At 64.1% G+C, this 113,335-nt stretch carries 96 protein-coding genes, 1 tRNA gene and 1 pseudogene (1 of these 98 cut by a window edge); 63 read left to right on the top strand and 35 right to left on the bottom strand.

Annotated features, from left to right (window positions below; genetic code table 11):
• A protein-coding gene (locus H145_RS20825; RefSeq protein ID WP_019948029.1) for a nuclear transport factor 2 family protein crosses the window boundary here: on the bottom strand, positions 1-346 show its 5' portion. 191 nt of this gene lie to the left of the window's left edge; the window shows 346 of its 537 coding nt (coding positions 1-346); it begins with the start codon at positions 344-346; its stop codon lies off the left edge, out of view.
• A 96-nt stretch (positions 347-442) separates the two neighbouring features.
• Here H145_RS20825 and H145_RS0110095 point away from each other — a divergent pair, with 96 nt between their 5' ends.
• The gene (locus H145_RS0110095) at positions 443-3,874 is read left to right on the top strand and encodes an AAA family ATPase (protein ID WP_019948028.1); all 3,432 of its coding nucleotides are present in this window, start codon (positions 443-445) and stop codon (positions 3,872-3,874) included.
• 158 nt (positions 3,875-4,032) lie between these two features.
• On the opposite strand, the gene H145_RS0110090 is transcribed toward H145_RS0110095, so the two are convergent.
• Together H145_RS0110090 and H145_RS0110085 are read right to left on the bottom strand one after the other, a co-directional pair.
• Positions 4,033-5,094, bottom strand: a complete 1,062-nt coding sequence (locus H145_RS0110090; RefSeq protein ID WP_019948027.1) for a DUF6687 family protein — start codon at positions 5,092-5,094, stop codon at positions 4,033-4,035.
• A gap of 174 nt (positions 5,095-5,268) precedes the next feature.
• Positions 5,269-5,577 carry a sulfotransferase family protein gene (locus H145_RS0110085; RefSeq protein WP_019948026.1) on the bottom strand — a complete coding sequence of 103 codons (309 nt, stop codon included), beginning with the start codon at positions 5,575-5,577 and terminating at the stop codon, positions 5,269-5,271.
• A gap of 372 nt (positions 5,578-5,949) precedes the next feature.
• Here H145_RS0110085 and H145_RS0110080 point away from each other — a divergent pair, with 372 nt between their 5' ends.
• From H145_RS0110080 to H145_RS0110060, 5 genes are all read left to right on the top strand, one after another.
• The gene (locus tag H145_RS0110080; protein WP_157541433.1) at positions 5,950-6,390 is read left to right on the top strand and encodes a hypothetical protein; all 441 of its coding nucleotides are present in this window, start codon (positions 5,950-5,952) and stop codon (positions 6,388-6,390) included.
• A 105-nt stretch (positions 6,391-6,495) separates the two neighbouring features.
• A complete protein-coding gene (gene trxA / locus H145_RS0110075) occupies positions 6,496-6,867 on the top strand; it encodes a thioredoxin (RefSeq protein WP_083937754.1) in 372 nt (123 codons plus the stop codon).
• 122 nt (positions 6,868-6,989) lie between these two features.
• Positions 6,990-9,332: a TonB-dependent receptor gene (locus tag H145_RS0110070; protein ID WP_019948023.1), complete on the top strand. Its 2,343-nt coding sequence runs from the start codon at positions 6,990-6,992 to the stop codon at positions 9,330-9,332.
• A gap of 6 nt (positions 9,333-9,338) precedes the next feature.
• A complete protein-coding gene (locus H145_RS0110065; RefSeq protein WP_019948022.1) occupies positions 9,339-10,211 on the top strand; it encodes a DUF4249 domain-containing protein in 873 nt (290 codons plus the stop codon).
• Positions 10,212-10,283: 72 nt separating this feature from the next.
• On the top strand, positions 10,284-10,715 hold the full coding sequence (locus tag H145_RS0110060; protein ID WP_157541431.1) for a hypothetical protein: 432 nt from the start codon (positions 10,284-10,286) through the stop codon (positions 10,713-10,715).
• A 175-nt stretch (positions 10,716-10,890) separates the two neighbouring features.
• Here the strand turns inward: H145_RS0110060 and H145_RS0110055 are convergent, their stop codons facing one another.
• From H145_RS0110055 to H145_RS0110045, 3 genes are all read right to left on the bottom strand, one after another.
• Positions 10,891-11,709, bottom strand: coding sequence for a purine-nucleoside phosphorylase (locus H145_RS0110055; RefSeq protein WP_019948020.1), 819 nt, complete (start codon positions 11,707-11,709; stop codon positions 10,891-10,893).
• A gap of 171 nt (positions 11,710-11,880) precedes the next feature.
• A complete protein-coding gene (gene sppA / locus H145_RS0110050) occupies positions 11,881-13,638 on the bottom strand; it encodes a signal peptide peptidase SppA (RefSeq protein ID WP_019948019.1) in 1,758 nt (585 codons plus the stop codon).
• A gap of 450 nt (positions 13,639-14,088) precedes the next feature.
• On the bottom strand, positions 14,089-15,336 hold the full coding sequence (locus H145_RS0110045) for a replication-associated recombination protein A (protein WP_033426117.1): 1,248 nt from the start codon (positions 15,334-15,336) through the stop codon (positions 14,089-14,091).
• Between the two features lie 325 nt (positions 15,337-15,661).
• On the opposite strand from H145_RS0110045, the gene H145_RS0110040 reads away from it, so the two are divergent.
• Positions 15,662-16,597: a DMT family transporter gene (locus H145_RS0110040; protein WP_019948017.1), complete on the top strand. Its 936-nt coding sequence runs from the start codon at positions 15,662-15,664 to the stop codon at positions 16,595-16,597.
• A 153-nt stretch (positions 16,598-16,750) separates the two neighbouring features.
• Positions 16,751-17,833, top strand: a complete 1,083-nt coding sequence (dinB, locus tag H145_RS0110035; RefSeq protein ID WP_019948016.1) for a DNA polymerase IV — start codon at positions 16,751-16,753, stop codon at positions 17,831-17,833.
• Between the two features lie 100 nt (positions 17,834-17,933).
• Here the strand turns inward: dinB and H145_RS0110030 are convergent, their stop codons facing one another.
• Complete coding sequence (locus tag H145_RS0110030; protein WP_019948015.1) at positions 17,934-18,173, bottom strand: hypothetical protein; 240 nt, start codon at positions 18,171-18,173, stop codon at positions 17,934-17,936.
• A gap of 46 nt (positions 18,174-18,219) precedes the next feature.
• Complete coding sequence (locus tag H145_RS0110025; RefSeq protein ID WP_019948014.1) at positions 18,220-18,630, bottom strand: hypothetical protein; 411 nt, start codon at positions 18,628-18,630, stop codon at positions 18,220-18,222.
• 178 nt (positions 18,631-18,808) lie between these two features.
• Here H145_RS0110025 and H145_RS0110020 point away from each other — a divergent pair, with 178 nt between their 5' ends.
• The 7 genes from H145_RS0110020 (at position 18,809) to H145_RS0109990 (ending at position 26,638) form a co-directional block, all read left to right on the top strand.
• Positions 18,809-19,684 (top strand): hypothetical protein, encoded by an 876-nt coding sequence (locus tag H145_RS0110020; RefSeq protein ID WP_019948013.1) that lies wholly within the window; start codon positions 18,809-18,811, stop codon positions 19,682-19,684.
• 116 nt (positions 19,685-19,800) lie between these two features.
• A complete protein-coding gene (locus H145_RS20820; protein WP_019948012.1) occupies positions 19,801-20,667 on the top strand; it encodes a rhomboid family intramembrane serine protease in 867 nt (288 codons plus the stop codon).
• Between the two features lie 160 nt (positions 20,668-20,827).
• On the top strand, positions 20,828-22,057 hold the full coding sequence (locus tag H145_RS22760) for an esterase/lipase family protein (protein WP_019948011.1): 1,230 nt from the start codon (positions 20,828-20,830) through the stop codon (positions 22,055-22,057).
• Positions 22,058-22,324: 267 nt separating this feature from the next.
• Positions 22,325-23,020: a hypothetical protein gene (locus tag H145_RS24710; protein WP_026351407.1), complete on the top strand. Its 696-nt coding sequence runs from the start codon at positions 22,325-22,327 to the stop codon at positions 23,018-23,020.
• 5 nt (positions 23,021-23,025) lie between these two features.
• Positions 23,026-24,861 carry a reprolysin-like metallopeptidase gene (locus tag H145_RS22250; RefSeq protein WP_240471687.1) on the top strand — a complete coding sequence of 612 codons (1,836 nt, stop codon included), beginning with the start codon at positions 23,026-23,028 and terminating at the stop codon, positions 24,859-24,861.
• A 119-nt stretch (positions 24,862-24,980) separates the two neighbouring features.
• Positions 24,981-26,147: a glycosyltransferase gene (locus H145_RS0109995; RefSeq protein ID WP_083937752.1), complete on the top strand. Its 1,167-nt coding sequence runs from the start codon at positions 24,981-24,983 to the stop codon at positions 26,145-26,147.
• On the top strand, positions 26,144-26,638 hold the full coding sequence (locus H145_RS0109990) for a YdeI/OmpD-associated family protein (protein WP_019948010.1): 495 nt from the start codon (positions 26,144-26,146) through the stop codon (positions 26,636-26,638). The genes H145_RS0109995 and H145_RS0109990 overlap by 4 nt, the downstream gene beginning before the upstream one ends.
• Positions 26,639-26,751: 113 nt before the next feature.
• On the opposite strand, the gene H145_RS0109985 is transcribed toward H145_RS0109990, so the two are convergent.
• Positions 26,752-28,803, bottom strand: coding sequence for an alpha amylase C-terminal domain-containing protein (locus tag H145_RS0109985; protein WP_019948009.1), 2,052 nt, complete (start codon positions 28,801-28,803; stop codon positions 26,752-26,754).
• A gap of 239 nt (positions 28,804-29,042) precedes the next feature.
• On the opposite strand from H145_RS0109985, the gene ggt reads away from it, so the two are divergent.
• Positions 29,043-30,794: a gamma-glutamyltransferase gene (ggt, locus tag H145_RS0109980; protein WP_019948008.1), complete on the top strand. Its 1,752-nt coding sequence runs from the start codon at positions 29,043-29,045 to the stop codon at positions 30,792-30,794.
• Between the two features lie 223 nt (positions 30,795-31,017).
• On the opposite strand, the gene H145_RS22755 is transcribed toward ggt, so the two are convergent.
• Positions 31,018-31,368 carry a hypothetical protein gene (locus tag H145_RS22755; RefSeq protein ID WP_019948007.1) on the bottom strand — a complete coding sequence of 117 codons (351 nt, stop codon included), beginning with the start codon at positions 31,366-31,368 and terminating at the stop codon, positions 31,018-31,020.
• A gap of 163 nt (positions 31,369-31,531) precedes the next feature.
• Between H145_RS22755 and H145_RS20805 the strand changes: the two genes are divergently transcribed.
• Together H145_RS20805 and H145_RS0109960 are read left to right on the top strand one after the other, a co-directional pair.
• Positions 31,532-32,884: an alpha-amylase family glycosyl hydrolase gene (locus tag H145_RS20805; protein ID WP_169513180.1), complete on the top strand. Its 1,353-nt coding sequence runs from the start codon at positions 31,532-31,534 to the stop codon at positions 32,882-32,884.
• Between the two features lie 59 nt (positions 32,885-32,943).
• Entirely contained in the window at positions 32,944-33,897 is a 954-nt protein-coding gene (locus tag H145_RS0109960) for an aldo/keto reductase (RefSeq protein ID WP_019948005.1), read from the top strand.
• Between the two features lie 124 nt (positions 33,898-34,021).
• On the opposite strand, the gene H145_RS0109955 is transcribed toward H145_RS0109960, so the two are convergent.
• From H145_RS0109955 to H145_RS0109945, 3 genes are all read right to left on the bottom strand, one after another.
• Complete coding sequence (locus H145_RS0109955; RefSeq protein ID WP_157541429.1) at positions 34,022-37,015, bottom strand: DUF6493 family protein; 2,994 nt, start codon at positions 37,013-37,015, stop codon at positions 34,022-34,024.
• A gap of 164 nt (positions 37,016-37,179) precedes the next feature.
• Positions 37,180-40,212, bottom strand: a complete 3,033-nt coding sequence (locus H145_RS0109950; RefSeq protein WP_240471685.1) for a DUF6493 family protein — start codon at positions 40,210-40,212, stop codon at positions 37,180-37,182.
• Positions 40,213-40,354: 142 nt separating this feature from the next.
• On the bottom strand, positions 40,355-41,701 hold the full coding sequence (locus H145_RS0109945) for an SWIM zinc finger family protein (protein ID WP_019948002.1): 1,347 nt from the start codon (positions 41,699-41,701) through the stop codon (positions 40,355-40,357).
• A gap of 239 nt (positions 41,702-41,940) precedes the next feature.
• Here H145_RS0109945 and H145_RS0109940 point away from each other — a divergent pair, with 239 nt between their 5' ends.
• Positions 41,941-42,651, top strand: a complete 711-nt coding sequence (locus H145_RS0109940; RefSeq protein ID WP_019948001.1) for a DUF421 domain-containing protein — start codon at positions 41,941-41,943, stop codon at positions 42,649-42,651.
• Between the two features lie 59 nt (positions 42,652-42,710).
• On the opposite strand, the gene H145_RS0109935 is transcribed toward H145_RS0109940, so the two are convergent.
• Positions 42,711-43,421, bottom strand: coding sequence for a hypothetical protein (locus tag H145_RS0109935; RefSeq protein ID WP_019948000.1), 711 nt, complete (start codon positions 43,419-43,421; stop codon positions 42,711-42,713).
• A gap of 187 nt (positions 43,422-43,608) precedes the next feature.
• Between H145_RS0109935 and serA the strand changes: the two genes are divergently transcribed.
• Both serA and H145_RS0109925 read left to right on the top strand, forming a co-directional pair.
• Positions 43,609-45,510, top strand: a complete 1,902-nt coding sequence (serA, locus tag H145_RS0109930; RefSeq protein WP_019947999.1) for a phosphoglycerate dehydrogenase — start codon at positions 43,609-43,611, stop codon at positions 45,508-45,510.
• A 106-nt stretch (positions 45,511-45,616) separates the two neighbouring features.
• Entirely contained in the window at positions 45,617-46,741 is a 1,125-nt protein-coding gene (locus H145_RS0109925; protein WP_019947998.1) for a TlpA disulfide reductase family protein, read from the top strand.
• Between the two features lie 96 nt (positions 46,742-46,837).
• Here H145_RS0109925 and H145_RS0109920 read toward each other — a convergent pair whose 3' ends face one another.
• The 3 genes from H145_RS0109920 to H145_RS20800 all read right to left on the bottom strand — a co-directional run bounded on the left by H145_RS0109920 (position 46,838) and on the right by H145_RS20800 (position 49,548).
• Positions 46,838-47,257: a hypothetical protein gene (locus H145_RS0109920; protein ID WP_019947997.1), complete on the bottom strand. Its 420-nt coding sequence runs from the start codon at positions 47,255-47,257 to the stop codon at positions 46,838-46,840.
• A gap of 119 nt (positions 47,258-47,376) precedes the next feature.
• Positions 47,377-47,982 carry a hypothetical protein gene (locus H145_RS0109915; protein WP_019947996.1) on the bottom strand — a complete coding sequence of 202 codons (606 nt, stop codon included), beginning with the start codon at positions 47,980-47,982 and terminating at the stop codon, positions 47,377-47,379.
• Between the two features lie 171 nt (positions 47,983-48,153).
• Positions 48,154-49,548: a D-alanyl-D-alanine carboxypeptidase/D-alanyl-D-alanine-endopeptidase gene (locus H145_RS20800; RefSeq protein ID WP_019947995.1), complete on the bottom strand. Its 1,395-nt coding sequence runs from the start codon at positions 49,546-49,548 to the stop codon at positions 48,154-48,156.
• Between the two features lie 201 nt (positions 49,549-49,749).
• Between H145_RS20800 and H145_RS0109905 the strand changes: the two genes are divergently transcribed.
• The 3 genes from H145_RS0109905 to H145_RS20795 all read left to right on the top strand — a co-directional run bounded on the left by H145_RS0109905 (position 49,750) and on the right by H145_RS20795 (position 53,959).
• Positions 49,750-50,844: a DUF5700 domain-containing putative Zn-dependent protease gene (locus tag H145_RS0109905; protein WP_157541427.1), complete on the top strand. Its 1,095-nt coding sequence runs from the start codon at positions 49,750-49,752 to the stop codon at positions 50,842-50,844.
• Between the two features lie 53 nt (positions 50,845-50,897).
• Positions 50,898-51,458 carry a hypothetical protein gene (locus tag H145_RS0109900; protein WP_019947993.1) on the top strand — a complete coding sequence of 187 codons (561 nt, stop codon included), beginning with the start codon at positions 50,898-50,900 and terminating at the stop codon, positions 51,456-51,458.
• 113 nt (positions 51,459-51,571) lie between these two features.
• On the top strand, positions 51,572-53,959 hold the full coding sequence (locus H145_RS20795; protein ID WP_157541425.1) for a GAF domain-containing protein: 2,388 nt from the start codon (positions 51,572-51,574) through the stop codon (positions 53,957-53,959).
• A 166-nt stretch (positions 53,960-54,125) separates the two neighbouring features.
• Here the strand turns inward: H145_RS20795 and H145_RS20790 are convergent, their stop codons facing one another.
• From H145_RS20790 to H145_RS20785, 3 genes are all read right to left on the bottom strand, one after another.
• Positions 54,126-54,782, bottom strand: coding sequence for a phosphatase PAP2 family protein (locus H145_RS20790; protein ID WP_051102996.1), 657 nt, complete (start codon positions 54,780-54,782; stop codon positions 54,126-54,128).
• A gap of 75 nt (positions 54,783-54,857) precedes the next feature.
• Positions 54,858-54,939 (bottom strand) — tRNA-Leu (locus H145_RS0109885).
• Positions 54,940-55,066: 127 nt separating this feature from the next.
• The gene (locus H145_RS20785; RefSeq protein ID WP_019947990.1) at positions 55,067-55,786 is read right to left on the bottom strand and encodes a phosphatase PAP2 family protein; all 720 of its coding nucleotides are present in this window, start codon (positions 55,784-55,786) and stop codon (positions 55,067-55,069) included.
• 90 nt (positions 55,787-55,876) lie between these two features.
• On the opposite strand from H145_RS20785, the gene H145_RS0109875 reads away from it, so the two are divergent.
• Positions 55,877-56,554 carry a class I SAM-dependent methyltransferase gene (locus tag H145_RS0109875; protein WP_019947989.1) on the top strand — a complete coding sequence of 226 codons (678 nt, stop codon included), beginning with the start codon at positions 55,877-55,879 and terminating at the stop codon, positions 56,552-56,554.
• A gap of 109 nt (positions 56,555-56,663) precedes the next feature.
• A complete protein-coding gene (locus H145_RS0109870; protein ID WP_026351403.1) occupies positions 56,664-58,511 on the top strand; it encodes a M61 family metallopeptidase in 1,848 nt (615 codons plus the stop codon).
• 100 nt (positions 58,512-58,611) lie between these two features.
• Here the strand turns inward: H145_RS0109870 and H145_RS0109865 are convergent, their stop codons facing one another.
• Complete coding sequence (locus H145_RS0109865) at positions 58,612-59,274, bottom strand: hypothetical protein (RefSeq protein ID WP_019947987.1); 663 nt, start codon at positions 59,272-59,274, stop codon at positions 58,612-58,614.
• Positions 59,275-59,427: 153 nt separating this feature from the next.
• Here H145_RS0109865 and H145_RS20780 point away from each other — a divergent pair, with 153 nt between their 5' ends.
• From H145_RS20780 to H145_RS0109825, 8 genes are all read left to right on the top strand, one after another.
• Positions 59,428-59,997: a hypothetical protein gene (locus H145_RS20780; protein ID WP_019947986.1), complete on the top strand. Its 570-nt coding sequence runs from the start codon at positions 59,428-59,430 to the stop codon at positions 59,995-59,997.
• Positions 59,998-60,118: 121 nt separating this feature from the next.
• A complete protein-coding gene (locus H145_RS0109855) occupies positions 60,119-61,141 on the top strand; it encodes an MBL fold metallo-hydrolase (protein WP_019947985.1) in 1,023 nt (340 codons plus the stop codon).
• Between the two features lie 180 nt (positions 61,142-61,321).
• Positions 61,322-62,803 carry a sodium:solute symporter gene (locus H145_RS0109850; RefSeq protein WP_026351402.1) on the top strand — a complete coding sequence of 494 codons (1,482 nt, stop codon included), beginning with the start codon at positions 61,322-61,324 and terminating at the stop codon, positions 62,801-62,803.
• A gap of 125 nt (positions 62,804-62,928) precedes the next feature.
• Positions 62,929-63,408 (top strand): energy transducer TonB, encoded by a 480-nt coding sequence (locus tag H145_RS22750; RefSeq protein ID WP_083937749.1) that lies wholly within the window; start codon positions 62,929-62,931, stop codon positions 63,406-63,408.
• A 104-nt stretch (positions 63,409-63,512) separates the two neighbouring features.
• Positions 63,513-65,348, top strand: a complete 1,836-nt coding sequence (locus H145_RS0109840; protein ID WP_026351401.1) for an ABC transporter ATP-binding protein — start codon at positions 63,513-63,515, stop codon at positions 65,346-65,348.
• A gap of 309 nt (positions 65,349-65,657) precedes the next feature.
• Entirely contained in the window at positions 65,658-65,981 is a 324-nt protein-coding gene (locus H145_RS20770; RefSeq protein WP_157541423.1) for a hypothetical protein, read from the top strand.
• A gap of 54 nt (positions 65,982-66,035) precedes the next feature.
• Entirely contained in the window at positions 66,036-66,569 is a 534-nt protein-coding gene (locus tag H145_RS0109830; RefSeq protein ID WP_157541421.1) for a hypothetical protein, read from the top strand.
• Positions 66,570-66,731: 162 nt separating this feature from the next.
• On the top strand, positions 66,732-67,640 hold the full coding sequence (locus H145_RS0109825) for a DUF2911 domain-containing protein (RefSeq protein WP_019947979.1): 909 nt from the start codon (positions 66,732-66,734) through the stop codon (positions 67,638-67,640).
• Between the two features lie 293 nt (positions 67,641-67,933).
• Here H145_RS0109825 and H145_RS0109820 read toward each other — a convergent pair whose 3' ends face one another.
• The 5 genes from H145_RS0109820 to H145_RS0109805 all read right to left on the bottom strand — a co-directional run bounded on the left by H145_RS0109820 (position 67,934) and on the right by H145_RS0109805 (position 74,003).
• Complete coding sequence (locus H145_RS0109820; protein ID WP_019947978.1) at positions 67,934-69,634, bottom strand: sodium:solute symporter; 1,701 nt, start codon at positions 69,632-69,634, stop codon at positions 67,934-67,936.
• Positions 69,631-69,765, bottom strand: coding sequence for a hypothetical protein (locus H145_RS24875; protein ID WP_262489228.1), 135 nt, complete (start codon positions 69,763-69,765; stop codon positions 69,631-69,633). Before H145_RS24875 ends, H145_RS0109820 begins: the two co-directional genes overlap by 4 nt.
• Before the next feature lie 38 nt (positions 69,766-69,803).
• Positions 69,804-70,451: a phosphatase PAP2 family protein gene (locus H145_RS0109815; protein ID WP_019947977.1), complete on the bottom strand. Its 648-nt coding sequence runs from the start codon at positions 70,449-70,451 to the stop codon at positions 69,804-69,806.
• 98 nt (positions 70,452-70,549) lie between these two features.
• Positions 70,550-73,225 (bottom strand): PIG-L family deacetylase, encoded by a 2,676-nt coding sequence (locus tag H145_RS0109810; RefSeq protein ID WP_019947976.1) that lies wholly within the window; start codon positions 73,223-73,225, stop codon positions 70,550-70,552.
• A 100-nt stretch (positions 73,226-73,325) separates the two neighbouring features.
• Positions 73,326-74,003 carry a carbonic anhydrase gene (locus tag H145_RS0109805; protein WP_019947975.1) on the bottom strand — a complete coding sequence of 226 codons (678 nt, stop codon included), beginning with the start codon at positions 74,001-74,003 and terminating at the stop codon, positions 73,326-73,328.
• 267 nt (positions 74,004-74,270) lie between these two features.
• Between H145_RS0109805 and H145_RS0109800 the strand changes: the two genes are divergently transcribed.
• The 5 genes from H145_RS0109800 to H145_RS0109780 all read left to right on the top strand — a co-directional run bounded on the left by H145_RS0109800 (position 74,271) and on the right by H145_RS0109780 (position 79,885).
• On the top strand, positions 74,271-75,929 hold the full coding sequence (locus H145_RS0109800; RefSeq protein WP_083937748.1) for a S8 family serine peptidase: 1,659 nt from the start codon (positions 74,271-74,273) through the stop codon (positions 75,927-75,929).
• A gap of 162 nt (positions 75,930-76,091) precedes the next feature.
• Positions 76,092-77,060, top strand: a complete 969-nt coding sequence (locus H145_RS0109795) for a YitT family protein (RefSeq protein WP_019947973.1) — start codon at positions 76,092-76,094, stop codon at positions 77,058-77,060.
• Positions 77,061-77,220: 160 nt separating this feature from the next.
• The gene (locus tag H145_RS0109790) at positions 77,221-78,048 is read left to right on the top strand and encodes an MOSC domain-containing protein (protein ID WP_019947972.1); all 828 of its coding nucleotides are present in this window, start codon (positions 77,221-77,223) and stop codon (positions 78,046-78,048) included.
• 239 nt (positions 78,049-78,287) lie between these two features.
• A complete protein-coding gene (locus tag H145_RS20765; protein WP_019947971.1) occupies positions 78,288-79,106 on the top strand; it encodes a DUF547 domain-containing protein in 819 nt (272 codons plus the stop codon).
• 101 nt (positions 79,107-79,207) lie between these two features.
• Positions 79,208-79,885, top strand: a complete 678-nt coding sequence (locus tag H145_RS0109780) for a DUF2461 domain-containing protein (RefSeq protein ID WP_019947970.1) — start codon at positions 79,208-79,210, stop codon at positions 79,883-79,885.
• 149 nt (positions 79,886-80,034) lie between these two features.
• Here H145_RS0109780 and H145_RS0109775 read toward each other — a convergent pair whose 3' ends face one another.
• Positions 80,035-80,658, bottom strand: a complete 624-nt coding sequence (locus H145_RS0109775; RefSeq protein WP_019947969.1) for a deoxynucleoside kinase — start codon at positions 80,656-80,658, stop codon at positions 80,035-80,037.
• 128 nt (positions 80,659-80,786) lie between these two features.
• Between H145_RS0109775 and H145_RS22745 the strand changes: the two genes are divergently transcribed.
• Positions 80,787-81,233 (top strand): hypothetical protein, encoded by a 447-nt coding sequence (locus H145_RS22745; RefSeq protein WP_019947968.1) that lies wholly within the window; start codon positions 80,787-80,789, stop codon positions 81,231-81,233.
• Here H145_RS22745 and H145_RS0109765 read toward each other — a convergent pair.
• A complete protein-coding gene (locus H145_RS0109765; RefSeq protein ID WP_019947967.1) occupies positions 81,230-81,877 on the bottom strand; it encodes a DUF6565 domain-containing protein in 648 nt (215 codons plus the stop codon). The genes H145_RS22745 and H145_RS0109765 overlap by 4 nt on opposite strands.
• 141 nt (positions 81,878-82,018) lie before the next feature.
• Here H145_RS0109765 and H145_RS0109760 point away from each other — a divergent pair, with 141 nt between their 5' ends.
• Positions 82,019-82,534, top strand: a complete 516-nt coding sequence (locus H145_RS0109760; RefSeq protein ID WP_019947966.1) for a GNAT family N-acetyltransferase — start codon at positions 82,019-82,021, stop codon at positions 82,532-82,534.
• Positions 82,535-82,718: 184 nt separating this feature from the next.
• Positions 82,719-82,946, top strand: a complete 228-nt coding sequence (locus tag H145_RS0109755) for a CDGSH iron-sulfur domain-containing protein (RefSeq protein WP_019947965.1) — start codon at positions 82,719-82,721, stop codon at positions 82,944-82,946.
• A gap of 178 nt (positions 82,947-83,124) precedes the next feature.
• Here the strand turns inward: H145_RS0109755 and H145_RS0109750 are convergent, their stop codons facing one another.
• Positions 83,125-83,376 carry an acyl-CoA-binding protein gene (locus H145_RS0109750; protein WP_019947964.1) on the bottom strand — a complete coding sequence of 84 codons (252 nt, stop codon included), beginning with the start codon at positions 83,374-83,376 and terminating at the stop codon, positions 83,125-83,127.
• A 212-nt stretch (positions 83,377-83,588) separates the two neighbouring features.
• Here H145_RS0109750 and H145_RS0109745 point away from each other — a divergent pair, with 212 nt between their 5' ends.
• The 3 genes from H145_RS0109745 to H145_RS0109735 all read left to right on the top strand — a co-directional run bounded on the left by H145_RS0109745 (position 83,589) and on the right by H145_RS0109735 (position 86,404).
• Positions 83,589-84,884: an amidohydrolase family protein gene (locus H145_RS0109745; RefSeq protein WP_019947963.1), complete on the top strand. Its 1,296-nt coding sequence runs from the start codon at positions 83,589-83,591 to the stop codon at positions 84,882-84,884.
• Between the two features lie 215 nt (positions 84,885-85,099).
• The gene (locus H145_RS0109740; RefSeq protein ID WP_019947962.1) at positions 85,100-85,750 is read left to right on the top strand and encodes a hypothetical protein; all 651 of its coding nucleotides are present in this window, start codon (positions 85,100-85,102) and stop codon (positions 85,748-85,750) included.
• 147 nt (positions 85,751-85,897) lie between these two features.
• Positions 85,898-86,404 carry a CinA family protein gene (locus H145_RS0109735; protein ID WP_019947961.1) on the top strand — a complete coding sequence of 169 codons (507 nt, stop codon included), beginning with the start codon at positions 85,898-85,900 and terminating at the stop codon, positions 86,402-86,404.
• A gap of 205 nt (positions 86,405-86,609) precedes the next feature.
• Here H145_RS0109735 and H145_RS0109730 read toward each other — a convergent pair whose 3' ends face one another.
• The gene (locus H145_RS0109730) at positions 86,610-87,644 is read right to left on the bottom strand and encodes a hypothetical protein (RefSeq protein WP_019947960.1); all 1,035 of its coding nucleotides are present in this window, start codon (positions 87,642-87,644) and stop codon (positions 86,610-86,612) included.
• Positions 87,645-87,822: 178 nt separating this feature from the next.
• On the opposite strand from H145_RS0109730, the gene H145_RS0109725 reads away from it, so the two are divergent.
• The gene (locus tag H145_RS0109725; protein ID WP_019947959.1) at positions 87,823-89,088 is read left to right on the top strand and encodes a phospholipase C/P1 nuclease family protein; all 1,266 of its coding nucleotides are present in this window, start codon (positions 87,823-87,825) and stop codon (positions 89,086-89,088) included.
• Positions 89,089-89,198: 110 nt separating this feature from the next.
• A complete protein-coding gene (locus H145_RS0109720; RefSeq protein ID WP_019947958.1) occupies positions 89,199-89,954 on the top strand; it encodes a peptidylprolyl isomerase in 756 nt (251 codons plus the stop codon).
• A gap of 207 nt (positions 89,955-90,161) precedes the next feature.
• On the opposite strand, the gene H145_RS0109715 is transcribed toward H145_RS0109720, so the two are convergent.
• Together H145_RS0109715 and H145_RS0109710 are read right to left on the bottom strand one after the other, a co-directional pair.
• Positions 90,162-90,641 carry a hypothetical protein gene (locus H145_RS0109715; RefSeq protein ID WP_157541419.1) on the bottom strand — a complete coding sequence of 160 codons (480 nt, stop codon included), beginning with the start codon at positions 90,639-90,641 and terminating at the stop codon, positions 90,162-90,164.
• A 215-nt stretch (positions 90,642-90,856) separates the two neighbouring features.
• The gene (locus tag H145_RS0109710; RefSeq protein ID WP_033426091.1) at positions 90,857-92,953 is read right to left on the bottom strand and encodes a M13 family metallopeptidase; all 2,097 of its coding nucleotides are present in this window, start codon (positions 92,951-92,953) and stop codon (positions 90,857-90,859) included.
• Between the two features lie 357 nt (positions 92,954-93,310).
• Between H145_RS0109710 and xseA the strand changes: the two genes are divergently transcribed.
• The 8 genes from xseA (at position 93,311) to H145_RS20735 (ending at position 98,826) form a co-directional block, all read left to right on the top strand.
• Positions 93,311-94,831 carry an exodeoxyribonuclease VII large subunit gene (xseA, locus tag H145_RS20755; protein WP_019947955.1) on the top strand — a complete coding sequence of 507 codons (1,521 nt, stop codon included), beginning with the start codon at positions 93,311-93,313 and terminating at the stop codon, positions 94,829-94,831.
• A gap of 89 nt (positions 94,832-94,920) precedes the next feature.
• Positions 94,921-95,151: an exodeoxyribonuclease VII small subunit gene (gene xseB, locus H145_RS0109700; protein ID WP_019947954.1), complete on the top strand. Its 231-nt coding sequence runs from the start codon at positions 94,921-94,923 to the stop codon at positions 95,149-95,151.
• Between the two features lie 96 nt (positions 95,152-95,247).
• Positions 95,248-95,598, top strand: coding sequence for a hypothetical protein (locus H145_RS22740; RefSeq protein WP_019947953.1), 351 nt, complete (start codon positions 95,248-95,250; stop codon positions 95,596-95,598).
• 17 nt (positions 95,599-95,615) lie between these two features.
• Complete coding sequence (locus tag H145_RS0109690; protein WP_019947952.1) at positions 95,616-96,293, top strand: hypothetical protein; 678 nt, start codon at positions 95,616-95,618, stop codon at positions 96,291-96,293.
• A gap of 40 nt (positions 96,294-96,333) precedes the next feature.
• Positions 96,334-96,744 (top strand): hypothetical protein, encoded by a 411-nt coding sequence (locus H145_RS0109685; protein ID WP_019947951.1) that lies wholly within the window; start codon positions 96,334-96,336, stop codon positions 96,742-96,744.
• A gap of 9 nt (positions 96,745-96,753) precedes the next feature.
• Entirely contained in the window at positions 96,754-97,539 is a 786-nt protein-coding gene (locus tag H145_RS24125) for a hypothetical protein (protein ID WP_157541417.1), read from the top strand.
• Positions 97,540-97,594: 55 nt separating this feature from the next.
• A complete protein-coding gene (locus H145_RS20740) occupies positions 97,595-98,407 on the top strand; it encodes a sensor histidine kinase (protein WP_019947949.1) in 813 nt (270 codons plus the stop codon).
• Positions 98,404-98,826, top strand: coding sequence for a response regulator (locus H145_RS20735; protein ID WP_019947948.1), 423 nt, complete (start codon positions 98,404-98,406; stop codon positions 98,824-98,826). Before H145_RS20740 ends, H145_RS20735 begins: the two co-directional genes overlap by 4 nt.
• Before the next feature lie 128 nt (positions 98,827-98,954).
• Here the strand turns inward: H145_RS20735 and H145_RS0109665 are convergent, their stop codons facing one another.
• Entirely contained in the window at positions 98,955-99,308 is a 354-nt protein-coding gene (locus H145_RS0109665) for an MGMT family protein (protein WP_019947947.1), read from the bottom strand.
• A gap of 265 nt (positions 99,309-99,573) precedes the next feature.
• On the opposite strand from H145_RS0109665, the gene H145_RS0109660 reads away from it, so the two are divergent.
• The 5 genes from H145_RS0109660 to H145_RS0109640 all read left to right on the top strand — a co-directional run bounded on the left by H145_RS0109660 (position 99,574) and on the right by H145_RS0109640 (position 106,363).
• Positions 99,574-100,725 (top strand): efflux RND transporter periplasmic adaptor subunit, encoded by a 1,152-nt coding sequence (locus H145_RS0109660; protein ID WP_019947946.1) that lies wholly within the window; start codon positions 99,574-99,576, stop codon positions 100,723-100,725.
• A 48-nt stretch (positions 100,726-100,773) separates the two neighbouring features.
• Positions 100,774-101,136: a four helix bundle protein gene (locus H145_RS0109655; RefSeq protein ID WP_019947945.1), complete on the top strand. Its 363-nt coding sequence runs from the start codon at positions 100,774-100,776 to the stop codon at positions 101,134-101,136.
• A 55-nt stretch (positions 101,137-101,191) separates the two neighbouring features.
• Positions 101,192-104,275, top strand: a complete 3,084-nt coding sequence (locus H145_RS0109650) for an efflux RND transporter permease subunit (protein WP_033426090.1) — start codon at positions 101,192-101,194, stop codon at positions 104,273-104,275.
• A 196-nt stretch (positions 104,276-104,471) separates the two neighbouring features.
• Positions 104,472-105,908: a TolC family protein gene (locus H145_RS20730; protein WP_019947943.1), complete on the top strand. Its 1,437-nt coding sequence runs from the start codon at positions 104,472-104,474 to the stop codon at positions 105,906-105,908.
• Positions 105,909-105,940: 32 nt separating this feature from the next.
• The gene (locus H145_RS0109640; protein ID WP_019947942.1) at positions 105,941-106,363 is read left to right on the top strand and encodes a hypothetical protein; all 423 of its coding nucleotides are present in this window, start codon (positions 105,941-105,943) and stop codon (positions 106,361-106,363) included.
• 13 nt (positions 106,364-106,376) lie between these two features.
• Here H145_RS0109640 and H145_RS0109635 read toward each other — a convergent pair whose 3' ends face one another.
• Positions 106,377-107,693 carry a zinc dependent phospholipase C family protein gene (locus H145_RS0109635; RefSeq protein WP_019947941.1) on the bottom strand — a complete coding sequence of 439 codons (1,317 nt, stop codon included), beginning with the start codon at positions 107,691-107,693 and terminating at the stop codon, positions 106,377-106,379.
• A gap of 182 nt (positions 107,694-107,875) precedes the next feature.
• Between H145_RS0109635 and H145_RS0109630 the strand changes: the two genes are divergently transcribed.
• From H145_RS0109630 to H145_RS20720, 3 genes are all read left to right on the top strand, one after another.
• The gene (locus H145_RS0109630) at positions 107,876-108,295 is read left to right on the top strand and encodes a hypothetical protein (RefSeq protein WP_019947940.1); all 420 of its coding nucleotides are present in this window, start codon (positions 107,876-107,878) and stop codon (positions 108,293-108,295) included.
• 170 nt (positions 108,296-108,465) lie between these two features.
• A complete protein-coding gene (locus H145_RS20725; protein ID WP_019947939.1) occupies positions 108,466-111,630 on the top strand; it encodes an efflux RND transporter permease subunit in 3,165 nt (1,054 codons plus the stop codon).
• 147 nt (positions 111,631-111,777) lie between these two features.
• Positions 111,778-113,019, top strand: a complete 1,242-nt coding sequence (locus H145_RS20720; RefSeq protein WP_019947938.1) for a TolC family protein — start codon at positions 111,778-111,780, stop codon at positions 113,017-113,019.
• A 65-nt stretch (positions 113,020-113,084) separates the two neighbouring features.
• On the opposite strand, the pseudogene H145_RS24480 reads toward H145_RS20720, so the two are convergent.
• Positions 113,085-113,335, bottom strand: a pseudogene (locus tag H145_RS24480) (IS982 family transposase); the annotation flags it as partial.

Genomic DNA, 113,335 nt, shown 5'->3' with positions numbered 1-113,335 from the left:
TGAGGCCGGTGGTTTTGTTCTGCTCGAACAGATTCCGAAAGCCCTGCATCGTCTGCCGGAAATCGGACAGGCCGCCTTTGTCGTGGTAGAACTCCAGGTCGTCGGCGAAGAAGGTTTGCAGCTTGTCGGCGTCGTGCTGGTTGAAGGCCACGAAGAGGGCGCTGTCGAGCCGGGCAATGGTGCGGTAGAGTTTCGGCGAAACGGGCGGCTTCGGGGCTGTGGCAGCCGGCGCGGGCGGCCTGGCCGTGGTGCAGGCGCCGCCCCAGGCCAGGGCCGCTGCTGCCAGCCATCCGCCCAGCCGATTGGTGAGGTGACGACGGGCGGCGCGGGGTGCGGGGATTTGCATGACTAAAGAAAGGAATTTAGGGGCATTTGGCGGTCCGCCGGTGCCGGCCGAACGCCTTATCTTTGTACGCCTCCCTCCTGCCCCACCCGCTTCCGCATGAAAATTCTCCGCGTCCGCTTCCTCAACCTCAACTCTTTGCGCGGCGAGCATTTGGTGGATTTCAGCCGGGCTCCGCTGGCCGATGCTGGTTTGTTTGCCATTACCGGGGCCACCGGGGCGGGCAAAACCACCATCCTCGACGCCATCACGCTGGCCCTCTACGGGCAGGTACCCCGCCACGAAACCACCGGCCCCGAGCACGCCATGAGCCACGGCACGGGCGAGAGCTGGGCCGAGGTGGAGTTTGAGGTGAACGGCCGGCAGTACCGCAGCAAGTGGGGCCAGTACCGCGCCCGCAAGCGTGCCGGGGCCAACCTCCAGGACCCCAAAATGGAGCTCAGCGAGCAGAAAGAGGCCACCGACGGCGCAGAGACTTGGGAGTTTCTGGAAACCTATAAATCGAAGGTACCGCTGCGGGTGGCCGAGCTGAGCGGCCTCGAATACAAGCAGTTTCTGCGCTCGGTGCTGCTGGCCCAGGGCGACTTCACGCGGTTTCTGAAGGCGCCGGCCGGCGAGCGGGCCCAGCTGCTGGAGAAAATCACCGACACCAAAAAGTATTCCGACATCTCGCGGGCGGCCTTCGAGCGGGCCAAGCACGAAACCCAGCAGGTAGAGCAGCTGCGCCAGGGCCTGAGCGGCGTGGCGTTGCTCTCGCCCGAAGAAGTGGCTTTTCTGGAAGAGGAAGCCGCCGACCTGACCCGCCAGCTAACCGAAGCCGGCGCCCGCCAGGAGCAGCTGCGCGACATGCAGCGCTGGCACCAGCTCCTGCACGATTTGCAGCAAAAGCTACTCGGCGCCGAGTTGCGCCAACGGCAGCTTGCCGCTCAGGCCGGGACGCTGGCCCCGCTGCGCCAGCGGCTGGCGGCTCATCAGCGGGCCCAACCCTTCGCCCCCGATCTGGCCCTGCTGCGGCAGGCCGCCGGGCAGCTGGCGAGCCTGCAGGCCGAAGCCGAACACCTGCGCCGCCAGCTGCCCCAGTTGCAGGAGCGCCGCGCCACCGCCGAAACGGCCCACCGCGCCGCCCGCCAGCGCCACGATGCTGCCGCCCAGGCCCGCGAAACGCAGGAACCCCAACTGCGGGCCGCCGAACAGCTCGACCAGGCTATTGCCCAGCAAACCCGGGAGCTGGATGGCCGCCGCCGGGAGTACGACCAGCGCAACGAGGCGTGTAAGCGCCTGAGCGCCGAGCTAGCCGCCACCACCGCCCGCACCGCGCAGGCCCGCGAGCAGCTGGCCAGCGCCGCCGACTGGCTGCGGCAGCACGGCCGCCGCGCCGAGATGGTGGAGGTGTTTGCCGCTTTCACGGGGCTGGTGCAGGACTGGGACCGGCTGCGCGAACAGCTCGGCCAGGCCGGAAAGCGGCAGCAGGTGCTCACCCAACGGCTCCAGACGCTGGCCGCCGCCGAGCAAACCGCCGCCGACACCGCCCGCCAGGCCCGCCGGCAGCTCGATGCCAACGAGCAGCAAACCCGCCTGGCCGCCGCCACCCGCGACGAGCTGCTGCGCCTGCTGCACCACCATGTGCAGACCTTGCGCCACGAGCTGGCCGCCACCGAAACCCACCGCGAAACCCACCGCCAGCTGGTGCAGGCCCGGCAGCTGATTCTGAGCCACGAGGAAGCCCGCCAGCAGCTGCAGCCCCACCAGCCCTGCCCGCTGTGCGGCGCCCTGGAGCACCCCTACGCGGCCGGCATACTCGGCCTGACTGATGCAGCGCTGGCCCAGGATCAGGCGCAGGCCGAAAGCCTCACCCAGCAGGCCCACGCCCTCAACGCCCGCGTCAACCGCCTCAGCACCTTCCTGAGCGTGCTCGAAAACGCCGGCGGCGACGCCGGGCGGGTAGCGGCTGATGCGCCGCTGCACCTCGTAACGCCCACTCGCGAAGAAGCGCTGCCCGCCGAAAGCCGGGCGCTGGCGCAGCAGCTCCGCGAACTGGGCGAGCAGCGCGCGGCCACCGAAAAGCAGCTGGCGCAGGCGCTGTCGGAGCAGCAGGCAGCCCACGCCGCCCAGGCTGATGTGCGCCTCGACGCCCAGGCCACGCAACAGGAGCTGGCCGACCTTGGCGAGCAGCTCCCGACGGTGCGCCAGCAGCTGGAAAGCCTGCTGCAGAACTTCGGGCTGGCCTTTACCGGCGAAAACGGGGCGGCGCTGCAAGCCCGGCTGCGGACGCTCGAAGCCGAGTTCCAGGCCCGGCAAGCCGAGTTCAATAAGGCGAATAAGGACGCGGAAATAGGTCAGGCGCTGATAGAAAAGTTCAGCCGCGACGAGCAGCAAATCAGGGGCTGGCTCCGGGAAAACAAGCAGGGCCTCATCGACCAGAACGCGGCCATCGAGCAGCAGAAAGCCGAGCGCCAGGCCCTGTTGCCCCAGCCCGATGTTGCCGCCGTACGCCGCGCGCTGGAACAGGCGCTGCAGGAAGCTACCCGGCACCGCGAGCAGGCCGACGAGCAGTTCCGCCAGCACGATACGGCCCTGACGGTGGCTGCCGACCAGCTACGCCAGCGCGAGCAGGACGCCGCCGCTCAGCAGCTGGCCCACGACCAGCGCCACGCGGCCCTCACCGCGGCCCTCGAAGCCGCCGGCCTCGCCCCCGACCCGGCCGCGCTGCCCCCCCTGCTGCTGCCCGAATCCGAAGCCGCTGCCCTCCAAACCCAGCTACGCCGCCACGAGGACGATACGGCCCTGGTGGCGTTGCTGCTGACCGACACCAGCGCCGAACTGGAGCAGCAGGCCGCCCGCGCCCTCACCACCGATGCGCCCGAGCACACAACCCAGCAATTAACCACCGTTACCGGGCAGTTGGCCACGCTCAACCAACAGCTGGGCCAGCGCCAGGAGCGGCTGGGTGCCCACCGCACGGGTCAGCAGCGCCACGCCGAGCTGGCCGAAGCCCTCGAAAAGCAGCAGCAGCAGGCCCGCCGCTGGCGCCACCTCGCCGAGCTCATCGGCTCGGCCGACGGCAAGAAATTCAGCGAGTTTGCCCAGGGCCTCACGCTGGCTCGCCTCGTGGATTTAGCCAACCGCCACCTGCACCGCTTCACCGACCGTTACCGCATCCTGCGCCACGCCGAGCAGCACCTCGACCTGCTCATCCAGGACGACTACCAGGCCGGGGCCATCCGGCCGATGAACTCGCTGTCGGGCGGCGAAAGTTTTCTGGTGAGCCTGGCGCTGGCGCTGGGCCTCTCGGAGCTGGCCGGCCGCCGCACCCAAATCGACACGCTTTTCATCGACGAAGGTTTCGGTACGCTCGACCCCGACACGCTCGACGTAGCCCTTTCGGCCCTCGAAATGCTGCAGGGCACCGGCAAAACCATCGGCATCATCTCCCACGTCGAAGCCCTCAAAGAGCGTGTGAGCACCCAAATCAACGTCCGCAAAGGCACCGGCGGCGTTAGCTCCCTGCAGGTGCTGGGGTTTGGGGAGTGAGGGGGTTAGAGGTTAGAGGTTAGAGGTTAGAAAATGAACGTCATTCTGAGCGAAGCGAAGAATCTCGCGTGCCACAGTAGCTCCTGACAGCAGGATTACTACTGCACGCGAGATTCTTCGCTTCGCTCAGAATGACAGTGTGTTTCCAACCTACCAACTCACTCCTTCCCTGCCGCCTTCACTTCCGGCCAGCTCCAGTAGCACTTTGGCTCAATGCCCGCATACCCGGCCGCGAAAAATGCCACCACCTCCCGCTCCAGCACATCAGGCGCGATGGAGGAGGTGTAAATCGGCCGCTGATCGGGGTCGGCGTAGCGCTGGGGCTTGCTGAGGGTGCGGCCGCTGAGGCGCAGCAGCGGGCCGGTGTCGGTGATGCCTTCGTGGGTCCAGCGGCGCGGGGTGGTTTCGAGGGCGTTGAGGCGGTCGGCTAAGGGCGCGAGGGGCAGCCGGGGCAGCGTGGGGCGACTTTCCAGGTCAATCCAGGTGGTGTACTTGTACTCGAATTCGTAGCGCCGGCCGTCGTAAAGGCTCAGCACCATATCGGTGCCGAGGCTGGGGGCGAACAGGGCGTAATACGGCAGCGGCTCGGGCGTCTGCACCACCGTCAGCCCGATGGCGGGGTAGCGGCGCACGGTGGTGGCAGGGCTCTGCACCACGGCCACGGCCGCTTTCACGCGCGCAAACTCGGCCTCCCAGGCGGCGCGGCCAGCCGCCGGGTTTTTCAGCAGCTCCGCGAACCGGGGCAGAAACCAGGCGAACTTCTCGGCCGACGCCTCATCCTCGCGCCGGCGCCGGGCCGGGGCCCCGAACGGTTCGTAGAAACGAGCCTTTTCCTCGGCATTCAGCCAGCACACCAGCTGCAGGGCGTGGTCGGCGAGCGGGTGCTGCCAGTCGATTTCGCGAAAGTCGCCGAGCGTGGCTACAAGCCGCAGCAGCGTTTCGTGGCGCAACGCCAGCTCGGGGTTCAGCAGCGCCCACACGCCCACAAACCCGTCGATATCGAAGTGGTTGGCCGTAACGGCGCGGGCCTCCAAGCCGGGCGTGGCGGGCAAGTGCAGAGCGCGCAGGGCCGAGCCGGCGCTGGTATCGTCGCGCAGCGCCTCGGGCGTAGCCGCCCCGCGCCAGTGCGCCAGCGTGAGCACCGCGCCCAGCCCCGTGCTGTCCACCACAATAGTCGGCTGCCGGCGCAGCTGCTGAAACGGAACAAAGTATCGCGACATGTTGAGTGAGGAGGTTATAGAGTCTAGAGGTGAGAAGTTAGAAGTGAGAAAAGAACGTCATTCAGAGCGCAGCGAAGAATCTCGCTTACTGATATTGTGGCAAAGGTTCAACGATTCATGCGAGATTCCTCGCTGCGCTCTGAATGACGTTCTTCTCTTACTTCTCTCACTCTATTACCGCCGGCCCCGGCGGTTGCTGATGCGCTCCACCCGGCTGCGGCGAATCCAGTGCAGGTATTTCTGCAGCTCCTCGGCGGTGCGCAGCTGCTCGATGCTGGCGTAGCGGCGGGCCAGGGTTTTGTTGTCGAGCAGCAGATGAATGGTGCTGTGGCAGGGCTGGCACAGGTCGGCGACGGGGCCGTGGCGGCCGCCTTCCTCGCGCGGCACCAGGTGGTGGCGCGAGGTGCGCTGCACTTCCCGCTCGCACAGCGCGCACTGGGTGCCACCGGGCGCTTGGTCTGCCGAATCGGGAACTGTAGCCATAATAATAGAACGAGTAGTCAGGATTCTTTCACTTCAGAACCGGGCCGCCCCGGTACCGGTTCCGGCGGCGCTGTTGGTACCGCTAGCGTCCTGCCCGACTTGGGGTGAACGGGCACCTTCACTATTCGGAATCAACCACCAAGCCCGGCCGCCCGGACACGTTTTCGACACCTTAACTTTTACTGTCCATTTTTTCGAATTTTAATACCATCAGAATAAAATAAATGCTAAAAGCTTGTAGAAGTCTTCCGAATATGATTTATATTTGATTACGCCTAGTCTATATACCCGGAGATTATCCGGGGGTTTCACTTGAACTGAAACGCTCGGCGCGCCTTCTCACTGACACATTTCATTTTTTAACCGCGTTCTATGCGTCTTTCTACTTTTGATTTTGCGTTGCGCCGGCTGTTGCCGGCTACTGCCCTGCTGCTGATGCTGGGCTTGTTCTCGCCCTCGCAGGCCAAGGCCCAGACCTGGCTGGTATCTACCGAAGCCTTTGTTAAGCTGGGCGTAGTGGATAAATTCGGCCAGTTGGGCGCTTATTCGGCCAAGTTTATCGTCGTAAACCAGCGCAACGGCAAAACCTACTCGCTGGTGAAGGAGATTGAGAAGGGCCAGAACGGCATCGACGTGGTGTATCCTTCGTTGGCCACCGAGGCCGACTACTTCAAGGCGTCTTCCGGCGAGGCCGGCACGGCGGCTCCCGGCACCTACACCTGGGAGTGCCAGGTGAACGGCAAAAAAGTGGTGGGCGGCAGCTTCAGCTTCGCCGAAGTAGCCAACGATGTCAATCTGATAACCAAGCAGTAACCCGCCGGCAGATTCGTCCGTCTGCCTTCTCAGCCCCTTGAAGCCCGGTGTTGCCACACCGGGCTTTTTGCGTGCGGCCCGCCTGGGGGCGCCACTTTTTGCTGTATGGCTCCGTACAGACAGGAGCCGTCCGGTATCGGGCGGGCTCCATCCTTTACCGCTTTTGCAATGCCTAAGAAGTCGTTTTCCGAGCTTATTAACAGCCCCGGTATGCCGGTTCTGGTTGATTTCTACGCCGACTGGTGCGGGCCCTGCAAGAGCATGGCGCCCATCCTGGAGCAGGTGGCCAGCCAGCACCAGGGAAAATTGAAAGTTATCAAGATTGACGTCGACAAAAACCAGGCGGCGGCCCAGCAGTTTCGGGTGCAGAGCATTCCGACCCTGATTCTGTTTCATCAGGGCCAGCCGGTGTGGCGGCAGGCCGGCGTGGTGCCCGCCGCCCAAATCAGCCAGGCCGTGCAGGGCGTGCTGAAGTAGCCGGGCCGGTGGCCGGCCGCAGCCATAACAGGCAGCCGTAACCGGCGGGGGCAACAATAGGCCAGCGGGCGGGTTTGCCCCTCGTGGGCGTACCTTTGCGCGCTCCTGCACGGCTGATTTAAATGAATTTACGGTTCGCCTTCGGGCTCTTTTTTGTGGCCTCGCTACTGCTGCCCGCGGCGGCGCAGGCGCAGGTTCGGTACGCGCTTAGTGGACTGGTGAAGGCGGCCGGGACCGGCGAAACGCTGCCCGGCGCCACCGTGGCCGTGCCCGCGCTGGGCCTGGGCGCCACCGCCGACGCCACCGGGGCTTACCGGCTGGAGCTGCCCGCCGGCCGCTACCAGGTAGTCGTGTCGTTTATCGGTTTCCAAAGCCTGAGCCGCGACCTGAACCTGACCCGCGACCAGCGCCAGAACTTCCAGCTGGCCGAGGCCGGCAACGAGCTGGGCGAGGTGCTGGTGCAGGGCAGCGGCACGCTGGAGCAAAAGCTGCAAACCACCCAGATGAGCGTGGAGCGCCTCACGGCCAAGGAAGCCAGGCTGCTGCCCGCCCTGTTCGGCGAAGTCGATATTCTGAAAACCCTGCAGCTCAAGCCCGGCGTGCAGAACGGCGGCGAGGGCACCAGCGGCCTGTTCGTGCGCGGCGGCTCGGCCGACCAGAACCTGGTGCTGCTCGACGATGCGCTGGTGTACAACCCCAGCCACCTGTTCGGGCTGTTTTCGGTGTTCAACCCCGATGCCGTGCAGTCGGTGGACCTGTACAAGGGCGGGTTTCCGGCGCAGTACGGCGGGCGGCTTTCGTCGGTGGTCGATGTGAAGCTGCGGCCCGGCAACCCCGACAAAATCGGGGTTAGTGGCGGGCTGGGGCTGATTTCGTCGCGCCTGACGATGGAGGGACCGATCAAGAAAGGCAAGGGTGCGTTTCTGGTGGCCGGCCGCCGCACCTACTTCGACGTGTTCACGCGCCAGATCAACAACCTTAATAAGAGCGACCCCGACTTCAACCCGATTCCGGATTACTACTTCTACGATTTCAACGCCAAGGCCAATTACAAGCTGGGCGACCGGGACGAGCTGTTTCTGAGCGGCTATTTCGGCAACGACGTGTTCAGCTTCGGCTCGGGCCAGGGCTTCAACTTCGATTTCAGCTGGGGCAACCGGGTGGCGGCGCTGCGCTGGAGTCACGTGTTCAGCCCGCGGCTGTTTCTGAACACCACCGCCTCCTATACCGGCTACAAGTACGACATCAGCAACAAGCTCGACCAGTTTTCCTTCAACCTGGCCTCCGATATCCAGGACCTGAACCTGCGCTCCGACCTCGATTACCGGCCCAACGAGCAACACACGCTGCGGGCGGGCCTCACGGCCACGGCCCACCGCTTCGGAACCGGCCGGCTGCGGGCAGGCTCCGGCGACGGCCGCCTGAATCTGGGCTCCGACATTACCTATTTCGGGCAGGAAGCGGCCGCGTACTTGTCGGATGTGTACAAGCCGAGCGAGAAGTGGCAGTTTGAGGCCGGTTTGCGGGCCTCGGGGTTCCAGTCGGGCGGCCGGCAGCACGGCGGGCTGGAGCCGCGGGCGGCGGTGCGCTATGCGGTGTCGCCCACCGTGTCGGTGAAGGGCAGCTACGCGCTCATGTACCAGTACGTGCATCTGGTAACCAATTCGGGCGCCTCGCTGCCCACTGATATCTGGTACCCCTCGCGCGAGTCGGTGCGGCCCCAGCGCAGCCAGCAGGTGGCCGGCGGTGTGAGCTGGCTGCTCGGCGACGGGCGCTACCTCATCACCAACGAGCTGTACTACAAGTGGGCCCAGCGCCAGATTGACTTCAAGGACGGCGCCCAGCTGTTCGTCAATCCCGACCTCGACTCGGACTTTCTGTTCGGCAAGGGCTGGGCGTATGGCAACGAAATCTACCTGGAGAAAAAGCAGGGCCGCACCACCGGCTGGCTGGGCTACACGCTGGCCTGGACCAAGCGGCGCTTCCCGCCCCAGCGCGGCACCTCGGGCATCAACAACGGCGACACCTTCTACCCCAACTACGACCGGCGCCACAACCTGACGGCCGTGGTTATTCATAGCCTGTCGGAGCGGGTGAAGCTCTCGGGCTCGTTCGTGTACAGCTCGGGCCAGGCCACCACGCTGCCGCTGGGCCGCTTCGGCTTTCAGGATGTGTACGGCGCCGAAACCTCGGCCGTGCCCATCTACCCGCAGCGCAACACCTACCGGCTGGCCCCCTACAACCGCCTCGACCTGGGCCTGGTGTGGCAAATGAAGCCCACGCGCTGGTTCACGGAGTCAGATTTGACCTTCAGCGTTTATAACGCCTACAACCGCCGCAACCCCTACTTCGTGTATTTCGACCAGGTGAAGGACGAGCAGACCGAGCAGGTGGTGCGCTACCGGGCCCGGCAGGTGTCGTTGTTTCCGGTGATTCCGTCGGTGACCTACAACTTTAAATTTTAAGCGCGAATGGTACGCATTGGGTTGATTTCGCGGATTTCGGCCGCCAGCCGGCGCACGGTGCAGGCCGCGGGCCTGGCGGCCGGGCTGCTGGGCGGCGCGGGGCTGGCGGGCTGCGGGCTGCAGAAGGAAATTGACGTGGAGCTGCCCGCCTACCCGGCCCAGCTGGTGGTGGAAGCCTACCTCGAAAACGGCCGGGTGCCGCGCCTCACCGTCACCGAATCGGTAGACTACCTGGCCGCGCCCACGCCCGCAGTGCCCACCGACGTTACGGCCACGCTCACGCTGCCCGATGGCCGGCGCGAGGTGCTTAAGTTTGCGCCCGCCTTCGATGAGCGCACCGGCAAAGCCTACACCCACGTGGGGCTGCGCCCGCTGGTGGCCCAGCCCGGCCAGACATTTGACCTGGAGCTTACCGACACCAAGGGCCGCCGCGTAACCGGCACGGCCACGGTGCCCGTGCTGGTGCCCATCGACACCGTGGAATGGGTGTTCAACGACAAACCCGAGGCCGAGCGCAAGGCCTACGTGCTCGTGCGCTTCCAGGACCCGCAAACGCCCGCCGATTTCTACCGGATGCAGATTCATCGGCGCCGCGTGAACAAGGAGCCGGAAGTGGACTACGTGATTGAGGACCGCCTCAACAACGGCATCGAGTACACGCTGGGCACGGGCTACGATTTCCGGCCCAACGATACGCTCGTCGTTAGCCTCTACCACCTCAACCGGCCGTACTACGATTTCCTGCAGTCGGTGCAGAACGCACGCAGCGCCAACGGCAACCCCTTCGGCCAGCCCTCGGCCATCAAGAGCACCGTCGAGGGCGGGCTGGGCGTGTTCACCGTGCTCAGCTACCAGCGCCGCCAGCTAATTGTGAAGTGAAGTAGCGCACCGCTGCAACCTTTGCCTGGCCAGCCGCACTCCTGGAGGCAGTTTTCACTCCACTAATTTTCTATGAAACGCTTTCTATTCCCAGCCCTGGCGGCGCTGACCCTCACGCTGGGCAGCTGCGACGAGAAAGTTGACTGCTGTGTTCAGCCACCCCGTGAGCCAGTAACGGCTACAACTCTCACTAGAGCCAGCACTTGGTACTTGAGCGAGTATGTTGCTGCCGGCCAGATTACCAGGGCCGACGCCATCAAAGACCGGTTTGCGTTGCGCTTTGTCGCCGACGGCAGCTACCGCCGCATCCTGCTCAGCGACGACTCGGAAACGGCCGGCACCTGGAAACTCGCCGGTTCCGATAACCGCCAGCTTAACCTCATCGACCACAAAGGCGACCTGCAGAACTACACCGTGGAGAGTGTCAGCCAGGAGTCGCTTTTCCTCATCCGCCCCGATAAAACCGGGCAGACTGAGACGTACTTTTTCAAAACGGTGCGGTGAGGCTTTTAGGGACTGAGGGACTGAGCTGGCCGCCTGTCATCCTGAGCTTGCGAAGGACTTATACAGAGGCTATTGTTTGATGTTACCCTCTGGATAGGTCCTTTATAGGTCCTTCGCTGCGCTCAGGATGATAACCCGTTAACCCAACCCCTCAGTCCCCAAGTCCCTAAAGTCCTTACAGCTTCGCCAGCAGCGCCTTAATAAGGGCCGTGAGGCGGGGTTCAGCTACGGCGGCGGTGGCCAGAATGTCGGCGATGTTGACTTTTTTGAGCTTGCCGGGGGCGCACAGGTCGGTGATGACCGACACGGCCAGTACGGGCAGACCCATGTGCACGGCGGCAATTACCTCGGGCACCGTGCTCATGCCCACGGCATCGGCGCCGATGGTGCGCAGGTAGCGGTACTCGGCGGGCGTTTCGAGCATGGGGCCGGGCAGGCTGGCGTACACGCCGCGGCGCAGGTACTGGGTCAGGCCGAGGTCGAGGGCGGCTTCTTCGGCCAGGGCCAGCAGGCGCAGGTCGTAGGGCTCCAGCATGTCGGGGAAGCGCGGGCCCAGCTCGTCGTGGTTTTTGCCCACGAGCGGGTTGGTGGGCTGCAGGTTGATATGGTCTTCGAGCAGCATCAGGTCGGCGTAGTCGTACTCGGGGTTGAGGCCACCGGCGGCGTTGCTCACCACCAGGTTGCGGATGCCCAGCAGCTTCATTACGCGCACCGGGAACACCACCTGCTCCATGCTGTAGCCCTCGTAGAAGTGAAACCGGCCACGCATCACGAGCACCTTTTTGCCCGCCAGCGTGCCGGCCAGCAGCTCGCCGGCGTGGCTCTCGACGGTCGAAACCGGGAAGTGCGGAATATCGGCGTAACTGAAGCGGTGCTGCACCTCGATTTCATCGGCCAGCGCCCCCAGGCCGGTGCCCAGAATGATGCCCGCCTCGGGGCGGAAGTCTTGTAAGGTATTCTGAAGGTAAGCAGTGGCTTCGCGAAGGTCTTGCATGCTGGTTTTTGGTTGTTGGGTTTTCGTTGTTCGTATCCGGGAGCAAGTTCCGGCAAAAAAGCTGTCATCCTGAGCGCAGCGAAGGACCTATACGGAAGCTAATGTTTGACGTTGGCTTCTGTATAGGTCCTTCGCTGCGCTCAGGATGACAGCTTTAATCAACGGCTCGCCTTACCGCACGTTCAACTCGAAGGGCAGGCGGGCCTGGGCGCCGCGCATTTCCGAGAGCTGCTTGTACTGCACGTACATGGGGTAGAACGGGCCCATCTCCTCCTTCACGGCCCGCAGGCGGGCTTCTTCGCCGAAGGAGCTGAAGATTTCCTCGGCAAACGTTTTCTGGCGGGGCAGCTGCTGGATGCGGTAGTCGCCCTCTTTCAGCTTGGCGCGGCGGGCGGCAATGGCCAGCGCGTCGTCCATCGAGCCCAGCACGTCGACGAGGCCGCGGGCCTTGGCATCGGTGCCCGACCAAACGCGGCCCGAGGCAAACCGGCGCAGGCGCTCGACGGGCATGTTGCGGCCGGCGGCGGCTTTGGTAGTGAAGTCGGCGTAGATGCGGTTGATTTCCGCCTGGAACTGCTGGGTTTCGTAGGGCGTGAGGGCGCGCGTTACGGTCGGGAAGTCGGAGAAGTGGCCGGTGGTTACGCGGTCGGTGGTGATGCCGATTTTGTCGCTCAGAAACGGCCCCAGGTTGGGTAGCACCCCGAACACGCCAATCGAGCCGGTAATGGTGGTGGGGTGGGCCACGATGGTGTCGCAACCCATGGCGATGAAGTAGCCGCCCGAGGCCGCCACGTCCGACATGCTGGCAATGACAGGCTTCACTTTCTTGGTCAGCATTACCTCGCGGTAAATGATGTCGGAAGCCAGCGACGAGCCGCCGGGCGAGTTGATGCGCAGCACCACGGCCTTCACGTTCTTGTCGAGGCGCGCCTTGCGGATGGCCTCGGCGAAGCGGGTGCTGCCGATGCTGGAGTTGCCGCCCTTGCCGGTCACAATATCGCCCTCAGCGTACACCACGGCAATTTTATCGGAGCCGGAGCCCAGCTCCTTGTCGTTGTTTTTGGCATAGTCGCCCAGGTCGAGCAGGCTGAGCTTGGCGTCTTTTTTCAGGCCCAGCTTGCCCTTCATGTAGTCGGTGGCCTGGTCGTAGTAGCCTAGGTCGGTGACCAGTTGCAGGCGCTTGGCGTCGTCGGCGTTGTGCACCAGCATCGAGTCGGAAATGACTTTGAGGCGGGCCGGGGCGATGTTGCGGCTGGCGGCCACGTCGGCCAGCATGGCGTTGTTGAGCGAGTTGAGGAAGGTCGAGGTCTGCAGCCGGGCCGAGTCCGACATGCTGGTGCGGAAGTAGGGCTCCACGGCGCTCTTGTAGGTGCCCACCCGGAAAATCTGCACCTGCACGCCCAGCTTGTCGAACAGGTTTTTGAAGTAAGTCGGCTCCGAGCTCAGGCCGTTGAATTCGAGCGTGCCCTGGGGGTTGAGGTAGAGCTTATCGGCCACCGAGGCCAGGTAGTAGCTCTTTTCCGACTGCGCATCGGCGTAGCTGACGATGAACTTGCCGCTCTTTTTAAACGCCAGCAGCTCGTGGCGGATTTCCTCCAGCGAGGCCATACCGCCCTGCACCAGCTCCAGGTTCAGGAAGATACCCTTGATATCATCGTCTTTGGTGGCGCGGCGCAGGGCCGTTTTCAGCTCGTGCAACCCCAACGTGCTGGCCTGCCCGCCCGTGAAGCCGGCCAGCGGGTTCTCGAAGCCCCGCTCACCAATCGGCGCATTGAGCTTGAGCTCCAGCACCGAGTTTTTGGCCACCGTCACGGTTTTGTCCGACGAGGCCAGCCCGGCAATCAGCACCAGCAGCAGCAGCGTGCTGACGATGCTCAGGATGATAACGCCGACGATGGTCGCCAGCACGTATTTAAAGAACTGTCGCATGAAAGTAATTGAAGCAGGTTAGGTCTGCTAACAAATGTAAGTGGATATCAGCCGCGCCGCCGGCTATTCAACCAACGGCCCGTTTGGCAGCCGCAACAGCGCAGAAGTAAGCATTGCACCTCCATTGCACACGGAGTGTTTTGCTTCACCCAGGAGGTATTTTGCTTCTGTTGGAAGGTGTTTCGCTTCTGAGAGGAAGTGTTTTCGATTAGTTGGGAGGTGTTTTCCTGCCGACCGAAGGTGTTTTGCTTCTGGTGGAGGGTGTTTCCGGTTGGTCAGGGGGTGTTTTCGATTAATCGGAAGGTGTTTTGCCTGTGATGGAAGGTGTTTTGGCTTTGTAGAAAGCAGTGTCGCGGCAGCTTTGGAAGCCACGGGTGTGCCCGGCCCGCTCATCGGTGAGCGAAACCGCTATAACGCGGCCGTTCAACGATGAGACGCAAATAGGCGTCTCTACATGCCGTACTTCTCGCCCCACAGCGCCCGTAGCCGCTCGCGGGCCTTGGTTTCGGCGGGGTTGTCGGCGGGCTGGTAGAAGGTGGTGCCGCTGAGGGCGTCGGGCAGGAACTCCTGGTAGGCGAAGTGGCCGGGGAAATCGTGCGAGTACTGGTACTGGCTACCGTAATCCAGCTCCTTCATGAGCTTGGTAGGGGCGTTGCGCAGGGCCAGCGGCACGGGCTGCACGCCCTGCTGGCGCACGAGGGCCCGCGCCGCCCGGATGGCCTTGTAGCTGGCGTTGCTCTTGGGCGAAGTAGCCAGGTACACCACCGTCTGGCCCAGAATGATATCCGACTCGGGCATCCCAATCACCGTGACGGCCTGGAAGCAGCTCTGGGCCAGTATCAGGGCGTTGGGGTTGGCCAGGCCCACGTCTTCGGAGGCCAGGATGAGCAGGCGGCGGGCAATGAACTTGACGTCCTCACCGCCTTCGAGCATCACGGCCAGGTAGTAGAGCGCGGCGTTGGGGTCGGAGCCGCGGATGCTCTTGATGAAGGCCGAAATGACGTCGTAGTGCATCTCGCCGCCCTTGTCGTAGCGGGCCAGGTGCTGCTGGGCCAGCTGCTGCACACCCGCGTCCGTCAGCACAATTTCGCCGGTTTTGGGGTCGGGCCGGGTGGCTTCCACCACGATGTCGAGCAGGTTGAGCAGCTTGCGCGCGTCGCCGCCCGAGATGGTGAGCAGGGCGTTGTAGTCCTGCACGCGCACGTTTTTCTGCCGGAGCACTTCGTCTTCGGCCAGGGCTTTATCCACGAGGCCCGTGAGCACGTCCTTGCCCAGCGGCTCCAGCACGTACACCTGCGAGCGGCTCAGCACGGCCGGAATCACCTCAAACGACGGGTTTTCGGTGGTGGCCCCGATGAGCGTGACTACGCCCTGCTCTACGGCCCCGAGCAGCGCATCCTGCTGGCTTTTGCTGAAGCGGTGGATTTCATCAATAAACAAAATGGTGCCCGGCTGCTTCTTGGCCCGCTCGATTACCTCGCGCACGTCCTTCACACCGGCATTCACGGCGCTCAGCGACGCGAAGGGCTTGCCCAACTCGGCGGCCAGCAGGTTGGCCAGCGTGGTTTTGCCCACGCCCGGCGGCCCCCATAAAATCAGCGAGGGCAGCCGCCCGGCGCTCAAATAGCGCCGCAACACGCCCTCGGGCCCGATAAGGTGCTGCTGGCCCGCGTAGTCTTCGAGCGTGCGGGGCCGCATCCGCTCGGCCAGCGGGGCATTGGCGGGTGGCGGGGCGGGTTGGCGGGCCTTTGGGGAGGGGTCGGAATCGAACAGGGAACCAGTCATTTCTTTAAGCTACAAGCTTCAGGCTGCAAGCTACAAGCTTTGGGCGGGAGGATGCCCGGGTGTAGAGACGCAACCCATTGCGTCTCGGCGTTGAACGGCCGGCGCCCGAATAGCCACGAATAACAACGTCAGCAACGCCGAGACGCAATGGGTTGCGTCTCTACATCCGGCTGGCGTCCTCGACGCAACCGTTTGCCGGGCTTGCAGCTTGTAGCTTGCGGCTTGAAGCTAAAAAGAAATGAAAACTTCCGTTAAGGTCCACGCGGCCCTGTTTGTGGTGGCCCTGATTTACGCGGCCAACTACAGTATCTCTAAAGACGTGATGCCGCGCTACATGGGCCCGTTCGGGCTGGTGCTGATGCGGATTGTGGGCGCCACGCTGTTCTTCGCGGTGGCCCACCGCCTGGCCGCCCCCCACGACCGCATAACGGGCCGCGCCGACAACCTGCGATCGGTGCTGAGTGGCATAATGGGCATCGGCCTGAACCAGCTGCTGTTCTTCTCGGGCCTCAACCTGACCTCGCCCATCAACGCCTCGCTTATCCAGACCATTGCGCCGGTCGTGACGGTGCTGGCTTCGGCGTGGCTGCTGAGCGAGAAGCTGACGCTGCGCCGGGTGCTGGGCGTGGCCGTGGCCGGCCTGGGCGCGGCCAGCATCATCCTGAGCCGCGGCCCGGTGGCGGCGGGCGCCCCCAGCGAGCTGCTGGGCGACATCTACATCCTGCTCAACGCCACCTCGTTTGGCATTTACCTGGTGATTGTGATGCCGCTGATGCGCAAATACCACCCGTTTACGGTGCTCAAGCGCATCTTTCTGGTGGGGGCGGTGCTGGCGGTGCCCGCCGGCTGGCAGCAGGCCACCACGGCCGATTACGCCAGCTTTCCGCCCGGCATCTGGCTGGCCGTGGCCTACATGGTGGTGTGCGTCACGATTATGGCCTACCTGCTCAACAACTGGGCCCTCAAATACGCCTCGCCCGCCCTGCTGGGGGCCTACATCTACCTGCAGCCGGCGCTGGCCGTGCTTATTGCCGTAAGCCTGGGCAAGGACCACCTCACCTGGGACCGCGCCGGCCAGGGCCTGCTGATTTTCCTGGGCGTTTTCCTGGTGAGCCGCAAGCCCAAGCCGGCCCCGGCCGCCGCCCTGCCCCCGCTGGAGCCGGTGCAGGATTGAGGGCGTAGGCGTGCCGGGTCCCAGGGTTGAAACCCTGGGCTATTGAGGGCATATCTGCGTGTGTCAGGCGCGTTACTCCAACGGCTGACTAGCCCAGGGCTTCAGCCCTGGGAATAGTGGGGAGGCGTCGCGCGGCTGGTTATCTTTGCCCCAGTGGAGCCCGCCGCCGAAAACCGCAAGATTATTCACCTCGACATGGATGCGTTTTACGCCTCCGTGGAGCAGCGCGACCAGCCCGAGCTGCGGGGGCGGCCGGTGGCGGTGGGCGGCTCGCGCGAGCGGGGCGTGGTGGCGGCGGCCTCCTACGAGGCCCGGCAGTTTGGGGTGCGCTCGGCCATGTCGTCGGCGCTGGCGCGGCGGCGCTGCCCCGAGCTGGTGTTCGTGAAGCCGCGCTTCGAGGTGTACAAGGAAGTGTCGCGGCAGATTCGGGCCATTTTCGCCGAGTACACGCCGCTGATTGAGCCGCTTTCGCTGGATGAGGCCTACCTCGATGTGACCGAGAACCTGAAGGGCGTGGCGCTGGCCAGCCAGGTGGCGCGCGAAATCCGGGCCGAAATCCTGCTAAAAACCAACCTCACGGCCTCGGCGGGCATCAGCTACAATAAGTTTCTGGCCAAGCTGGCCTCCGATTACCGCAAGCCCAACGGCCAGTTTGTCATCCGGCCCGAGCAGGGGCTGGCGTTTGTGGAACAGCTGCGGGTGGGCGAGTTTCACGGCATCGGGCCGGCCACAGCGGCGCGGCTCAACCAGCTCGGCATCTTCTCGGGCCTCGATTTGCGGCAGCAGTCGGAGGCCTTTCTGCGCCAGCATTTCGGCAAGGCCGGCGGGCACTACTACCTCATTGCCCGGGCCCAGGACCCGCGACCCGTGCGGCCCGACCGGGTGCGCAAATCCATCGGCAACGAAACCACCTTCGAGCACGACCTGACCAGCTACGACGACCTGTGGGCCCGCCTCGTGCCCTGCCTGGCCACCACCTGGGGCCACGCCGAGCGGCTGGGCGTGCGCGGCCGCACGCTCACGCTCAAAGTCAAGTATGCCGATTTCCAGCAGATAACCCGCAGCCGCACGCTGTTTGCGCCCCTGCAGCACCGCGAGCAGGCCGAGCGCCTGGCCCACGAACTGCTACTGGCGCTGCTGCCCGTGCCGCTGGGCGTGCGGCTGCTGGGCATCACCCTCTCCACCCTCGAAAGCCAGGAAGACCAGGTAGGCCAGCAGCTGGGGCTGGCACTGTGAAAAAGCGGCGGGCTTAGTAGACATAAAAACGAGTACCCCGAAGCCAGGCCCCGGGGTACTCGTTGTTGTTGTGCCATTGGCTTGCGGAGTGCGTAGCCGGCTATTTGGCCTCCGGGGTTCCGGCGTTGCCTTCCAGGCCGTTGGTTTGGTCGCTGTTGCCGTAGCCGCCGCGGATGCCCGCGCCGTCGCCCATGTTTTCCTGGGTGCTTTCGGGAATGGCGGCTTCGGGGTTGGCATCGGCCGTGGCCTGCGAATCGGTTTGCTGGGCGGCCGAGCCGGCGCCGTCCGCTACCATATCGGCGGCGTTGCCGGGCTGGTCTTTCTTAGCGGAGTCTTTCATTAGATTGAAAAATTAAGTGCTATCAGAATTGTGATGCCGGCCCGGTTTAGGCCGGGTTGTCGGCGTCGCCCATTTTGCCGCCGTCGTTGGCCGAGCTGGGGGCCGAGCGGGCGTTGGAGTACTCGGCGTTGTAGGCGGTGGTGTTTTTGGTCTGGTCGGCGTTTTCGTTGTCCGAGCCGCCGCCGTCGTTTTTCTGGTCGGTGCCGGGCTGGCCGCCGCGGTTGCTGCTGCCCTGGGCGCTTTGGGCGCCGCCATCGTGGCTGCCGCCGCGGTTGCCGCCGTGGGTGCCTTCCGAGTCGGGCGAGGAAGTAAGCGACTTGCCGCCCTGCTGCTGCACGCTGGTGCCGCCCACGTTTTCGGGGCGCGGGGCGTTGTTGCCGGTGTTGGCCACCTGCTGCTGGGTGCGGTTGTGCTCGTTTTGGAGGTCTTCGTTGGAATTGTTCTGGTCGGTTGCCATTGGATACAGGATAAAATGAGGGAATGAGAATAAGCGCGCCAACAACCGACCGGGACCCGGCCAACCAGCTGGCGCCTGAAGGCTATACGGGCCCTGCGGCGGCGGCGTTGGCGGCGGCCGCTTGAAAAATCCGGGCTTTTTCTCAACTTGACGGCCATTTCCAGCCCCGCTATCCTGTATGTCCGGCCCTTCTACCGCCCCCGATTCGTTTCAGCAGAAAACCACCGCCGAGCTGCAGTACCTCATCGAAAACCCCGGTTTCTACGATGCGGGCGTGGTGGCCCGCGCCCGGCAGGAGCTGCGGCAGCACGGGGCACTGGTGCCCGCCCCCCCTTCGTTCCCCGAAATTACCGCCCTCGTGCCGCCAATTGAACGCGATGCTGCTGAACATGATGCCGCGGCGCCCACTGAATACGACGATGAAGCGCCCGCCGGCCACGGACCCAAGTGGCTGCTGGGGGGGCTGATGCTGGCCGTGGTGCTGGCGCTGGGCTGGTGGGCCCTGCGCCCCCGGCCGGCCCCGCCGGTGGCCGCGGCGCCCGCGCCCATCGTGCTCGAAGCCACCGTTGCCCAGCCGCTGCCTTCGTTTGAGGCCGAAGCCGCCGGCCAGGTAGCCACCACCCGCCGCCTGCTGCCCGCCGCCGACCGCGCCGACACCACCGCCGCCGGCCGCTACGCCCGCATGGCCCGCCGCTACTGGCTGGCCGAAAACACGGCCGCCCACCTCACGGCCCAGGCCCTGGCCGACTCGGTAACCGACGTTTTTCCGGGCCAGGTAACCATCGCGCAGCAGCGCATCGACTGGTTTATGGGCGCCATGGCCTACAACCAGAGCCTGACGCCGGAAATGGAAGGCCGCCTGGCCCTTATGCAGCGGGGCCTGGGCCTGCGCCGCACCTCACTTGCCGCCCTCAAAGCCCACGCCGAAGCCGACATGCCTCTGCTCGATGCCGATGTGAAGCGCGACCAGCAGGAGGCGGCCAGCATCAGCCAGGAGGTGTTGGGCCAGTATCGCAAGGCCGCGCCCATTCGCGGCCGGCTCGACGCGCTGTAAGGCCGGCCGCGGCGGGCAAAACCGCAACTCTGGCAGGCGGTAGGGGCTGGCAGGGTTTGTGAAGCCGCCCGGGGCATTGCGCCCGTTAGCGGCGCGCCGCTTCTTCCGTGCCGCTCATGCCCCATTCCGCCTCCCCTACCCCCGGCCTGCCGCCGCCCGACCCCGCCGCCGACCCGCTGGCTGGCTACACCGAGGCCGAGCTGCTGTACCTGGCCCGCCACGCCGCCCACTACCCACCGGCCGTGGGCGAGGCGGCCGGCCGCGAGCTGCAGCGGCGCGGCCTCATGCCCGATTTGGTTGCAGATCCGCCCCAGCTGCCGCCCGCATTCGAGCCGGCCGCACAGGGTGGGCTGGCGGCCACGCTGCGGGGCATTTTGGGGTTCCGGCCGGGCTACCGCACCACGCCCGCGCTGCTCTGGCTGAACCTGGGGGCCTATCTGCTGCTGGGGCTGGCCGGCACCAACCTCGTGCAGCCCGCCGGCGCCGACCTCATCCGCTGGGGCTCCAACTACTCGGCCCTCACGCTGCCCGACCAGCCCTGGCGGCTGCTGACGAGCGTGTTTCTGCACGGCGGCATCGGGCACCTGCTGCTCAATATGCTCACGCTCGTGTTTCTGGGGCTGCTGGCCGAGCGGCTGGTGGGCAGTTGGCGCATGGCAGGCGTGTACCTGCTGAGCGGGGTGGCGGGCAGCCTGGCCAGCTTGTGGTGGCACAGCCAGGGCGTGAATTCGGTGGGGGCTTCAGGGGCTATTTTCGGGCTCTACGGGCTGCTGCTGGCAACGCTGGCGCGGCGGCCGGCGGCTTTTTCGCGCCAGCAGCGCTACACGGTGGGCCTGTTCGTGCTTTATTTTATGGTGAGCAGCCTCGTGGGCGGCCTCGAAGCCCACACCACCGACAACGCCGCCCACGTGGGCGGGCTGCTGGCCGGCGCCACGCTGGGCGCGCTGCTGCCGGCACGGACTGGCAGCGCAAACAAGCTGTAAACCTGGCGCGTTGTAGCTGCAAGCCAGTGCTTCTTCGGTTTAGCAGCTACCTTGTAATCGTCATGCGCCACGTTTTTCCTGGCTGATGACTGGCCGCCGATGGGTGAGCCGAAGCGCAACCATCCATATCCGGCAGCTAATGGCTGACCACTGATTTTCTATGAGCGAGGCCTCCGAACCCACTCCTGCATCCGACGACGAGCCTCTGCGTTCCGAAGACGCTACCCCTTCGCCCCAACGCCCGCGCTGGCGGCGGGTGGCGGCCGCCGTGGGCCGGGCCGCCCGCGCCCCTTTTGATGGGGCCGGCGCCCTCTACCGCATCGGCCAGGACAACCTGCACTTCACGCTGCCCGTGCTCAACGGGGCTTTCGGCGACCAGCTCGCGGCCCGCCACGACCGGCGCGCCATCTGCTTCAGCTTCCGCCGCTACGGGGCCGATGTGGCCGTGGCCGACCTCGACCTGCGCCCCACGGCCAGCGGCCGGCCGCGCACCACGGCGGTTTTCCTGCACGGGCTGATGGGCGACGAAGTTATCTGGCAGACCGGCCACGGCCCCGACGACCTGCGCTTCGGCCCGCGCCTGCAGCAGGATTTGCCCGACCTGTGCTGCCTGTATCTGCGCTACAATTCGGGCCTGCACATCTCCGAAAACGGCCGCCGCCTCCACGAGCTGCTCACGGAGCTGGTGGCCACCTACCCCGAGGCCGTGGGCGAGCTGGTGCTGGTGGGCCACAGCATGGGCGGGCTGCTCATTCGCTCGGCGGGCTATTATGCCGGAATTAAAAATGAAGAATTAAAAATTAAAAATGATGGGGTGGCGGCCGAAGCAAACAACCCGAATTCTTCCAAAAATCAGCCAAAAACCAATCACCAAAAACCAACAACCGAAAACCAACCCTGGCTGGGACGGCTGCGCGACGTGTTTCTGCTGGGTGTGCCCAACGACGGCTCGTTTCTGGAGCAGAACAGCCACCTGACCAGCCTCGTGCTGCGCAAAATCAACCTCTGGCCCACCCGCGCCATCAGCGGCCTGCTCGACCAGCGCAGCAACGGCATCAAGGATCTGCGCCACGCCTTGCTCGTGGATGAGGACTGGCAGAGCCCCCACGCCGACGACCTGTTTCCGCCTCGCACGGTGGTGCCGCTGCTGCCGGGCGTGCGCTACCACGTGCTGGTTGGTTCGCTGCTGAAATCGGCCGGCTCGGCCCTGCACGACTATTTTGGCGACGGGCTGGTGGGCGCCGGCAGTGCCGCCGGCCGCATTTTCCAGGACCCCGCCGCGCCCCCCGGCCGCCTCATCAGCACGCGTGTGTATCCGCAGCTGCACCACGGCACGCTGCTCAGCAACCCCGAGGTGTACCAGTACCTGCGCGAGCGAATCGGGCAGTAAGCAGAAGGTGAGCCTGTGCGTTGGCAACTGATAATCAGGGCCGGCGAATGCCCGAATTTTGTATTGAACTCCGCGGGCATTCAGTAGCAAGCTGGCAAGAACTTAGGCGCCGTTTTTCACAATTCCGATACGCGTTTACACCCAGCCGCGGGAGCCGGCCAAAGGGCAGCAACAGGCAGGCATTATTCCAGGCAATCAGGCGTTTGAGCGCCACGACCTGATTCGACGGCACACTTCAAGCGGTGCCGTTCTGCCTCTGCCTACCTTATGCAACCAACCCTTTCTTCGCTTCGGCCGCTGTTTGGCGGCCTGCTGCTGGCCTTTTTGGCCGCCGGCCCGGACCCCGCAACGGCCCAATCCACCCTTCCGGCCCCACCCCCAGCGGCGGCTCCGGCCACCACGCTCTGGGAGCCGGCTGCCGCGCCGGTGGCGGCGCGCGGCCCGGTAGCGGGCCCGCCCGCCCGCTGGTTCCGGCTCGATACCACCCAGCTGGCCGCCCGGCTGGCAACAGCCCCGCCCGAAACCCGGCCCGAAGCCGCCATAACGCTCGACCTGCCCCACCCCGATGGCACGCTGCACCGCTACGCCCTCACGCGGGTGCCCGTGCTGGCCCCGGCGCTGGCCGCCCGCTACCCGCGCCTGCGCACCTTTGCCGGCCGCGCCCTCGACGAGCCCGCCGCCACTGTGCGCCTGGAATACACGCCCACCGGCCTGCACGCCGAGCTGCGCGGGGCCGATGGCAGCGTCAGCACCATTACAGGTATTGAGTCCGAGCCGGCCACCCCACCCACCCTGTACCAGAGCCGCGCCCAGGCCCCGGTTGCATTCGATTGCCAGGCGCTGCTGCCGCCCGATGCGCCCCGCAGCAGCGGCCCGGCGATACACCCCCGGCCCCGCCCGCGCCCTACGGCGGGCAGCTGCGCACGCTGCGGCTGGCCCTGGCCACCACCAACGAGTTCGTAAATAAGTTGGGCGGTGGCACGGTAGCCGGCACCATGAGTGCGCTGGTGAAGCTGGTGAACTCGCTCAACGGCGTGTACGAGCGGGAACTGGCCCTGCGCCTGCAGCTGGTGGCCGACAACGACAAGCTCATCTTTGCCCCCGGCGTCACCGACCCGTTCGGCACCGGCACCTCGGCTTCGGCCCTGCTGAGCGCCAGCGCCGGCATCCTCAATGCGCGCATCGGCCCGGCTAATTACGACCTGGGCCATGTGCTGGGCTACACCGGCAACGGCTACTCGGGCGTGGCCTACGTGGGCGTGGTGTGCTCCGGCTACGCGGGGGCCTCGGGCAAGGGCGGCGGTGCCTCCACGGCCAGCAGCACCGGCTACCTGGCCGAAGTAACGCTGCACGAAATCGGCCACCAGCTGGGCTCCAACCACACTTTCAACGGCGACGAGGGTAACTGCAGCGGCGGCAACCGCAGCGCCAACTTAGCCTACGAGCCGGGCGCGGGCAACACCATCATGTCGTACGACTCGCGCTGCGCCCCCGACAACGTGGGGCCGGGCATCGACTACTTTCACGCCGCCAGCCTGAGCGCCATCGTGCCCAACCTCACCTGCGGAACCACCACCGGCAACAACGGCAACCGCCCGCCCGCCGCGCAGGTGCCGGCCGGCACTTTCGTCATCCCGAAAGGCACGCCCTTCGCCCTCACCGGCACGGGCTCCGACCCCGATAACGACCAGCTCACCTACAGCTGGGAAGAGCTGGATTTGGGCAACGCCAGCGGCCTGGCCGGCGCGGCCACCGACGCCAGCGCGCCACCGCTGTTCCGCAGTTTTGCGCCCGTAGGCAGCCCTACACGTACTTTTCCGCAGCTGAGCGCCGTGCTGGCGAATGCCACCACCTCGGAAGGCGAATTCCTGCCGCTGGTAGCCCGGCCGCTCAACTTTCGCCTCACGGTGCGCGACAACCGCGGCGGCGTGGCAGGCGCCAACCTGGCCCTGCAGGTGGCCGAGGCCGGTCCGTTCCGGGTAACGGCCCCGGCCGCGGCCTTTACGGCCGCCCCCGGCAGCAGCTACACCGTTACCTGGGATGTGCTCGGCACCGACCAGGCTCCCGTTAGCTGCGCCAGCGTGCGGATTCTGTTTTCCAGCGACGGGGGCCAGACCTTCCCGACAGTGCTGGCGGCCGCCGTGCCCAACAACGGCCGGGCCGCGGTGCGGCTGCCCGGCCAGCCCACCAGCCAGGGGCGGCTCAGGGTAGAAGCGGTGGGCAACGTGTTTTTTGCCCTGAGCCCGGCCACCATCACGCTCAGCGGCCCGCCCGTTACGCTGCCCGTTACGCTGGTCAGCTTTACGGCCGAAGCGGGCAGCGCCGGCGCCCGGCTGCGCTGGCGCACGGCTACCGAGCTCAACAATGCCGGCTTCGCTCTCGAAGTATCAACCGATGGCGCGGCGTTCCGGCGCCGGGCCTGGATGCCCGCCCGCGGCTCTGCTTCGGCCTACGAATTCAACGATGAGCAGCTGCCCACCTACGGCTCGAAGCTGGTGTACTACCGGCTCCGCCAGTTTGATTTCGACAGCACCGCCAGCCTATCGGAAGTGCGGGCCCTGACCGTACCGGCCGGCGGTGCCAGCTGGCAGCTGTGGCCCAACCCCAGCCGCGAGGGCCGTATTACGGTGGCCGGCCTGCCGCCCGGCCAGCCTGTGCAGCTACTCGACCTGACGGGCCGCGTGCTGCTGACGGCCACCATGCCGCCCGCCGGGCCGCTGCTGCTGGAGCTGCCCGCCCCCCGGCGCCCCGGCGTGTACCTGGTGCGCAGCGGAAGCCAGAGCCGGCGGCTGATGGTAGAATGATAAAGTAACCTAATGAGGGCCGGCAGGCGGGTAAAATGAGGTGAGTGACTCCGGGCCGCATTGCCTTTTTTTCTACCTTGCCGTACTGTCTGGTATAAACCTCGACAGTTAGCTGCCCTATGTCCACTGCTTCTTCCCGCGTATTGCTGCTTGGCTGGAACGAAGCGCTTCAGCCCCCCGAAGCGCCCGCGCCGCTGCTCCGGGCCCTGGTGCAGCGGCTGGCCCCGCTCACGAAGCTGGCCGTGCTGCTGCCCCACGAGCCCCGGCCCGCGTTTGCCGCGCCCGCCACCGACGCCGTGCGCATCACGGGACTGGCCGAGCTGGAACTGGCCGCAATTCTGACGGCTGCCATTCCCAGCCCCAGTCCGGCGGCCTGGCAGGCCCCGGCCGCGCCCTACGTGGGCAGCAGCCCGGCTGCGGTACCCGGCTGGCAGGCGCCCGCCGCGCCCTACCAGGGCGCTACGCCCTTGGCCACGCCGAATGGGTCATCTGCTTCCCCAACTGATTCGGCCGGGCCTTTATCGGAGCCAACCCAACCGCTACCGGCAGCGGCCGAACCGCCGCGGGCCAAAACGCCGGATGAGGGCGACTTTCCGCCCGTGGGTCGGGACTCCGGTCGGGCCAGTCTGGCCGGGCCGGCCGCGCCGCCCGCTGCTTTCCCGACCCTTGCCCCGACCACCGGGCAGCCGGAAAACCCGCGGGCCTCGTTGCCAGAGCCCGTTGCCGATACGCTTTCTACTGCCAAGGCAACCGCTGCCGAGCCCGCCATCGGGCCGGCTGCCGGGCCGCCGCTTTCGCTTGTGCATGCCACACTGGCGCAGGAGCTGGCGGCGCTGGGCCGCAATCCGCCCGAAGCCTCGGCCGCCGACCTCAACTTTCAGGTAATTCAGTACGCCCGTTTTGCCAGCAGCTGGGCCTGCGGAAAGAAATTTGCCGTGATTTACGCCGTGGACTGGCCCACCTGGCTGGCGGCCATGGAAATCCGGCAGCTGACGGGCTGGCCCCTGGTGCTGCACGTGCACAACCTGGCCCAGGAGCGCGCCGCCCCCACCGAAACCGGCTGGGCCGTAGCGCTGGAGCGCCTGGCCCTGCGCCGCGCCGACCTCGTGCTGGCCGATTCGACCGAGGTGGCCGCGTTGCTGACCGAGCGCTACCAGCTGCCACCCGAGCGCCTGCGCACGGTTTCCTCCACCAACTCGGCAGCCATCAACGAGCTGCTACTTCATATTGAACACCACCGGCCGGGCCGCCCGGCCGTGGCCCCCATCACTCCACCTTCCTCATGAGCTCCTCAACCCCCGATACGCCCCGCCGCCACGAATTTGATGCCCCCCTGGAAATGGACGGGGCCGACAACGGCGTATTTGTAGCGGTGCCCTTCGATGTGGCGGCCGAATACGGCGTAAAAGGCCCGCTGCCCGTGCAGGGCACCATCGACGGCTTCCCCATTCGCCTGAACCTGACGCCGCTGGGCGGCGACCAGCACGGGTTCAGCGTGCGCAAGGAAGTGCGCAACGCCATCGGTAAAACCTGGGCCGACCTGGTGCACGTGGTGCTCTGGCACGACACCGACCCCAGCGGCCTGGAGCTGCCCACCGAGCTGACCCAGGCTCTGGAACGCACCGGCCTGCAGGCCAGGTTCGACGCCCTGCCCTTCACCCAGCGCAAGCAACTGGCCCAGCACATCAGCCGCGCCAAAAAGCCCGACGCCCGCGACCAGCGCATCGCCGAAGCCCTGGACCAGGCCGAATCGGGCCGGAGAACGAAGAACACCTGATTTTGAGCTGTTCGCTGAAAAACGAAAAGGGTGCTGCACTCAGGTGAGGGCAGCACCCTTTTGTATGCGGCATAACTGCCTTCCCTGAACGGAAACTGTCAGCTGACAGCTCACTACACAAGCTCCAGCACCAGGGCCGTGCGGCTGGTGAGGTAGAGACTGAGTTGATGACTGCCTTCTTCCTCCAGCGTTTCGTAGCGATAGGCGTCGTCGATGCGGGCGAAACCACCGAACTCGGGCGCGTCGGAATCGAGCACGATGCGGTAGCGGCCGGCGGCGGGCACGGCAAAGCGGTAGTCGGGGATGCTGCGGTTTACGTGCAGGTTGAAGGCCAGCAGCAGCGGCCCGCGCTGGAAGATGAGCACCTGGTTTTCGGCGTCGAGGTGGAGCTGGTGGGCCGGGCCGGCGGCCAGCAGGTGGCTGCGCCGGGCCAGCTCAATCATGGCCCGGTCGAAGTTGAGCAGGAACTGAAACTTGAGGTCGGGGTTGTCAGCCAGGCTCCACTGGCGGCGTGCAAACTGGTGGCTCCAGTTGTTGCCCTCGCGCGGAAAATCGACCCACTCGGGGTGGCCGAACTCGTTGCCGATGAAGTTGAGGTAAGCCTCGCCGCCCAGGCTGATGGTGAGCAGGCGGATGAGCTTGTGCAGGGCCACGCCCCGGGCCGCAACCGGGCTGGTGTCGTGGCGGCCCATGTGCTCGTAAATGGCATCATCAAGCAGCCAGTGGGCCAGCGTTTTGTCGCCTACCAGGGCCTGGTCGTGGCTTTCGGCGTAGGCCACGGTTTTCTCGCCGTCGCGGCGGTTATTGAGCACGTACCACAGGTCGTAGATGTTCCAGTCCTCGTCGCGGGTGTGCTTGAGCAGCTTGATCCAGTAGTCGGGAATGCCCATGCCCAGCCGGTAGTCGAACCCGATGCCGCCCTCGGCAATAGGCCGGCACAGGCCCGGCAGCCCGCTCATATCCTCGGCAATCAGCAGGGCGCTGCGCTTGATTTCGCGCACCAGCGTGGTGGCCAGCTGCAGGTAGAGCACCGCATCCTCATCCACCTCGGGCCCGAAATACGACTCGTAGCCGCCGAAGCTGACGCCCTCGCCGTGGTGATGATACAGCATGCTGGTGATGCCATCGAAGCGGAAGCCGTCGATATGGAACTCCTCAAGCCAGTAGCGCAGGTTGCTGAGCAGAAACTGCTGCACCTCGGGCTTGCCGTAGTCGAAGAGGCGCGAATCCCAGCCCGGATGCTCGCCCCGGGCGCCGGCGTGGAAATACTGGTGGCCCGAGCCATCGAAGTAGGCCAGGCCCTCGGCCTCGTTTTTCACGGCGTGCGAGTGCACGATGTCGAGCAGCACGGCCAGGCCGCGGCGGTGGGCCTCGTTGATAAGGTACTTGAGCTCCTCGGGCGTGCCGAAGCGCGACGATACGGCAAAGAAATTGGCCACGTGGTAGCCGAACGAGCCGTAGTACGGGTGCTCCATGATGGCCATCAGCTGCACACAGTTGTAGCCGCCGGCCGCAATGCGCGGCAGCACCTGGTCGGCAAACTCCACGTAGGAGCCCACCCGGTTTTCTTCCAGGGCCATGCCCACGTGGGCCTCATAAATCAGCGGCTCGCGCACGGCGTTGGCTACCCGAAACTTCTGGTCGGTCCAGGCAAACGGGGTTTCGGGGCGCCAGATCTGGCCGGCGAAATCGTGGGTTTCGGCGTCCTGCACGGCCCGGCGCAGGGTGGCCGGCAGGCGGTCCTGGGCCCCGCGGGCACTCACTACGTGCACTTTATAGCGCGAGTGGTGCGTGAGGCGGTCCTTGTAATCCTTATCGGGCAGAAACGTTTCCCACACGCCGCCTTCGCCCTTGGTGAGCGGGTTGGCTTGCCGGTTCCAGTCGTTGAAGTCGCCAATCAGGCTGAGGCCTTGGGCGGCGGGGGCCCACTCGCGAAACCAATGGCCGCGGCGGCGGGCGTCGTAGTGCAGGCCCAGGCGCTGGTGGGCAGTGGCAAACTTGCTCAAGGAACCATACTGCTGCCCGATTTCGGCCAGCCGCGCCTGCAGCCGCTGCTGGCGGCGGCGCAGCACCGGTTCGTAGGGCGCCAGCCAAGGGTCGTGCTGCACGAGGGGCAGCGCGGAGGCGGGAGTGGCAGATTCGAGCGAGGTGGCAGGCGTGGTCATGGCGGAAGGGCAATAGTGCGGGGTTGCGCTCAAAACTACGTGGAATCAGGCAAGAGGGGCTAACTCAACGGCAAGTTGGCGCGACGGCCCGCCCCCGTCCGCCCGCCGAAAACCGCGTTCCGGACCCATTGGGGCAGCCCACCCGGGCCGTTGCCAGAGCGGCGTGGCGCTGGCCGGCAGGGCTGTTGGGGGCGCCGGGCCCGTCGCTTTTTCAGGCGAAATCAGCTTACCTTCCCCGCATGAAGCACTTTTCGTACCTGCTGCTGGCGGCCGGGCTGGCGGCCTGCACCACGGCCCCGCCCGCTGGCTCCCCGGCTGTTTCTGCTACCGCTACCGCGCCGGCATCCCCTTCGCTGGCCGCGCCGGTGCCGGCTGCTACGCCCGTTGTTACCCAAAAGGCCATGGTGGTATCGGCCCACCCTGAGGCCACGCGCATTGGCGTGGAGGTGCTGCAGCGCGGTGGCAACGCCTACGACGCGGCCGTGGCTGTGCAGTTTGCGCTGGCCGTGGCCCTGCCGGTGGCCGGCAACATCGGCGGGGGCGGCTTTGCCCTTTACCGCGGCGCCGACGGCCAGACCGGCGCGCTCGACTTTCGCGAAACGGCCCCCGCCGCCGCCACCCGCGACATGTACCTGGATGCGGCCGGCAACGTGGTGCCCAACCTGAGCACCCGCGGCCACCGGGCCGCCGGCGTGCCGGGCACCGTGGCCGGCATGTGGGCGCTGCACCGCAGGTTGGGTAAGCTGCCCTGGAAGGAAGTGGTGGAGCCGGCCGTGCAGCTGGCGGCCCGGGGCCTGGCGCTGACGGCCAAGGAAGCCGCCGGCCTCAACGGCCAGCAAAAGGATTTCGCGCAGTTCAACCCCACCAGTGCCTATCTCAGGAATACGCCCTGGCAGGCCGGCGAAACCATTAAATACCCCGAGCTGGCCCGCACGCTGGGCCGCATCCGCGACCAGGGCGCGGCCGGTTTCTACGCGGGCGAAACGGCCGATTTGCTGGTGGCCGAAATGAAGCGCGGCGGCGGCATCATCACCAAAGCCGACCTGGCCGCCTACCAGCCCAGGTGGCGCACGCCGCTGCAGGGCCGCTACCGGGGCTACGCGGTGCTCACGTTTCCGCCGCCCAGCTCGGGCGGGGTGGCTCTGCTGCAACTACTGCAAATGCTGGAGCCCTATAACCTGCGGCCGGCCGGCTGGCACGCACCCCAGGCCGTGCACTGGCTGACCGAGGCCGAACGCCGCGTGTACGCCGACCGCGCGACCTACCTCGGCGACCCCGATTTCGGCCGTGTGCCGGTGGCTCAGCTGCTCGATACGGCCTACAACCGCCGCCGCATGACCACCCTGCAGCCGCGCCGGGCCACGCCCAGCGCCCAGGTAGCGGCCGGCACGGGCCTGCCCGGCTACGAATCGGATCAGACGACGCACTACAACATTGTGGATGCCCAAGGCAACGCAGTGAGCTGCACCACCACGCTCAACGGGGCCTACGGCAGCAAAGTGGTGGTGGCCGGGGCGGGCTTTTTGCTCAACAATGAGATGGACGATTTCAGCAGCAAGGCCGGCACGCCCAACCTCTACGGGCTGGTGGGCGGCGCGGCCAACGCCATTGCGCCCGGCAAGCGCATGCTTTCCTCCATGACGCCGGCCATCCTGACCAAAAACAATAAGCTGGCCCTGGTGATTGGCACGCCCGGCGGCAGCACCATCATTACCAGCGTGCTGCAGGGCATTATCAATGTGGTTGATTACGGCCAGAACGCCCAGCAGGCCGTAGCCGCGCCGCGCCTGCACCACCAGTGGCTGCCCGACCAGCTCGACGTGGAAGCCGGTGCCCTGCTGCCCGCCGCCCAGGACACGCTACGCGCCCGCGGCTACCAGTTGAACGCCCGCAGCCCCTGGGGCCGCCTGGAAATCATCCGGGTGCTGCCCGACGGCCTCCTCGAAGGCGGCGCCGACCCGCGGGGCGACGACAACGCGGCGGGTTACTAGCGGTGGTTTGGTGGTTTGGTGGTTTGGTGAGTTGATGTTCTGGGGCCTGCTGGTGCGGCGGCGCGGCGGGGTTTCAAACCAATAGTTCTCCCGCCAAAACCTGCCGGGCCGTTGCGTGCTGACGGGGCCGGACCAATAAAAAACCGGGTTCCGGCAGCCGCCGACGCGACTACCAGAACCCGGAAACAGCTAACAGCTAACAGCTAACAGCTAACAGCTAAGTCTACGACATTTTGAGGTTGCCGGCAGCAATTACCAGCGTCTGGCCCAGGTGGCGCAGCTGGTCGCCGGTATTGTCGGTGAGGCTGTGCATGTCGAGGGCAATGCGCGAGGTTTCGGTGCCCAGCTTCTGGAGGGTGGCGGCAATAGCGGTTCGGTCGTCGCGCTCCACGAAGCCGCGCAGGTTGCGCAGCTCCGCCTGCAGGCCGTTCAGGGCCGAGCCGCCCAGGCCGTCGAGGGCGTCAATCCAGCCGTCGATGTAGCCCAGACCGGCTTCAACGGGGTTGGTGCTTGGGTTATCGAAAGTGTCGTAAATGGCTCGGACGGTCTGGTCGATGCGGCTGGCGTGGTTCATGTGCAAAGAAATTTGGGAAAACGGATTACGTAGCGTGTACGCCGGCCGGCGGGGCGGTGTTACCCGGCCGGGCGGCCAGTGGGCCGGGCTGCGGGCCTTTTTCGGAGCCCAACCCGACCAAAACTACCACAAATTTCGTACGCTGGCTTTAGCATTTTTCCTCATGCCCGACCTTACCGCCGTTTCTCACCCTGATGCGCACCTGTTTGAGGTGCGGCATCCTGAGTGGGCCGCCAACGCCACCATCTACGAAGTCAACATCCGTCAGTACACGCCCGAGGGCACGTTTCGGGCCTTTATGGCCCACCTGCCCCGGCTGGCGGCCATGGGCATCAGCATTATCTGGCTGATGCCCGTACATCCCATTGGCGAGCAGGGCCGCAAGGGTACGCTGGGCAGCCAGTACGCCGTGCGCGACTACTTGGGCGTGAATCCGGAATTTGGCACGCTCGATGATTTGCGGGCTCTGGTGGCCGAGGCGCACCGCCTGGGGTTGCGCGTGCTGCTCGACTGGGTGGCCAACCACACCAGCTGGGACAACCCGTTGGTGCTTGCGCATCCCGAGTGGTACCAGCACGACGCCCAGGGCCGCCTGGTGCCGCCCGTGGCCGACTGGCACGACGTGGTGGCCCTCGATTACGGCCAGCCCGGCCTGCGCCGCTACATGATGGACGCGCTGTGCTACTGGGTTCGCGAAGCCGGCATCGACGGCTACCGCTGCGACGTGGCCGCGCTGGTACCCACCGATTTCTGGGACGAGGCTCGCCCGGCGCTGGAAGCCATCAAACCGGTGTTTATGCTGGCCGAGTGGGACGAGCTGTACCCCTCGGGCGGGCTGAGCTGGGACGAGTTCAACCCCGACACGCACCTGCTGGAGCGCGCCTTCGACATGACGTTCGGCCTGCGCCTGCACTACCTGTTCGACAGCATTGCGGCGGGTAAGGCCGATTTGGTGGCCATTGATGAGTACCGCGCCGCCGAGCGGGCCAAGTACCCGCCGCGGGTGTACCTGATGAATTTCACCAGCAACCACGACGTAAACAGCTGGGACGGCACCGAATACGAGCGGCTGGGCCCGCTGGCCCTACCCTTCGCCGTGCTCACGGGGCTGCTGCCGGGCATGCCGCTGGTGTATTCGGGCCAGGAGGCGGGGCTCAACAGGCGGCTGGCCTTTTTCGACAAAGACCCCATCGACTGGCAGGATTTCCCGCTGGAGGACTTCTACACGCGCCTGCTGCAACTCAAGCGCCGCCACCCGGCCCTGCTGAACGGCGACCCAACCAGCAGCTTCGAGCGCCTATCCGGCCCGGCCGGCCTCTACGGCTTCGTGCGCGAAAAGCAGGGCGCCGCCGTGCTGTGCGTCATCAACGCCGGCCCCGAACCGGCCGCTCTGCCCCTGCCCGAAGCCGCTGCCGGTACCTGGCGCGACGTATTTAGCGAAAAGCAACTGATGTTTCGGGCCGATGATGAGCTGCCCGTGCCCGGCCACGGCTGGCGGGTGCTGGAGAAAGTTTAGCTGTTCTCCGGCAATGCCGACTGCTTTTATCAACTTGCCTACTTCACTACACCTACACCATGCAACAACGCGAACTGGGCCGCTCGGGCCTGCGCACCGCGCCCCTCGTGCTGGGCGGCAACGTATTTGGCTGGACCACCGACGAGGCCACTTCCTTTAAAGTACTCGATGCCTTCGTGGCCGGCGGCGGTAATGCCATCGATACGGCCAACGTGTACTCGGCCTGGGGCGAGGGCCATCAGGGTGGCGAATCGGAAGCGGTTATCGGCAAGTGGCTGCAACGCCGGGGCCGCCGCGACGACGTGCTCATCTTCTCGAAAGTGGGCATGAAGATGGGCGACGGCCGCCAGGGCCTGGGCAAGGCCTACATCAAAACGGCCGTGGAAGAGTCGCTCAGCCGGCTCAAAACCGATTACCTCGACCTCTACCAGTCGCACCAGGATGATGAGGAACGCACCGTAACCGAGCCGCTGGAGGCGTACGCCGAGCTTATCCAGGAGGGCAAGGTGCGCGCTATTGGGGCCAGCAACTTCTCGGCCGGGCGGCTGCGGGCGGCGCTGGCAGCCAGCGAAACTCAGGGGCTGCCGCGCTACGAAACTTTCCAGCCCGAGTACAACCTCTACCGCCGGGCGGGCCTGGAGCACGAGTTGCTGCCGCTTTGCCAGGAGTACGGCTTGGGCATTATCCCCTACTTCGGGCTGGCCTCGGGTTTCCTGACGGGCAAATACCGCTCGGAGAAAGACCTGGCCAAAAGCATCCGCGGCAGCACCGTGGGCCAGAAATACCTCAACGAGCGGGGCTACCAAATTCTGGCGGCCCTTGATGCCGTGGTGGCCCGCCACGCCGGCACTTCGCCCGCTCAGGTGGCCCTGGCCTGGATTATGGCCCGCCCCGGCCTCACCGCCCCCATTGCCTCGGCTACCAGCGTTCCGCAGGTCGAGGAACTGCTGAAAGCCATGCAACTGGAGCTGACCGAAGCCGACATGCACCAGTTGAACGAAGCCAGCGAATAGCGGCTGTTAGGCTGGATGGTTGTAGAGACGCGACCCATCGCGTTTCAGCGTTGAACGGTTATTGGGCAACGAGAAGACGCGATGAGCCGCATCTTTACAACCGCAAGTCTACTAAAGACTTACGCTAGATATCCAGCAAGACCGTAGCTGCTTTTTTGAGGCTACCCACGGCCTGCCACTCTTGCAGCCGTTCCTGCACCGCAGCCGGCAACGGCAGGCCGGCACCGGCCCGCAGGTCGGTATAGGCAGCCAGCAGCTTGGCGGTGTTGCGTAGTGGCGCGGCGGGCAGCTCGGGCAATAGGGCCTCCAGTAGTTGGCGCAAGGCGTCGTCGGTGGCGAGCGAGATGCCACGGGCCGCAGGCAGCGCTTCGGCCAGGCGCAGTACCGGGGCGTAGCTGCCGGCCAGCAGCCGGCCCAGGGCATTGCCCAGCGCTACGGGCACCAGCCGCCCGGTACCTACGGCGGCCAAGAGCACTTCCCAGGCCAGGGCCCGTACGGTTGACTTGCCGTATAGCAGGCCCACCGCCAGCAGAACCGTGGCCGGCTCCTCGTAGGCCGGGCCATCGTTCAGCAAGGCGTGCAGCTGCTTGCTGAGCCCGGACTGCTCCTCACTATACCCCTCACTGGTAGTGAAGGCCGAGCGGAGCAGGTGCCATTGCAACGAGGCCGGATTGTTGGGCAGCAGCGAATGCAGAAAGCTCAGGTCCTCAAACAACGACCAGATGTACGTGTGCTTCTTCTGGGGAAGCTGAGCGTGCAGCGAGTACAGTAGCAGCGGCGAGGGCGGCGCGGCCGCTTCAGCAGTGGGCACTACGAGTTCGTGCGTCTGGTACACATACTCGGGTTCCGCCTTGTTGTAGGACTGCTTAACGGTATGGGTTTCGGTGTTGATGCGCCAACTAGGCTGCCAGGGCTCGGCTAAGCCGGGGTAGTTGGCCAGCGCCGTTAGCTCGGGCAAGGCCGCCTGCGGGTAGCGGGTGCGCGCCGCCACGGCCCACAGCCAGGGCACGACTTCAGCCAGCGTGGGGGCAACCGGATGCTCGCCCGACACCCACTGACCAAACCGGCTCGCCGCCTTCTCAAACAACGACTTATCGCCAGGCCTAAGTACTGGTAGTGCCGGGGTTTCTTCGGCAGGAGCCAGGAGCCAGCTCAGGAGTTGGCGCAGGTCAGCATTTGCCAGTCCGGCCAACCGTTGCCGGGCGGTGGCCGCATCGGCCGGGGCGTTCCAGGCCAGCCGACTCAGGGCCAGTACGGAGTCGGTGGCATCTGGCTCCTGGCCGGCGGCTTCGTAGGCCAGCAGCTTATCCAGCAGTGCCATGGGCGCCACCCAAAAGGGCTGGTGCGTGGGCGTGCTGAGCAGCGGTAGTGGCACTGCGCCGGGAGCCAGCCGGGCTTCGGTGGCCACCAGCCGTTGCCGGGCCAGGCTCAGCAGCGGGTCGGGGTAGAGCTGGTAGTGGGCAGCTAGGCTCGTCCGCGCTACTTGCGGTTGGGCAAAGCCACCATACCAGCCAGCCAGCAAAGCCCGCAGAAAATCTCTCTGCCCCGCCCGACCGTAGTCCATTTTCCGCAGAATATCGGTGGTTTCGGCTTCGGTTTTGTCCCGCAAATACCCGGAAAACACTTGCAGTAAGTAAGGCCGCAACTGCGCAGCATAGTCGGTGGGGTACTGAGCGCGCAACCGCAACAGGCCATCAAGCCAGCGCTCCTGCTCGGCAGGCTGATCGGGTTGTAAGGCCTGGCCGGTCAGAAACAGCAGCTCGTGCCAGTCGGCCACTGGGGCAATGGCCGTGGCGGCCGAAATATCGGGCACGTAGCCAGTGTGCGGCCTGTAGGCTTCTAAGGGCACAAGTGCGGCTGGTGCGGCGACCAGCCAGGGTGCCAGCAACGTGCGGGCCGGGGTGCTCAGCAGCTCACTTAGTCCCTGCACGTCAGCTATAGTGTTGGCCAGCGCCTCCTCGTCAAGCAACGGCTTTTTGGCCCCCAGCAAGCCGGCCAGACTCTTAGCGGCCCGCTCCTGCACGCCGGCATCGGGGTGGGCCAGGGCGGTGGCGAGGCGCGGGGTCAGGGCCGGAGCCAGCGCGGGGCGGGCTTTCAGCAGCTTGTCGAAGCCGCTGAATAGGGTTTTTAGGCCGGTTTTCAGGTTGGACCGAGTAAGCAACTCGTCGGCGTAGGGCAGCAGTGCGTCTACATCAAAACCAGGTTCTCCCCAGATGAGCTTGAGTTGGTCGAGGGCGAAGTTCACCACCTGCGTCAGCGGCTGGGCCAGCAGTTCGCGTAGCTCGGCCTGCCGGGCTAAGCGCTCATCGGGCGTAGGCTCCAGGGCTAGAAACAGGTCTTTGAACCACGATAATAGCGGGCGACGGAAGTCGCGGCGCAGCGCCAGCAGACTACTGGTGAGCAGTGTAGCCCGGTCGAGGTGGCCGCTTTCGGTTAGCGCGGGCAACAGCGTAAGCCAACTGACAGATTTCAGCTTAGCGCCCAGGTAAGCCGATGCCGAGTCGACATTCGTGTCGTAGTCGAACAGCAGGGGTAAGTCGCGCGCCAGCAGCGTGGTATCGGCTTGCAGTTGGGCCAGCATAAAGGTGGCCAGGCCCTGGCCCCGCTCCTTGTTGGTGCGGCTGTAGTAGCTGGGGCGCTGGGCCAGGCTTTGGGCAAACAGCCAGGGGTCGTGGCCAAGCAGCCCGGCCGTTTCCATCTCGCGCAACTGGCTGTAGGGCAGAATGTAACCAAATTCAGCTCGCGCCTGACGCACCAGCCAGTCCTTAAGCCAAGAGGGGCGACTGTGGCGCAACACCCGCATAAAATACTCTTTGTAGCCCCGGTTGTCCTTGTCGTTGTCTAGGCCAAGATGCGCAGGCAACTCGAAGCTACGGCCTAGCGCTTCCTGCTTGGTGTAGGTAGCCAAGCCAGCCAGCAGCAGATGGGCTTCACGCTGCATAAGGGCCCTGCTTTCTGGTGTATCGTTGCGCCAGTCGTTCATTTCCTTGCAAAGCGCCTTGGTTTTGAGCCGTACCGCCACCAAGTCTTGCTTATCGAGTTGCACCAAAAAGTCAAGTAGCTCCGGCAGGGGCCGGTGACGCACAAGCTGCTCAAAGTTTTCAGTACTGTTGGCCATAGCGGTATTCATCAAGGGATTATAATAAAAAAACTTTCGCCGGGCGGTTATAGCGGTGCCATACTTCGCGACTCAATCAGTGAATAGTAGTTTTGCACGGGAAACGCCTTGGTTATCAGTCGTTGTGTAATATTGGGCAGCGGGAGCCGCGAAGTTTCGCGTCGCTACGTCAAAACTTGCTTAACCAGCGGCTTCAAGCTGGCCACGGCCCGCCACTCCCCTAGCCGGGCCCGTACCGCGGCCGGCACCATCCGGGCCGTGCGGGGTTGGACCAAAGCGTAGGTTTCCAGTAACTTGCGCGTACTGCGCGGCGGGGCGGCGGGCAGTTCGGGCAGCAGCGCTTCCAGCACCTGGGTCAGGGCATCGTCCGTTAACGGGTCGATGCCGGTCAGCGCCGTCAGGCCATCGGACAGGCGGGGCACCGGGGCATATTCGGCCGCCAGCTGCCGGCCCAGGATTTCACCCAGCGAAGCTGGCAGCAGGCGGCCGGCGGCAATGGCCCGGAGCAGCACTTCCTGCGCTAGCCGGCGGCATTCGGCCAAATTGTGCACCAGGCCGCAGGCGAGCAAGTCGAGGCTGGCCCCCAGATAGACCGGGCCGGCTGGCAGCAGGCTGCGCAGGGCCTGCTGCACGATGTCGCGCTCGGCCGTTTCCAGCTTGTCGGTCCAGGCGCCGTTGCGCAGGGCGTGCTCGTGCACGGGGGCCGGATTATGCGGCAGCAGGCTCCCGAAAAACGGCAGGTCCTCGGCCATGACTATATTTTCCTCCCACGACCCGCGCTGGCTGCGGCCCACTGGTGGCGCGTAAAGCAGCAGCGGCGAAGGGGCCGGCCGGGTGGTGCCACTATCCCAGGCCAGCTCTACGTAGCGGTAAACCCGAGTCGGCTCGCCAATGCCCGAATGCCGGTTTTCGTGCGGCACGGCCACGCAGGTGGAAAGCAACGGTTGCGCCACGCCGGGGTAGTCGTACCCCAGGGCAGCGGGCAGCGTGGGGAAGCGGCCGAGTGGCGCTTTGGTGCGGGCCGCCACGGCCCACAGCTCCGGCAGCGCCCCGGCCAGCTCAACCGACAGCTTCGCCCCAGGCCGTTGCGGGGCGGCAGACGGCAGGGTGGGCAGTTGGGCGTCGGCCGGGCCAAAAAACCACGTCAGCAGCTCGCGGAGCCCGATATCGACCAGGGCTGGGAGCTGGGTCAGCGCCTCGGCAGAACTGGCGGCGTGGCTGTGCGCCGTGCGGGCCAGCGCCACGGCCAAGTCGGCGGGTGCGGGCGGGATTCCCGCGGCCTGATAAGCCAGCAGCCGGGCTACCAGCGTATTCGGTGCCACCCAGTACGGCTCGTGCGTGGGCGTGCTCAGGAGCGGCAGCGGGTGGCCTTGGCGCAACAGTGTTTCAGCGCACAGATAGCGCTGTTTTTCCACGGACAATAGCGGGCCGGGCGCAGCGTAATCTCCCTTGAGGTTCACGCGGGCCACGCGGGCGGTAGCGAAGCCGGTAGCCCAGCTTAGGAGTAGGGCCTGAGCCAGCCCCTCGTGCCCGTTCGTGTTCACGGGGCCCGCCAGCAGCGTGGTGCTTTCGGCAACTGAAGCCTTTTTGAGGGCGGGCAGCCGCTGTACCAGGTAGGGCTTTAGCTGCGCGGCAAAGTCGGCGGGCAGTTGGGCGGGCAGCCGCAGCAGGCCATCCAGCCACCGTTCGGCAACGGCCGGGTCGCGGTGCTGCACTACTTGGCCCGTCAGGAAGAGTAGCTCGTGCCAATCGGCCACCGGGGCAATGGCCGTAGCCGCCGAAATATCGGGCACAAACGAAGCGGTCGGCGCATATGCCGCGGCGGCACCCGGCCCGCCGACCACTACAGCCGGCTCCAGCCAGGGCACCAGCACGGTGCGCGCCGGGCCGCCCAGTAAGTCGGTGGCCTGCTGAATGGCCGTTACTACTACTGCCGTTTCGGTGGGGTCGAGCAATGGTTGAGCAGCGTTCAGTAGGCCCGCCAGCCCTTTGGCGGCGCGCTCCTGCACGGCCCCATCGGGGTGCGGCAGGGCGGCGGCCAGCAGGCGGGCAATAGTCGGGGCCTGCGCGGGCTCCTGCTTCAGGCATTTCAGCAGACCCATTATTAGCGCCCGCAAACTGGTTTTGAGTTCGGGCCGGGCCATGAAGCTGTCGGCCAGCGGTAGCAGCACGGTCGGGGAAAAGGCTGGCGCTTGTAGTAGCTGCGTTAGCTGGGTCAGGGCAAAGTTGGCTACCAGCGGCATGGCATGCGGCAGTTCCAACAGCTCGTTTTGCCGGGCCAACAGCTCCTCAGTGGTTGGTTCCAGCTTTAGAAACAGGTCTTTAAACCACGTCAGCAGCGGGCGGCGGAAGTCGCGGCGCAGGGCCAGCAGGCAGCGGGTGAGCAGGTCGGCCCGGTCGAGGTGGTTGGTGGCGGCTAGCTGTACGATGACGTTTTGCCACGACACAACCTGGATTGGGTGCTTCTGTTCCCATACTTGCCAGGGGCGCAATTGTCTGCCATTGGCATCCTGAGCGCCCTCTGCATCAAAAGGCATTACAAGCTGAATTCGCGCGCTGTAGGCATTAACTGCCGTGTCGAATTCAAACAGCAACGGTAAATCTCGCCGCAGCAATAGAGGGTCGGCCCGAAACCGGTCTGCAATGGCAGCAGCGGCATCCAGGGGGACGGAAACACCCTGGCTCAACTCCCCTCCCCAATCGCTCAGGGCCTGTACCACTGCCTTAACCACTATTTCGGGCACATACGGAATCAACTGCTCCTCCTCCAGGGTTCGCAGCAACGCATAACCGACTGCCCAGTCCCGGCCATTGCGGTGAATATGCCGCAGCCAATCGCCCAGCCAATCGGGACGAATTGCGCTAATAAGCGCCAGCCAGGCTTCATGCAGTCCTTTTATAGTTTGATAATTATTTCCGGCCAGAGCCCAGCCATTAGTCAGGCTGCGGAGCGCGTCGGTGCGCGAATAAACCGCGAAGCCCGTCAGAAATAACGCCTCGTATTGCTCACGGGTACTTCGGCTTCCCCAGCTATTTTCCGACAGCTGCACGATGCTTTCCAGCTCTTTTCTCAGCGCTTTGAGCTTTGCCCGCACCGGCACCACGTCCCGTTTTGGCAGCGCCAGCAGAAACGGAAGCAGCTCTGTAATACTCTGGTGGCGGATGATGTGCTCAAATTCTTCGACGGTAGTGGGCATAGGTCTAGTCTAGGATTGAGTAGTTCGTATTGAGTACATAGGGTTCAGCTATTGATTTTTTAGGCCGGTGTAGTTTCGCATCACCCACAGGGCCGGCACTGTTTGGCCTGACCGCTCAGCGCCAGCTACTCCCCGCTAACTATTATGCTGCTCCAAACCGCAGCTGGGCGGCCAGAATGTGCTTGCACGGCCCGCGCTGGCCCTGGTGGCCGGTAAACCACTGGCAGGTGCAGCGCGGGGCCTCGGCGCCGCCTACCAGCACGGTATGCCACACGTCGGTACCGCGCACGCGCACTTCAGTACGGCCGCCATTCCCCACTCCTACCAACTGCACATCGTCGGCGGCTTCGAGCAGGGCGCGGGCATTTTTGAGGCGGGGGTTGAGCTTGAGAATGCGCTCCAGCTTGAAGGGCAGCCGGCGGTAGAAGTAGTGGTTGCTGGCCAAATCGAAGCCCAGCAAACCCATGGCCGAAAGGCTGGCGCACAGGCGGTCGACCACCTCGGGGGCCAGGTCGTTTTCCAGCGCAAACAGCGTGGGGTTGAAGGTTTCGTTGCCCCGGAACAGGTTGTTGGCCCCGGTTATCCACTCGGTAGGCAGTTCGTCGAGCAGCGTATCGAGCTGGTTGCCCTCGCCCGAAAAGCCCCGGTTGGCCTCGGCGCTCAGGGCCAGCACAAACTCGTGCCCGCCGCCCAGCACCAGCACGAAAGCTGAGGCCTGCCCGTCGGGCGTGGCGTATACTCGCAGGTTTTCGCAGAGCGGCAGCAGGCCGTCGAGCAGGCGCAGGCGGTGCGCGCCCCCCACCCGCACGGCCCCCGCGCTGGCTACCGGCACGAAGCTGGGGCGCGGGCCGCGCAGCAGCAGGTAATATTCGCCGCGCAGGGTGCCCGCGGGCAGGCTCTGCAGCATCTGCGTGGCCTGCACTTTGGTTAGCGTCAGGCGCTCCTCCATGCCGGCCAGGTAGCCCTGCACGGCGGTCAGGCCCTTTATCCAACGCTCGGGCAGGCTCACTTTGCGCTCGGTTACAGTGCCGGCGGCGCGCTCCAGCACCACTTGCTGCTCGCCCACTTGCAGCCGCACCGGCTCGGTGCGCGACACCCGCGCCAGGGCATTCACCATGGGCTCGTTGAAATCGACGTTGGTGGTGCCGCTGGCCAGAAACTCGCCCTCCAGCGCCTCAGGCCCCAAATCGAGGCGGGCGTACACGCCGTTGCACGATGAAAACGCCTCGAAGCGCAGCAGCCCCGCCCCGGCCGTTACGATGGGGTCGCGCAGGGCGGCGCTCTGCGGCACGAAGCGCGAGGCTACCACTTTGGCTAACGTAGTTAGTCCGCGGGCGGCCAGCCAGGAGTTGGCCAGCCCACCGCTGAAGAAACAGGCAGCGCCCCCCGTCGGCGGGTCTTCGGCGTAGGCCGCCAGGGCAAGCACGTTGCCTTTCACGGTGTGGGTCAGTGCTGAGGGTTGAGCGTAGGCGTAAGCAAAATCAGCCATAATGGGAGGAAGAAAGTGAAATACGTTGGTTGCAGCGTAGCAGTATAGGAGAATTGCGATGCGAACTTAAGCCAAATTATTTAGCTCTACTAATTTAATTGGCATTAGGTAGTTCTTTGGTGAGGAATTGAAGTCGATTTAGCATCCATGCCACACCAGGAGGCGAACCAAGCTCCGGATTTCTGCCGTAATACGCTACTTTTCGGCCTTATTCCGGCCCTCTCCCCACCCCGTACCGCATGGATCAACCGCCCGTAATCCCCTTCGACTGGCACCGCATTTTGTGGGCCGATGACACCACATGGCCGTTTCTGCTGGAAATAGCCGCCCGCTGCGGAGTAATGTACCTGCTGATTCTGGCGGCGCTGCGGGTGATGGGGCGGCGCGGGGTGCGGCAGCTCTCCATTTTCGAGCTTAGCATCATCCTGGGCCTGGGCTCGGCCGCCGGCGACGCCATGCTCTACGACGATACGCCCCTGCTGCCCACGCTGGTTGTGTTCGGCATGGTAACGGGCCTCTACACCATTTTCAATGTCCTCACCGAGCGGTTCCCCGGATTTTCCGACTGGCTGGAAGGCGAGCCGATACTGCTGGTGGAAGAAGGCGTCATCAATCGGCCAAACTTCGAGAAGCAGAATATCACCCTGAAAGAGCTGTTCGGCGAGCTGCGCCAGCAGCAGGTGGAGCACCTGGGCCAGGTGCGCCGGGCCTACATCGAATCGGACGGCGAAACCAGCGTGTATTTCTTCCCCGATGACGAAGTGCGCCCGGGTCTGCCCATCTGGCCCGAGCGCCTCGCCGAGGCCCAACCCGCCGCCACCGCCCCCGGCCCCCACGCCTGTGCCCGCTGCGGCCACGTGCGCGAGCTAGCCGTCGCGGCTCCGGCCCGCTGCCCGGTGTGCCAGAACGACACCTGGCTGCCCGCCAGTACGGCCCGGCGGGTGGGCTGATGGTGGAAGTGCTGGCCGCAGAAAGAAAAGCGACTGGCAGGCGGCTGCATCAGCCTGCGCTAATTGATGCGGTAAGCCAGCCCCACGCGCAGCATCCGGCCATAGGCCTCACTTGCCGGACCACCCACGTAGTTGTTCTTGTAGTTGTGCGCGCCCCGCGAGTAGCCTACCGACAGGCCGAGCCGCTGGTAATAGGCCGTCAGGTTGGCCCGACCCCGCGGGTCTTTGGAGACCTCTCCCGGTGTACGGTCGCGCTCGGCCGCAACGCTGATACCGCCCCCCGACGCCTCGCCCTTTTCCTGTACTCCCAGCAGAAAACCCAGCTCGGGACCCAGGGTAGCATCGAGATTAACGGCACCCAAACGGAAGCGCCAGCCCGCGAACAGGTGGGTATTGATGAAACGGCTGGTGAGCACCGTGTGCCCCGTAGCCGCCACCAGGTTGCCCCTGCCCGGATAAAAACCGTTGATATCGACGCGGCTGCGCAGCCACTCGTAGCCGGCCTGCGCCCCCAGCACCAGCCGGTAGGCCGTAACGCGCTGCACTTGCCCGGCCCCGCCGTACGAGAGGGTGAAGCGGTTGCCGTAGGGATTGTTGGTGTAGCCAGGGCCGCCCGTGTCGGAATCAATAATGAACGAGGTGCCCGCGGCCGAAGCGCCCCGGTAGCTGAAGTAGCCCGAGGTGGCGTGCAGCGTAACCTCCGTGCTTTGGGCTTGGGCAGTGGCGGCACTCAGGCCGAGTCCAAGCGCGAGCAGTAGCAGTTGTTTCATAAGTAGCCGGCAGGATTGGCAGTATGGGGAAGCGCGTGCAGCCTTCTGCTGCCTCCGGAAGCAGGAGCCGTAAGTACAGTATTAGGTTGCATGGCAACTGACAGCGGCTACTTTCTATCTCCAATCAGGCTGCCAGATGTCCCCCGCCCGTCCCATTGTTCCGCCGCGCCCTACCTTGCCCTCCCATATGCCCGACGAACCCCAACCCCTGCCCTACCTTATCATCGACTTCGACAGCACTTTTACGCAGGTAGAAGGGCTGGATGAGCTGGCCGATATTGCCCTCGAAAACAGCCCGGAGCGCGAAAAAATCGTGGGGCAGATCCGGGCGCTGACCGACCGGGGCATGAGCGGCGAGCTGAGCTTTTCGGAATCGTTGAGGCAGCGGCTGGCGCTGCTGCCGGCCCGGCGCGAGCATATCGGGCAGCTGGTGGCGCGGCTGCGGGGCAAGGTGTCGGAGAGCATCCGGCGCAACCGGGGCTTCTTCGAGCAGTTTCCGGGCCGGGTGTACATCGTGAGCAGCGGGTTTCGGGAGTTTATCGAGCCGGTGGTGGGCGAGTTCGGCATTGCGCCCGAGTTCGTGCTGGCCAACACGTTCGCGTTTGATGAAAGCGGCCGCATTACCGGCTTCGACCCCGAAAACGTGCTGAGCCGCGACGGGGGCAAAATCGAGCAGCTGCGGCGCCTGCACCTCACGGGGCCGGTGTACGTGCTCGGCGACGGCTACACCGACTTTCAGATGCGCGAAGCCGGCTTGGCCGACCGCTTCTACGCCTTCACCGAAAACGTGGCCCGCCCCGCCGTGGTAGCCCAGGCCGATGAAGTGCTGCCCTCCTTCGATGAATTTCTCTACCAGAACAAGCTACCCATGAGTTTGAGCTACCCCAAAAACCGCATTAAAGTGCTGCTGCTCGAAAACCCCGACCCGCGCGCCGCCGAGCTGCTGCGCCAGGAAGGCTACCAGGTGGAGCTGGTGCCCGGCGGCCTCGACGAGGACGAGCTGGTAGCGCGCATCGAGGGCGTGAGTTTGCTCGGCATCCGCAGCAAAACCCAGGTAACGGCGCGGGTGCTGGCGGCCGCCAACCGCCTCATCGGCATCGGCGCGTTCTGCATCGGCACCAACCAGATTGACCTGACTGAGTGCCTGAAAAAGGGCGTAGCCGTGTTCAACGCCCCCTTCAGCAACACCCGTTCGGTGGTGGAGCTGGCCCTGGGCGAAATCCTGCTGCTGGCGCGCCGGGTGCCCGAAAAGAACGCCCAGATGCACGCCGGCAAGTGGGATAAGTCGGCGGGCGGGGCGTTTGAGGTGCGCGGCAAGAAGCTGGGCATCGTGGGCTACGGCAACATCGGCTCGCAGCTGTCGGTGCTGGCCGAGGCCATCGGGTTGCAGGTACTCTACTTCGATATTGCCGAGAAGCTGCAGCTGGGCAACGCCACCCGCTGCCGCACCCTGCCCGAGCTGCTGGCGCAGGCCGACATCGTGACGCTGCACGTGGACGGCCGCCCCGAAAACACGGACCTGTTCGGGCCCGAGGAATTCGCCCAAATGAAGCCGGGCGCCCTATTCCTCAACAACGCCCGCGGCCCCGTGGTAAACGTGGCGGCGCTGGCCGCCGCCCTGCGCTCGGGCCACCTGGGCGGGGCCGCCGTCGATGTGTTTCCGTACGAGCCCAAAACCAACGACGAGCCGTTTGCGAGCGAGCTGCGCGACCTGCCCAACGTGCTGCTCACGCCCCACATCGGCGGCTCTACGGCCGAGGCCCAGCGCAACATCGCCGAGTTTGTGCCCGAGCGGCTGATGCAGTACGTGAACACCGGCAACACCCAGCAGAGCGTCAATTTCCCCAATATTCAGCTGCCCGAGCAGGCCGCCCACCGGCTCATGCACATCCACCACAACGTGCCCGGCGTGCTGGCCCACATCAACCAGGTGCTGGCGTCCCACGCGGTCAACATCCTGGGCCAGTACCTGAAAACCAACGAGCATATCGGCTATGTGATTACCGACGTCGACAAGCAGTACGAGCCGGCCCTGATTGAGGAGCTGCGCCAGGTGGAGCACACCATCAAGTTTCGGGTGCTGTACTAACGGCCGGGGTTCGGAATAAAAATTTCGCGCTGCAACCGCCTCATTTTCTGCGAAATTCTGCGGATATTATGCGCGGTTTATCTTCCTTTTCCATCCATTTCGTTTTATGAAAACAACGCTCCTCGGCCTGCTGCTGGCCGCCGCCCCCGTAGTGGCCCAGGCCCAGACGCCCGCTCCGTTCACCATTAAAGGGCAGCTGGGCAAAGTGGCCCCCAGGTCGAAAGTATATCTGTTTGGCACGGGCCGCCTCGACTCGGCGGAAGTAAAGAATGGCGCCTTCGTGCTGAAAGGCACCGTGACCGAGCCTAAACAGGTGCTGGTGCAGCTGCTACAAAACGGCAACCGCCGCCGCCTGCGCACGGGTCAGGCCGACCGGATTACCTTCTACCTCGAACCGGGTGTTATCAGTCTTACCAGCCCCGACTCGCTGGGCAATGCCGCTTTGGCGGGCACGCCGCTCAACACCGACTTCCAGCAGCTCCAGACCCTGCTAAAGCCCGGCCAGGACCAGCTCAAGGCCCTGTACGCCACCTACCGGGCCACACCCAAGGAGCAGCGCACACCCGAGTTCCAGGCGAAAAGCGATGCGCAGGAGGAAGCCCTGGACAAAATCGTAAATCAGCAGTACGCCACCTTCATCCGCACCCATCCGGGTTCCATGGTGAGCCTTGATGCGGTGAAGTCGATGGGTGGGGCCGTGCCCAACTACGCCGAGGTGGCCCCGCTGTTTGCGCTGTTGGCGCCCGCCGTGCAAAACAGCCCCGCCGGCCAGCGCTACGCCGCCGAGCTGGCCATCCTCAAAACCGTGTCGGTGGGGGCTGTGGCGCCCGATTTCACGCTGCCCACGCCCGAGGGCAAGCCGGTGGCCCTCAGCAGCCTGCGGGGCCAGTTTGTGCTGGTCGATTTCTGGGCCAGCTGGTGCGGCCCCTGCCGCGAGGAAAACCCCAACGTGGTAAAGGCCTACAACGCTTTCAAGGGCCGCAACTTCACGGTGCTGGGCGTATCGCTCGATGAGTCCAATGCCCGCGAAAAGTGGCTGAAAGCCATTGCCACCGACCAGCTGCCCTGGACCCAAGTGTCGGGCCTGAACGGCTGGAAGGGTGAGGCGGCCACCCGCTACCACATCCAGGCCATCCCCCAGAACTTCCTCATCGACCCCAGCGGCAAAATTGTGGCCGTGAACCTGCGCGGAGCGGCCCTGCAAACCACCCTGGCCCAGCTGCTGAAGTAGACGAGTAAGACGAAATAAGACAAGTAGAATAGGCATAGAAAAGCCTCTGGCAATTTGTCAGAGGCTTTTCTATGCCTACCGGCGACGCTAATTTTGTCAGGCGGGCAGCGCGTCGTGGCGGGCCTGCACGGCCGTGATGGCCCCGCTGAGCAGGGCCACCTGGGCATCAATCTGGTCGGAGTCGACATCGGCCAGGAAGGCGGCGGCCCCGCCGCTGTCGGCGGTGCGGTTTTGCAGGCGGGCCTTTTGGTAATTGGCCGTCAGCAGCTGGTCGGTATAGCGGTTGCGGTCGGCGTCCGAGAGGTCGGGGCGGGCCAGCTGGTCGTTCAGATAGTTCACGCGGTCGGTGGCGGTGGCCAGGCGCGAGGCATTGGAGGCCCCGGTGCGGCCTTCGCGGCGGTCCTGGTAGGCCAGGTTCTGGTCGCGGTTCTGGTAGCCATCCAGCTCAGCTTCCAGACTGGCTTTGGCCGTCAGGCACTGCGCGCGGTCTTTTAAGGTGTTCACATCGTACGCCATAACAAGTAAATGGGAGGAAAGAGTGAAACAATGATTGCGCTTCAAAACTAGCAACCTCAGGCACTTACGCAAGCGCAGTTCTGCTTTGCGGCAATTATATTTTACGCCGGCCGCCGCGGCTAACCGGCCGGGGGCAGCAGCGCCGCCAGCCCGGCAGCTTCGGCTTCGAGGGCTTCGGCGCGCAGGCGCAGCAGGTGGTAGCGGACGCTCTGGTCGGGGGGCAGCTGGGTGGGGCGGGCATCGAGCCAGCGGTGGCGGTGCCAGGTTTGCCACGCGGGCCAGTTGGTGGCCGGGTTGGGCTCGGCGGCGGGGCCGGGGTCGGGCGGCAGGGCGGCGTGCAGGGCGGGCAGCGCGGCGGCCCAGCGGGCGGCGGTTTCGGCCTGGGCCAGCAGCGGCACCAGCTGCCGACGCAGGCGGCGGGCCCGGTGCTGGCAGTCGTCGAGGCGGGCTTCCAGCGGCGCCGACGCGGGCGGGGCAAGCGCCAGGGCCGGTTGGGCCGATGCTAGCCGGAGCGTACCCGGAGTAGCCGCCGCGGCTGCCGCTTGCACTTGCGCCAGCAGTGGGGCCAGCGCTTCGCTGGTCGAAGGGGCCAACTCGCGCCGGCCCGTGTCGAGGTGACCGGCCTGGGCCGCACTCACGCCCAGCCAATCAGCCAGTTCCTGCTGCGTAAGGCGGAAATAGTCCCGTACCGCAGCCGTAACGGTGTCGGTAGAAGTAATGGGCATCGTGTGTATAGGTTTGCAACTTGTATTCCACTTACCTATACACAGGTTGTATAGTTTTCCAAAAATTAATTTTGAAAATTATACAACGGCTACGTGGCCTTAAACATGCGCATAATTATTCAATACCAGAACCTTTTTTACCCAGTCCCCAGCTTCTATCCGCATCATCTTCTACAGCTCCTCCCGCACCCGCGTGAGCAGGCGCTCCATTTCGCGGCGGATTTCGCGGGTGGGCACTACGTAGTTGTTGTTGAAGAAGCTGAACGCTACCAGCCGGCCCGAGCGGGTGCGCAGGTAGCCGGCCAGGTTGTGGTTGTTGGTGAGCGTGCCGGTTTTACCCCACAGCCAGGGCCCGGTTTTGCCCCCCAGGTAGGCCCGGCGCAGCGTGCCCTGGCCGCCGCCGGCCGCCAGCCAGCTCAGCAGCCGCGGCTCGGGCACCTGCTGGTGCAGCCGCACGAGCAACGCCGTGAGGAAGCGGGGCGTGAACAGGTTGAGCCGCGAAAGGCCCGAGCCATCCACCCACTGCGGCGCATCGGGCAGGGTGCGCAGGTAGTTCTGCTGCATCGTCCGGATGGCGCGGGCGGGGCTCAGCGAGTCGGGCGCGAGGGTGGCGGCGCAGAGCATGAGCAGCTGCTCGGCCAGAAAATTATCCGACACCCGCAGCATGCGGCGGTAGAGCGAGTCGGGCGGTAGCGTGCGCACAATGCGCACCGAATCAGTAGCCCGCAGGCGCAGCGGGCCGGCCGCCAGGATGGGGCGGCGCAGCGTGTCCTGCAGCAGCTGGAGCAGCAGGGCGGGGCTGGTCCGGAAGGGCACCTCATCCACCCAGGCTTTGGCCGCCGGGAACACGAAAAAGCGGTTTTCCTCGGGCGGCCGCTGCACGTGGTCGTTGGCGGGGTTGGGGCGGGTGGCGGGCGCGGGGGCCGTCAGGGGCCGAAAGAAGCGGGGCAGCACCCGCGGGCCGGCGGGGGCCGGGCGGCCGTAGAAGCGCACGGTGTTGCCGTAGATGGGCATAGCGTTGCGCTCGGGCTGGAAATAGTAGCCGTAATCGTCCCAGCTCCAGCCGGGGCCGAAGGCGGGCGGCGTGGGCACCTGGGCGTAGAGCAGCACCTTTTCGGGCCGGGTTTGCAGAAACTCGAAAACGCGGCGCGCCGGCACGTCGCCGTGCAGCAGCATGGGGTCGCCGGTGCCCCAGAACAGCAGCGTATCGGGGCCGCGCGGCACATAGCGCAGGCCGGGCAGCGAGTCGGCGGCCAGCAGCGTGAGGCCGGCATACAGCGTGAGCAGCTTGGTGGTGCTGGCCGGCGTGAAGTAGCGGCTGTCCTGGTAGCCGAACAGCGGCTGGCCGGTGCCAGCGTCGGCCAGGCTCAAACCCACCTGGTGCTGGCGCAGCACGGGCGAGGTGCGCAGCTGCTCCTCCAGCCAGCTCAGATTGGGCACCGGCGGGGCAGTGGCGGGCACGGGCAGGGTTTGGGCCGGGATGGGGGGAGTTTGGGCGGCCAGCGCCAGGGGCAACAGGGTGCCGCCGAGCAGCAGGGCCAGGCAGCGAAACAGAACAGAAAGCATAGGCCCACAAGATAGGGGGATGCGTTGGTGGTTTGTCATCCTGAGCTTGCGAAGGACCTATACAGAAGGTATCTATTGAGGTTAGCTTCTGTCTAGGTCCTTCGTCGCCGCTCAATTCGCGGAATGCTCAGGATGACAGTTTTATTCCGACAATCCAATCCCCGGCTCCTCGTTGCCTGCTAATGCCTACTTTGCTGCGCTATGAAACCACTCTGCCTCTTGTTGACCTTACTGGGCCTGCTGGCCCGGCCGGCAGCCGCCCAAACTGTGAACGTGGACGCCGCCGAGCGGTACTGGGAAATGGCGGCGGCCCTGCGCCAGGACCAGCCCCTGACCGATGCCATGTGGGCCGCTTTCGTGGCCGTGCCTGCCAACCGCCGCTACATCGCCAGCGTGTTCGGCGAGTCGGATTTGAAAGCCTACCGCCGCGCCATTGAAGTCACCTACCGCCCCAGCCTCGACTCGCTGCGCCGCGCCCGCCTCAAGGCCAACTCCTGGTACTACGTGCTCAACGATGAGTACCGGCGGCGCGAGCCCGAATTTCGGGCCTACCTGCAGCAAACGGCCCAGCAGCCCGGCTACCTCGACCTGATGTACCAGCTGGCCTACGAGTTTCTGCCGGCCCGCGCCCGCCACCCCGTGGCCAACCTGCAGCTGGCCTACGTGGCCATCGGCAACGACGCTATTTCGGAGCAGCAGGGCCTCGTGTTCAGCCTCAAATCAGCCATCGACTGGAACAAGCCCAAAGCGGGCATCCTCGAGGCCCACGAAGTCCACCACCAGCTGCGCCCCGGCCTCGATTTCAGTTTCGCCGATTCCGTCGACCGCCCCCTGCTGAACGCCCTGCACATGACCCTGAACGAAGGCGTGGCCGACCTGATTGACAAGCGCGTGCAGCTCCGCTCGCCCGCCGACTCGGCCGACATTTACGACTGGCTGCTGGCCGGCGCCCCGGCCGTGCTGCACAAACTCGACTCGGTGCTGCAGGCCACGGCGGCCCGGCCCACGGCGCCGCGGCCCGCGCTGCGCTACTACCGGCGCCTGTCCAACGGCTCGAACGGCCACTTGCCGGGCTTTTTTATGGCCCGCATTATCGAGCGCCAGGGCTACCGGCCCCAGCTGCTGGCCTCCATTGATGACCCGATGGCCTTTTTCCTGCTGTATCAGCGGGCGGCGCGGCGGGATAAAATGCGCCCGCCGGTGTTTTCCGCTGCCTCGGTGGCCTACCTCAAGCGCCTGCAGAAAAAGTACATCGGCCCGGCGCGGCAGGCAATGGCCAGGCAAGTTGTGCGTTGAGGAGCCGAGGCGGATGCGCAACCCTTGCGGCCCGCCGCCTATCTTTACGGCCTATGCTGCGCTCCTTCCTCACCTGGTTTTCCCTTGTTATCATGGCTACGGCCCTGGCGGCCTGCTGCGGCTCGACGGCCTGCGAATGCGACGATGCCTATGCCGACGCCATCAGCCTGCAGTTTGATACCGTGGGCACGGCCACGAGCCCGGCTTTCGTGCCGGCCGAGCTGGAAACCGTGTACCTGGTGCGCGTGCCCCGCGACACGGCCCAACGCCCCCGCGCCGACACGGTGCAGCTGAAGCGCACGACGGCCCGCGCCACGCAGCCCATCATCATCAACAACACTACGCCCTTTGCCCAGGCCGGCAACCGCAAACTCGACCGTTACTCCTACTATTTGTACCTGGCCCCGGCCCGTTTCAACGCCCCCCACTCGTTCGATTTCGCTATCGACACGGTAAAGCTGCAAACCAATTTCCGGGCCGAGGGCTGCTGCACCTGCTTCGAGAATGTGCGCAAGCAGGTGTACACCAACGGCAGCCTAGTGCCCACCGCCGACCTGGCCGACCCGGACCGGAAAAACGCGCTGATACCGCTGCCGGTAAAGCGGCAACCCTGAGCCGGCCGCGGCGGCTGGCCGCCGCCACCGACGTCCGGCCGCGGGCCCGTTTCGTATAGCCTTCTACCGGCCGCCGCCATTACGGTGGCGGCCGGTCTGCTTTTCTGCTTTCTATGCATCCCGACTCCGCCTCCGCCGCTGCTGCCGCCCCCACTACTGCTCCTGCCCGGAATGCAGCCTCTGCGGCCCCGGCCGTGCACTTCCCGTTTCAGACCACGCTCAGCCTGGAGCCGCTGATTGCCTACTGGCAGGCCGGCGAGGCCTCGGCCAACGAGGGCGTGGCCCTGCTTTCGCGCTCGGTAGCCGCCCAGGTAGCGGCCGCCGACTGGGCCCGCGGCCCCATCACCGACCTGAACCTGCTGGAATGCAACTGCGACCTGGTGGAAACGCTGATGCTGGCCGTGTTTCCGCCGGCTTCGTTCAGCACCGATATTATCGGGGTGGTGGCGCCGTTTCAGCGGCACAGCTTCTACTACACGCCCCGCTTCGCCGACGTGCTGCTCAACGCCCAGCACATCATCAAGCAGCCGCTCAACATCACGATGGAGCAGCTGGAAGTGTACACCACCCGCATGGCCTACCAGCTGGTGCTCGACAAGGTGTACGGCGTGAAGCTGCCGCTGCAGAGCGGGGTGATTTTTACGGTGCCCGACTACGAAGTAGGCCTCTACCGCCATTACGGCGTCGATTTCAATTCCACTTTCCTCGATGTGCACGTGGTGGGCGACAAGCCCGAGCTCAGCCCCGAGCAGCTGGAGCAGCTCAGCCGCAACCCCCACCGCACCGAGCTGTGGCTGGAGTTGCTGCCGCCCGAAAACTTCGTGCTCGAAGGCTTCAACATTCTGCACCTCGTCGATGTCACGGAGCAGGAAGTGCTGTCGGAGCTGAAGTACGATTTGCTGGAGCGCGACGTGCTGCAGGCCTCCGACCGGCTCGAACAGATTCAGGAAAAGCTGCGGGTGCTGTTTGCCAAGCCCGCCCTGCAGCTGGGCATTGCCGCCTACGACGAAAAAAAGCGCGCCTTCGTGGATTTCGGCCGCAAAATCAACCACAGCTTCCTCACCAAGCAGCTGCACAGCGCCGATGCCGGCTCGGGCTTCCGCCAGATTTACGGCCGCCTCTGGGCCGACCGCCGCCCGCTGGTGCTCGAAAACGTGGAGCAGGCCGACATTCCGGAAGATTTGCGCCAGCAGATTCTGAGCATGGGCATCCGCTCGGCCATTCTGGCGCTGCTGCCCTACGGCGAAGACACGGTGGGCTTGCTGGAGCTGGCCTCGCCCGTGGTGGGCGAGCTCAATGAGTTCAGCCTGGAGTACGTGAACCAGTTTCTGCCGCTGTTTGCGGTGGCCGTGAAGCGCAACGCCGAAGACCTACAGACCCGCGTGCAGGCCATTGTGAAAGAGAAGTTTACGGCCATCCACCCCACCATGGAGTGGCGCTTTACCGACGCGGCCCAGAACCTGCTCCAGCAGCACGAAGACGGCAACCGCCAGGCCGAAATGGAGGACATCGTGTTTCATGATGTGTACCCGCTGCACGGCGCCTGCGATATTCGGGGCAGCAGCACGGCCCGCAACGAGGCCATTCAGGGCGACCTGATTGAGCACCTCACGCTGGCCGGCAAGGTGCTCAAAAAGGCCTCCGACTTCCAGCAGCTGCCCATTCTGGACGAGCTGAAGTTTTACGTGAACAAGAACCTGCGCCGCCTGCGCCAGGGCATCGTCAGCGGCGACGAGGTGAGCATTTTCGATTCGCTGCGCACCGAAATGGAGCCGCTGTTTGAGTACCTGGGCCAGAACACGCCCGAGCTGCGGCCCGTTATTGCCCAGTACTGGGCCCAGATTGACCCCGAGCTGGGCATTCTTTACAAGCGCCGCAAGGCCTTCGAGCAGAGCACCACCCAGCTCAACGACGCCATTGCCAGCTACCTCGACGAGGAGGACGCCCAGGCCCAGGCCATGTTCCCGCACTACTTCCAGCGCTTCAAAACCGATGGCGTGGAGTACAACATTTACGTGGGCGCCGCGCTGGTCGAAGACAAGCCCTTCGACCTGGTGTTTCTTAAAAACCTGCGCCTCTGGCAATTGCTGACGATGGTGGAAATCACGCGCCGCACCGCCGCCCTGCGCGACCAGCTGCCCGTGCCGCTCGAAACCACCCAACTCATCCTCATCCACGGCCAGCCCCTGAGCATCCGTTTCCGGCAGGATGAGCGCCAGTTCGACGTGGACGGCGCCTACAACATCCGCTACGAAATCATCAAAAAGCGCATCGACAAGTCCACTATCATGGGCACCGGCGAGCGGCTCACCCAGCCCGGCTGCCTGGCCCTGGTGTACAGTCAGCAGCGCGAGGCCGACGAATACTTCGAGTACCTCGACTACCTGCACGACCGGGGCCTGCTCGAAGAGGAAATCGAGGAGCTGGAGCTGGAGGAGCTGCAAGGCACCAAAGGCCTGCTGGCGCTACGGGTAAAGGTGAAGCTGGGTGAAGTGGGGTGAGGAGGTGATGAGGTGAGGGGAAATGGGATTGTCATTCTGAGCGCAGCGAAGAATCTCGCGTGCCAAAGTAATCTTGTTGGCAGGAGTCAGCACTGCACGCGAGATTCTTCGCTGCGCCCAGAATGACAGCCTTTTTACCCCTTCACCTCATCACACCATCACACCATCACCTCTCACTTCTCACCAAAAACGCCCCGCGCAGCAGCACCAGCCACAGCACGGCGCCGGCGAAACCGGCCAGCACGTCGGTGGCGTAGTGCACGTGCAGGTACACGCGGGTGAAGCCGATGAACAGGGCGAACAGCAGCAGCAGCGCGGCCCAAACCGGGTGGTGGCGGTGCCGCCAGAGCTGCCAGGCCAAGCAGCCGTACAGGGCCAGCCCAATCATGGCGTGGCCGCTGGGAAAGCTCAGGCCGGGCTGGAAGAACAGGGCCGTGGAAGGCCGGGGCCGCTGGAAATAGCCTTTCAGCAGCTGATTCAGCAACGAGGAACCGGCTACGGCCAGCAGCACTTCCCAGGCTTCGCGCGGGTGGCCCCAGCGGCGCAGCAGCAGCGGAATGCCCAGCCCGGCCGCCACCAGCCAGGGCAGCGAGGCGAAAAACGTGAGGGCCCGCACCACCGGCGTCAGCTGGGGCCAGGCGGCGCGCAGGGCATCAAAGTGCCCGAAAACCCAGTCGTCGAAGCGCACCGAGTGGGCCACGAACACGACCCGGGTGATAAAGAAGAACAGCGCCGCCGCCCCCAGAAACACGCCCACCAGCAGCGCGGCCCGCAGCGTAAGCAGCGGCAGCAACCGGGCAAAACGAGCGGGCGGCTTCTCCATAAGGTACGGGTTAGGGCTTTGCGCGCCGGTCGGCAAGAACGAAAAAAGCCGGTCCATTGCTGGACCGGCTTTTCGTGCGCTCGGGGAGACTCGAACTCCCACACCTTGCGGAACTGCCGCCTGAAGACAGCGCGTCTACCAATTTCGCCACAAGCGCAGCTTTTATCGTCCGGCCTTCCGGGGAGGGCCTTTTGATGCTGCAAAGATAGACGGTTTTTCGGACGCGCTGCAAGTTTTCTGCTGAAAAAAGCTGAAAAAACATCCGCAAAAATTCCGTTTCCGCGCTATTGAAGCTCTTTTTCAGCCAATTGCGGGTCTTTGCGAAACCGATTTTTCACGCGCTTTTCCAGCTGCTGCAGCAGCGGAATGGCAATTATCAGCCAGGCCAGGCCGGCCGTGATGCCGGCCAGCACGTCGGTGGCGTAGTGCACCCGCAGGTACACCCGCGTCAGGCCGATGAGCACAATCAGGGCCGCCAGGGCCGAAACGGTGGCGTAGCGCAGCACCGGGTGGTGCCGCAGCCGGCTCCAGGCAAAATAGATGAGCAGGCCGTAAAACGAGGCCGAAATCATGGCGTGCCCGCTCGGGAAGCTCAGGCCCGAAGCCGAAGTAAGCGGCAGCAGCGGCCGGGGGCGGTGGTAAATCTGCTTGAGCAGCAGATTGAGCGTGATGGAGCCCAGCGCCACTACCGGCACCAGCAGCGAGTACCAGCGCCGCCGCCGCACCAGCAGCAGCCAGGCCACCAGCGCCAGCCCGGCCACCGTAATAAAGTTGCGCGAGGCCAGAAACGTCACGGCCTCCACCCACTGCTGCCGCTCCGGCCCCAGCAGCCCGCGCGTCCACTGGAAAGCCGCCGCGTCGAACGTGGCCACATCCTGGTCGAACACCTCGCGGCTCAAAGCCAGAAACGCCACCACGCCGGCCGTGCCCAGCGCCAGCGTGACGGCAAACTCGGTCAGAAACAACGTAAAACCGGCCAGCAGCCGGCGCAAATGCTTGGTCATAGTGCCTAAACATACGGCCCGGCGCGCAAAAGCCGGCGGCGGGCCGTAGCTTGGCGCCCCTACTGCCCCTGCCCTACCCCGCCCACGCTCATGCCCGCTTCCCTGCCCGATTCCGGTTTCGACTACGTGGCCGCTTTCTACGACCCGCTGGCCCGGCTCGTGTACGGGCGGGCCCTGCAGCGCGCCCAGCAGGCGGCGCTGGCGGCAGGGCTGCCCGCAGCGGGCCGGCCGCGGGTGCTGGTGGTGGGCGGCGGCTCGGGCTGGGTGCTGGGGCAGGTGCTGGCCCGCTGCCCCGGCGCGCGCATCGTGTACCTCGAAGCGGCCCCGCGCATGCTGGCGCGCAGCCGGCAGTGGCTGGCCCGGCACTGGCCCCAGGCGGCGGGCCAGGTGGAATTCCGGCTGGGCACCGAGGCGGCGCTGGCCGCGACCGAGCAGTTTGAGGTGCTGATTACTTTTTTCCTGCTCGATCTGTTTGAGCCCCGCCGGCTGCGGCAGCTGGTAGCGCGGCTGGGCGCGCACCGGCAGCCCGGCGGCGCGTGGCTGCTGGCCGATTTCGGGCCGCCGCGCCGCTGGTGGCACCGGCTGCTGCTGCAGCTGATGTACGGCTTTTTCGGGCTGACTACCGGCATCAGCGGGCGGCGGCGGCCCCCCATTGAGGCCGAGTTGGCGCGGTTGGGGCTGCGGGCGGCGCCGGCCGGGCAGTTTTACGGCGGCATGGTGGAAGCCAGCGTATGGCGGGAAATTCCGGGCGAACAGGCGCCCAATTGAGAGGGCGGCCACCGGATATTTTCGGGGGTTTCGGCCTGCTAGCTGCCCAAATTGCTTAGGTTAGCGGCTTCATTCCTTCTTCCTGACCTCAACTTATCACCTTATGCTGATGCGCAAAACTGCGGCCCTGCTGCTGCTGAGCCTGCCGCTGGCCCTGGCGCGCCCCGCCCAGGCCCAGGCCCCGGTGCACTACAACCTGGCTTTCCCCAACGCCGTCCACCACGAAGCCCGCGTGACGGTGACGTTTCGGGAGGTACCGGCCGGGCCGCTGCACGTGCGCATGGCCCGCTCGTCGCCCGGCCGCTACGCCCTGCACGAATTCGCCAAAAATGTGTACGACGTGGCCGCCACCGACTCGCAGGGCCGCCCGCTCACCATCAGCAAACCCGACCCCTCGGGCTGGGACGTGGCGGGCCACGACGGCACCGTCACGTTCAGCTACACCCTGTTTGGCGACCGGACCGACGGCACCTACGTGGGCATCGACGCCCGCCACGCCCACTTGCACACGCCCGCCACGCTGGCCTACGCCCGCGGCCTGGAGCAGCGCCCGGCCCAGGTGCAGTTTGCCGGTTTGCCCGCCTCCTGGACCGTCGCCACCCAGCTGCAGCCCGACGCGGCCGGCACCACCTTCACGGCCCCGCACCTGCAGTACCTGTTCGATTCGCCGACTTCGCTGGGCGAGCATCAGGTGCGGCGCTGGCAGGAAGGCGGCCGCACCATTGAGCTGCAGGTGCTGCACGAGGGCACGCCCGCCGAGCTGGACGCCTACACGGCTCAGACCCAGAAAATCGTGCGCGAGTCGGCGGCGGTGTTTGGCGAGATGCCGGCCTTCGACTTCGGCCGCTACACCTTCATTGCCAACTACCTGCCCCAAACCAGCTCCGACGGCATGGAGCACCGCAATTCCACCTCGCTCACCAGCCGCCGCCCGTTGCGCGGCCCCGGCGTGCTCGATAACCTGGGCACGGTGTCGCACGAGTTTTTCCATGCCTGGAATGTGGAGCGGCTGCGGCCCCAGGACCTGGAGCCCTTCGATTTCAGCCAGGCCAACATGAGCCGCAACCTGTGGTTTGCCGAGGGTTTCACGCAGTACTACGGCGAGCTGCTGCTGCGCCGCTCGGGCATCTACCCCACCGACACCGAATACTGCCAGGAGGCCCTGACGGGGCTGGTGAGTGCCATGACGCTGGCGCCCGGCGCGGGCCGCTACTCGCCCATCCACATGAGCCAGTTGGCCCCGTTCGTGGATGCGGCCGTGGCCATCGACCCCAACAACCGGGCAAATAACTACCTGAGCCACTACTACATCGGGGCGGCCAACGCCCTGGCCCTCGACCTGGAGCTGCGCCAGCGCTACAAAACCGACCTCGACGCCTTTATGCGCGCCATGTGGCAGCAGTACGGCAAGCTGCAAACCAACTACACGCCCGCCCGCCCCTACACCATCCCCGATTTGCAGCGCGTGCTGGGCGAGGTGGCCCGCGACACGGCGTTTGCCGGGCAGTTTTTCCGCCAGCACATCTACGGCCACCAGCGGCCCGACTACCCGGCCCTGCTGGCCCCGGCCGGCCTGCTGGTGCGCCCGGCCCGCCCCGGCCAGGCCAGCCTGGGCGCCCGCCTGAGCCTGAACGCCGCCGACAGCACCGCCACGCTGGGCAGCACCACCATCGGCTCGCCGCTGTACCTGGCCGGCCTCGACCGCGAAGACGTGCTGCTGCGCCTCGACGGCCAGCGCCTGAGCAGCGCCGCCGCGGTGCAGGAGCTGCTGAGCGCCCACCGCCCCGGCGACGTGCTGCAGGTGGAAGCCCGCACCCGCACCGGCGTGCAGACCGTGCCCGTTACGCTCATCGAGGAGCCGGCCCTGGAAGTGGTAACCTACGAGGCCGCCGGCCGCTCCCTCAGCAAGGCTCAGAAGAAATTCCGGGCCGCCTGGCTGGGTAGCAAGGTGCGGTAGCTGCTTCGCCCATTTATGCTCAACAACAAGCCCCGCTGGCATATGCCGGCGGGGCTTGCTGTTGGGGCGGCAATAAGCGGCAACCGCCGCGCCCGCGGCCCTATCCCAGCACGCGGTAGCCGTACCAAACCAGCAGCGCCACCAGAACTATACTGCTCAGCACCAGAATGCGCAGGCCGTGGGCGCGGTCGGCGGGCTGGAAGGCGGGTACCTGCTCGCCGGTGGGCAGCCGGCGGTGGTGCCCGTACAGGTGCCAGCCGATGAGCAGCCCGAAAAAGCCGCCCAGCAGCGCCAGCGCGTAGCCGGCCACCACGCCGCCGGTTTGCCGGGGCGCGGGCCGGGCCAGCTCTGCAAGGCGCTGGTCGCGCAGCTCCTGCAGCCGGGCCGGGCTTACCGGCGCGCCGCGCTCGGCCAGCAGGCGGCGGGCCAGCGCCACATCGAGCGGGCTCCACTCATCGGGCCGCAGCAGGATGTCGGACAATTCCGGGTTGGTGAAGGCCAGCAAGTAGTAGTCGGCGGGCGGGTTGGCGGCCTGGGCCTCGGCGGCCTGCTGCTCCAGGGCCTGGGCGCGGGCAAAATCGGCGGGGTGCAGCAGTACCAGGCAGTAGCGGCTGGTTTCGTTGAAGGCGAACGAGACGTCGAAAGCGGGTTGATCGAGCCGGGTTTCGGCCTCGATGCCGTGGGCGTAGAGCAGTTCCAGCAGCGGCTGGGCCACGGTGGCGTTGGGGAAGCGGCGGTAGGGCTGGAGTTCTTCGGTGGACATAAAAAAGCAGGCAGATAGTTTGTAAAGAAACGGCTTTGCCCCGATGCGCCACTCAGTTGTAGTTAGCGCATGCAACCAATTTGGCAGTTGCGGTCTTTGCATGGCAGGGCGCCGCACCGCCGGGCCCTGTTCCGCGCTTTCGTATCTTTCGCCATGCCCCGATTCGTTTATCTGCTGCCCGCTGCCCTGCTGCTCGCCTTCGCCACCCAGGCTCAGGACACCACCGCACCCACTGCCCCCAAGCCGGGCCTGAAGCCCTCGTACAGCCTGCAGGCCGGCACCACGTTTGCCGGCCGCTACGGCGCGGCCAGCTGGCTCAGCCCCACGGTATCGTTGCCCTTGAGCCAGCGGTTTGCGGTGTTCGGGGGCCTCACGTATCTGCGCACTACGCCGGGCGCCGCCTTCGCCCCACTGGCCGAAAACGGCCAACGGCTACCGCTGGCGGGCACCAACCGCCTGCTCATTCAGGGCGGCGGGCAGTATGCGCTGTCGGAGCGGCTGCTGCTCACCGGCTCGGCCTGGAAAGACCTGACGCCGGCTGGCCAGTTGGGTCAGTTAGGCGTGAACCCGTACGCGGGCTTTGGCGGCAACCTGGGCCAGGGCGTGAATCTGCGGGCTGATTACCGCGTTACGGAGCACTTCTCGGTGTCGGGTGGGGTGCGCGTGAGCAACGGGGCCACAACCCAGCCGGGCAGCTACTACGGCTCGCCCTGGGGCTACTAGGCCATTTTCAGTCCAATAAACTTATCGGCCTGGCTTCGGCTTATTGGCCTTTAGCTGCCGCGCTGCCCGGCCCGATTTGCGGTGGCGGCCTGGCACCTTGTTCTGTTATTTCGCTTCCTGCATGGCCTCCGTCCGCTACGTGCGCAACCCCGATCTGCCCACTATCAAGCCCAACTACCCCGGCAACAAAATGGTGGGCGACGAATACTGCAACGGCGAGGAGCTGTACGAGCCGCAGTTCAGCACGCTGCTGAAGTGGCAGCTGAGCAAGAATCCGCAGAAAGAAGAAAAGGAGGCCGACACCTGGGCGCCGGAAGTGGTCGATGGCAAGGCCTTTCTGCAGAGCCGGGAAGACGGGCTGCTGTGGCTGGGCCACTCCAGCTTCGTGCTGCGGGTGGCGGGCGTCAACATGATTACCGACCCGGTGCTGTTTTCGTCGGTGGGCTTGCGCCGCCGCCACGCCCTGCCCTGCCGGCCCCAAGACCTGGTGGGCATCGACCTGCTGCTGCTCAGCCACGGCCACCGCGACCATCTCGACGAGCCATCCATCAAGCTGCTGGCCCGCCAGAACCCGCAGCTGCGGGCTCTCGGGCCACTAGGCACCCAGAAGTTGCTGCGCGGCATGGCGTCCAAGCTGCCGGTGCAGGAAGCCGGCTGGTGGCAGCAGTTCGATTTGCGCTTTCTGGGCCCCAACCCGCCCTTCGAGCTGTTCGAGCTGCCCGCCTCGCACTGGTACCGCCGGGGTTTGTTTGATTTAAACGTGGTGCTCTGGGGCTCATTGCTGCTGCGCCTGCCCGACGGCCGTACCATCTACTTCGCCGGCGACACCAACATGAGCGGGCATTTCGAGGAGATTGAGCGGCAGTTCGGGCCGTTGGATATTGTGCTAATGCCTATCGGGGCCTACAAGCCGGCCTACATGATGCAGGGCAGCCACACCAACCCGCACGAATCGGCGAAGGCGGCCAACCAGCTGCGGGCGGGCCACCTGGTGCCCATGCACCACGGCACCTTCGACCTGAGCGACGAGCCCGCCTCGGAGCCCCAGCGCCTCATCACCGAAATTGCCGCCTCGGGCATGCTGCGCGCCGAGCTACACCTGCCCGCCGTGGGCGAAGTGCTCCGCTGGCAGGACTGGGAGTAGGATAGTGCTTAGGTATTGGTGCTTAGTGCTTAGGCCGTTCCGGTATGATTGAGTTTTTATGGACTTTCCCGCAAGCAGCTGTAGAATCGTAGTTTTGGCTTTTACTTCTGCTTCCCTTGGTGCTATCCTCGGTTCTGAGAACAGCCTAAGCACTAAGTACCAATCACTAAGTACTAAGAAATGTCCCCCACCCTTATTCTGAGTTTGATTGCGGGCTACTTTGTGGTCCTGATCATCATTGCCTACCTCACTTCGCGCGGCGCTACCAGCGAAACATTCTTTATTGCCAACCGCAACGCGCCCTGGTACATGGTGGCGTTTGCCATGATTGGCACCTCCCTGTCGGGCGTCACGTTCATCTCGATTCCGGGCATGGTGGCCGGGCAGGGCTGGAGCTACATGGCCGTGGTACTGGGCTACACGGTGGGCTACCTCGTGATTGGCACCGTGCTCATGCCGCTGTACTACCGGCTGCGGCTGGTGAGCATCTACACCTACCTGGAGCAGCGGTTCGGGTTCTGGAGCTACAAAACAGGCGCGTTCTTTTTTCTGCTTTCGCGGGCCGTGGGGGCGGCGTTCCGGGTGTTTCTGGTGGCGGGCGTGCTGCAGCTGGCCGTGTTCGATAGCCTGGGCGTGCCGTTTGCCGCTACCGTGACGGTGGCCATCTTCCTGATTTACCTCTACACCTTCAGCGGGGGCCTCAAAACCATTCTCTGGACCGATACTTTTCAGACCATGGCCATGCTCGTGTGCGTGGCCGTGAGCATTTACCTGATGGCCGACGAGCTGAACCTGGGCTTTGCCGGGCTGGTGAAAACGGTGAAGGAAAGCTCCATGTCGCAGATTTATTTCTCCGACCCCAAAGACGATAAGTTCTTCTGGAAGCAGTTTGCCTCGGGCGCTTTCATCACCATCGTGATGACCGGCCTCGACCAGGATTTGATGCAGAAAAACCTGAGTTGCCGCAACTTAGGTGATGCCCAGAAAAACATGTTCTGGTTCACGATTGCCATTGTGCTCGTCAACATCTTCTTCCTTTCGCTCGGGGTGCTGCTTTATCAGTACGCCGCCGCCAAGGGCATCAGCCTGCCCGTCAACCCCACCACCGGCGCCGTTATCGGCGACGACGTGTTTCCGCTGCTGGCCACCAACCACTTCAGTTTGTTTGCCGGCGTCGTGTTCATTCTGGGCATCATCGCCGTTACCTACGCCTCCGCCGATTCGGCCCTGACGGCCCTGACTACCTCGTTCTGCGTGGATATGCTCGGCATCGGGCAGTACGAGGAGAAAAAGCAGAAGAAAATCCGCCAGCTCACGCACCTGGGCTTTTCGGTGGTGCTGATTGTGATTATCCTGATTTTCCGCGCCATCAACGACCAGAGCGTGATTACGGCCGTGTTCAAGGCGGCCGGCTACACCTACGGGCCGCTGCTGGGGTTGTACTCGTTCGGCATTTTCACCAGCCGCGGCCTGCGCGACAGGCTGGTGCTGCCGCTGTGCCTGTTCACGCCGCTGCTCACCTATTTCATCAACCACAACTCCGAGCAGTGGTGGGATTACAAGTTCGGCTTCGAGATTCTGATTCTCAACGGCTTGCTCACGTTCCTGGGCCTATGGCTGATTTCGCGCCCCCGCAACCTCGAATTGAACCCCGTAGCGTAAGGGTTGTTGTTAGGGCTTAAGATTTTAGTGCTTAGCAGAGAACGTCATGCAGCGCGCAGCGAAGAATGACGTTCTCTGCTAAGCACTAAGTCCTACAACCTAAGCGCTAAAACCTAAGCCCCGCTATGAAACATCTTTCCTTCATTCTGCTGCTTGTATCTTTGGGGCTTTGGGAAGCGCGGGCGCAGCAGCCGGCGCCGGCCCGCAAACCCGTCGAGCTGAAGGCCGGGCGCATGCAGGCGCAGGCCCGGCCCGCCGCCAACCGCCCCGACGTGCCGCCCCAGTTTCCGGGCGGGGCAAAAGGGCTCAACCAGTTTTTTCAGCAGAACCTACAATACCCCGAAGCCGCCGGCGTCAAGCAAATCAGCGGCCATGTGGTGATGACCTTCACCGTGGAAGCCGACGGCCACCTGACGAACCCCTCGGTGGTGCAGCCCCTGAGCCCCGAGTGCGACACCGAGGCGCTGCGGGTACTGGGCCAGATGCCGGCCTGGAAACCCGCCACCCGCAAGGGCCAGCCCGTGCCCATTCAGGTGCGGCTGCCCGTGCCGTTCGGCGTTTCCGAGGGCCTGCAGGTGGAGCAGGGCAAACCCAAATTTGATTAAGTGAATTGAGACATGAGAAATGAGAAGTGAGAAGTGAGATGAACGACTGGCTCTGTAGTCGTTCATCTCACTTCTCACTTCTCATTTCTCACTTCTAAAACAGAATGGCCCGTAGCGGAATGAATACCAGCGGCGCAACCGTCGAGGCGGACGTGCCCAAGAAGAAGCTTAGCAAAGACAGCCTGCGGCAGGGGCTGCGGATTTTCCGTTTCACGCTGCCCTACCGCGCCAAATTCAGCATCGGTATGGTGCTGCTCACGCTGTCGAGCGCCACGGTGCTGTGCTTTCCGTGGGTGATTGGCAAGCTCACCGACACGGCCAACGGCACGCCCATGCGCTGGCCCGACGGCGCGCCGGTGTCCATCAACCAGATTGCGCTGGGCCTGTTTGCCGTGATTATGCTGCAGGGCATCAGCTCGTTCGGCCGCATCTGGTTTTTCACGCAGGTGAGCGAGTACACGGTCCGCGACATTCGGCAGGCGCTTTATGCCAAGCTCGTGAGTTTGCCCATCCCCTACTTCGAGCGCAACCGCGTGGGCGCCGTCATGTCGCGCATTACGGCCGATGTGGCGCAGGTGCAGGACTCGTTTTCGATTACGCTGGCCGAGCTGTTCCGGCAGGTGGTGACGCTGGTGGGCGGCATTACGCTCATCATGCTCGTGTCGGTGAAACTTTCGCTGTTCATGCTGCTCACCTTTCCGCCCATTGTGGTGGTGGCCATATTTTTCGGGCGCAAAATCCGGGTGCTGGCCAAGCTCACGCAGGACGAGCTGGCCCAGACCAACGTCATCGTCGAGGAAACCCTGCAGGGCATCAACACGGTGAAGTCGTTTACCAACGAGGCCTTCGAAACCGGCCGCTACGGCGCCTCGCTGACCCGTACGGTGCGGGCGGCGCTGCGCAGCAACCTGTACCGCGGCGGCTTCGTGTCGTTCGTTATTATCGGGCTGTTCGGCGGTATTATTCTGGTGCTGTGGCGGGCGGCCTCGCTCGTATCGGCCGGCCAGATGTCTATCGGCGACCTGACTTCGTTTGCGCTCTACACCATCTTCATCGGGGCCTCGGTGGGCGGTTTGGGCGAGCTGTACGGCAAAATCCAGAGCACGCTGGGCGCTTCCGAGCGCATCCTCGAAATGCTCGACGAGCCCTCCGAACCCATTCAGCGCACCCTGCCGCCCGCCACGCCCACGCTGCGGCTGCACGGCGACATTGAGTACCGCCACGTGGCGTTCCGCTACCCCACCCGCCCCGACCTGGCCGTGCTGCAGGACATCGACTTCCACATTCGCCCGGGCGAGAAAATTGCCCTGGTGGGCCCGAGCGGCGCCGGCAAAAGCACCATTGCCGGCCTGCTGATGCAGTTCTACGAGCTCAGCGGCGGCCAGATTCTGCTCGACGGCCGCCCCGCCGCCGACTACGACCTGACGGAACTGCGCCGCGAAATCGGCATTGTGCCCCAGGAAACCATGCTGTTTGGCGGCTCCATCCGCGAGAATATTGCCTACGGCCGCCCCACGGCCACCGACGCCGAAATCATCGAAGCTGCCGAGCGAGCCAACGCCTGGCGCTTCATCGAGGGCTTCCCCGAGGGCCTCGATACGGTAGTCGGCGACCGGGGCCTGAAGCTCTCGGGCGGCCAGCGCCAGCGGGTGGCCATTGCCCGCGCCATCCTCAAAAACCCCACCATCCTCATCCTCGACGAAGCCACCTCGGCCCTCGACTCGGAGAGCGAGCAGCTGGTGCAAAGCGCCATGGACGAGCTGATGCAGAACCGCACCAGCATCATCATCGCCCACCGCCTGAGCACCATCCGGAAAGTAGATAAAATCCTGGTTATCGACGGCGGCCGTATCGTGGAGCAGGGCACCCACGACGAGCTAAGCGAGCGGGAAGGCGGCCTCTACGCCAACTTGCTGCGCCTACAGTTCGAGCTGAGTTAAGCAGATAGTCCTATTTGCAGGCATTCCGGTTATATTCGCTGATTACTTTAGTTAATCTGCGTTTGCGACGTTATGCCTGACAATTCAGCAGCCCCTGTTCTACTGATTCCCGCCACCCCGCCCACGTTCGCCGAGTACCAGCTGATCCATCAGACGCAAGAGCGGCAACGGCATCCCAATCCCGAATCAACCCGGCCCGTTACGTCCGATCCGTGGTCAAACTGGCTAAAAGGAGCCCTCGTTTTGGCGGGATCTTTCGGATTTTATTCTATAAAGGGCGGGGGGTTGGTGTTCATGGCATTTGGGGTTATGATGGTTGGCTTAGGGTTGCTACACCAGCTTTGGGAATATCGGCGGGCTTTTCGGGAGCAGCAGGCGCGGCCGCAGCCTGAGTCGCTGGAATTTTCGGAGGCCGGCTTGCGGCTGCATTATCCCCTGGGCACCGTATTTCACGCTTGGGACTCGCTCTACCGGGTGCGCGAAATCGGCGACTGGCTGCTGCTGTATCCCGATATGGAGTTCTGCTACTCCCTCAACCTGCAACGGCTGCCCGAGCCGCTGACTGCGGCTGACGTGCGGGCGCTGATTCAGTGGAGTGATATGCGGACCGGCAAGGCTATTTTCGCGGTTTAGTCCGGCGCGCTTTTGCGCCTGCTTCAGTTGCAAAACGGCACCCTCGCCCTACTCATGCCCCAACCGCCCTACCACCTGCCCGCCGTGCACCTGTCGGCCGATGCGTTTGTGGCCGTGAATTTCCGGCTGTGGCGGGCGCGGCCGGGCACGCGCCGCAACCACTGGCTGCTGGGCGCGGCGCTGGCGTTGCTGACCATTAGCGTGGGCTTGGATTTGGGGCAGCACGGCCGGCTGACCAGCCCGTTTACGCTCGTATTTCTGGGTGTGGGCGTGACTTACGGGCTGCTCCGGTTCGGGCTGGTGCGCTGGCAGTTGCGGCGCGGCTACCAGCGCCAGGCGGCGCTGCAGCAACCCATTGATTTCACCCTGACCAGCACCGAAATCATTGGCCGCAGTGCGCTGGGGCAGTTCTCGGGGCAGTGGCAGCTTATCCGGCGGGCCGTGTGGGTGGGCACCGACTGGCTGCTGCTCTACCCCACCGAAGCCGCCTGCTACTACCTCGACCTGCGCCGCCTGCAGGCCCCCGCCACCCCCGCCGACGTGGCCCGGCTGCTGGAGCGCCACCCGATTCGGCAGCAGCGGGTGTAGCGGCGGGCCGGAGGTAACTTTGGCGCGGGTTGCGGGTTGCTGTTTCACCGAACCAAAAGCCAGCCGCTGATGGCTCGCCGCTGACTGCACCGGCGCGGCCGAGTTTGGTTTGCTTATTTTTACTCTGAATCAACTCTCACCTTCACCCAATTCCTGCTTCGTATGTCGTTTTCCACTTCCCGCCCCTCTACCGCCCGCATCCCCGGCGCTACGCTCGTGCTCACCGGCCTGCTGCTTGGCGGCGGCACGGCGGCCCAGGCCCAGATCAGCACGCCCCAGCCCAGCCCCAAAAGCACGCTGATGCAGCGCGTGGGCCTCACCGACGTCACCGTAACCTACTACCGGCCCAGCCTGCGCAGCCGTCTGGGCTTCGGCGAGGCCGGCGGCAAGGGCGTGGTAACCTACGGGCAGCGCTGGCGCACCGGGGCCAACAGCTCCACCACCATCAAATTTGCCGACGACATGATGGTGGAAGGCCAGAAAGTGGCCGCCGGCGAGTACGGCCTCTACACCATCCCCGGCAAAAACGAGTGGACCGTGGTGCTCAACAAGAACACCAAGGCCGGCGCTAACGTCGATGCGTTCAAGGACGACGAGAACGTGGCCAGCTTCAAGGTGAAGCCGATGATGCTCAAAGACAAGGTGGAAACCTTCACCATCGACCTGACCGACCTGACGCCCGCCACCGCCAACGTGGCCATGATGTGGGACCAGACGGCCGTCAAGTTCAAGCTGATGGCCGAAGTGGAGCCCAAAGTAATGGCCCAGATTGACGAGAAAGTGCTGAAAAACGCCAGCCCCAGCAGCGGCGACCTGGCCGCCGCCGCCGTGTACTACCTCGACAACAACAAGGACCTCAAGCAGGCCCTGACTTGGATGCAACAGGCCAACGCCAAAGACCCCAAGTTCTGGAACGTGCTCACGGAGGCTAAAATCCGCATGAAGATGAAGGACTACAAGGGCGCCGTAGCAGCAGCCGAGCAGTCGAAAAAGCTGGCCATGGACGCCAAGAACATGGACTACGTGAAGATGAACGACGAGCTGATTGCCGAAGCCAAGAAGGCGAAATAAACAGCTGTTAGCGGAGAGCCATTAGCTGTCAGCTTTCCGTCGATAAGAGCTAGAAAGCCTCGTCTGATTCGTCAGACGGGGCTTTCTAGCTCTTATCGTTCCTGAATCTTCAGCCAACCTAAGCCCCAGCGGGGCGGCATATCGGTAGCAACGGGCCGGAATTGAACCTTGAAGCTCCGGCGGGGCGACACCGTCGTTGAACGATTGGTGCCGCCCCGCCGGGGCTTTAACTTTTCTAGTTTCCTGCTGCTAACGATATGTCGCCCCGCCGGGGCTCAGCCAATTCTCAGCCATCAGGATGCTGTTTTTCTGGCGTTGATTGGCATTTGAAACCCGAGACAGCATAGCACTACCACGGCGCAGCCGATGATGTTAAACCACAGGTAGCCGATATCAGTGCCGAAGAAGAGGGCGGCTACCACTAGCTGGGCCACCACGGCCGCCCAGAATACAGTGCGGCCGTTCACTGATTTCAGGAAGAAGGCCACCATGAAAATACCCAGAATGGTGCCGTAGAAGAACGAGCCGAGGATATTAACGGCCTGAATCAGGTTTTCGAGGCGGGCGGCGAAGGTGGCGAAGGCAATGCCCAGCACGCCCCAGCCCACGGCCGCCCAGCGCGAGGCCGCCACGTAGTGCGCCTCCGAGCGGCCCGGCCGCCGCGGCCGGTACAAGTCCACCACCGTAGTGGATGACAGTGCGTTGAGGCCGGCCGCGGCCGAGCCCATGGCGGCGCTCAGCACCACGGCCACCAGCAACCCCACCAGGCCCTGGGGCAGGTAGTTGAGCACGAAAGTCAGGAACACGTAGTCGGTGTCCTTGGCCTCGACCGACGGCACGGCCTGCTTGAGCAGCTTCTGAGCCTGCTGGCGCAAACCCAGGTTGGCGGCCTGCACGGCTTGCAGATGCGTCTGGGCCGCGGCAATAGCCAATTCGTCGTCGGTTTTGAGAGCCGAAACCAGCTCGCCGGTGGCGCGGGCGCGGGCCTTAAACAGCGTGGCGTGGGTGCGCTCCAGGCCCCGCAATTGGGGGCCGTACTGCTCGGAGTGGGCCACCCGCAGGTACACCGGCCGGTTGAAGGTAAGCGGGGCCGGGTTGAACTGGTAGAACACGAACAGCAGCACGCCCAGCAGCAGAATCCCGAATTGCATCGGAATCTTGAGCAGGCCGTTCATCAGCAGCCCCAGGCGACTTTCGGTCAGGTCGCGGCCGGCCAGGTAGCGCTGCACCTGGCTTTGATCGGTGCCGAAGTACGAGAGGGCCAGAAACAGGCCGCCGGTAATGCCCGACCAGAAGTTGTACCGGTCGTTGGGGTCGAAGTGGAAGTCGATCAGGTTGAGTTTGCCCTGGGTGCCGGCTACGCGCATGGCATCGGTGAAGCCCACACCTTCGGGCAGGTAATGCACCAGCAGGTAGCCAGCCACCACCATGCCCGTAAAAATCACGGCCACCTGCCCCTGCTGGGTTACGGCCACCGCTTTGGTGCCGCCGCTCACGGTGTAGGCAATCATCAGCCCGCCAATGAGCCAGACGGTGAGGTGAATGTTCCAGCCCAGAATGGCCGACAGCACCAGCGCCGGCGCGTATAGCGAGAGGCCGTTGCTGAGGCCCCGCTGCACCAGAAACAGCAGCGCCGTGAAGGTGCGGGTGCGCCTATCGAACCGACCCTCCAGGTACTCGTAGGCCGTGTACACCTGCAGCCGGTGGTAGATGGGCACGGCAAACACGGCAATCAGCACCATGGCCACCGGCAGGCCCAGGTAGAACTGGATGAAGCGCATGCCGTCGTCGTAGGCCTGGCCGGGGGTGCTGATGAAGGTGATGGCCGAGGCTTGGGTGGCCATGATGCTCAGGCCCACCGCCCACCACGAGGCCGAGCGTCCGCCCAGCAGGTAATCATCCAGGGAGGCGCCGGCGCGGCGGGTGCGCCAGGTGCCGTAGCCCACGATAAACAGCAGCGTGCCGCCCAGAATCAGCCAGTCGAGCGCGCTCATGCAAACAATCGAGTCAGGTACACGAACAGGCCGATTTCGGCCCCCAGCGCCCCCAGCACCAGCCAGTACCAGGCCTGCCACGAGGGCAGCAGCGGCGGTTTATCGTTGGGTGAAGTTGGAGGAACAGACACGGGCGGGAAGTTGGCAACTGGCAAAGTCGAAAGATAGGTCAAACCCGGCTGTCATCTATACCCATCGGCTTCGGCCGCAGCCACCACGTCCCGATTTCAAAGCCGCAGGTCAGCAGCAACCCCAGCGCCGCGCCGGCTACTACGTCGCTCAGCCAGTGAAACTCCAGCACCACCCGGCCCAGGCAGACCAGCCCCAGCCATGCCAATAGCCAGGGCCGCGCCTTCGGGAACCGCAGCGCCCAGGGCAGCAGCAGCCCCGCCGTAACGGCCGCGTGGCCCGATGGAAAGGAATCGAACCGGCCAACCGCCTGCCAGAAGCCGGCGTTGGGAGCTACATGGCTAAATACCGCGGACGGGCGGGGCCGGTTGAAATAAGGGGCTGACAGGTTGCGAATAGCTTCGCTGCTTATCAAGGTGAGAAGTGCCACCAGCCAGATGGTGCTATTCGGCCACCGCAGCAGCCGGGTTACGATGAACAGTAGCAGTAGCCCCGACCACACCCACAATGGCTGGGACATCAGCGTATCCTGCAGTTGCATCAGGCCCGCGAAAAACGGCCGTAACGGCGCGCTCTGCTGGTGGAGCAGGTCGGCCAGCGGTGCATCTACCCCGGCAATCAGCAGCAGAATGACCGGGACAGAAAGCAGCGCCGCAAGCAGCAGGCGCAGATAAAAACGGAAGGTCATACTGGATGAAAGACCAAAGAAACCGCTGTCGTCAGGCTCCCCCTCTCCCCCTGGAGAGGGGGCCGGGGGGTGAGGCGCCCGCCAGAACGAAGCGGAAATTATTTCCCCAACGACACCATGTTGGTCAGCAGCCGGTAGGCCCCCGGCACGCCGGCGGGCAGTTCGCGGAACAGCGAGAGGCCGGTGTAGATGTAGTGACCCTTGCCGTAGCTGGCTACCAGAATGGCGCTTTCCTTGGCCGTTTCGCCGGGGTCGTGGCTGCTGATGACGGTTTGGTAGCGCGGGTCCCACTTCTCGGGGTAGTAGAGGCCCTGCTCCTGCACCCAGCCCTGGAAATCCTGGGGCGTGATGCGGTTAGGCGTGTTAAGTAGCGGCTGTTTGGAATTGAGCAGGGTGACGGGCGCGTCTTCCACCGTCACCCGGTCGCGGCTGAGGGTGAGCGGGTAGGGGCCGATTTCGGGCAGCACCGTGCCGCGGTTCACCACGTACTGCACCACCAGGTTGCCCCCGTTTTCCACGTATTTCAGCAGGGCCGGCTGGCGGGTTTTGAGCTGCTCGACGGTGTTGTAGGCCCGCACGCCGAGCACCACGGCATCGAAGCGGCGCAGGCTGGTTTCGGTGAGGTCTTCGGGCTTGAGCAGCGTGACGGTGTAGCCAATCTGGCGCAGGGCCTCGGGCACCTCGTCGCCGGCCCCCATCAGGTAGCCGATTTGCTGGCCCTTGCGCTTAAGGTCGAGCTTCACGAGCGGGGCGGTGGCTTCAGGGAACAGCGTTTGGGTCGGGATGTGGTTGTAGGCAATGGTCTGGTAGCCGCGCGAATATGCCTGGCCGTCCACGGTTGCCACGGCCCGCAGTTCGGCGCGGCCTTCCTTCGCGCCCGCGCCGGGCCGCACCAGGAACTGCACAGTCTGCTCGGCATCTTTGGCGGCGAGGTCGAAGGGCAAGCTGGCCGGCTCGGCCACCCAGCCGGCGGGCAACGTGAGGGCCACGCTGCCTTTCACGCCCGCCTTGCCGGCCCGTAGCGTTACGGGCACCGTTTTGGGCTGGTTATCGGCAAACACAAACGCCTGCCCCCCAATGTTCACCATCACCGGCGGCACCACCGTCAGCGGGCGGTACTTCTCCCCTTCCACCGGATCAGTACTTTTGTACTGAACAGGAATAAGCTGAATTTCAGACGATGCCACAGTGAATAGCGTGATACTTGCCACTGATGGATTCTCCGGTAATCCAATTAGGTCTCTTCCAGGCATGGTAACCAACGGCGTCACGACCGACCCACCAAGTGGTGGGTATAATGTTGCGCGGCCTACGGGGTATTGCGAAGGGACAGAATACATACCATCTGTTCCTCTTTCCTGCAACCAATATGGTTGTGACAAGGGCAAAACAATGGATGTTTTGCTATTCGATTTCCGCTTATTCTTATTCGAAATCGAACCAGCTAATGAGTAGTTACTTACACTACCCCGCATTGGTAACCGTAATGCCTTTCCTGGTTCGATAACAATGGGCTTTTCGAAAGCAGTATCCACCGCTATCAGACCAAAGCTGCTGGCACCTATGATTTTATATACTGAATTAGAGCGGTTTGCAATTTCCACATTTATAGTAATTTCTTGTCCTGCCGTTGTAGTAGCAGAAGACGATACAGCTTCGATGTAAATACCAGATGCTGCCTGAATTAATTGGTGAATTTCACTAAGCTTTTCTTCTTCCCAGAATGATTTATGGCCTTCTGTAGAAGTTTTATCGAAAAGTGCTGTTAGTTCCTTCTCTGCGTTTAGCAGCCCTGCCACACTCGCACTCGGATTCGCCGCGTCGTAGTTCCGAATCACCTCATCCACCAGCTTGCCTACAGCCGCGCCGCCGGGTACGCGGTTCCAGGTCAGGTCCACGCCGTCGAACAGGTCGGTTTTGGCGGGCTCGCCTTTCAGGAGCTGGAAATACTCCGGGGCCTCGCCGCGCTGGGCGCTGCTGCCGAAGCCCTGGCTTTTGTGGCTGGTGCGGCTTTCGGCGGCAATTTCGCCGTAGCTGCGGCCCAGCAGCGGGTTGAAGCCGCCGGCATCAATGCTCAGATACTGACTCATATCCTCGCCCGGCTTCACGAAGAAGCTGCCGGTGTTCCAGAGTAGGCGCTTGGCCTGCCAGGGCTGCACAAACTTGAGTTGCTCGGGGAAGCGCTTGGGGTCGGCGGCGGCATCAAAGGCCTCGATGGCCAGCATGGCCGAGGCCGTGTGGTGGCCGTGGCCGGCGCGGGCGTCGGGCGGGAAGCGGGTTATCATGACATCGGGCCGGCGCTGGCGAATCACCCAGACCATATCGGCGAGCACCTGCTCCTTGTCCCAGATGGTGAAGGTTTCCTGGGCCGTTTTGGAGAAGCCGAAGTCGTTGGCGCGGGTGAAGAACTGCCGGCCCCCATCGATGCGGCGGGCCGCCAGCAGCTCCTGGGTGCGGATAACGCCCAGGCCCTCGCGCAGCTCGGGGCCGATGAGGTTCTGGCCGCCGTCGCCGCGGGTGCAGCTCAGGTAGCCGGTTTCCACGAGGCGGCCGTTGGCCAGGTAGGCTAGCAGGCGGGTGTTTTCGTCGTCGGGGTGGGCGGCAATGTAGAGGGCCGAGCCCAGCACGTTGAGCTTCTTGAGTCCCAGCAGAATCTCCGACGACGACCACGTTTTGGGCGCCTGGGCGGCGGCTTCGCCAATTAGTAATGAGTAATTAGTAATTAACAGCGCCAGCCAGACAGCGGCGGTGCGGAAGGCGGGGCGAAGGGTCATTCGGAAAGCTGGAAACAAGCGCGGTAAAGATGCGGGCCGAAGCGGCGGGTTGCAGAGCAGCCCGTAGCGCGAAAGTCCGTTTCGCGCTACGGGTGCCGGGCTACCGGGCCGCCGGGGCGGCGCCGGTGGGGTGCCAGCCGGGTTGGTCGCTGAGGTTGTAGATTTCCTGGATATCGTGCAGGATGTGCTCGAAATCCAGGTTCAAATCCTTCAGCAGCCCCGTTTTCAGGTCGAATACCCAGCCGTGGACGGTGGGGAAACCGTCCTGCAGGTAGGCTTGTTGCACGATGGCCGTTTTCACCACGTTGATGCACTGCTCCTGCACGTTCAGCTCCACCAGCCGGTCGTAGCGCTGCGTAGTGTCGGTGATGGCGTCCAGCTCGATATGGTGCAGGCGGTACACGTCGCGGATGTTGCGCAGCCAGGGGTTGAGAATGCCCAGATCCTGGGCCTGCATGGCCGCTTTCACGCCGCCGCAGCCGTAGTGCCCGCACACGATGATGTGCTTGACGTGCAGGTGGCGCACGGCGTACTCAATCACCGACATGGCGTTGAGGTCGATGTTGTTGACCAGATTGGCGATATTACGATGCACGAACACCTCGCCCGGCTTGAGGCCCATCAGCTCCTCGGCCGTTACGCGGCTGTCGCTGCACCCGATGTAGAGGTAATCGGGCTCCTGGTCGGCGGCCAGCGAGGCCGGAAAATCGGGGCGGTTGGCGGTGCAGTCGGCCACCCATTGGCGGTTGCGCTCAAAAATTTCGGCGTACTGGGGCATTGTGGTTGCGAAAACGGGTTGAGTGGAAAAAAGTAGCAGGGCCGAAAGCTACGCACCACCGGCCGGATTTGGGTGGCGGCGGGCCGGCAGGGTTATTGCGGCCGGCGCGCCGAAAAACTGCCGGCCGCGTGCGTCGGGCGCGGCCGGGCGGGCGTCTGTAAGCAGCCTGCCGGCGGGCCGCGTGCTATTTTTGCGAAGCCTCCCGCCGGTTGGGGCGGCTCCGATAGGCTGACGGCCGGCTTTATTTACTGTATCTTTTTTTTGCGCATGTCCTTTCCTCTTGCTGCCCGTTTGCGCCTCGCCGCGCTGGGCCTGGCCCTGAATCTGCCGTTGCTGGCCGCGGCCCAAACCGTTGCCCCGGCGCCCGCGCCGCCCACGCCCGAAGCCGCGGCGGCCCTGCAGTGGTATATGCTCGACCCCACCGCCGACCGCGTGATGGGCGTGAGCGTGAACCGCACCTACCAGGAGCTGCTGGCCGGCCGCACCCCCACACCCGTGGTGGTAGCCGTAATTGATGCCGGCATCGACACCACCCACGCCGACCTGAAGCGCATGCTGTGGCGCAACGCCCGCGAAGTGGCCGGCAACGGCCTCGACGACGACAAAAACGGCCTCACCGACGACGTGTGGGGCTGGAACTACCTGGGCGGCGCCGACGGCCGCAACATCAACCTCGAACAGCTCGAAGAAACCCGTCTGCTGGCCCAGCTGCAGCCCCGTTTCAAGGGTAAAAGCCGCGCCGGCGTGCCCGCCGCCCAACGCGCCGACTTCGATTTGTACCAGCAGGTGAAGAAAAGCTACGACGCCAAGGTGAAGGAAAACACCGACCGCCTCAAGCAGTTCAGCCAGGTGTACGCCGAGAACGTGACGGTTTCCGAGAAGCTGAAAGCGGCCCTGGGCGTGGCCGTGCTCGATACGGCCGTGCTGCGCAACCCGCCCACGCAGGTGCCCCAACTGCGCGAGCTGTCGGGCCAGCTGCACCAGCTGCTGCTGAATACCGGCTTCGCTTCGCTCGATGACATTCTGGTGGAGATGAAAAACGGTCTGAAGGAAACTCAGGACCAGCTCGACTACGGCCTCAACCTCAACTACAACCCCCGCCCCATCGTCGGCGACGACCCGTTCAACGTGAAGCAGCGCCTGTATGGCAACGCCGATGTGGCCGGACCCGACCCACTGCACGGTACCCACGTGGCCGGCATTATCGGGGCCGACCGCGTGAACAACCTCGGCATTATGGGCATTGCGCCGCCCGTGGTGCGCCTGATGGCCGTGCGCGCCGTGCCCGATGGCGATGAGCGCGACAAGGACGTGGCCAACGCCATCCGCTACGCCGCCGACCACGGGGCCAGCATCATCAACATGAGCTTTGGCAAGTATTACTCGCCCCAGCGCGCCGCCGTCGAAGACGCCATCCGCTACGCCGACAGCAAGGGCGTGCTGCTGGTGCACTCGGCCGGCAACGAAAACGAAGACCTCGACAAGAAGCTGCAGTTTCCGACGCCGGTGTTCCTCAACGGCCAGCGCATCCCGAACCTGATTACGGTGGGTGCCTCCTCGCGCGACAACGACGAGAGCCTGGCCGCCGACTTCTCCAACTTCGGCAAAACCCAGGTGGATGTGTTTGCGCCCGGCAACCAGATTTACTCGACACTGCCCGGCGGCCGCTACGGCAACCTGAGCGGCACGAGCATGGCCGCACCGGTGGTATCGGGCATTGCCGCCACGCTCAAAAGCTACTTCCCCCAGCTCACGGCCACCGACCTCAAGCGCATCATCCTGGCTTCGGCCCAGCCCACCCACACGCAGGTGCGCCAGCCCGGCTCGGACAAAATGGTTGACTTCGCCAACCTCTCCAGCACCGGCGGCATCGTAAACCTCTACCGCGCCGTGCAGCTGGCCCAGCAGGAGAAGGCAGTCAAGTAAACTGGGGTAAACCATCTGTCATCCTGAGCGCAGCGAAGGACCTATACAGAAGCTAACCTCAAACAATACCTTCTGTATAGGTCCTTCGCAAGCTCAGGATGACAGGTATCTTTACCCTCATCACTCTATTACCTCATTACCTAATCATCCCAACCACCGCCCATGCTTATTCCCCAACTGATGGTTCTGCGCAAGCGCCTGCGCGCTGAAGGCAACTCGCCGGCCGCGTTGCCTTCGCCGCAGCACAGCCGCCGAACGGGGCGGCGGGGCCGGCGCTGGTGGAAGCTCCAGATTACCAACGCCCTGTTTCTGACGATGGGCGTGTTCTGCGCCGGGTTCGGGCTCGAAAGCTTCCTGCTGCCCGGCGGCTTCCTCGACGGCGGCGTAACGGGCGTTTCGCTGCTGCTGCGGCAGGTGTTCGGCCTGCCGCTGTCGGCCCTGATTGTTGTGCTCAACCTGCCGTTCATGATTATGGCCAGCCGGCAGCTGGGCAAGGGCGTGGCCATCCGCACGCTGCTGAGCGTGCTGGGGCTGGCCGTGGTGCTGGCCACCGTGCCGTTTCCCATCGTGACGGAGGACAAGCTGCTGATTTCGGTGTTCGGGGGCTTCTTTCTGGGCGCGGGCATCGGGCTGGCCATGCGCGGCGGCGGTGTGCTCGACGGCACCGAAATCATGGCCATCTACCTGAGCAAAACCAGCAGCCTCACGGTCGGCGACATCATCCTGTTCTTCAACATCGTCATCTTCGGCGTGGCGGCCTACGTGCTGTCCATCGAAACGGCCCTGTACTCGATTCTGGCGTATTTGTCGGCTGCCAAAACCGTCGATTTCGTGATTGACGGCGTGGAGGAATACACCGGCGTCACCATCGTTTCGGGCCGCTCCGACGCCATCCGGCGCATGATTACCGAGAAGCTGGGCCGCGGGGCCACCATCTACAGCGGCAAGCGCGGCTACGGCTCGCACGGCCACCAGCCCAGCCCCATCGACATCGTGTTCACGGTCGTTACCCGCCTCGAACTCTCGCAGCTCAAGGCCGAAGTCGAGCAGATTGACCGCCAGGCCTTCATGGTGATGCACAGCGTGAAAGACACCAAAGGCGGCATGATCAAAAAGCGCCCGCTGCATTAAGCTGCCGGTTGGTAGTTGTCGGTTGTCAGGCACGTCATTCAGAGCGCAGCGAAGAATCTCGCGCGCTGATACTTGGTTCGTTGACGCAACGAAACATGCGAGATTCTTCGCTGCGCTCTGAATGACGTGCCTGACAACCGACAACTGATATCTTTGCGGCATGTCCACCCCGCTCCTGCTCTCCGACCTCTACATTTACCCCGTAAAGTCGCTGGGCGGCATCCGGCTTACCGAGGCCGAGGTTGGGCCCCGCGGCCTGCGCCACGACCGCCGCTGGCTGGTAGTGGACGAGCAGAACCGCTTCATGACCCAGCGGCAGACCACGGCCATGGCCAACCTGCGGGTGGCGCCCGCCTACAACGGTTTCCTGCTCAGCCACCAGCAGCGCCCCGAACTGCTGCCGCTCTACGTGCCGTTCGAGGCCACGCCCGAAAAAACCCTGTTCGTGACCATCTGGGACGATATGGTGTTTGCCTGGCGCGGCCGGCCCGAGTGCGACGAGTGGCTGAGCGAGGCGCTGGGCCAGCCCTGCAAGCTGGTGTATATGTCGGATATGGTGCGCCGCGACACCGAACCCGAGTTAAACCCCGAGGGCCAGCTGGTGAGCTTTGCCGACGCCTACCCGTTCCTGCTCATCGGGCAGGCCTCACTCGCCGACCTCAACGGCCGCCTCGCTGAGCCCGTGGGCATGGAGCGGTTCCGGCCCAACTTCGTGTTCAGCGGCGGCGAGGCGTTTGCTGAAGATGGTTGGGACCGGTTTCAGATGGGCGACCTCACCTTCCGGGCGGTGCGGGGCTGCGGGCGCTGCGTACTCACCACCATCAACCCGGCTACGGCTACCAAAAGCCCGCTGGGCGAGCCCCTGCGCACCCTGGCCGCCTACCGCACCGAAGACGGCAGCGCCATGTTCGGCCAGAACGTAACCTGCCCCGACCGGGGCCTTGTGCGCGTTGGCGAGCCGCTGCGCGTGGCTAGCTACAAAGCCTAGCCCACCCTCGAAGCCAGTCGGCGCACAGAATGCACAACTGCCTCTGATACTCAGCCGTTGCCGCTGCAGGCAGTTGAACGCGCGTATATCGAAGCTGACCGGAGGTTATATCGTCTTTATCGAATAAATCAACAGGTTGATTGGATTGCATTTTGCGAAGCTGAATAAAAACGTATACTTTTGATAAATCAATATCATCCCGGATAAAAGCTATTCCCGAATGTTCTCTTGTCTGGCTTATGCGTTTTAATTTCCTGCCCGCATGTTGGCTTCCTCTGCTGCTGAGCCTATGCCTGCTGGCTTCGGTGAGCCTGGCCGGCACAGCGGCTCAGAGCGGCGAGCCGAAGCCGGAGCAGCTGCAGCAGCCCTGGGATGAGCTGCTGCAACGGCACGTAACGCCCGATGGCCGCCTCGACTACGAAGGCCTGCTGGCCGACGAAGACCAGCTGCTGGGCTACCTGCAAAGCCTGCGCAAAGTGCGCCCCGAAGCGGAAACCTGGACGCCCGACCAGCGGCAGGCGTTCTGGCTGAACATCTATAATGCCGCCGCCGCCAACCTGGTGCTCGAAAACTACCCCGTCGCCAGCATCAACGACATCCGGGTTAAAGTCATTGGCGGCTACGAGTCGCCCTGGGAAACGACGGTGGTGAACGTGGGCGGGCAAAACTACTCGCTCAACCAGATCGAAGAAAAGCTGCGCCAGCAGTTCCGCGACCCGCGCGTGCATTTTGCCCTCAACTACGGCGCGGCCTCGGCGGCGCCGCTGCTGGCCGAGGCCTACACCGGCGCCCGGCTCAGCCGCCAGCTCGACCAGCAGGCCCGCCGCTTCATCAACGACCCCGCCTTCAACCAGCTAAGCCCCGAGCAGGTGCGCCTCTCCACGCTGTTCCACTCCTACGCCATTGAGTTCGGCCCGGCGCCGCAGCTGCTGGCCTTTATCAACCGCTACGCCCATGCGCCGGTGCTGCTCACGGCCCGCATCGAGTACCTGTCGTTTAGCTGGGCGCTCAACAGCCGCACGCCGCTCAGCAGCGGGCAGGCGTTGGGCCGCAAATAGCGCCGCGCCTGAGCGGCAGCGGCCAACTCGGGCCCATGCTGCCCCGTACCGCCTAGCGGTGCGGGGCTTTTTTACGCGCCGCTCAGTTTGCGTTTCTACCGATGAATTTAGCTCTCGTTCTTGATTTTCTGCGCGATTTGGCCGCCCACAACCACAAGGCCTGGATGGACGAAAACCGCGCCCGCTACCACGCCGCCCGCGCCGAATACGCCGGCTTCGTGGACGAAATGCTCCGGCTGGCTTCGGCCGAGCTGGAGCCCGACCTGCGCGGCCTGCGCGCCACCGACCTGATGTTTCGCATCAACAAAAACGACCGCTCGCAGCTCGACCCCGAGCCCTACAAGCGGCACATGGGCGCCGGCTTCAAGCCCGGCGGCCGGCACGCGGCGCGGGCGGGCTACTTCGTGGCCGTGCAGCCCGGCGGCGGCACCTACGTGGGCGCCGGCCGCCGCCTGCCCGATGCCGCCGAGCTGGCCCGCATCCGCCAGGAAATCCACTACAACGCGCCCGCCTTCCACGCCATGCGCCAGTCGGCCGACCTGCTGCGCCACTTCCCGCAGGGCCTCGACACGGCCCAGGCCCTCAAAACCGCCCCCAAAGGCTACGACCGCACCGACCCCGACATTGCGTGGCTGCGGCTCAAAAGCTTCTTCGTGTGGCAGCACTTCCCCGACGCAGAAGTCGTGCGGCCCGATTTCCCGGCCCGCGTGCTCGAAGCCTGGCAGGCCGCCCGCCCGCTGGTCGATTTTCTGAACGAGGCGCTGGAGGCAGAAGGGTAATATTAGATGATAAGGCCCCTGTCATCCTAAGCTTGCGAAGGACCTATACAGCAATACTACGCTCAGGTGTTAGCATTGCTGTATAGGTCCTTCGCAAGCTCAGGATGACAGCGATGCTGAAAGCTGCCTGTTTTGCCTTCTGAAGCGCTCTAAAACAGCCCGAACAGGGTGCTGTTGATTTTGTCGATGACCACGCTCAGGTCCTCGGGGTTGTTGACGTAGTCGAGGTTGTTGACATCGACGATGAGCAGCTTGCCCTGGTCGTAGCCGGCAATCCACTCCTCGTAGTGCTCGTTGAGGTGCTTGAGGTAGTCGATTTTGATGTTGTTCTCGTAGCCGCGGCCCCGGCGCTCAATTTGCTGCACGAGCTTGGGCAAATCGGCCCGCAGATACAGCAGCAAATCGGGCGGATCGACCATGCTGATCATGGAGTTGAACAGGCCCAGGTAGTTCTGGTAGTCGCGCTCACTCATCAGGCCCGACTGGCTGAGGTTGGCCGCGAAAATGTGGGCGTCCTCGTAAATCGTGCGGTCCTGGATGATGCCCTTGTTGGTTTGCTGCAGCTGCTTTATCTGCTGGGTCTGGCGAAAGCGGCTGTTGAGAAAATATACCTGCAGATGGAAAGCCCAGCGCGGCATATCATCGTAAAAATCCTTCAGGTAGGGGTTGTGGTCGACATCTTCCAGGAAAACTTCCCAGTTGAAATGATGCGCCAACTTGTTGGAGAGCGTGGTTTTGCCGGCCCCGATGTTGCCAACTATTGCAATGTGCATGAGCGAAGAGCGAAAAAGCAGAGTCGCAAAAATAGTGGTTCCTGTTTCCTAATTGGGCCGCCGCCAAGCCGGGCTATAATAATGCTATATTTACCTGAAATCGTCTAACTACTTGTAGCGCTTCCACTATGGCCTCGTTCGCGCTCCAACCATTGCGTACCCTCACCGACGACAGCGGCCAGTTGCTGGCCCGCGTCGAGTACGACCCCACCCGGCAACTGCTGGCGGTACATTGGTTCGGCAACCTGACGGGCCAGCAGGTGATTTATGTGGCCCGCACCACGCAGCAACTGAGCGCCACGCACCCTTACCGGCTGCTACTCAACGACAAAAGCCAGGCTACCGGCGACTGGAGCGAGGCGCAGGCCTGGCTGGAATACGAGTGGCTGCCGCAGGCGCTGGCCGGCGGTTTGCGCGCCGTAGCGTACGTTTTCACGCCCGATATGCACAACCAGCTAGCTAGCTACCAGTTTGTAGAATATCTGGCGCCGTACGTGCGCATCGAGGTATTTCCCGACCTGACTAGCGCCCTGCAGTGGCTGGATGCTGCCGCCACCGACGCCGTCAGCGCTTAGTCGCGCATCGAGTCCTTCACGCCGCGGGCCTTTTCCAGCGTCCGGAACTCGCCTTGTAGCGTGCGGATGCGCAGGCGCTCCTCCAGCGGCAGCTGGGTGCGCACCTGCTCGTAGCGGGCATTCAGGCGGCTGAGCACCTCGCCGGCCGTGTTCCAGTCGGCCTGCGACCAGCTTTTCTTTTCGGTGCGCATGGTTTCCACCAGCCGCTGGTACAGGCCGGTTAGCTCGGTGGCGCGCACCCGGTTGATGTTTACGTTTTCATTTAGCAAGCGCGCCTGGGCCTGGGCGGGCGTGGCGGGCTGCTGGGTGGCGTCGAGGCTGTCCTGGCGGGCGGCCCACTGCTGGTAGCGGGCTTTCTGGGCGGCATATTCGCGCTTGCCATCGGCCGAGAGGCTATCGGCGGCGCGGTCGAGGCGGCGGCTGCGGCGGTCGAACTCGGCCGTGAGCTTGGGCATCTCGCGGCGCGTGGCCGCCTCGGCCCTATCGACCTGCCGGCCCACCCAGTCGCCGAAATCGTACAGGCTGCGCTCCAGCGTGCCGCCGCTTTTGGCGGGTTGCTGGGCCTGGGCCGCCGGGGCCGTGAGCAGGCCGGCAGCCAGTAGCAGGGCAGAGAAAAGAGCAGTTTTTGGGGCAGATGAAGTCATAGCAGGAGAGTAAAGATGAAGCTGAGTCGGGGCCGCAGCGCCGGACCGGGTGCCCAGCCGTGGGGCAATTTCCGGCCCAAAACTACCGAAAGGCACTAAACGGTTCGGTTTTGCGCCGGATTATCCCGTTTTTTGCCCCTTATGCCAGCTTCCCCCGCCGCGCCCGCGCTCATCCGCCCCGCCACTGCCGCCGACATCCCCACCATCCTGGAGCTGGCCGAAGCCACCTGGGAGCCCACCTACCGCTTCATCATCTCGCGCGAGCAGATTGAGTACATGTACCGCGTGATTTATACCGAGGCCTCGCTGCAGCGGCAGATGCACGAGCAGGGCCACCAATTCATGCTGGCCTATGTCGATGGCCAGGCCACCGGCTACGCCTCGTTTTCGGCCCTGGATGATGCCGGCCTGTTCAAGCTGCAGAAGATTTACGTGCTGGCCTCGCACCAGGGCTCGGGCCAGGGCCAGCAGCTGGTAGCAGCCGTCGAAGCGGCCGTGCGCGCCGCCGGCGGCCACACCCTCGATCTGAACGTAAACCGCCACAACCCGGCCCTCACCTTCTATGAGCACCTGGGGTTCCAGCGCCACCGCGAAGTAGATATTGCCATCGGCCCCTACTGGATGAACGACTACATTATGCGCAAGGAGCTGGCTTAGGGCTTAGGGCTTAGGGCTTAGGGCTTAGGGCTTAGGGCTTAGGGCTTAGGGCTTAGGGCTTAGGGCTTAGGGGGATACTGCTTGTTGATGGCGGGGTTGCGCGAACCTGCGTATAGCGCAGCTTACTTTCCCGACTCGTTTACCAATTCATTCACCGACTCACTCAGTCACTCATTCACTGTACATGGCCACCAAACTCACCGTCCTCAGCAATGGCTCGCTCCGCGTAGAGGGCACCGATTTCGAACTCGTTGATGCCCAGGGCAACGCCTACGGCCTCGGCGGCCGCGAACGAATCAGCATCTGCCGCTGCGGCCTCTCCGCCAACAAGCCGTTCTGCGACGGCTCGCACAAAGGCCATTTCGAGCACAACGCCGTAGCCTTCGACCTGCCCACGCCCGGCACTAAGTAATTGGCATGTAGCCCATAATCGGCAAGCCAATCACCTTTGTCATCCTGAGCAACGCGAAGGACCTTACCACGCTGGAACGACCGTAACAACGATTCGTCTTCACGTAGTAAGGTCCTTCGCGTTGCTCAGGATGACAAAGGTTATTGGTTTGCCAATTATGGCTTACAGCTGATAGCTCTTAAAAAAGCGAGTTTACGAAATCGACGTACTCCTGGCGGGCATCGTCCTGGCTTTTGCCTTTCTGGCCGGCCCAGGCGTCGTATTTGGCAATGGCTTTAAAGTCGAAACCACCGGGCCGGTCGCCCGATACGTCGCCTTCGCTGCCCTGCTTGTAGAGGGAGTACATTTTGAGCAGGGCCGTGTTGTCGGGCTTGGCGGGCAGCTCTTTGCTGCGGGCGGCGGCGGCTTCAAATTCTTCGGGAGTGGCCATAGTAGGGAATGTGGGAAATGGGGTGAATGGAGAATAGACAGGCGGGCTGGGGGCCGAATGGTTGGTGCCGGCAAAGTGCTTACGGCTTTCTGCCAACGACCAGCCGCGCGGCCCAAAGTACGGATTGCGCCGGAAATAGTCGGCTTGCAGCGTTTATTTTCCGCTTATCTTCCGCCCCTGCCCACTTCTTACTCACTCATACTCCTGCCTTTATGCTGAAACCCCTACTCTGCGGCCTGCTGCTCGGCGGCGCGCTGCTGGCTCCGGCGCCCGCCGCGCTGGCCCAGAAAACCTACCTGCACTGCGGCCGCCTGCTCGACATGCGCTCCGACCGCGCCCAAACCGCCATGACGCTGGTGGTGGAAAACGGCCGGGTGCTGGCCGTCGAGAAAGGCTACACCGCCCCCACCAGCCCCCAGGATCAGGTTATCGACCTGAAAAACCGCACGGTGCTACCTGGCCTCATCGACTGCCACGTGCACCTGGAGGGCGAAACCAGCAAGGATAATTTCCTGCGCGAGTTCACCGAAAACCCCGCCGACGTGGCCTTTGGCTCGCTGGAGCACGCCCGCAAAACGCTGCTGGCCGGCTTCACCACGGTGCGCGATTTGGGCGGCTCGGGCGTGAACGTGGCGCTGCGCAACGCCATCAACCAGGGCAAGGTAGTGGGCCCGCGCATTTTTACGGCCCGCAAGGCCCTTTCGGGCACCGGCGGCCACATGGACCCCACCAACGGCTACCGCCTCGATTTGATGGGCGTGCCCGGCCCGGTGGATGGCGTGATCAACAGCCCCGACGAAGCCCGGCAGGCCGTGCGCGAGCAGTACAAGCGCGGCGCCGACCTCATCAAGATTGCCAGCACCGGCGGCGTGCTCAGCGTGGCCAAAGACGGCTCCTCGGCCCAGATGACGGAGGCCGAAATACGGGCCGTGGTGGAAACAGCGCACGATTTGGGCCTGGCCGTGGCCTGCCACGCCCACGGCTCGGAAGGCATGCGGCGCGCCATCCGGGCAGGCGTTACCAGCATCGAGCACGGCACGCTCATGGACGACGAAACGATGAAGCTGATGGTGAAGCACGGCACCTGGTACGTTCCCACCATCACGGCCGGCAAATCGGTGGCCGACTCGGCCAAAATCCCGAACTACTACCCGCCGCTGGTGACGCCCAAGGCCCTGGCCATCGGCCCCAGGCTGCAGGGCACGTTTGGGCGGGCCTACAAAATGGGCGTCAAGATTGCCTTTGGCACCGATGCGGCCGTGTTCCGGCACGGGGCTAACGCGCTGGAGTTCCGCTACATGGTGGAGGCCGGCATGCCGCCGCTGGCCGCCCTGCGCACCGCCACCGTAGCGGCCGCCGAGCTGCTGGGCCAGTCGGAGAACCTGGGCACGCTGGAGGCCGGCAAGCTGGCCGACGTGGTGGCCGTGGAGGGCGACCCGCTGCAGGATATCGGGGCCATGCAGCGGGTGCGCTTCGTGATGAAGCAGGGCGTGGTGTACCAGCCATAGCGCCCGGTGAGCGTCGGGCAGAAAAAAATCAGTCGGAAAAACCTTCGGGGCTAGCCGGAAACAGCATTTTTAAAAAATATCTAGGCGGCATTGAACTTTTTTATCGGCAACGGGCACGATTGTGGATTGCGGTGCTGTAGCCACCGGCGCCCGGGGCTACCATGCTGGCCAGCAGGTTTCTGTCTTTCCTCCCGCTTTCTTACTGCTCGCTTATTATGAACCGCTACACTATAGCCGGGGCCTGTGCCTTTATGTTGGTCGCGACGGCCAGCCGCGCCCAGCAGCAACAACTGCCCCAAACGCCCCAGCCCACGCAGGGCCCCGAGTACCAGCGCCCCGCTACTTATGGGTATCCGCCGGCCGAGGCGCCGGTTTCGGACTACCGGCGCTCGGCCTTGGGCATCACGTTGGGCTGGGGCGCGCCCTACGGCTGGGGCATCGATTATGCTTATATGGTTTCGCCGCAGGTTGATGTGAATGCCGGTTTCGGGTTGGGCCTCAGCGGCGGCAAGCTGGGCATCGGTAGCCGCGTGTATCTGGCGCCCGAACGCAAGGTTTCGCCTTACTTTGGCGCCAACTTAGTGCTTTCGAGCGCCACCGACAACACGCTTTCGGTGGATAACGACTACGTTGAGTACCGGACCCGCGCCAACGCGCTGCTGCACCTGCGCTCGGGCCTGCGCTGGCAGCCGGGCCGCGTGGGTTTGCTCGGCACGCTGGGCTACGGCCTGCGGTTGGGCGGCGACCCCATCGAGTACAGCCCCCTCACGCCCAGCCCGGCGCAGCTTACCCGCGACGTGGTCCAGGCAATAGGCCCCGGCGGACTGGAAGTTTCGCTGGGCCTAAGTATCGGGCTGGGGCGCTGAAACGCCTGTTGCAGGCTCAACGACTACGCCAAGCTCGACCTAACCCTGGCCCCGGCTGGTTGCGTACTACAAGCGAGAAACCCGACGACCTGCCCGGCCGCCGGGTTTTTCGATTGTAGCTTTTACTGTTGAGCTATCTGTATTTCCATGAAAAAAGACCTGCCGAGCCAACTCATCAAGCTTTTCATTCAACACAAGCTCACGCTGGCGCTGGCCGAGAGCTGCACCTGCGGGCTGGCCGCCGCCCAGCTGGCCCCGGCCGAGGGCGTAAGCGAGGTGCTGCTCGGCTCGGTGGTAACGTACCACGCCGAGGCCAAGCAGCAGCTGCTGGGCGTGAAAAAAGCCACCCTCGCCACCTACTCGGCCGAAAGCCAGCAGACCACCAACGAAATGGCGCTGGGCCTGCACCGCCAGCTGCCCGCCGCCGACGTGTGCGTGGCCGTTACCGGCCTGTGCGGCCCCGGCCAGTCGGAAACGCCCGATAAGCCGGCAGGCACGGTGTTCGTGACGGTGCTGTTTGAGGGCCGCGCCCACGAGTACCGCCAGCAGTTCAACGGCACGGCCGACGCCATTCGCCAGCGGGCCACCGAGTTCATCTACGAAAAGCTCCTGGAGCTGCTCGAACGCCATCAGCAAGCCGCTGCCGGAGTTTAGTTGTTGGTTGTCAGTAGCTGGTTTTCAAGAGCGAGCAGAAGGAACTGTCATTCAGAGCGGAGCGAAGAATCTCGCGTGCCACAGTAATTCCTGACGATAGGGTTACCATTGCACGCGAAATTCTTCGCTCCGCTCAGATTGACAGTTTTTTTCCTCTTGTTTCTACCCGCCCTTTACAACTGGCAACTGACAGCCAACCACTAAATCAGCCCTTTTTGGGCGGTAGCAGCGTCAGTTTCAGATTCAGGCGCACGACGTCGCCCATGCCGCGGCAGCGGTTGAACAGCTGGGTGCCGTGGTGGCGGTTGAGCTCCTGTTTGAGCTGGCTGACTTTTTCGGGCGTTGAGACGGTGTCGCGGCGCAGGCAGTCGATGAGGTCTTTGAGGCGGTGGCGGCCCGAGCGGGCGCGGCGGGCCATCAGGGTGCGCTCCTCGGCCTGGTACTGGCGGATGTTTTCGGGCTTGAGCAGCCGGCTGCACAGCTGCACAATAGCCCGGTTGTCCTTGAAAAACTGCGGCAGGTACATGTTCTTCTTGCCCTCGTAGCACTGCTGGTCGAAGTCGATGGCCCGCACCCGGTACTGCTCGTCCTCGAAATCGAGCGTAACATCGATAATGTAGTTGTAGGCCCGCATATCGCCCAGCAGCCGGGCAAAGCACCGCTCGTTGAACTTGACGAACTCTTTGGCCATCCGCACCTGGTTGAGGTGGGGCCGCGACAGGTGCCGGCGGATGAAGTCGTCGCCGGGGATGCCGGCAATGTGCTCCTCGATGAGCGTATTGCCGTTGAGCAGGTAGGTGATGTTGTTGGGCGAGAGGATGTGCTCCAGCTCCAGGCCGTACACCCGCGAGGCATCGGCCTTTTTCACGTAGAAATAGTCGTAGTTGTCGTTGAGCTGGTTGACGATGCGCACCCGGAACGGCTGGCTGTTGCCGAAGCGGCAGTAGTCGATGCGGTCGGCCAGCAGGTGCTGGGTGTAGCTCAGGTCGCCGGCGGTTTTAAGCAGGGCGTACACTTCGGTCAGGCCCTGGCTGAGCTCGCGCAGGGCGTTGGGCTCGTAGTACACGGTTTCCCAGAGCGAGTCGTTGCCCTGGCGGTCGAGCAGCGGATAGGCGCCGGTGAAGCGCGCTAGGTCGGCGTAGGTAACCGGCAGCGTCGTTTCGCGGTCGTACTCCACCAGGTAGTCGCGCAGCCGCCCGATGATGGGATAGGTGATTTTCTTTTTGGAAATAAGGGTCACGGCAGAAAAGCAGGAGAACAGAACGGCGCCGCCCCGGCCCGGCGCAGCGGCCCCGGCCGGCGGCCAATGGTACTACTACGCCAGCCAGCCCCGGCAGGGCTGAAAATACGGTTTTCTGCTCCCAACTGACGGCCGAATTGTATCTTCGTTGTCGTCAGGCTTTTGGTCGGCATCTGCTATGAAAAAACTCCTACTTACCCTGTTTATCGTGCTGCTGTGCTCCAACTTGGCGCCGGCCTGGGGCACGTTTGCCCACCGCACCGTTACGCAGCTGGCCGTGTACGCGCTGCCGGCCAACCTGCGCGCCTACTACTTCCGCCACATGCCGGCGCTGGTAAACGGCAGCGCCGGCGGCAACGAGGCCCGCGAGCGGGATATTGCCGAGTCGCCGCGCCACTTTATTTCCATGGACCACTACGGCACTGACCCGTTCGGCATCATGCCCAAAGAGTGGGAGAAAGCCGCCGCCAAGTACACGGCCGACACGCTGCGCAAGTACGGCACGCTGCCCTGGGCCGTTATCGACACCAAAAACAAGCTCACCACCGCCTTCCGCGACGCCGACACCACGGCCATCCTCACGCTGTCGGCCGAGCTGAGCCATCTGGTGGCCGATGCCTACGTGCCGCTGCGCACCACCGAAAACTACGACGGCCAGCTCAGCAAGCAGGAAGGTTTGCTGGCGCTCTGGGAAAGCAAGCTGCCCGAGCAGTTTATCGGCAAGTACAAGCTCAAAAACGAGCCCGCCCGCCCGCTGAAGGACCCGCTGGCCGACATCTGGCAGGTGGTGCAGGAGTCGTATGGCTTTTTGGGGGCGACGTTTGACTACGAGGAAAAAACGACCCGCAAATTCACGCCCCAGACCAAATACGTGTTCAGCCATAAGTACGGCGAAACCCGCCGCGCCTACTCCGACGCCTTCGCCGAGGCCTACCACGCCGACCAGATAGGCGGCATGATTGCCTTTCGGCTGAAGCTGGCGCCCACACTGGTGGCCTCCATGTGGCTGACGGCCTGGAAAGATGCCGGCTCGCCCGACCTCAACAAGCTGCTTAAGCGCCCGGTATCGAAGGAGGAGAAGGAACAGCTCGACACCCAGCTCAGCGCCTGGAAAGACAACGTGCTCGTCGACCAGAAAAGCCTGCTGGCCCTGGAGCCCATGAAGGCCGAAGTCCGCCCCGACCTCATCAACGCCGCCCGCGACATGCCCACGCTTTCGCCCGATATGGAAGCCAAAGCCCCGGCCGCGGCTCCCGCCCCCACCGCGCCGGCTACGGCGGCTGCTCCTGCCACCACGAAAGTAAAAACCAAGGTAAAACCGGCCGACGGGCCCGTGGTGAAGGAAAAGGCTAAGCCGGCAGCCAAGCCCGCCGCCAAACCCAAGCCCAAAGCTAAGGCTAAGGCCGACGACGGCTGGGGCTCACCCGCCGGCTCGGGCTGGTAAACCCCACCGGCCGGGCCGAAACTGGTTTCGCGCTACCTTTAAGGGCGGCTGCGCCTGCGGGCGGGCCGCCCTTTTCGCGGCCCGTGGGCCGGTTATTTCTTACTGCCGCCATGACGACCTGTTTCCGCTCCTTCCTGCTCCCGCTGCTGGCCACGGTGCCGCTGCTGCTGGCCGCCTGCAGCCAAAACCCACCCGAAACGGGCGCTGCGGCCGCCCCGCCCCCACCACCCGAAGTGCCCGGCCCCGACCTGATGGCGCTGGCCGACTCCAACGCCGCCCGCCTGCTGCTGGCCTACGGCCGCGAGCATCCCGGCCACGAGGTGCTGCTGCAAACCCGCCTGGGCAACATGCGCATCCGCCTCTACGACGACACGCCCATCCATACGGCCAATTTCCTGCTGCTCAGCCGTAAGGGTGTGTTCGATGAGTCGGTGTTCAACCGCGTGGTGCAGGGCTTTGCCATTCAGGGCGGCGGCTCGGAGCGGCGCACCATTGCCATGCGCAGCTACCGGCTGCCGCCCGAAATCCGGCCCCAGCACTTCCACAAGCGTGGCGCCCTGGCCATGGCCCGCTACGATGGCGAGGTGAACCCCGGCAAGCTGTCCTCCAACAACGACTTCTACATCGTGCAGGGCGAGAAAATGCCGGCCGCCCAGGCGCGGGCCAGCGCCGCCCGCCCCCTCACGCCCGAGCAGGTAAAAACCTACGAAACCCAGGGCGGCACGCCTGGCCTCGATGGCCAGTACACCGTGTTCGGCGAAGTAGTCGAAGGCCTCGACGTCATCGACAAAATTGCCAACGAGCCCGTAGGCATGGACAAATGGCCCGTGGAAGATGTGAGCATCAAAGTGAAAGTGCTGAAGTGAGAAGTGAGAAGTGAGAAGTGAGAAGTGAGAACAGGAACGTCATTGCGAGCAACGCGAAGCAATCCGTGGGAGTACCGTACCAAGCCCTGCTAAGCAGAAAGCCCCTGACGTCCGTGCTGGCGTCGGGGGCTTTCTGCTTGACAACCCTTGTCATTTTGCACAAGCGGATTTCTTCGCGTTGCTCGCAATGACATTCGTTTTCTCGCTTCACTTCTCTCGCCGAACTGCTACCAGCCGGGTGTGCTGCACGTCGCCGGGCTGTTCCTGGAGCAGTTCCAGGGCTTCGGCGCGGGTGTAGGTCAGGGCTTTGTTGGTGAAGAAGCCGGCGGCGCTGACGTCGGCGGCCGGATCGGCCGACTCCTGGCGGGCGGGCAGCAGGTCCACCGACTGGGCATCGGCCCGGCTGACGCGGTAGAAGAAGTACCGCTCGCGCAGGCCACCGCCCGGCTGGTAGGCTACTACGTACACGTCGCCCGGCCTAGGGCGCTCAATCCGGCGCACCAGGGCCGTATCGGGCGGTGCGGGCAAGGCGGCAGAGTTGGGCGTAGCGGTAGGCGCGACCGGGGCGGCAGACTCGGGCGGTGCGGCGCGGGCCGGGGCCGAAGCGGGCAGCGGCGCAGGTTTTTGCTGGCAGCCGGCAGCCAGCAACAGCAGGCCCAGCCCGGCAGTACGAAGAGAAGCGAACATGCCGCAGTTTACGGCAAAAACCGGCAGCAGGTGCGTACCCGGCCCCGGCAGCGGCCACACCCGACCAGACCAGATCCGCCAACGCTCAAACGTATTCAAAAAAGGCACAAAAAAGCGGCCCGCACAATCGTGCGAGCCGCTTTTCCAAGTCAGGCTTTCCGAAGCGGAAAGCTAACGGCTAGCAGCCAATGGCTAATAGCTCAGCCAAAAGACACCTACCAAATCTTGGCACGGTCGGCCTCGGCACGCATCATTTTCGCGTTTTCCTGGCAGCCGAAGGCTTCGTAGAATTCGGGCATGTTCATCAGCGGACCCACCGTGCGGTACTGGGCCGGCGAGTGCGGGTCGGTCATCACCTGCTGGCGCAGGTACTCGGGGCGGGCGTTGGTGCGCCACACCTGGGCCCAGGCCAGGAAGAAGCGCTGCTCGGGCGTGAAGCCGTCGTACTTGGGCACGTCCTTACCGGCATTGGCTTTCTGCAGAGCCGAGTAAGCCAGGGCCAGCCCGCCGAAGTCGGCCAGGTTTTCACCCATCGTCAGCTTGCCGTTCACGTACACCGAATCCAGCGGCGAGAAGGCCGAATACTGCTTGTCCACCATATCGGCGCGCTGCTGGAACTTGGCGGCGTCCTCCTTGGTCCACCAGTCGCGCAGGTTACCCTCGGCGTCGTACTGGCGGCCCTGATCATCGAAACCGTGGGTGATTTCGTGGCCGATAACGGCGCCCATCCCGCCGTAGTTCACGGCGTCATCGGCGTTGGGGTCGAAGAACGGGGGCTGCATGATGCCGGCCGGGAACACGATTTCGTTCATGCTCGGGTTGTAGTAGGCATTCACCGTGGGCGGGGTCATGCCCCACTCCTGCCGGTCAATCGGCTTGCCGAACTTGCTGACGTTATCGTTGTAGCTCCACTCGCGGGCCGCCAGCACGTTTTTCAGGTACGAGTCGCGCGAGATGTTGAGGGCTGAATAGTCCTTCCACTTGTCGGGGTAGCCGATTTTTACGGTGAAGGCGGCCAGCTTCTTCAGGGCCTCGGTTTTGGTGGCCGCGCTCATCCAGTCGAGCTTCTGAATATGCTCGCCCATGGCGGCTTTAATGTTGGCTACCATCACCAGCGCCTTGGCCTTGGTGTCGGGCGTGAAAGCCTTCTCCACGTACACCTGCCCGAAGGCCTCGCCCAGCGCGCCGTCGGTCGAGCGCAACATGCGCTTCCAGCGGGGCTGCTGCTGCTTGGCACCGGTCAGCACCTGCGAGAAACGGAACTGCTCGTCGCCGAACGACTTGGGCAGCGCCGAGGCCAGCGACGACACGAGGTGCCAGCGCATATAGGTCTTCAAATCGCCCACCGACGACTGCTTCATCACGTTGCTCAGCTCCTGGAAGAACTCGGGCTGGCCCACAATTACCTGCTGAGCCGCGCCCAGGCCCAGGGTTTTCATGGTGGCGGGCAGCGCCAGGTTGGGGAAGCGCTTGTTGGCTTCGGCCAGGCTCATTTTGTTGTAGTTGGCCTGCGGGTCGCGCAGGGCTACGCGGCTTTTGGAAGCCTTGGCCAGCTTGGTTTCGAGGGCCAGTACGGCGGCGGCATTCTTGGCGGCCGTGCCTTCCGAGTCGCCCAACAGCTTAAAGGTGTTGGTCAGGTAGGTGGTGTAAGCCGCCCGGATGCCCTTCGAGCGGGCATCGTCCTTGAGGTAGTAGTCGCGGTCGGGCAGACTCAGGCCGCCCTGGTAGAGGTTCACGGCGTACTCGTCGCTCTTCTTCTCATCCTGGCCCACGTAGCCCCCGTAGAAGGCGCCAGTCTGCAGCTTCATTTCGTGGGGCAGCACGGCCTGCACGTCCTTCAGCGTCTTTATCTTGTTGATGCGGTCCAGCTCGGGCTGCAGGTACTTGAGGCCCGCCGCGTCGATGGCGGCCGAGTCCATGGCCGAGGCGTAGTAGTCGCCGACTTTCTGGGCGTTGGAGCCGCGGGCGGCCGACGTGTTGGCCGCCGACTCGTCCAGAATCTGGCGCATCACGGCGTTGTTCTTGTCGGCCAGCTCGTTGAACGAGCCCCAGCGCACTTCGGCGGCCGGGATGGGGTTGTTCTTGAGCCAGTTACCCGAGGCGTACTCAAAGAAGTCATCGCAGGGGTCGGCCGAGCGGTTGATGTTGGCCACGTTCAGGCCGGTGCCTTTCGGGGCGGGGGCCGCCATGGGGGGCATTTCGGCGGCGGGAGTGGTGGTGGTAGAAGCAACCGGCTGGGTGCTGGCGCAGCTGCCCAGGGCCAGGCTGGCAGCCGCCAGGGCCGCCAGAGACAAAGGCTTATTTTTTCGCATAAAACAGAAAGAAATGAAAAATTGTCAGGAGTAAATCTAATAAAAAGCCGGGAATTGGGGGTGATGAGGTGAGGAAGTAATGCGGTAATAAGGTGATGGGGTAACGGAGGTGGTGAGAGGTGATGGGGTGATGAGGTAGTGAGGAACTGTCATCCTGAGCGCAGCGAAGGACCTTCTCACGGTAGCACCGTCGCCACAACGATTTGTGCTGCCATAAGAAGGTCCTTCGCTGCGCTCAGGATGACAGTTCCTCATCACCCCATCACCCCATCACCCCATCACCTCATCACCTCCATCACCTCCTCACCCCATTACCTCATTACCCCATCTCCGCGCCCTGCGTAACTTGCGTTTCTGATGCCGCTTTACAACCGCCGGCCCGACCCGGGCCTCTCCCCTGCCGCCCGAACCGGCCCCGCGCTGCCGCCCGCCGCTTTGCCGCTGGCCGAGCTGCTGGCCCGGGTGCGCCAGACGCTGAGCGAGCGGTTTGCCGACTCCTACTGGGTGGTGGCCGAAATTTCGGACCTCACGCTGCCCCGCACCGTGGGTGCGCACTGCTACCTCACCCTCACCGACCAGCACACCACCGCCCGCGGGGCCACGCTTAAGGCCCAGGCCCGGGCTACCATCTGGAGCCAGCGCTACCAGCAGCTGGCGGCGGCTTTCGAGGAGCAAACCGGCCTGACGCTGCGGCCAGGCCTCAAAATCATGCTGCGGGTGCAGGTCAAGTTCCACGAGCAGTTCGGCCTGAGCCTCGACGTGCTGGCCCTCGACCCCACCTACACCGTGGGCGACCTGGCCCGGCTGCGGCTCGAAACGCTACGCAAGCTCGAAGCCGAGGGCCTGCTGGCGCGGCAGAAGCGTCTGGCGCTGCCTATCGGGGTGCAGCGGGTAGCCGTGGTATCATCGGCCACGGCGGCGGGCTGGCAGGATTTCGTGCAGCAGCTCCAGGAGGCGCCCTACGATTTTGCCCTGACGCTGTTTCCGGCCACCATGCAGGGCGAAGGCGCGCCGGCTAGTATCCGCGCCGCCCTCGACGCCATCCGCAGCCGGCGGGGGCAGTTCGAGGCCGTGGTGATTATCCGGGGCGGGGGCTCGAAGGCCGATTTGCTGGCCTTTGATGATTTTGGGCTGGCGGCGGCCGTGGGCGCGTTTCCGCTGCCCGTGCTCACCGGCATTGGCCACGAGCGCGACGAAGCCGTGGTGGACCTGACCGCGCACCTGGCCCTGAAAACGCCCACCGCCGTTGCCGCCTACCTCATCGAGCGGCTGGCCCGCCTGGAGGCGGCGCTGGAAGGCTACGGCGGCCGCATCCGCGAGCTGGCCCAGCAGCAGGTGCGCCAAGCGGCCGAGCAGCTCAGCCGCCGGCTCCGGCAGGCTCGGCGGGCGGTGCAGGGCCAGCTGCAGGAGCAGCGCGAGGCGCTGCACCAGCGCATTCGGGCGGCGGCAACTGCGCCCCGGGCCCAGCTGCGCCAGCAGGAGCAGCAACTCGGGCGGCGGTGGCACCAGCTGCACTGGGCGGCACGCCACACCCTCGACCACCACGAACAACAGCTGCGGCTGCGCGGCCGGGCGCTGGCACAGCGGTTCCGCCGCCTGCACCGCCGCCGCCGCGAGCAGTTGTTGCGCCGCCGCTATAAGCTGCAACTGGCCGCCCAGCGCCTGCTGCACCTGCAGCAGCTGCGGCTGGCCGAGCTACAGGCGGTACCGGTGGCAACCCCTCCTACCCCACCCGAGCCGGGCACCGTGCGCCTGCTCACGCCCAAGGGCCGCCCGCTTACGGGCAAGCTGCGGCCGGGCCAAGAGCTGCTACTGCGCCTGCCCGACGCCTCGATGGTACCGGCCCGCGTGGGCGGCCAGCTGCCACTGCTACTTTAACAGGGGTATAAAGACTCCAATCGATGGCGTCTCTTCGGCTTCGCTAAAGCCCAAAAACAACTTCCTCATCTCCGCTTCCCCCTTCTGACATGCCCCCCAAGGAAAAAGAACTCACCTACCGCCAGGCCATCGAGGAACTCGAAACCATTCTGCGAGCCCTCGAAACCGATGCCGTGGACGTGGACGACCTCACGAGCCGGATGCAGCGCTCGGCTGAACTGATCCGCCTCTGCAAGCTCAAGCTGCGCTCCGCCGAACAGGCCATCGACCAGGTTTTCGAGAACCTGGAAGACGAGGACGACACCGACGACTTCGCCTAACTATACACCAGCAGAGTCGGTACTGAGCAGCTTACTAAGTCATACCGTTTCGCCTATATTTGGTGCTCCTATTGCCCCTACTCGCTTAGTGCACCCATGACGAACAACGACCTGCAGCAGGCCAGCGCCTGGACCCGCAACTACCGCAACCAGAACCCGAGCGGCATCAAAGCCCACTGCCTGCCGGCCGAAACGCTGCAAAGCCTGCTGAGCCAGAAGAACTGCGTGGGCGTACGCGCCTACTACGGCCTCGACGACGCCGGCCAGCCCCAACTGGTGCTAGTGGGCTACGATGCCGATGATCAGGATATGCTGACCGGCTCAGCGGAAGCCGCCCGCGGAGCCTTGATGCAAAAGTCTTCTCTGGACGCCGCAGCACCCCAAGTAGCTACCGATCTACCTATATGTCCGCCGTGCTGTAGCGTAGCTAATCCGCTCAACAGCTAAGTTCTAACACCGCCCGAATGCAATCCTGGGTTATCGCTCTTTGTAAGGCTGTCGACTGGCTGGCATATGGCGGGATGCTTATACCCTTCCTGCTTGCCCACCGCCGACGCAACAATCTTACAGGCGGACTCCGAATGCTCCGTTTCGTTCCCTTATTCTTGCTTGGCATGTATGGCCTGATGCATCTTGCCATTGCGCTATGGCAGTATAGCATTCCTGTCAATCATCTCAATACTGTTGGCGAAACACTGCTTTACCTCAAAGTTTATTATGATGAGTTCAAAAGCAGATCAACCAAGCTTGCCATACGCATTATTGCAGTATTTTTTATGATTTTTGCTGCAATAGATTCCTTTATCCTGGAGGGCTTTCATCAAATCAATTCCTACACCAACCTATTAGAGAGCATACTCATCATCTTCCTGGGGCTGTTATTCTTTGAGAGGGCTCTGATCAAAACTCACCGCACTCAGTTATTGAAAACCCCTATGTTCGTGGCAACCATTGGCATTATAATCTACCTTTCCGGAACAGTAACGCTTTACTTAATCAGCAACAATTCCTATTTGAGCACGAGCGAGTATAACAGCCGGATTTTATATTTAATCAGCGCCTGCTTTTTGCTACTTATGTCGCTGCTGTTTTGCCGGGCTTTCTGGCTGGTACGCCCCAATGTTGTTGTTGCCGCAACTTAATCAAGTTCTTATTTTTCTTTATAGCACTGCTTCACTTCCCATGAAAAATAACGACCCCATCCGCGACTTCAACCCCGATGCCGGCGCGCCCATCCCGCTGGCCGAAGCGGCCGACTGGACCGCCAACTACCGTACGGAGGCCCTCACGGAAGCCGAAGTAGCCGGCCGCAAGCGCATCAATGCCTACTACTTCGGCAACAAGCTGCTCGCTGAGATTCAAAGCCAGCAGGGCTGCGTGGGCCTGCGGTTTTATATGGGTCTGAAGAAGTCGAAAGACGAAAAGGGCAACAGCGGCGAATCGCAGCTGCTGGTAGTGGGGGTTGATAGGGACGGGCGCGATATTGTACCCCGCCCAGGAGCGGAGGGGGTAACTATGTACGATGATGGTATTGTGGGCGACGAATCGGGCAAGTGTCCGCCCAACTGCGACGTGCTCAGTCCGCTAGCTTAACCAAAACCCATGACCTGGCTGAGTAGCGTTGTCCCGTTGCTACGAATGGGAGAAAATATCAGCGTAATACTACTTGGCATAGTATGGGCTCGCAAGATAAAATTCAGCCCTGCTTTTCAGCCATTCGTGTATTACTTGGCGGGCGATGCTTTCTTGTATATACTGGGCGCTTTTGCCAGGAAAGTACTACACAATAATATCTTTATCTTCCATTTATCAACCTTTAGCGATGTTGTTTGGCTAAGCATTGTATTCATTCATTTGGCTTCTAATAAGGCGAAACCCTGGCTGCGAGGCAGCCTGCTAGTGTTTGTGGCCGTTGCCTTTGCCAGTGCTTTTTGGCTGGACGGCTTATTGCTGAATATAAACATAACCAGCCGGTTTTTTGGCAACATATTTCTGTGCTTTATGGCTTTGCGCCAATTATCCCAGATGTTTCATAATAATTATTTTATTCATCCATTTAAAACACCTGAATTCGTCTTCAGCATAGCCATCCTGATTTATTACTCGTGCTCGTTGCTGGTAATTGTTGGTCAGGATTTATTGCGCTACGAATGGTTTCGGAACCTGAATCCGGCACTGACCGAAGCCGAGCTTGGCCGTTTCGTGCTGCTGCCCTATCCCCTCCTGCGCGCTATTCAGTTCGGCTTGCTGCTGCACCTCATCACGCTGTTTCCGATGGGTGTAACGCCGCGCCACGCGCTGCCGCGGTGGCTGCGGTTTCGGCTGGGGTGGCGGCCGCCCACCAAAAACTGGCGCTATCGGGTACTGCCGCCGCATCTGGTCGGCTAAATCGGTATCTTGGCCCCGCTGACCCGGCCGGCCGGGCCGCTGGCCGCCCCTTTCCATGCCCGACGCGCTGCTCCCGCTTGTTCTCGTAACGCCCATTCTGCTGCTGCTGGCGCTGGGCGTGGTGGGCTTTGTGGTGCGCTACCAACGCCGCCTGATTCAGCAGCAGCAGCAGATGCAGGAGCTGCACGAAGACGGCCAGCAGCAGGCCCTGGAAGCCGCTCTGCTGGCCCAGGAAGAGGAGCGCCGCCGCATTGCCGGCGACCTGCACGACGGCGTGGGCACGACGCTGGCCATCGTCAAGCTCCACCTCAACACGCTCAACCAGCCCGCCCTCACCCACGAAGCCACGCTGCTGCTCGACCAGGCCATTGGCGAGGTGCGGCGCATTTCGCGCAACCTGCTGCCGGCGGCCCTGCAAAAGTTCGGGCTGCCCTTCGCCCTCGAAGCCCTGGCCCGCACCGTGCCGGCCGATGGGCCCACGCGGGTGAGCATCGAGCAAACCGGCACGCCCCGGCGCCTCGAAGCGCGCTACGAGCTGATTGTATACCGCATCGTGCAGGAGCTGATGGGCAACGGCCTGCGCCACGCCCACGCCAGCAACATTCGGATGCAGGTGGAGTTTGGCAACGAAGAGCTCACGCTGCGCTACACCGACGACGGCATCGGCTTCGACCCCACGCAGTCGGACCAGGTACCGCTGCCCAATGCCCGTAGTGGCCTCGGGCTCACCAATATGCGTAGCCGCGTGGGCGTGCTGCGCGGCACGCTGCAACGCCAATCGTCGCCCGGCCAGGGCACTACCGTCAATATTTTGCTACCACTGCCTTATCTTTCTTCTACCTCGCCCTCCATTTCCCCGCTGGCATGAGTACTGCTTCCATCGCTTCTATCCGCCTAGCCGTCGTCGACGACCACATTCTGTTCCGCAAGGGCCTGCGGGCCCTCATTAGCGGCTTTGCCGGTATGCAGGTACTTTTTGAGGCCGGCGACGGGCAGGAGCTGCTCGAACACCTCGACCAGGGCGAAATTCCGGATGTCATTCTGATGGATTTGCAGATGCCGGTGCTCGACGGGCTGCAGACCGTGCGGCTGTTGCGAAGCCAGTACCCGCAGGTGCGCTCCATCATTATCTCCATGCACGACGAGCCCGAGCTGATTGACTCGCTGCGGGCCGAAGGTGCCCACGGCTACCTGCTCAAAAACGCCAGCCCCGAGGAAGTGCTGGGCGCCATCCGGCAGGTAATGACCACCGCCCCGCGCCCCGCCATGCCTTTGGTGAACGAGTGAGTTGGTGAACCCATTTGTCATCCTGAGCGCAGCGAAGGACCTATACAGAAGATGACATCAAATAATACCTTCCGTATAGGTCCTTCGCTGCGCTCAGGATGACAGCGCAATCCACCCCACTCGTTCGCCTACTCTAACTCCGTGGCCGGGTCCCAGAACAGGCGCTGGAAATCCTGTACTTCATCATCGATTACAACCAGGCCCTCGGCCTCCAGGGCTTCCTGCATGGCGGTGGGCGTGGCGAAGTGCTGGCGGCCCGTGAGCTGCCCGTTACGGTTGATGACGCGGTGGGCCGGCACGTACTCGTTGGCCGTGTGCGAGGCCATCATGGCCCAGCCCACCATGCGGGCGCCGCGCCGCGCGCCCAGGTAGTGAGCAATGGCGCCGTAGGTGGTTACCCGGCCCGGTGGCACCAGCCGCACCACGTCGTGCACTTCCTGAAAGAAATTTCGGTGGGCCTCGGTGGGGTTGCGCGGAATCATGGGCAGAAACGAAAGGAAGCGCAAGATACGCGCCCTAAACCAGCTCTGCTGCCCCGGCAGCTATGTGCTTTGTAGCCCGGCATGGCCGGCAGGCCGGGCACCTTTTCTGCTGGCTTGCCTGCAACCCGGGCCTTATTCCGGTGTCTTACCTGCATTATCTATTTTTCCGGGGCCGGCAGGCTAAACCTGCGGCCGGGGCAGCGCGTTGTGGTAGGTGCGACGGGCCGCCCAGGTAAGGCGGCCCCGGTAAGCGCAGCTGCAATTCATGCAAACTCAGGAGTATATTGAAGAGCCCCGGGTGGCCCCCACCCGCTCGGGCGGCGCCGGCCGCCGTATATTGTGGCTGGTGCTGGCGCTGGCCGTTGTGGCGGGCCTGGTTTTCGCCAAAATGAAGTTCTTCCCGGCTCCCGAAGCCAAGGGCGGCGGCAAAGGCGCGGCCGGCAAAGGCAAGCAAGGCGGCGGACCGCCCAAGGCCGCCCCGGCCCTGCCCGTAGAGGTGTACGTGGTAAAGGCCACCAACCTTTCCGATGCCGTGGCCGCCACCGGCTCGGTGCTGGCCGAAGAGGCCGTCGTTATCAAGAGTGAAGTGGCCGGCAAGATTACCAGCCTCAACCTGCGCGAGGGCCAGCCCGTGCGCAAGGGCCAGGTGCTGGTCAGCATCAACGCCGCCGATATTCAGGCCGCCCTGCGCAAGCAGGAGTACAACATCCGCCTCTACCAGGACCAGGAAAAGCGCCAGCGCACGTTGCTCGATAAGGAGTACATCAGCGCCCAGGAATACGAGCAGGCCAACAACCAGCTGCTCACGGCCCGCGCCGATTTGGGCGCCCTGCGCGCTACGCTGGCCAAATCCACCATCCGGGCGCCGTTTGACGGGGTGCTGGGCCTGACCACGGCCACGGTGGGCACCTACGTGAGCCCCGGCACCGAAATCACCACGCTTTCGAAGGTGAAGCCGGTGAAGATTGAGTTTGCCGTGCCCGGCCGCTTTGCCAGCCAGGTGTCGGTGGGCGAGCCCGTCACCATCACCGACGAAGGCTCCAACCAGAAATACGAGGCCAAGGTGTACGCCCTCAACCCTCAGATTGACCCCGCCAGCCGCACCCAAACCGTGCGCGCCCGCTACGCCAACACCAAAAACGAGCTGCGCCCCGGCGCCTTCGTGAAGGTGAACCTGGAACTGGGGCAGCTGGAAGGCGCGTTGCAGGTGCCTACCGAGGCCGTGGTGCCCGAAGCCGCCGGCTACAGCGTGTACCTGGTGAAGAACGGCAAAATGGAGCCCCGCAAAATCAGCATCGGCCTGCGCTCCAACCAGCTCATCCAGGTAACCAACGGCCTGGCCGTGGGCGACACGGTGATTCGGACCGGCATTCTGCAGGTCAAGCCCGGCGACGCAGTTAAAATAATTAGTAATTGAGAATTAGCAATTAATAATTCTGTTTTCAATCATCACCTTCTTCTTCTTATGAAGCACGAGAATGTTGTTTTGGAAAAGAGTTATGCATTTGCTGTTCGGATTGTTCGGCTTAGCCAATATTTGATAAAGCAGAAGCAGGCGTACCAGTTAGCCGACCAGGTGAGACGAAGCGGCACCTCTGTTGGCGCCAACATGGAGGAAGCCGTTGGCGGTCTGTCGCGCAAGGACTTCATTGCCAGGTGCGGAATATCCTACAAAGAAGCCCGTGAAACACACTACTGGCTCCGGCTGCTGCGCGACACCGACTACATCGAGCCACAACAGGCCGCCTCTTTACTTGCTGATTGCGAAGAACTACTGAAAATCATAACCTCTATTATCCGTTCATCCCGTATCAATACAGCCGAATGATTACGACAACTGATAATTATTAATTCCTAATTATCAATTACTAATTCTCAAAAAAATGAGTTTATCATCTACGAGTATAAATCGGCCGGTTCTCGCTTTGGTGATGAGCCTGGTGATTGTCATTTTCGGCGTCATCGGGTTTCGCTACCTGAGCGTGCGCGAGTACCCCAGCGTCGACCCGCCCATTATCAGCGTGTCGGCCTCCTACACCGGCGCCTCGGCCGATGTGATTCAGGCCCAGGTGACGGAGGTGCTCGAAGCGGCCATCAACGGCGTGCCGGGCATCAAAAACCTGACCTCCAACTCGCGCGACGGCCGGGCCAGCATCCGCGTCGAGTTCGACCTCGATGCCGACCTGGAAACGGCGGCCAACGACGTGCGCGACAAAGTGTCGGGCGTGCAGGGCCGCCTGCCGCGCGACATGGACCCGCCCACCGTGAGCAAGGCCAACGCCGACTCGCAGCCCGTGGTGCTCAGTTACCTGACGTCCAAGCAGCGCAACCTGCTGGAACTGACTGACTATGCCATCAACGTGCTGCGCGAGCGGCTCCAGACCATTCCGGGCGTGTCGGAAATCCGGGTGTACGGCGAGCGGCGCTACTCCATGCGCCTGTGGCTCGACCCGGTGAAGCTTTCGGCGCTGGGCGTGAGCCCGGTGGACGTGCAACAGGCGCTGGCCCGCGAAAACGTAGAGCTGCCCAGCGGCTCGGTGCAGGGCCAGGCCACCCAGCTCACGCTGCGCACCATGGGCCGCCTCACCAGCGAGGAAGAGTTCAACAACCTGGTTATCCGGCGCGACGAAAAATCGCTCGTGCGCATGTCCGATATCGGCTACGCCGAGCTGTACGCCGAAAACGACCAGACGATTTTCCGGGTGAACGGCGTGCCGGGTGTGGCGCTGGCCGTGATTCCGCAGCCCGGCTCAAACCAGATTGACATTGCCGACGAGTTCAACAAGCGCGTGGCCCAGTTCGGCAAAGACCTGCCCGACGACCTCAAAATCGAGCCCGCCATCGACTACTCGGTGTTTATTCGCCAGTCGATTGACGAGGTGGAGCACACGCTGATTGAGGCCTTCATTCTGGTGGTCGTGGTCATTTTTGTGTTCCTGCGCGACTGGCGCTCCACGCTCATTCCCATTGTGGCCATTCCGGTGTCGCTGATTGGTATTTTCTTTGTGATGTACCTGCTCGACTTCTCCATCAACGTGCTCACGCTGCTGGGCGTGGTGCTGGCCATTGGCCTGGTAGTCGACGACGCCATTGTGGTGCTCGAAAATATTTATTCGCGCATTGAGGCCGGCGAAGAGCCCCGCGAGGCCGCCATCAAGGGCTCCGAGGAAATCCTGCTGGCCGTGGTCAGCACCACGGTGGTGCTGGCGGCCGTGTTTATGCCGGTAGTGTTCCTGATGGGCATTACCGGGCGCCTGTTCCGCGAGTTCGGCATTGTGGTGGCCGGCTCGGTCTTGATTTCGGCTTTCGTTTCGCTCACGCTCACGCCCATGATGTGCGCCCAGCTGCTCAAGCGGCAGGAAACGCACAACTGGTTCTACCGCAAAACCGAGCCCTTCTTCGAGCGCGTCATCAACGGCTACCGCGGCAGCCTCGAAACCTTTCTGCGCAACCGCTGGATGGCCTGGCTGGTGGTGGCCGGCACGGGCGCGGGCATCTGGTTTTTCATGGGCATCATTCCCTCCGAGCTGGCGCCGGTAGAAGACCGCAGCCGCGTGAACGTGAATGCCACTGGCCCCGAGGGCGCTTCCTACGAGTTCATGGACAAATACATGGACCAGCTCACCGGCCTGATAGTCGATTCGGCCGGCGCCAGCATGAGCAGCATGTTCACCGTTACCTCGCCGGGCTGGTCGGGCGGGGCCAACTCGGGCATTGCCCGGGTGCTGCTGAAGGAACCCGAAGACCGCACCCGCACCCAGGGCCAGGTGGCCGACGCCATTTCGGGGGGCGTGAAAGGCCTCACGGCCGCCCGCACCTCCGTCAGCCAGGACCAGAGCATCGGCTCGGGTGGCGGCGGTGGCCTGCCGGTGCAGTTCGTTATCCAGACCCAGGACTTCGAGAAGCTGCGTACGGCCGTGCCCAAGTTCCTGGAGGCCGCCCGCCAGGACCCCACGTTCCAGTTCGTGGATGTGGACCTCAAGTTCAACAAGCCCGAGCTGCGCATCAACATCGACCGCGACAAGGCCCAGAGCCTGGGCGTGTCGGTGCAGGATATTTCGCAGACGCTGCAGGCCAGCCTGAGCGGGCAGCGCTACGGCTATTTTATCAAGAACGGCAAGCAGTACCAGATTATCGGGCAGGTGGCGCGCGAAGACCGCAGCCAGCCGCTGGATGTGCGCCTGCTGAGCGTGAAGAGCCGCACCGGCGAGCTGGTGCAGCTCGACAACCTGATTACGATGGAAGAAAGCAGCACGCCGCCCCAGCTGTTCCGCTTCAACCGCTACAACGCCGCCACCTTCTCGGCGGCCCTGGCCCCCGGCCAGACCCTGGGCGACGGTATTGCCGCCATGCGCGCCATTGCCGACAAAACGCTGGATGACACCTACTCGACCGAGCTGGCCGGCGCCTCGCGCGACTTCGAGGAAAGCTCCTCGTCGCTGGTATTCGCCTTCGGGCTGGCGCTGGTGCTGATTTACCTGGTGCTGGCCGCGCAGTTCGAGAGTTTCCGCGACCCATTCATCATCATGGCCACCGTGCCGCTGGCCTTGAGCGGGGCGCTGCTGAGCCTGTGGTACTTCAACCAGACGCTCAACCTGTTCTCGCAAATCGGCATCATCATGCTGATTGGTCTGGTAACGAAAAACGGTATTCTTATCGTAGAATTCGCCAACCAGAAAGTAGAGCAGGGCCTCGACTACATGAGTGGGCTGGTAGAGGGCGCCACGGCCCGTTTCCGGCCCATCCTGATGACCTCGCTTTGCGCCATTCTGGGCATTCTGCCCATTGCCATGGCCACCGGCGCGGGCGCCCTGAGCCGCCGGGCCATGGGCATCGGCGTGGTGGGCGGCCTGTTTTTCGCCACCATTCTCACGCTGTACGTGGTGCCGGTGATGTACTCGTACTTCGCCACCGCCAAAAAGCACCAGCCGGCCCCCGAGCCCGAGCCCGAAAAGGTAGCGGCGTAGCGCCTCACCCCCTAGCCCCCTCTCCAGGGGGAGAGGGGGAACTAGATTCTAATTTTACATTTAGCATTCTAGCCTTTTATCTAGTTCTAATTATCTAGTTCTAAAAAATCTAAAAGCTAGTTCCCCCTCTCCCCTTGGAGAGGGGGCTAGGGGGTGAGGCGACCCGCCTGCCCGGCAACATCTACTTTCCCTCTGAATGTCACTCCGCTCCTTTTCGCTGCTGCTGCTGCTCACCGCTACCGCCCTGCCTGCCCTGGCCCAGCAGCCGGTGCTGCCCTCGCGGCGCGAAACCACCGAGAAGCCCCAGAGCAAGCCCCAGACCGAAAAGCCCGAAACCGTGGCCCCGGCTCCGCCCCTGTCGCTGGCCGAGGCCATTCGGCTGGGCGTGGAGGGCAACTACGCCATCCGGGTTTCGCAGCAGGATGTGCGCGTAGCGGAGAACAACGTAACCCGCGGCAACGCCGGCCAGCTGCCGGTAGTGAACGGCAACTTCGTGCGCACCTTCAACCGCGACAATCGGCGCCAGGAGTTCAGCCAGGGCGACCCGCGCATTACCAACAACGTTTTGTCGAAGCAGCTACAGGCCAACGTAGCGGGCACCTGGACCATTTTCGACGGCCTAGGCATGTTCATCGCCTACGACCGGCTGCGGACGCTGGAGCAGGGTCAGCGTCTGCTCACGCGGGCCGTAGTGGAGGAAACCGTGGCCGCTATTGCTGATGCTTACTTCGTGGTGGTGCGCGAGTCGGGCAAGATTAATTCGCTCGAAGAAGCCCTCAAAATCGGCCGGGCCCGCATCGACCTGACCCAGGCGCGGGTGGATGTGGGCGTGAGCGCCAAGGTGGAAGTGCTGACGGCCCGCGTGGATTACAACGCCGACCGCTCGGCCCTGATTCAGCAGCAGGAAGCCCTGAAAACGGCCAAAATCAACCTCAACGAGCTTCTCGGCCGCGCCCCCGGCCTCGATTTCCAGCCCCTCGACTCGATTGTGGTGGCCCGCGACCTGGAGCGCGACGCCGTGCTGGCCGCCATCCGCCAGCAGAACCCGCGCCTGGAGCGCGCGCGCACCGCCACCGCCATTGCCGACTACGACCGGCGGCTGGTGCGGGCCTCGCGCTTTCCGCGCATCGGCCTCACCTCGGGCTACAGCCGCAACAACAGCTTCAACGGGGCCTCGTTTCTGCCGGGCTCGCGCGAGCTGGGTACTGCCACCACCTTCACCAACGGCTTCAACTACGGCGTAGTGGCCTCGGTGCCCATCTTCGACGGCTTCAACAAAAACCGGCAGGAGCAGAACGCCCGCATCGAGCAGGAGCAAACCCGCCTGGAGCTCGACCAGCTGCAGCTCCAGCTGGCATCTGATGCCGAGCAGGCCTTTGCGCAGTACCAGAACCGGCTGGCGCTGCTAGAGCTGGAGGAATCCAACATCCTGCTGGCCCGCGAGAACGTGGCCATTGCCCTGGAGCGCTACCGGCTGGGCCTGCTCACGCCGCTGGTGCTGCGCGAAGCCCAGCGCACCCAACTCCAGGCCGAAACCCGCTTGCTCGATATTCGCTACCAGGCCAAGCAGGCCGAAATTGTGCTGCGCCGCCTCAGCAGCGGCTTAGTGCGCGAGGAAGGCGGCCAGCCCTAGGTTTTTCTACCTAAAGGTCTATTTTCGCGGTTATGTTGTCTGTTGATTCTCTAACTTCCGACTACCTGCATTTAGCCCACCGCCCCGATCTGGCCACGCTGGTTGTGCGCTGGCTGCGGGCCGTATCGTTTGCCGAGCTGCAGGAAGGGCTTCGCGCGGCCCGCGAAATGAGCTACAAACACGGCACCGCCCGCTGGCTGGTGGATGCCCGCCGGCGCACCGAGCTGGACGCGGCCTCCTCGGGCTGGGTGGCGACCACCCTGCTGCCGGCCGTGGCCACCGAATCGGCGCCGGCCGTGTTGCATGTAGCCTACCTGCTCTCGCCCGCCCGCACCGATGTGCTGCAGCAGGACCCCGGTATGCGCACGATTACCTCCACGGCCCAGTCGCACCCGGCCTATCAGCTGCAGCTGTTTCTGGATGAGGGCGAGGCCGTGAGCTGGCTGATGGGCTGAGAAATTGTTCGCGCTACGGGCGCACGGCTTCGGCCGGGGCGGCCGCCCGCAGTGCCTGCAGGTCTTCCAGAATCTGGGCGCGCTTCTTTTTCGCTTCCTGTTCGTCTTCCTTCTCCCCTTCCGCCACATCGTCGTCGGTGGCGGGCAGGTTAGGGTCGCGGTAGAAGGTGAGCAGCTCCTGTTTCTGGGCGGCGGTGAGGTACTCAAATTTTTTCGAGGCCAGCTTGTGCAGCCACTCGCCGTAGGTTTCGTCGGTCAGGGCGTACTCGCCCGGCGCGGTGGGCTTGCCCGTGTCGAAGTCGCGGTTGGGCAGCGGCGGCACGGCGGCCACCGAGTCGCGGGGCTGCTGCTTCAGCAGGCCGCAGTAATCTTTCAGCGCCTGCCGGAAGCTGGCCTTGAACAGCTCCTCGCCCTTGGGCGTGGGCACTTTGAAGGCGAACGGCTTGAGCGGGCCGATTTTGGGCAGCACCCGGATAAAGTACGACAGCACCCGCGCTCCGAAACCCGGATGCTCGTAGGTGTTGCCATAGCGCTTTTCGTACTCGCGGCGGCTTTCCTTGTACACGTATTCGCGGCGCCGGGCCCGGGGGCTAAGCTTGCGGATGTCCTTTTTCTGGGTTTGCCAAGCGGCCCGGCTGGCCAGCGGAATCAGGTTGCGCACTGCAAACCGGAACGAGCCGATGGCCAGATCCACGTTGAACACCACCTGGCCCAGCTCCAGGCCGTAGGTTTTCAGAAAGGCCCGCTCCAGCAGCGGCTTGCTCACTTGAAAACCGATGTAGCGCTGGTAATCCGACGAGCGGTAGCGGCCCGAGGCCACCTGCACCACATCAAACGCAAATTCGAGCTGGGTGTGCTGGTGCGGGGCCTGCGCGTAGGTGATGGGGGAGCCGAATTTGGCCTTCAGCTCGGGATACACCTTGGGCATGGCCCGGTTGGTGCCCTGCGGGTGTCCGTCGAGGTCGGCGGTGTAGTGGGCCAGCGCCCCGAGGGCGAAGGCGTACTCGTTGCGGTTGCGGGCTTCGGCCAGCAAATGGCGCACGAAGTCGCCCGAGCGCACGTAGTGCGTCAGGTTGGTGAAGAACTCCGAGCCCATCGGGTAGTAGCCCATATCCTGCAGAATGGAGCCGCCGTAGGCGTAGCTTTTGGCTTCCAGCAGCTCGTCGTCGGTGGCGTTGGGGAAGCGCTGTTGCAGCAGCGGCAGCAGGCAGGGCGTCCAGCTCGAATCGACGTGGGCCTGGTGGGTGAGCACGGAATAGGCGGCAGCCGGCCGGGCGGTCAGCAGCAGTCCGGCCAGCAGCAGCGCTGCGCAGAAGTACCATTTCAGCATAAGTAGCGCAGGGGCCGGGGCCGGGCAGGGGGCGCGGCCGATGGCTGCCTGCCTTACGCGGCCGCTACGGTTGTGGTTGTGCCGCTTTGGGGGCCGGCCGGCAGCCGGAGAATCATTCCAAATTTCAGCCAAATGGCCCGGCCAGCCAACAACCCGGCGCCCGGCGCGTTATCTTTGCCGTGATGAAGCCGGTTGTTGCCTTTCTGATGGGGTTTGTGATGCTGCTTGGCAGCCTGCTGCCCCAGCACGACCTCTCGGAGCTGGCCAAGCTGCCCGAGCTGGCCGAGCACTACCGCTACCACCGCGCCCTGGCCGGTGGCAACCTGTCGGTGCCGGCGTTTCTGGCCCTGCACTACGGTCCCCAGAGTGCCAGCCACCACCAGAACCCGGTGTCGCACCGCGACGCCCAGGACCACGAGAAGCTGCCGCTGGAGCAGCACCACCACAACTGCGTGCTGGTAAGTTTCGTGCTGCCCGCCGGGGCCCGCGTGGCCGCGCCCGGTTCGGCCCTGGCCTGGCCCGCGGCGGCCTACCGGCCCGCCCCCGGCTCGCTCTACGCCTTCAGCGTGAGCCGCATTCTGCTGCAGCCGCCCCGAGCCTAAGGCTCTTTTCTTTTGGCTGTTAGCCATTAGCTGCTAGCCGTTAGCGTTTCGTCCGACGAAATCTAACGGTCTGCTAGCTTGTGCGATAAAGCTTTCGGAACAACGAAAGCTATCAGCTAACAGCTGAAAGCTAAAAGCTTAAAAAAGGCTCTCAGCTAACAGCTCAAAACATGATTTCTGCTATTATCCGGGCCAGCGTGCGGCATAAGCTGCTGGTGGTGCTGATGCTCGCGGGCCTGGTGGCCTGGGGCAGCTATTCGGCCCTGCACCTGCCCCTCGACGCCATTCCCGACGTTACCAACAACCAGGTCCAGGTTATCACCCAGAGCCCCGCGCTGGCCGCCCAGGAGGTCGAGCAGCTGCTCACCATCCCGCTGGAGCTGAGTTTGCGCACCATTCCGGGCGTCACGGGCGTGCGCTCCATCTCGCGCTTCGGGCTCTCGGCCATTACGGTGGTGTTCGATGACGACGTGCCCACGCTCGAAACCCGCCAACTGGTGGCCGAGAAACTGCGCTCGGCCGAGGGCGAGCTGGGCGCGGGCCTGGGCCGCCCCGAAATGGCCCCCATCACCACCGGCCTGGGCGAAATCTACCAGTACACGCTGGGCACGAAGCCGGGCTATGAAAAGCAGTTTTCATTGGCCAAGCTGCGCGAGGTGCAGGACTGGGTGGTGAAGCGCCAGCTGGCCGGCGTGCCCGGCGTGGTGGACGTGAGCAGCTTCGGCGGCTTCGTGCGCCAGTACGAAGTCAGCATCAACCCCGAGCGGCTGAACGCCTCGGGCGTGAGTCTGGCCGAGCTGTACGGGGCCCTGGAGGCCGGCAACGGCAACACCGGCGGCTCGTATCTGGAGCGCGGCCGCAACGCCTATTTCATCCGGGGCGAGGGCCGGGCCAACTCCCTGCAGGACGTGGGCAGCATGGTCATCAAGCAAACCAGCGCCGGGCTGCCGCTGCTGGTGCGCGACGTGGCCGAGGTGCGCTTTGGGCACGCGGTGCGCTACGGGGCCCTCACGCGCAACGGCGAGGGCGAAACCGTGGGCGGCATCGTGCTCATGCTCAAAGGCGCCTCCTCAGAAAGTACCGTTGCCGGCGTGAAAGCGCGGGTGGCCGAAATCGACCAGCAGCTGCCCGAAGGCCTGTTCATCCGGCCCTTCCTCGACCGCACCAAGCTGGTGGACACTGCCATTGCAACCGTGGCCAAAAACCTGCTCGAAGGCGGCGCCATTGTGCTGCTGGTGTTGCTGGTGCTGCTGGGCAACTGGCGGGCCGCGCTGGTGGTGGCCTCCATGATTCCGCTGTGCATGCTGTTTGCGCTGGGCATGATGCGCGTGTTCGGCGTGTCGGCCAACCTCATGAGCCTGGGCGCGCTGGACTTCGGGCTGCTGGTCGACGGGGCCATCATCATTGTGGAAGCCATGATTTTCCACCTCGTGCACTTCCGGGCGCGGGCCGCCCACGAGAGTCTGGACGAGGTGGCCGAAGCCTCGGCCAGCCGCATGATGCGCTCGGCTTTGTTTGGGCAGCTCATCATCCTTATCGTGTACCTGCCCATTCTGGCCCTCACCGGCATCGAGGGCAAAATGTTCCGCCCCATGGCCCTGACGGTGAGCTTCGCCATTGTGGGGGCCATGCTGCTGTGCCTGACCTACGTGCCGGCCGTGTCGGCGTGGGCGCTGCGCAGGGACATCAAGGAAGAAGGCACGCTGGCCGACCGGATTATGAAGTTTCTGCACCGCGGCTACGCGCCGCTGCTGGCCGGGGCGCTGCGCTGGCGCGGGGCGGTGCTGGCCGGGGCGCTGGCGCTGCTGGTACTCGCGGGCTGGGTGTTCAGCCGGCTCGGGGGCGAGTTTATTCCGCAGCTTGATGAGGGCGACTTCGCGGTGAACATCACCGTGGCCCCCGGCTCGTCGCTGGCCCAGAGTGTGGCCACCACCACCGAGGTACAGAAGATTCTGCTGGCCCGGTTTCCCGAGGTGGAGCAGGTGGTGGGCAAAATCGGCACCTCGGAAATCCCGACCGACCCGATGAGTATGGAAGATTCCGACCAGATTGTGGTGCTCAAACCCCACCGCGAGTGGACTTCGGCCAGCACCCGCGAGGAACTGGCCAACAAGATGGCTGAGGCCCTGGCCGACCTGCCGGGCGTGAGCATGGAGTTCCAGCAGCCCATCCAGATGCGGTTCAACGAGCTGATTTCGGGCGTGAAATCGGACATCAGCATCAAGATTTACGGCGACGACCTGGGCCTGCTGTTCGAAAAAGCCACCCAGGCCGCCGACCTCATCCGGCCCCTGCCCGGCGTGGGCGACCTGAAAGTGGAGCAGATTGCCGCCCTGCCCCAGCTGCGCGTCACCTACAACCGCGCCAAGCTGGCCCAGTACGGCCTGCGGGTGAATGATTTGAACACGCTGCTGCGCACCTCCTTTGCCGGCGACGTGGCGGGCCAGGTGTACGAGGGCGAGCGGCGCTTCGACCTGGTTGTGCGCCTCGACACCATGCACCGCCGCGGCATCCAGGATTTGCGGAGCCTGTACGTGGATTTGCCGGGCGGCCAGAAAGTGCCCCTCGAAGAAGTGGCCACCGTAAACTTTCGCAACGCCCCCACCCAGGTTTCGCGCGATGATGGCCGCCGCCGCATCAACCTCGGCGTGAACGTGCGCAACCGCGACGTGGAAAGCCTGGTGCAGGATATTGAAGCCAGGCTGAACACCGGCCTCAAGCTGCCGCCGGGCTACTCGCTGGAGTACGGCGGGCAGTTCGAGAACCTACAGCAGGCCAAGTCGCGCCTGGCCGTGGCCGTGCCCGTGGCGCTGGCCCTGATTTTTTTGCTGCTTTACCTCTCCTTCAACTCGCTCAAGCAGGCCGGCCTCATTTTCACGGGCATTCCGCTGGCCGCCATTGGGGGCGTGCTGGCGTTGTGGCTGCGCGACATGCCGTTCAGCATTTCAGCCGGCGTGGGCTTTATTGCGCTGTTTGGCGTGGCCGTGCTCAACGGCATTGTGCTGGTGGCCAGCCTCAACGAGCTGGCCCTGGCCGGGGTGGCCAATGTGCGCGAACGGGTGCTTCGGGCCACCGAGGAGCGGTTCCGACCGGTAATGCTCACGGCCGCCGTGGCCTCGCTGGGCTTCCTGCCGATGGCCCTGAGCACCTCGGGCGGCGCCGAAGTGCAGAAACCGCTGGCCACGGTGGTTATCGGCGGTCTGCTCACGGCCACGCTGCTCACGCTGCTGGTGCTGCCGGTGCTCTACACGTTCTTCACCAAAGACGGCGAGCCCAGCCCCGGCGAGGCCACGCCCGAAGCCGTAGCCCAGGCCCGCGAAAACCACGGGGTGTAAGATCAATAAAAGCACGTCATGCAGAGCGGAGCGAAGCATCTTGCGTGCTGACGCTGTAACACTAACTCAACATCAGCACGCGAGATGCTTCGCTCCGCTCTGCATGACGTGCTTTTATCGAACAACTCTCAATATTCCTTCAATCCTATGCGCCTCTTCCCGCTCCTCATAATTCTGCTTCTGCTACCACCCCTACTCCGCGCCCAGAACACGCCCGGCACCCTGCCCCCGCCGGCGGCGCCCGGCCCCGGCGGGCTCAGCCTGGAGCAGGCCCTGAGCACCGGCCTCAGCCAGAGCCTGCTCACGCAAACCAGTGGGCTGCAGGTTGAGCAGCAGCGGGCTTTGGTGCGCACCGGCTACGATTTGCCCCGCACCGTGGCCGATTACCAGTATGGCCAGATTTCGGGGCCGCTGCGCGACCACACCCTCAACATTGTGCAGCAAACGGCCCTGCCGGGCGTATACGCGGCCCAGCGCAAATTGCTCGAAAGCCAGGTGGGCACGGCCGAGCAGCGCGGCCGCCAGCAGCGGCGGGAGCTGGCCTACTCCATCCGCAGCACCTACTACGAGCTGCTGCTCAGCTACCGCCGCGCCGCCCTGCTGCGCCGCCAGGACAGCCTGTACCAGCGTGCCGCCCGCGCCGCCCGCATCCGCTACCAGACCGGGGCCACCAACCGCCTGGAGCAAGTGTCAGCCGAAGCGCGGCTGCGGGAGCTGCAGAACCGCCGGGCTTTGCTGCGCACCGACCGGCAGGTGCTCGGGCAGCAGCTCGCCGTGCTGCTCAACCAGCCCCAAGTTGCCCTCATCGACACCACTACCGAGGCCCAGGTGCGGCTCGCGCCCGCCGATACGGCCGGGCTTACGGCAGCCACCAACCCCACGCTGGGGCTGCTGGAACAGGCGCGCGAAACCAGCCGCCGCCAGACCCGGGTGGAGGAACTGCGCCGTCTGCCCGACCTGCGCCTGGGCTACTTCACCCAAACCATCAACCGCGAAGCCAACTTCCACGTGGCCCAGGCCGGGGTGGCGCTGCCGCTGCTGGGCGGGGCCCACAAGAGCCGCATTGCCGCCGCCCGCCTCGGCGAGCAGGCCGCCGACGCCCAGCTGCGCTATGCCACGGCCCAGCTAACCGGGCAACTCGTGGGCCTGCGCCAGCGCCTGCGCCGGGCGGCGGCCTCGCTCAGCTACTACGAGCAAACCGCCCTGCCCCAGGCCCGCCTCATCCTCGAAACGGCCGAAAAGAGCTTCCGCGCCGGTGATATCGACTACGTGGAATACGTGGTGAACACGGAGCCCGCCTGGCAAATCCGCGCCAGCTACCTCGACCAGCTGCAACAATACAACGACCTGGCCCTGCAACTGCTGCTGCTGACTGGTAACGAAGATTAACCGGCTGTCATCCTAAGCCCAGCGAAGGATCTATACAGAAGCTATTAGCTAACCCAAGTTGCGGACTATAACCCAACTTGGTGTAGGGCGTGGGCAAAGATGAAGAGGGCGATTTTCAAGGCAAACCCAGCCGCTGTTACGGCATGAATCTGCTTGGGAAAGCGTGCGGTCAGGCGACTAAAGGTCGTTTCAATGCCCTTACGAAAGTACTGAATCAGAAAGTTTTGCGCTGGATGGTGGGGCCGTTTGCTGTTTTTGCGCCGCGCGCTTTTCTGTTGGTTGCCGCTCGCTTCTGCGAACACGTCCTCCGCCACAT

Origin of the sequence: Hymenobacter aerophilus DSM 13606 (genome assembly GCF_000382225.1) — a bacterium.
Taxonomy (GTDB): Bacteria; Bacteroidota; Bacteroidia; order Cytophagales; family Hymenobacteraceae; genus Hymenobacter; species Hymenobacter aerophilus.
This window is presented reverse-complemented; position numbering and strand designations above follow the sequence as displayed.

Excerpts from the sequence above, each read along its gene's own strand:
- H145_RS0110095 (WP_019948028.1), top strand. The coding sequence starts at position 443 with ATGAAAATTCTCCGCGTCCGCTTCCTCAACCTCAACTCTTTGCGCGGC.
- H145_RS0110090 (WP_019948027.1), bottom strand. The coding sequence starts at position 5,094 with ATGTCGCGATACTTTGTTCCGTTTCAGCAGCTGCGCCGGCAGCCGACT.
- H145_RS0110085 (WP_019948026.1), bottom strand. The coding sequence starts at position 5,577 with ATGGCTACAGTTCCCGATTCGGCAGACCAAGCGCCCGGTGGCACCCAG.
- H145_RS0110080 (WP_157541433.1), top strand. The coding sequence starts at position 5,950 with ATGCGTCTTTCTACTTTTGATTTTGCGTTGCGCCGGCTGTTGCCGGCT.
- trxA (WP_083937754.1), top strand. The coding sequence starts at position 6,496 with ATGGCTCCGTACAGACAGGAGCCGTCCGGTATCGGGCGGGCTCCATCC.
- H145_RS0110070 (WP_019948023.1), top strand. The coding sequence starts at position 6,990 with ATGAATTTACGGTTCGCCTTCGGGCTCTTTTTTGTGGCCTCGCTACTG.
- H145_RS0110065 (WP_019948022.1), top strand. The coding sequence starts at position 9,339 with ATGGTACGCATTGGGTTGATTTCGCGGATTTCGGCCGCCAGCCGGCGC.
- H145_RS0110060 (WP_157541431.1), top strand. The coding sequence starts at position 10,284 with ATGAAACGCTTTCTATTCCCAGCCCTGGCGGCGCTGACCCTCACGCTG.
- H145_RS0110055 (WP_019948020.1), bottom strand. The coding sequence starts at position 11,709 with ATGCAAGACCTTCGCGAAGCCACTGCTTACCTTCAGAATACCTTACAA.
- sppA (WP_019948019.1), bottom strand. The coding sequence starts at position 13,638 with ATGCGACAGTTCTTTAAATACGTGCTGGCGACCATCGTCGGCGTTATC.
- H145_RS0110045 (WP_033426117.1), bottom strand. The coding sequence starts at position 15,336 with ATGCGGCCCCGCACGCTCGAAGACTACGCGGGCCAGCAGCACCTTATC.
- H145_RS0110040 (WP_019948017.1), top strand. The coding sequence starts at position 15,662 with ATGAAAACTTCCGTTAAGGTCCACGCGGCCCTGTTTGTGGTGGCCCTG.
- H145_RS0110030 (WP_019948015.1), bottom strand. The coding sequence starts at position 18,173 with ATGAAAGACTCCGCTAAGAAAGACCAGCCCGGCAACGCCGCCGATATG.
- H145_RS0110025 (WP_019948014.1), bottom strand. The coding sequence starts at position 18,630 with ATGGCAACCGACCAGAACAATTCCAACGAAGACCTCCAAAACGAGCAC.
- H145_RS0110020 (WP_019948013.1), top strand. The coding sequence starts at position 18,809 with ATGTCCGGCCCTTCTACCGCCCCCGATTCGTTTCAGCAGAAAACCACC.
- H145_RS20820 (WP_019948012.1), top strand. The coding sequence starts at position 19,801 with ATGCCCCATTCCGCCTCCCCTACCCCCGGCCTGCCGCCGCCCGACCCC.
- H145_RS22760 (WP_019948011.1), top strand. The coding sequence starts at position 20,828 with ATGAGCGAGGCCTCCGAACCCACTCCTGCATCCGACGACGAGCCTCTG.
- H145_RS24710 (WP_026351407.1), top strand. The coding sequence starts at position 22,325 with ATGCAACCAACCCTTTCTTCGCTTCGGCCGCTGTTTGGCGGCCTGCTG.
- H145_RS0109995 (WP_083937752.1), top strand. The coding sequence starts at position 24,981 with ATGTCCACTGCTTCTTCCCGCGTATTGCTGCTTGGCTGGAACGAAGCG.
- H145_RS0109990 (WP_019948010.1), top strand. The coding sequence starts at position 26,144 with ATGAGCTCCTCAACCCCCGATACGCCCCGCCGCCACGAATTTGATGCC.
- H145_RS0109985 (WP_019948009.1), bottom strand. The coding sequence starts at position 28,803 with ATGACCACGCCTGCCACCTCGCTCGAATCTGCCACTCCCGCCTCCGCG.
- ggt (WP_019948008.1), top strand. The coding sequence starts at position 29,043 with ATGAAGCACTTTTCGTACCTGCTGCTGGCGGCCGGGCTGGCGGCCTGC.
- H145_RS22755 (WP_019948007.1), bottom strand. The coding sequence starts at position 31,368 with ATGAACCACGCCAGCCGCATCGACCAGACCGTCCGAGCCATTTACGAC.
- H145_RS20805 (WP_169513180.1), top strand. The coding sequence starts at position 31,532 with ATGCCCGACCTTACCGCCGTTTCTCACCCTGATGCGCACCTGTTTGAG.
- H145_RS0109960 (WP_019948005.1), top strand. The coding sequence starts at position 32,944 with ATGCAACAACGCGAACTGGGCCGCTCGGGCCTGCGCACCGCGCCCCTC.
- H145_RS0109955 (WP_157541429.1), bottom strand. The coding sequence starts at position 37,015 with ATGGCCAACAGTACTGAAAACTTTGAGCAGCTTGTGCGTCACCGGCCC.
- H145_RS0109950 (WP_240471685.1), bottom strand. The coding sequence starts at position 40,212 with ATGCCCACTACCGTCGAAGAATTTGAGCACATCATCCGCCACCAGAGT.
- H145_RS0109945 (WP_019948002.1), bottom strand. The coding sequence starts at position 41,701 with ATGGCTGATTTTGCTTACGCCTACGCTCAACCCTCAGCACTGACCCAC.
- H145_RS0109940 (WP_019948001.1), top strand. The coding sequence starts at position 41,941 with ATGGATCAACCGCCCGTAATCCCCTTCGACTGGCACCGCATTTTGTGG.
- H145_RS0109935 (WP_019948000.1), bottom strand. The coding sequence starts at position 43,421 with ATGAAACAACTGCTACTGCTCGCGCTTGGACTCGGCCTGAGTGCCGCC.
- serA (WP_019947999.1), top strand. The coding sequence starts at position 43,609 with ATGCCCGACGAACCCCAACCCCTGCCCTACCTTATCATCGACTTCGAC.
- H145_RS0109925 (WP_019947998.1), top strand. The coding sequence starts at position 45,617 with ATGAAAACAACGCTCCTCGGCCTGCTGCTGGCCGCCGCCCCCGTAGTG.
- H145_RS0109920 (WP_019947997.1), bottom strand. The coding sequence starts at position 47,257 with ATGGCGTACGATGTGAACACCTTAAAAGACCGCGCGCAGTGCCTGACG.
- H145_RS0109915 (WP_019947996.1), bottom strand. The coding sequence starts at position 47,982 with ATGCCCATTACTTCTACCGACACCGTTACGGCTGCGGTACGGGACTAT.
- H145_RS20800 (WP_019947995.1), bottom strand. The coding sequence starts at position 49,548 with ATGCTTTCTGTTCTGTTTCGCTGCCTGGCCCTGCTGCTCGGCGGCACC.
- H145_RS0109905 (WP_157541427.1), top strand. The coding sequence starts at position 49,750 with ATGAAACCACTCTGCCTCTTGTTGACCTTACTGGGCCTGCTGGCCCGG.
- H145_RS0109900 (WP_019947993.1), top strand. The coding sequence starts at position 50,898 with ATGCTGCGCTCCTTCCTCACCTGGTTTTCCCTTGTTATCATGGCTACG.
- H145_RS20795 (WP_157541425.1), top strand. The coding sequence starts at position 51,572 with ATGCATCCCGACTCCGCCTCCGCCGCTGCTGCCGCCCCCACTACTGCT.
- H145_RS20790 (WP_051102996.1), bottom strand. The coding sequence starts at position 54,782 with ATGGAGAAGCCGCCCGCTCGTTTTGCCCGGTTGCTGCCGCTGCTTACG.
- H145_RS20785 (WP_019947990.1), bottom strand. The coding sequence starts at position 55,786 with ATGACCAAGCATTTGCGCCGGCTGCTGGCCGGTTTTACGTTGTTTCTG.
- H145_RS0109875 (WP_019947989.1), top strand. The coding sequence starts at position 55,877 with ATGCCCGCTTCCCTGCCCGATTCCGGTTTCGACTACGTGGCCGCTTTC.
- H145_RS0109870 (WP_026351403.1), top strand. The coding sequence starts at position 56,664 with ATGCGCAAAACTGCGGCCCTGCTGCTGCTGAGCCTGCCGCTGGCCCTG.
- H145_RS0109865 (WP_019947987.1), bottom strand. The coding sequence starts at position 59,274 with ATGTCCACCGAAGAACTCCAGCCCTACCGCCGCTTCCCCAACGCCACC.
- H145_RS20780 (WP_019947986.1), top strand. The coding sequence starts at position 59,428 with ATGCCCCGATTCGTTTATCTGCTGCCCGCTGCCCTGCTGCTCGCCTTC.
- H145_RS0109855 (WP_019947985.1), top strand. The coding sequence starts at position 60,119 with ATGGCCTCCGTCCGCTACGTGCGCAACCCCGATCTGCCCACTATCAAG.
- H145_RS0109850 (WP_026351402.1), top strand. The coding sequence starts at position 61,322 with ATGTCCCCCACCCTTATTCTGAGTTTGATTGCGGGCTACTTTGTGGTC.
- H145_RS22750 (WP_083937749.1), top strand. The coding sequence starts at position 62,929 with ATGAAACATCTTTCCTTCATTCTGCTGCTTGTATCTTTGGGGCTTTGG.
- H145_RS0109840 (WP_026351401.1), top strand. The coding sequence starts at position 63,513 with ATGGCCCGTAGCGGAATGAATACCAGCGGCGCAACCGTCGAGGCGGAC.
- H145_RS20770 (WP_157541423.1), top strand. The coding sequence starts at position 65,658 with ATGATGGTTGGCTTAGGGTTGCTACACCAGCTTTGGGAATATCGGCGG.
- H145_RS0109830 (WP_157541421.1), top strand. The coding sequence starts at position 66,036 with ATGCCCCAACCGCCCTACCACCTGCCCGCCGTGCACCTGTCGGCCGAT.
- H145_RS0109825 (WP_019947979.1), top strand. The coding sequence starts at position 66,732 with ATGTCGTTTTCCACTTCCCGCCCCTCTACCGCCCGCATCCCCGGCGCT.
- H145_RS0109820 (WP_019947978.1), bottom strand. The coding sequence starts at position 69,634 with ATGAGCGCGCTCGACTGGCTGATTCTGGGCGGCACGCTGCTGTTTATC.
- H145_RS0109815 (WP_019947977.1), bottom strand. The coding sequence starts at position 70,451 with ATGACCTTCCGTTTTTATCTGCGCCTGCTGCTTGCGGCGCTGCTTTCT.
- H145_RS0109810 (WP_019947976.1), bottom strand. The coding sequence starts at position 73,225 with ATGACCCTTCGCCCCGCCTTCCGCACCGCCGCTGTCTGGCTGGCGCTG.
- H145_RS0109805 (WP_019947975.1), bottom strand. The coding sequence starts at position 74,003 with ATGCCCCAGTACGCCGAAATTTTTGAGCGCAACCGCCAATGGGTGGCC.
- H145_RS0109800 (WP_083937748.1), top strand. The coding sequence starts at position 74,271 with ATGTCCTTTCCTCTTGCTGCCCGTTTGCGCCTCGCCGCGCTGGGCCTG.
- H145_RS0109795 (WP_019947973.1), top strand. The coding sequence starts at position 76,092 with ATGCTTATTCCCCAACTGATGGTTCTGCGCAAGCGCCTGCGCGCTGAA.
- H145_RS0109790 (WP_019947972.1), top strand. The coding sequence starts at position 77,221 with ATGTCCACCCCGCTCCTGCTCTCCGACCTCTACATTTACCCCGTAAAG.
- H145_RS20765 (WP_019947971.1), top strand. The coding sequence starts at position 78,288 with ATGCGTTTTAATTTCCTGCCCGCATGTTGGCTTCCTCTGCTGCTGAGC.
- H145_RS0109780 (WP_019947970.1), top strand. The coding sequence starts at position 79,208 with ATGAATTTAGCTCTCGTTCTTGATTTTCTGCGCGATTTGGCCGCCCAC.
- H145_RS0109775 (WP_019947969.1), bottom strand. The coding sequence starts at position 80,658 with ATGCACATTGCAATAGTTGGCAACATCGGGGCCGGCAAAACCACGCTC.
- H145_RS22745 (WP_019947968.1), top strand. The coding sequence starts at position 80,787 with ATGGCCTCGTTCGCGCTCCAACCATTGCGTACCCTCACCGACGACAGC.
- H145_RS0109765 (WP_019947967.1), bottom strand. The coding sequence starts at position 81,877 with ATGACTTCATCTGCCCCAAAAACTGCTCTTTTCTCTGCCCTGCTACTG.
- H145_RS0109760 (WP_019947966.1), top strand. The coding sequence starts at position 82,019 with ATGCCAGCTTCCCCCGCCGCGCCCGCGCTCATCCGCCCCGCCACTGCC.
- H145_RS0109755 (WP_019947965.1), top strand. The coding sequence starts at position 82,719 with ATGGCCACCAAACTCACCGTCCTCAGCAATGGCTCGCTCCGCGTAGAG.
- H145_RS0109750 (WP_019947964.1), bottom strand. The coding sequence starts at position 83,376 with ATGGCCACTCCCGAAGAATTTGAAGCCGCCGCCGCCCGCAGCAAAGAG.
- H145_RS0109745 (WP_019947963.1), top strand. The coding sequence starts at position 83,589 with ATGCTGAAACCCCTACTCTGCGGCCTGCTGCTCGGCGGCGCGCTGCTG.
- H145_RS0109740 (WP_019947962.1), top strand. The coding sequence starts at position 85,100 with ATGAACCGCTACACTATAGCCGGGGCCTGTGCCTTTATGTTGGTCGCG.
- H145_RS0109735 (WP_019947961.1), top strand. The coding sequence starts at position 85,898 with ATGAAAAAAGACCTGCCGAGCCAACTCATCAAGCTTTTCATTCAACAC.
- H145_RS0109725 (WP_019947959.1), top strand. The coding sequence starts at position 87,823 with ATGAAAAAACTCCTACTTACCCTGTTTATCGTGCTGCTGTGCTCCAAC.
- H145_RS0109720 (WP_019947958.1), top strand. The coding sequence starts at position 89,199 with ATGACGACCTGTTTCCGCTCCTTCCTGCTCCCGCTGCTGGCCACGGTG.
- H145_RS0109715 (WP_157541419.1), bottom strand. The coding sequence starts at position 90,641 with ATGTTCGCTTCTCTTCGTACTGCCGGGCTGGGCCTGCTGTTGCTGGCT.
- H145_RS0109710 (WP_033426091.1), bottom strand. The coding sequence starts at position 92,953 with ATGCGAAAAAATAAGCCTTTGTCTCTGGCGGCCCTGGCGGCTGCCAGC.
- xseA (WP_019947955.1), top strand. The coding sequence starts at position 93,311 with ATGCCGCTTTACAACCGCCGGCCCGACCCGGGCCTCTCCCCTGCCGCC.
- xseB (WP_019947954.1), top strand. The coding sequence starts at position 94,921 with ATGCCCCCCAAGGAAAAAGAACTCACCTACCGCCAGGCCATCGAGGAA.
- H145_RS22740 (WP_019947953.1), top strand. The coding sequence starts at position 95,248 with ATGACGAACAACGACCTGCAGCAGGCCAGCGCCTGGACCCGCAACTAC.
- H145_RS0109690 (WP_019947952.1), top strand. The coding sequence starts at position 95,616 with ATGCAATCCTGGGTTATCGCTCTTTGTAAGGCTGTCGACTGGCTGGCA.
- H145_RS0109685 (WP_019947951.1), top strand. The coding sequence starts at position 96,334 with ATGAAAAATAACGACCCCATCCGCGACTTCAACCCCGATGCCGGCGCG.
- H145_RS24125 (WP_157541417.1), top strand. The coding sequence starts at position 96,754 with ATGACCTGGCTGAGTAGCGTTGTCCCGTTGCTACGAATGGGAGAAAAT.
- H145_RS20740 (WP_019947949.1), top strand. The coding sequence starts at position 97,595 with ATGCCCGACGCGCTGCTCCCGCTTGTTCTCGTAACGCCCATTCTGCTG.
- H145_RS20735 (WP_019947948.1), top strand. The coding sequence starts at position 98,404 with ATGAGTACTGCTTCCATCGCTTCTATCCGCCTAGCCGTCGTCGACGAC.
- H145_RS0109665 (WP_019947947.1), bottom strand. The coding sequence starts at position 99,308 with ATGATTCCGCGCAACCCCACCGAGGCCCACCGAAATTTCTTTCAGGAA.
- H145_RS0109660 (WP_019947946.1), top strand. The coding sequence starts at position 99,574 with ATGCAAACTCAGGAGTATATTGAAGAGCCCCGGGTGGCCCCCACCCGC.
- H145_RS0109655 (WP_019947945.1), top strand. The coding sequence starts at position 100,774 with ATGAAGCACGAGAATGTTGTTTTGGAAAAGAGTTATGCATTTGCTGTT.
- H145_RS0109650 (WP_033426090.1), top strand. The coding sequence starts at position 101,192 with ATGAGTTTATCATCTACGAGTATAAATCGGCCGGTTCTCGCTTTGGTG.
- H145_RS20730 (WP_019947943.1), top strand. The coding sequence starts at position 104,472 with ATGTCACTCCGCTCCTTTTCGCTGCTGCTGCTGCTCACCGCTACCGCC.
- H145_RS0109640 (WP_019947942.1), top strand. The coding sequence starts at position 105,941 with ATGTTGTCTGTTGATTCTCTAACTTCCGACTACCTGCATTTAGCCCAC.
- H145_RS0109635 (WP_019947941.1), bottom strand. The coding sequence starts at position 107,693 with ATGCTGAAATGGTACTTCTGCGCAGCGCTGCTGCTGGCCGGACTGCTG.
- H145_RS0109630 (WP_019947940.1), top strand. The coding sequence starts at position 107,876 with ATGAAGCCGGTTGTTGCCTTTCTGATGGGGTTTGTGATGCTGCTTGGC.
- H145_RS20725 (WP_019947939.1), top strand. The coding sequence starts at position 108,466 with ATGATTTCTGCTATTATCCGGGCCAGCGTGCGGCATAAGCTGCTGGTG.
- H145_RS20720 (WP_019947938.1), top strand. The coding sequence starts at position 111,778 with ATGCGCCTCTTCCCGCTCCTCATAATTCTGCTTCTGCTACCACCCCTA.